This window comes from Anaerolineales bacterium (assembly GCA_030583885.1).
Taxonomy (GTDB): Bacteria; Chloroflexota; Anaerolineae; order Anaerolineales; family Villigracilaceae; genus Villigracilis.
Genome location: CP129480.1, coordinates 1,896,419 through 2,011,478, shown reverse-complemented (window position 1 = coordinate 2,011,478; position 115,060 = coordinate 1,896,419). Strand labels below are relative to the sequence as shown.

Here is a 115,060-nt window from a genome sequence, read left to right as displayed (position 1 = left end):
ACATCCTGCGCCGCGACAGCATGGCTCACGTCCACTATTGTTACATCCGGCGCAATGCCGTATATGACACCCTTAAGAACGCCAACAAATCCATTGCGAAGCCCAAAATCGGTGGTCAATGAAATTACGGACATGGATTAATTATCGGGGAAGGGAATTCAGAAGTCAAGTTAAATTTTCTTTTTCGAACTGCGGCCTTGCTGAATAAAAAACTGCGGATTAAACGCAGGCTTGAATCAATCCAAGATTACGCGTGGAAACGTGACAATGAATTCCGCGCCTTTCCCCGCTTCAGAGAGCTGGATATCGCCCTTTAGGGTGCTTGTCACAAGGTTGTGGACAATGGCAAGGCCCAGGCCCGTGCCCCCATTGGAACGCTTTGTGGTAAAGAATGGTTCAAAAATTCGAGGCTGGTTCTCTTTGGGAATCCCCTCGCCGTTATCACGCACGGTTAACACAAATTGCGTGTCATCCTTCAGATCAATCATGATCTCGGCAACTCCGCCTGCACCATTGGGGTATGCATGCCGTTCGATATTTGTCAACAAATTGATCAAAATTTGAGAAAGGATCCCGCGGTAGCCGGTCCAATCCTGCTGTTCGGACGGCAACCTGTTGTTAAAGTTGACCGATATCTGGCTGCGCCGCAGGTTGACCATCACCAGCTCAACCGTATCCTCGATTGCCGCCACAATATCAAACGACTCCTTTTCGTCCGCCAGCTGGCTGACCGAGATCTTCTTAAATTCCTGCACCAGACGATGAGCGCGCTCCACATTGCGGCGCATCACCTCAAGCGATTCGGCGATATCCGCCGCACGCTGTATCGTCATTTCCTGCGGCGAAGCCAGTTCGCGTGCCATGATGCTTACAGCCGTATTAATCACTCCCAGCGGCGTATTGATCTCATGCGCCACACCGGCCACCATCTGGGTAAGTGCGCGCTGTTTCTCAACTTCCATCTGCAGCGCAAGCGTCCGGTGCAACAACTCCAGCCTGGATTCGCGGTCCTGTGCCTGGCGTATCTGCTCGCTTAAAGCTGAGAGCACGGCAATTATCTCTTCGGGGGCTGATGTACGGATGATCCCCAGCAGCAGATCGCGGTCAATGACGAGGAACTCAGAATCCGCTGTTGTTCGTACAGTTACCCGCAGCGGCTCTCTGCTGAGCATGGCGATCTCACCAAAACTCTCATACCGGCACAAGTCCCCAACCGCGATGGTGCCCCCTTCCAGATCCTCGTACTCGACCTTCACAGCGCCTTCCAGAATCATATACATCGCCCCTGAATCTTCCCCCTGGCGAAAAACCACTGTATCCGCCGTAATAGAAAGGAGCAGAGCAGTCTCCGCAATCTTTCCAAGTTGATCCTCTGAAAATGGAGAAAAAAGGGGAAATTTTCTCAAAACGGCAGGGGCAAGCGTGGCATCGGTCTTTCCCTTCATAGTATTGATTTTACCGCCAAAAACCATACAAGGGTTAAGGAAATTTCAAACAATGCAGACGGTAATTTCGGGCTGGATTGTATTTCCTTCCTCCGCCTCCCCGCCTGCATTGCAATCCTCTTAACAGGCTCATTCAAGATAGGGTACTATCTGACTTCGATCAAAGCCGCCAAAGCCGCATAAACTGCCGGGGTAATTTTTAGGGATTGGAACGACTCGGTGATAATGGACGGATCCTTCATCCCATGCCCAGTGCAGACGACCACAACTCTCTTTCCTTTCGCCTCAAACTTACCGACGGCGGCTTCTGCCATCAAGCCAGCCAGCCCCGCAGCGGACGCCGGCTCCACCCACACCCCTTCCGATGCGAGGGTGCGTTGGGCATCTAGAATCTCCGCATCAGAAACGACGATGATTTTCCCGTTGGATTGTTGCGCCGCCTCCAAGGCCTGCTCCCCGCGCGCTGGCTTGCCTATGCGAATGGCAGTAGCGACCGTCTCTGGCTTCTCTACGGGATGTCCCAGCACCAGCGGAGCGGCTCCCGCCGCCTGTACGCCAAGTATTTGCGGAAGCCCCTTTTGGTATTGCTTGAATCCTGCCCAATACGAGGTGATATTCCCTGCGTTACCGACAGGCAGGCATAGCCAGTCAGGCGCCAGACCAAGCACATCACAGATCTCAAACGCAGAGGTCTTTTGCCCTTCGATGCGGTATGGATTGATGGAATTGACCAACGCGATCGGGGTCTTTTGAGTAATTTCCACAACGAGCGAAAGCGCATCATCGAACGAACCCTGGATTTGAATCACTTCCGCGCCATAGGCAATTGCGCCCGCAAGTTTACCAACCGCGACCTTGCCTTCGGGAATCAACACAATGGAGCGCAAGCCTGCCCGCGCGGCATACGCGGCGGCGGATGCCGCGGTGTTGCCCGTCGAAGCGCAGATGACAGTCTGCACGCCGCGCCCCGCTGCTTCACTGATGGCGGCGGTCATACCGCGGTCCTTGAACGAGCCCGTGGGATTCACACCTTCAAACTTAATAAATAACTCACAACTCAACTCTTTGCTCAATCGAGGCATGGGGATCAACGGCGTATTGCCTTCGAGCAGGGAAACAGTCTGGGTATGGGCGGGTAAGTCAAGATACCGCCCGTAGTGATGGATCAAGCCCTGATAGGTCATGGCAACTCCAAGTTAAGAATGCGAAGCGTTACGATGCGATTATAATGTCCCGCATGATAAAAATCCGAGTCCCGGCCACATCTGCAAATCTGGGTCCCGGCTTCGATTGCATGGGGCTTGCGCTGGATATCTGGAATGAAATCACCTTCGAGCCTGCGGAAAGAATCACATATCACGTCGAGGGCGAGGGCGCGCAGAAATTCAACAAAGGCTCGCGGAATCTATTGACGAAGGCTTTTCTCCGTCTGCATGAAGTGTGCGGGAAGCGGGCGGGCGGCGTTGACATTAAGTCCCGCAACGAAATATTCGTCAGCAGCGGACTCGGCTCGAGCGCGGCAGCGATCGTCGGCGGGTTGTTTGGTGCGAATGAAATACTGGGAAATCCGCTGGATGCGAATGAACTGCTGGTGATTGCAACAGAAATGGAGGGGCATCCCGATAACGCTGCGCCTGCCTTGTTTGGGGGATTGGTCGTTTCGATCGTGAAGCAGGCTCATATCATCACGCGCCGGTATGATGTTCCCGAAATGATGATTTTAATCGTCACACCGCAGGTGGAATGGCTGACAAAAACGGCACGTGCGGTTCTACCGAAATCTTTTTCACGCAGCGATGCGCTCTTCAATATCGGGCGTGCCGCACTGGTCGTGGATGCGCTCCGCAGCGGGGATTTGAACCTGCTCCAAAAGGTGATGGATGACCGCATTCACCAGCCGTACCGCTTGAAGCACATCAACGGCGGGACAGCGGCAATCAAGGCTGCCAGGCAGCTCGGCGCAGCAGCTCTTTCCGGAGCGGGTCCATCCATCATTGCATTCATCCCGCCTGAAAATGCAGAGCACGCAAGGACAGAGATATGCAATGGGTTTGAAGAACGCGGGGTTGAGACCAGATCCCTCACTACTAATCCAAGCAATTCAGGAACTCAGCGAATATAAATGGCAGACCGCCAATCGCGGCGGCCTGTTTTGGACAGCATTACTTTTTTGTCTTCGGTTTGGCTTTTGTCTTCCCTGCAGAAGCCGCCTTGACAGCAATACGCGCCAGTTTCTTTGCTTCGGACGTATATGGCACGCGCAAAGCAACAGGCTCTGCTGATTTGCCGCGTAGTCGCAGGTTGATCATTTCCACAAAAATAGAGAACCCCATTGCGAAATAAATATAGCCTTTGGGAATGTGCTGGTGCAACCCCTCGACCACGAGCGTAAAGCCGATCAGCAGGAGAAAACTTAAAGCGAGAATCTTAATGGTGGGATGCCGTTCGACAAAACTGCCGATGGGACCCGCCGTGAAGATCATCACCACCGCGGAAATCAAAACCGCCGCCACCATGATCTCGATGTGTTGAACCATTCCGACCGCAGTGATGACCGAATCCAGGGAGAAAACGACGTCCAGCAATAAGATCTGGATGATCACACTGCCGAATGTGGCGGCAACCTTTGCGGAGGCGTGTCCCTCGTGCCCTTCGAGTTTCTCGTGGATCTCATAAGTGCTTTTGCCCAAGAGGAATAACCCGCCTGCCAGCAAAATCAGGTCGCGTCCCGAGATCCCGACGTCGAACAGCGGCAGATGAAACAACGGTTCCTCGAGACTGATGATCCACGATATCGAAAAAAGCAGAACAATACGCATGATCACAGCGAGGCTGATGCCCGTGGTGCGCGCGCGCTGCTGCTGTTCCTGCGGAAGTTTGCCCGCGAGGATGGAGATGAAGATGACGTTATCCACGCCGAGCACCAGCTCCAGCGCGACAAGGGTGAGGAACGCAATCAGCGTTTCGGGGGTGAAAACCCAGCTAAAATCCATGGCTTATGCTCCTGAAAATGTGATCTGTATATATTCCATAATGATCTTTCAATAAGAATAATGAAAAAGCCCGCCATCGCAGGGATGACGGGCGAATTTTACACGAAACTTATTTGATTTTGAACATCTGGGTCAACTTCATCGCGAGATTCAGGTCACCTGCAAGCTTCAATTTGCCTTCCATGAACGCCTTCATCCCGTCGATCTCGCCTGTGAAAATCTTGACGTAATCGCTGGAATCGGCGGTCAGGGTCATTTTGGGTGTCGCGTGTTCGCCTTTCTCCACGGTCACTTTGCCATCCTTGATGACAGCGTACCACTCGCCCGCTTCTGTGCCAGTGAACTTGAACTGGATGACTGCATCCAAGCCTGCGGCTTTTTCGGGGATGAATGCGCCGGGCATTTTGGACATGAGGGTTTCGATTGTTAGAGCCATTTTTTCTCCTGGTTATTATTATGCCTTTGCGAGGGCACCAGCCCGAAGCAATCTCCTGGAAATTTGAGGATTGCTTCGTCGTCCTTCAGGCTCCTCGCAATGACATTAGTTTTGCAGATTTTCAAAGATCGCCGCTGCGCCCATGCCGCCGCCGATACACATGGTGACCATGCCATACTTGGATTTACGGCGGCCCATTTCGTAGATCAACTGCGTGGTGAGCTTGGAGCCTGTGCAGCCCAGCGGATGCCCAAGTGCGATGGCGCCGCCGTTGACGTTGATCTTGTCGGGATCCATTTCAAGCGTCTGGATAACCGCCAGTGACTGCGCGGCGAAGGCTTCATTCAATTCTATCAGGTCAATATCATTCATGGGCAAGCCCGCCAGTTTCAACGCTTTGGGAATCGCCGCTACAGGACCGATTCCCATCAACTCAGGCGGGACGCCTCCCACTGCAAAGGAAATGAATCGCACCAACGGACGCAATCCCAACTCTGATGCCTTCTCCGCGGACATGACCATTACCGCCGAAGCGCCATCGGACATTTGGGATGAATTGCCCGCTGTGACCGTGCCACCATCTTTGAAAGCGGGCTTGAGTTTGGCAAGCCCCTCAATGGTCGAGTCGCCGCGCGGACCTTCATCACGCTTGACGGTGAAATTCTTTTTGACGGTCCTGCCGTCGGCATATTCGGTCAGTTCGACGGCGATGGGTAAAAGTTCGGGGTCGAAGAGTCCGCTCTCTACGGCATGAGCAGCCTTCAGGTTGGAGCGAAGCGCGAATTCATCCTGCTGTTCGCGGGTGATGCCATACTTCGCCGCGACGTTTTCGGCGGTGAGTCCCATGTTGGTGTAGTAGTGCGGGAGTTCTTGCGCGAAGTGCGGATTGGGCGAAAACTTGTACCCCATCATCGGCACCATGGACATGGACTCAACGCCACCGCCGATTCCGATCTCGATTTGCCCCGCCTGAATTGCGTTGGCAATATGCGCGATGGACTGCACACCCGACGAGCAGTAGCGGTTGATGGTTTCGGCAGGGACGGTATCAGGCAGACCCGCGCGGATGGAAATGGTACGCGCGAAATTCATGCCCTGCTCGCCTTCGGGAAAGGCGCAGCCGAGCACGACATCTTCGATTTGAGCAGGGTCAAGATTCGGTGTGCGGTTCAGCAATTCTTTGAGGACCGCCGCGCCAAGTTCATCTGGACGAACCGTTGCAAGTCCGCCGCGTTTGGCTTTGCCAATGGGCGTACGGACTGCGCTTACGATCACGGCTTCTTTTGATGTCATAGATAATCTCCTTATCAGAGAGTCAAAGGTCGATGGTCAAGCGCCCTTTGACCTTTGACTAATTTCGCAACGGCTTCCCCGTCTGCAACAGCGACCACATTCTCGCCTGCGTCTTTTCCTCGCCACACAGCGACAGGAAGGCTTCGCGCTCAAGGTCGAGGATGTATTGCTCGCTCACCCACGTCGGCTTGGACAGTTCGCCGCCCGCGATGATATTCGCAAGTTTCGATGCAATGTGCGCATCATATTCGGTGATGTAGTGACCTTCCTTGAATGCCCACGCGCCGATCTTCATTGCGCCGAGCATGTCGCGTCCCGCCGCATAGATCAACTCAGGCGCGGGCGGACGATATCCAGACGCGACCATGTGCAAGACTTCTTTCTTGGCTGCGGTGAGTAGGTGTTCGCGGTTGACGACCACCCGGTCTTGCGGACCTAAGATCGCCATCCCTCGCGCCTCTTCCGCAGACGTGGCGACCTTCGCCTGCCCGATCTGCAGGAACGCCTTCTGGATGAACGGAAAGACTTCAGCGCCCTCCACTTTCATGGCGGGGTTGATGATGCGGCGCATGGTTTCCTTCGTACCTGCGCCCGCAGGGATGACACCTGCACCGAGTTCGACCAAACCGATATACGTCTCCGCAGCGGCGACCACGCGCGAGCCGTGCATGGTGATTTCACAGCCGCCGCCGAACGTGTACCCAACGGGCGCGATCACCACAGGCTTGGGCGAGTAACGCATGCGCATGTTCAGTCCCTGCAAACGGCGAATGGCTTGATCGAGCGTATCCCACATCCCTTGCTGCGCCGCAACCACCACCATGAACAGGTTCGCGCCCGCACTGAAATGCTCGCCTTCGTTGCCGACCACCAGACCGTCAAAGTCCGTATCAAGACGGTCAAGCGCTTCGTTTGCAATCGCAAAAATATCGTCATCGAGCGCGTTCATCTTGGTGTGAAATTCAACCAAACCCACACCATCACCAATATCAAAGAGCGATGCACCTGCATTCTTGCTGACTTCCTTTTTTGTGCCGCGCAAGTCTTTCAAGAACACGAAACCTTCAGGCTGCTTGAACTTGACGTACTTGCCCTTAGCAACGTCATACGCGCCGACCTTGTTATCACCCTTATATTGATAGAAGGTCTCGCAGCCGTTCTTCAACATTTCATCCACCCACTTCGCGGCAGGATACCCTTCCGCCTTCATGCGCTTGACCGTTTCCTTCACGCCGAGCATATCCCAAATCTCGAACGCGCCCGCTTCGTGCATAAAGCCCCAGCGGATGGCGTCATCAATCGGTTTGGCGGTATCCGCCACTTCGGGGATGATGGATGAGACGTACTGGAAACTTTGATACGTGAGCGCCTGAACGAGTTTCGCCGCCTTGTCGGCCAAAGGCGCTTCCAACATGACCTTGAGCCTGTCTCCCAGACCCTCGACATCTTTCGCCGCCTTGACCGAGTCGAAGCGCGGCTTGCCCGCAGGGACGTGCTCCAGCGTGTTCAAATCCAGCGAATGGAATTCCTTCTTGCCCTCTGTGTTTCGCACTTCCTTGTAGAAGCCGACTTTTGTTTTATTGCCAAGCCACTTGCGTTCGAGCAACGTATCCATCAATTTCTTCGGCTTTTCAGCGGCGAGATATTTCTGTCCGAGTTTGTCATGCGGAATCAACGGCGCAAGGTTCGCCCCGACGTGATGCCACACATCCACACCGACCAGATCGATCAGACGGAAGGTAGCGGTCTTTGGGCGCCCCATCAGCGGACCTGTGAGGGAATCCACTTCGTCAACGGTGTAGCCGTTCTCCATGATGAAATCCAGCGCGAACGCGCCCGTGCCGAACGCCACGCGGTTGCCGATGAAATTGGGCGTGTCCTTGCACAATACAATACCCTTGCCAAGACGATACTCGCCGAAATGTGATATGAAATCCACAACTTCCTTTGAGGTATCAGGCGTGGGGATGATCTCCAGCAATTTCAAATAGCGCGGTGGATTGAAGAAATGAGTGCCAAGAAAATGCTTCTTGAATTCCTTCGAACACCCTACCGCAATCGACGCAACGGGAATGCCCGACGTGTTCGTGGAAACGATGGCATTCGGCTTACGGATTTCGTCAATGCGCGCCATCAGATCCTGCTTGATCTTCAGGTTCTCGATGATGGCTTCGCAGACCCAGTCCGCTTCGGCGACGGCGCCGAAATCATCTTCAAGGTTGCCGAGCGTGACGAGCGTTTTCAATTCGCTTGACATCAAATTGGCAGGCTTCGACTTCAAACAGCGATCCCAGCCTTCCTTGACGATCTTGTTTTTATCTGGCGCATCCTTTGGGACAATATCGAGCAACGTGACAGGCACACCGATATTCGCCAAATGCGCCGCAATCGCCGCGCCCATTGTCCCCGAGCCGATGACTACGGCTTTGTGGATGTTGTATTTCATAATTCACTCCTTATCCCGCTGGTTGAGTAGTTCCGCGTGCAATTCGCGGGACGTATCGAAACCAGCAATTTCAAGGTTGCTCTTAATTGGTGGTTTCGATACGCCTTCGGATAGTGCCTCAGGCTACTCAACCACCAGAGTATTTACCTCAATTCCGCGCCCGAATACCCCAAAATCTGCCTTGCCACCACGAGGCGATTGATCTGCCCCGTGCCTTCATAAATGTCGGTGATCTTTGCATCGCGGAACCATTTCTCGAGCAGGGATTCACGGCTGTAGCCCAGCGGACCCAAAACTTCAACTGCCTTCTGCGTGATCTTCGTACCGACATCCCCCGCCCTCACTTTGCTCATCGAAGATTCAAGCGCATTCGGCTTTTTGTTATCCGCCATCCAGACCGCCTTCAACACCATCAGCCATGCGGACTTGAGCATGATCTCCATGTCAATGACTTCGCGTTCGATGTTGGTCAATTTCTGGCGCGGAAGCCCGTAGCGGATCTCGACCCCGTTTTCCTTGAGTTTTTCTTTCAGGAATTCGAGCGCGGCTCGCGCCACACCCAAACCGGATGCGGCCACGAGAGGCCTTGTCGCATCGAAGGTTGCCATCGCGCCTTTGAAACCTGTTGTAGATTTTTCCACCGTGGGGCTGCCGAGAATATTTTCGAAAGGTACACGCGCATCCGCAAGGGAGATGGAAGCAGTATCACTGGCACGGATGCCAAGTTTGTGTTCCAGCTTGGTGACTTTCACGCCCGGAGTACCGCTCTCGACAACAAAGGCGCGCATGCCTGCACGTCCCGCAGACGGGTCAATGCTCGCCCACACCACAACGAAACCTTTCCCGAATTTTTCATATTCGGTAAAGGATTTATCCCCTGCAGTGACGAAGATCTTTTCACCGTTGATGACCCACTCATTGGTCTTTTCATCCAATACAGCGCGCGCGCGAATCGCGGACGTGTCCGAACCCGCGCCGGGTTCGGTCATGCACATGGCGGCGAAGGTTGGCTTTTCGTCATTGAAACGAGCCAGAAATTTGGCTTTCTGTTCAGGCGTACCAGCAGCCTGTACCGCCGCCGCGCCAAGCCCGCCTCCAGGAGTAATGAGGTAATATCCCACATCGCCCCACGAAAGCATTTCAATTTGCGCGGCAAGTTTCTGATATCCAATTGGAGGGCGTTTTTCCACGCCTTCTTTTGGCTTGTCGTCTGTTACGGTCAATCCGCCGCCGCCGCCCATCGAGCGCATGGCAGTGTGCATAAATTCCACATAATCCCATGGGATGGCATGTTCATTCTCGTCGAATTCGCGAGACGTGGAACGCATCATATTTTCAGCAACTGATTGCAGCATGGTCTGCATCTGGGCGATCGGTTTGGGAGTTTCAAAGTCAATGGTCATGATTCACATCCTTTACACAATAACCAGGCCGAGTAGCGTCGCAAATCCACGGCCATTACGCAGGAGCAATTCAACGGGGTTTTCGCGGATGTAACCGTGACCGCCGTAGATCTGCACACCGCGATCTGTGACCATCATCACCATGTCGGCGGCGCCAGTTTGGGCGAAGTAGGCAGCGGTGTGAGCGTCCTCTTTATTGTTATCAAGTTTCCACGCGGCTTCCCATGTGAGCAGACGCATGGCTTCGATCTCGGTTGCCATTTCCGCCAGCATGAATGCAATGGCTTGTTTTTGCGCGATCTTCACACCAAAAGCTTCGCGTTCTTTTGCGTAGTTTTTGGAATACTCGAACGACGAGCGCGCGACACCCACGGCGGCTGAGGCGGAGGCAATACGCATCGCAGACAGGACCAGCCCAAAGTCATGACCGGAAGCGCCGCCGAGTCGGCTGGCGGATACATTCTCGAGTCTGACGCGGTACATGGGCAGTGCATTCAACCCCATCACCTTTTCGCGATCCTCAGAAACATACAAACCCGCGCTTCCCTTCGAGACGATGAAACCTTGCGTGACGCCATCGAGGTTGGCATACACCATTATGGCTTCGGCGTCTTTGGCGAATGGGACAAAAATCTTCTCGCCGTTGAGGGTGTAGTTGTCGCCATCAGCCTTGGCGGATGTTTTGAGTGCGTTGGGGTCGAAGTCGAAACTCATTTCCATAAGCGCGGCGGTGTAGGGAGCCCAGTCGCCGCCGACGATCTTGGGGAGATATCCCTGCTTCTGTTCCTCACTTCCGCCAAGCAAAATGGGCGTGGCGAAAAGTGATGGCGCAAGCACAGCCAGCGCGCCTGCCAGATCGCCGTAAGCCATCTCTTCGAGCGCCAGAACGCCAGTGACCGCACTGCGTTCACCAAATCCCCCGTAGGCTTCGGGGGTGGATGCCTGCAAAAAGCCAAGCTCCCAGCCTTTGCTGACAAGTTTCTTCTGCAGGTTACAGCTTTCTTCAGCGTCGTGCGCGGCGGGACGCAAATCATTTTCGGCGTACTTCCCCACTGCGTCGATCAACATCTGTTGTTCTTCATTGGGTTCGAATGAATACATTTGTCTTCTCCTTTCGCGTTTTTGAAACGCCGTTGGTCGAGCAGGGCAAAGCCCGCATCGAGACCACATATTTCATATATCCATGCAGTTGGTGGTTGTGTAGTCGCGCTTCGCGCGACTACACAACCACCGTCGTCTACTTCAACAATCCTTTCAAGAACAGGTCCGCATACTCATCGGCGATCTGCTCAATGGATTTGCCGCCATTGGGGCGATACCAGGTCAGAGTCCAGTTCATCACGCCCATCAGTGCGCGGACCGCCATGCCCGTGTCCTTGCAATTGAAAACCTTTTCGCGGACCCCCTCGTTAAGCACATCCCGCCACAGCACCTCAAATGTGTCACGGTGAGGAACATGGCGGACATGGGATTTTTTATCGAGGGAGCGATGCTCGAATAACAGGACGGCGGTCAGGTCGGCGTTTTCGGCGAGCACGGAAAGGTATCCACGGATCATCTGCCTGAGTTTTTCATCTGCGGGAATAGCTTGGGAGGAGATTGCGGCGATATGGTCAGTCAACATGCCAAGGGCGCGGTCAAGAAGCGCAAGCAATATCTCCTGCTTGGATGCAACATGGTGATACAAACTCGCTTTTTGCAGGTTGACCGCCTCTGCAATGTCAGACATGGATGCGCCATGAAACCCCTTCCGGCGTATCACCTGTGCTGCGGCGTCAAGGATGCTGTCTCTGGTCACATGCTCTCCTGCCCTACCGAACGGTAGGTAGGGACAGTGTACACTGATGACGGCAAAGAGTCAAGAGAGGCGCCCGGGCTTCTGATCACTTGGGTCCGCATCCGGCAATACCGAGCAGCTATTGGAATGCATTGCGGATTTTTTCGGCGTATTGACACCACTATACCCTCATGGTAAACTACCGTCCGCTTCGTTAGTTGGTCCCGTGGTGTAGCGGCCTAACATGCGGCCCTGTCAAGGCCGAGATCGCGGGTTCGAATCCCGTCGGGACCGCACCAAGTCATTTTGACAGCAGCGCCCTTGAATTAATATCAGGGCGCTGCTGTTTTTATGATTTCGAAGGTGCCTGTATTCAACGGTATAATAATTTATAGTAGAATTATATCCGCCGGGGCGATGGCGGAATCGGCAGACGCAACAGACTTAAAATCTGTCGTTGGCAACAACGTGAGGGTTCGACCCCCTCTCGCCCCATACATGGTCATTGCAGCACTCGCACAGGATGCCGCAATGATATTTTCATCATAAGGCAGAAATGTTTTTTACACGCCAACAACTTGAAGAGATCGAAGACAAAAGCCTTGCGCCCTATGGGATGCGGAGCAGGGACACGAGGGGACGCGCCTATCTGGACGGTGAGCCCGAATACCGCAGCTCCTTTCAACGCGACCGCGACCGCATCCTGCACACAACCGCATTTCGCAGACTGGAATACAAGACCCAGGTCTTTATCAACTTCGAAGGCGACCACTTCCGAACCCGCCTCACCCACACACTGGAGGTTGCCCAGATCGGCCGTACATTGGCCCGCGCCTTGGGCGGGAATGAGGACCTCGTCGAAGCCATTTGCCTCGCCCATGATCTTGGCCACTCCCCCTTTGGACATTCCGGTGAAATCGCGCTTGCGCGGCTGATGAAAGACTACGGCGGATTCGACCACAACAAACAATCCCTGCGCATCGTCACGGAACTGGAACAGCGCTACCCCGAGTTCCCGGGGTTAAACCTTACCTGGGAAGTGCGCGAGGGAATAGTCAAGCACGAATCAGAATACGACATTTCGGACGCACGGGATTACAGTCCCGATCTTCGCGGCAACCTCGAAACGCAGATCGCCAACGTTGCCGATGAACTTGCCTACACCACGCATGACCTTGATGATGGCCTGCGCTCTGGAATGATCAATCCGCAAATCCTCGAAGGCGTTGCCCTGTGGGAGGTCCTGCGCGAGACGTTCAACTGGCGCGGTGCAGTTCTGGGCGATATGGAACGGCATCGCATGATCCGTCACCTTGTCGGCACCATGGTCACTGACATGCTTCAGGCAACCAACGCCCGCATCAAGGATAGCAAGGTCAACACTGCATCAGATATCCAAAAACTAAAGCACAACATTATCGGCTATAGCGAAGAGATGCAGCGGCGAAACCGTGAGTTGAAAGACCTGCTTTACACCAAACTCTACCGCCACTACCGCGTGGTGAGGATGCAGGTCAAAGCCGAACATATCATTTCGGACCTGTTCCATGCCTACCGAACCGAACCGGCCATGCTTCCCGACCATGTTCAATTTTTCATCGAAAAACGCGGACTGGAGCGCACGATTTGCGACTACATCGCAGGCATGACAGATCGCTATGCCATCGAAGAACACCAAAAACTGTTTAATCCCTTCGAAAGACCCTAATGGGTTAATCTTTGAAAGGGGGCGCACATCATCCAACTGCCCACTTTCCCAATTACAAATGCTGTATCTGTCATTAAGTAGAAAGGAGCAAGCCATGCCTCAACCCAACTATCTGACCCCGGAGGGCGAAGCGAAGTTAAAAGCCGAACTGAAGGAACTAACGGGTCCACGCCGCGTGGATCTTGCCGCCAGGCTGCGCTCTGCCATCCAAATGGGTGATCTGTCAGAGAATGCCGACTACCATAAAGCCAAGGAAGACCAGAGTTTCCTGGAGGGCCGCATTCAGGAAATTGAATCCATTTTACGCAACTCGATCATCATTGAGAAAACTCAGAGCAAGGGAATTGTCTCCATTGGCTCGCATGTCACCATTCAAGAGGATGGCTTTGACCCCGAAACCTACCACCTTGTTGGTCCCGCAGAAGCAGATCCGCGTAATGGAAAAATATCGCACGAATCCCCCATTGGCATCGCGATCATGGACAAAAAGGTCGGGGAGACTGCGGAAGCGGAAACCCCCGGCGGAAGGATCAAATTCAAGATCGTAAAAGTTGAATAAATTAATGAAAAAATCCCGTCCGAAAAAGGACGGGATTTTTTCATTAACCCTGACGGGGCCAGATGGCCAGTTCAAGAGTGATGCGTTCGAAATAACTATCGCCCGGCAATGGGCCTCGGCCGTATTCCAGGTCAACCACTGTGGCAAGCAACTGAAGGGTCGCGGTTTCAAGTAATACCTGTCCCTGTTGTTCAACCATCACCAGTTCGCCCTTCGGCTCCAGGCGCGAACGGATGGCAGGGTCGCCGAAAGCATGACGGGACATCAGCACTTTCGTGGCTGTCTTAATGTCATTTTTGTCGAAGAGCCAGATCTCCAACGCAGTTACCTTCTTCGGTTCGCCAACCCCAATGGCTTCCGCAACGCCGACACCGTATTCGCCCATGAACTCACCCGCCGCCGTATCAATGCTGAAGGATTCATCATACAGATCGTCACCCAGCACATAGGTGGTCATGGTCTGCGTAATGGGAGGAGCAAGCCCCAGGTCTTCAAAATTGGTTTTTTCAGTGTTCCGGCTTATCTCCGATGCGTGCATCACAGCGGTCACTTCCCCGCTGCCGCGCCTGCCTAGCAGTCGGAAGAGATACATGCCGGTGGCGGCAACCACACCCAGCAGGAGAACAATGCCGATGGCGATAAAACCGGTTCGAGCCACCGATGAGTTGCCTGCACTGTCGACAGCCGGCTGTCCGCCTCCGGTGGAGAGAACGCCAGTGATCACATCCCCGTAAATCCTGATGACGTTCGGGTCCAAGCTTCCAGGATTGGCTTGAATGTTGCTATAGGCTTGTTGGGCACCTGAGCCAAGATTCACCCAACGCTGGACGGCAAGATTCGGGTCTGAATTGACGCGGAAGGAGTCAATCGCCATGCGCAGATAATCTTCCTGTAGATCTGCGCGCAGGTAGGCAGGGGTCGCATCCTTGAATTCCTTTGTCTGCCACCCAATCAACAACCCCGCCACCAACCCCAAAATTACCGCAAGGATGGCAGCAAAGGGCAGTTTTTTCAACAAGGCAACGATAAACTGCATACAAGACTCCTTTGCTCGATTACTTTAGCCCGATTATACATCCTAATTTTCATCCCAGTATGGCAGAATGGTTAACGCTTCTCGAGCATCCATCAACCCGCAGTCTCTGGGACGATCTCTTCCAGCAGGAAGGACTCGGAGCAGTTTAGGCATTGCGCTTCGCGCTTATTCGCGATGACGAGCAGGCCATTGCACTTTGGACAAGGTCTGGCGAGCGGCTTTTTCCAGGAAGTAAAATCGCAATTGGGGTAATTCACACAGCCAAAGAACGTGCGTCCCTTGCGGGTCTTTCTTTCGACAAGATCGCCACCATCCTTCGGGCAGGAGACGCCGATCTTCTCCAGCCATGGTTCGGTGTAACGGCAATTTGGGAAATTCGAGCAGGAAATAAATTTTCCGAAGCGCCCATAGCGAATAACGAGTTCGCCGCCGTCGTCCGGACAGATGCGCCCGATCGGTTCAGGTCCGGATTTGGTGATGGGCATCTCGGCTTGCGCTTTTTTCACGTCCGCAGAGAACGGCTCGTAAAATTCGCGTATCGCGTCCGTCCAGGTCATTTCGCCATCAGCAATCTTATCGAGGTCCTCCTCCATGTGGGCGGTAAAGTTCAAGTCCACCACCTCGGGGAAATATTGCACCATCAAGTCATTGACTTGAATGCCGGTATCCGTTGGGATCAGGCGTTTCTCCTCGCGCAGCACATAACCGCGCTGTTGAATGGTGGAAATGGTTGGCGCATAGGTGGATGGACGTCCGATACCGTTCTCCTCCAAGGCTTGCACCAGCGATGCCTCGGAATACCGCGGCGGCGGTTGCGTGAAATGCTGTTCAGGGATCAGGCGCACCAGTTCCTGCTTCTGACCTTCGGCGATGCCGGCGGGAATCTTTACATTCTCCTCCTCGTCCGTTTTTACGTCCTCGTTTTTGGCTTCCTCATATACAACCAAAAATCCGGGGAATTTCACCGCCGAACCGGAAGCCCGCAGGAGATATTCATGTCCGCTTGTTTTGCCCGTGACCTCCACTTGCAGTGTGTCATAAACTGCCGATTCCATTTGCGAGGCGACAAATCTCTGCCAGATCAAACGATACAACTTGAACATGGCCGGGTCAAGAAAATCCTTGACCTTCTCCGGATCGCGCATTGCGGAAGTCGGACGGATCGCCTCGTGCGCTTCCTGTGCGCTGGCAGATTTGGTCTTGTAAACAGGCGCATCGGCAGGAAGATATTCGCTGCCATATTTTTCTTTTACATATTCGCGTACTTCATTCTGGGCCAGCGGGGAAACGTTCATTGAGTCGGTTCGCATGTACGTGATCAAACCTGTCGTTCCGCCTTCACCCACATCCTGACCTTCATACAATCCCTGTGCCAGACCCATGGTCCGTTTGGCGGTAAAACCAAGTTTACGCGAAGCCTCCTGTTGTAAGGTGGAGGTCGTAAAAGGTCCGAGAGGTTTTCGTCTACGCTCACCGCGTTTGACCTTTGTCGTTGCAAAAGCGGCAGTTTCAAGGTCGATCAGAAGCGGTTTTACCGTCGCCTCGTCCGTTAATTCGGGTTCCCTGTCATCCACACGAACCAATTTGGCAAGGAAGGATGATTTCAAGGTTTCGGGCTTAAACTCGCCGTGAATGGACCAATACTCAATGGGATTAAAATCATCGATCTCCCGCTCGCGATCAACGATAAGTCGGAGAGCCACTGATTGCACCCGCCCGGCTGACAGACGCCCGCGTACCTTCTCCCACAAAATCGGGCTGATGCTGTAGCCAACGAGGCGGTCCAGCACGCGGCGCGCCTGCTGGGCATTGACCAGATTCATGTTGATATCGCGCGGGTGCGAAAAAGCCTCCGCCACAGCCGGTGCGGTGATCTCATGAAAGACCACGCGGCGGGTGCGGGCAGGGTCGATCTCCGCCGCTTCCATCAAATGCCATGAAATGGATTCGCCTTCGCGGTCCGGGTCGGTTGCAAGGAATATCTCATCGGCTTTCTTCGCGAGTTTCTTGAGTTCCTTGACAACCTCCTTTTTTTCATTCGGCACTCGATACTTCGGCTCGAAATTATTTTCCACATTCACCGAAAGCTGGGACTTCAACAGGTCGCGCACATGTCCAACGGATGCGCGCACGGTATATCCTTTACCAAGAAAACGCCCGACTGTTTTTGCCTTTGCCGGTGACTCAACGATCACCAGTTTTCCGTCACGCACTTCCACCTTCTCAGGTTTCGGCGGCGGGGTCAAATCCGCATGGGCTTCTGTTTTCCCCATGCGGTATAGTTTCGTTCCGCAAACGGGGCAGATCCCCGTTGTCACAGGGGAGCTCTTGGCATTGAACCCTGCAACGGGGTCCTTGACCTCCCGTTTTGCCTTGCATTTCATACAATATGCTTCCATCAATCCTCCAGCGCGGAAAACCCTTCCCTTGCACGTACTCTAAAGAAGCGACTTAAACATTTTCGCGCAATTTTATTTTGTCCATTTCGCAGATTTATATAACACAAATCTATCCCGTAAGGGTACGGGATAGGGCATCATTCTACGCAATTTTTACGAATCAGGCAAATGGTTCCCTACAGGTATTTTTCCTGCCGGTGCTTTTTCAGGTGTTCCACCACATCGCGCACCTTCTGAGTCTGATCCGTTTTGCAGACCATAAGCACATCCCCGCCGTCCACGATGACCATATCATCCACGCCGATGGTCACGATCAGGCGCTCTCCGTTGCCGCCATAAACCAGTGTGTTGTGCGTTTCGTGCGCAAGGTGCAGGATGCTGTTCGTGGCCACATTCCCATTCATATCCGGCAGAAGCACTTCGAACAGGGAAGACCACATCCCCACATCGCTCCAGCCCAATCCGCCTGCCGGCAGCACAGTGACCCGTTCCGCATGTTCCATAATGCCGTAATCCACTGTCTCATTCGTAAGGTCGTGCCATATGTCCCGCAAAACGGAATCCTGCTCCGCTGTTCCCCATACAGATGAGATCTTGTTCAACGCGTCATTCAGCGCGGACATTTGCTTCCCGATCTCGTTTAGAATCACATCCGCCCGCCAGATGAACATGCCGCTATTCCACGAATGATCGCCGCTGCGAAGCAACTGCTGTGCGGTCTGCTCGTCGGGCTTTTCCTTGAAGCGCACCACCGTATAAACGGGATACTTATAGCCGCCATCCACGGGTTTGCCTTGCTGGATATAGCCGTACGCCGTGGATGGAGCCGTCGGCGTAATCCCGAGCGTCACGAGATAGCCGTCCTGCGCAACTTCAAATGCGGCGTTGAGCAGATAATGGAACAGGTCCACGTTGCGGACGAAATGGTCCGAAGGCAGGATCGCCATCGAAGCATTGGGATCGCGTTTCAATAAAACAGCCGCCGCCAAACCAACCACGGATGCGGTCCCGCGCGGCGCAGGCTCGATCAAATAATTTTCTTCGGGGATTTCAAGCGCCTGCTGCTTCATCTCGCGAGCCTGTTCCTCCACCGTCACCACCAATATCCGTTCAGGCGGGAAGAGATTCTTTAACCGCGCAACCGTGCTTTGAAACAACGTCTCCTGCCCAAGCAGTGGCAGTAGCTGCTTGGGGCGTTCCTTTCGTGATATGGGCCAGAGGCGAGTCCCGCCTCCGCCCGCCATAATGACAGCATATGTGTTTTTCATAATAGATAACTCAGATATTATAGTCCGCCTGCGCTTCGCGCACCGCGACATAATTCATGCCGCCTACCTGACGCACCATGCCCTTCAATTCCATAAGCGCAAGCGTAGCAGAAATTTTTTCAATTGGCAAGTCGGCCATGCTGCGGATCTCGTCCACATGCAATGGCTCGCTCCCCAGCACATTAAAAACACGCGCCTCGATCTCGTCGGCGGGCAGGATCTTTCGCGCAGATTTTTGTGCGCCGATACGGGTTAGATCAAGCGCCTGCATCAGGTCAGCGGGGGTCAACAACGGCTGTGCGCCTTTTTGGATCAATCGGTTGGTACCTTTGGATTGCGGCGCAAGGATGCTTCCGGGCACAGCAAACACTTCGCGTCCCTGTTCGGCGGCGAACTCAGCCGTGATCAACGCACCGCTCGTTTCAGCCGCTTCGACCACCACCACCGCCAAGGACAATCCCGAAATGATGCGGTTACGCGGCGGAAAATTGGATGCGTCGGGCGGCGTGCCCACCGCGTAATCACTGATGATTGCACCGCGTTCCATCATTTGTTCGGCAAGCCTGCGATGTTCCGGCGGATAGATCTTATCCACTCCAGACCCGAGAATACCCATCGTCCGCCCGCCCGCTTTCAGCGCGGCCTGATGCGCGATGGCATCCACACCCCGCGCAAGCCCGCTGATCACCGTCATCCCATTCGCCGCAAGAAACAAGGCGATTTCCTCCGTCACCTGCCTGCCATACGGTGTGACCTTGCGTGTGCCAACGACCGCCACGGCAAAGAGGTCGTCGGGCAGATATTCGCCGCGGATGTATAACACTGGCGGCGGCTGGTCTATTTCCTTCAAGCGGGTTGGATATTCTTCATCATCCCATGTCAGGACTTTGATTCCCTGCGACTCGATCTTCTCCCAGACTTTATCGAGGTTGACAGTTTCCCGCGCCGCGAGGACTCTTTCGATCACTTTTGAGCCCAAACCTGCCTCAACCAGGGAATCAGGGTCGGCATCCCAGGCGGATTCGAGATTGCCAAAATAAGCGACCAGCCCCTGCATACGGACTGCGCCGATACCCTTGATTAAGTTAAAGCCGATCCAGTATTTTTTATCGTCCATGGTGTATTCGGGATATGCGATTGGGGAATTGTATCACTCCCCCGATTTACGAATCCCGATTCTCGATCAATCCGTCAAGCAGATGAACTTTCATCATGCGGCGGGTCATATCCACATTAAGAATGACCGAGGGAATGGCGGGCAGAAGAATTTCCCTGCCATTTTCATCCCGAACGACATAGACATCGTTCGCGCCGGTTTCCAGAATTTCGACCAGTCTGCCGAGGGGATTGCCGTTATCTTCCACCACGTCCAGGTCAACCAATTCATACTTGTAATATTGACCTTCGGGGAGCGGCGGCACTTCCTTTGACCGGACGTACACCCACTGGTTACGGAACCGCCCAACAGATTCAGGCGTGCCATATCCGCGGAATTTCACCAGCAGCCCATCCCCATGTTCGCGGACTGTGTCAAATGTGACGGCCTCATGCTTTTCACCGATGTAAATCTTCCGGCCGGATTTGATGCGCTGCGGGAAATCGGTATGCACGTCCATGATGATCTCACCGCCGACACCATGCGGGCGGCGGAGGAATCCTATCGCCAAATAATCAGGCCCGCCTGACGGCGGGCCTGATTGCTTTTGTGTGGTCATTAAGGTTCCGTCACATCCAGCGTGGCCTGCTTGCCCTGGCGTTCCGCCGCCACCCGCAACAATGCACGAATGGAGTTCGCCACCTTGCCGCCCTTGCCGATGACGCGCCCCATGTCATCCTTTGCAACGCTAAGCTCAATGCGCACGCGGTTGCCGCCGCTCTGTTTCACGTCAACATCTTCGGGATGTTCCACGAGGGATTTGGCGATGTATTCGATGAGGTCTTTCATTATCACCTCTTTATACGTCATTGTGAGCGCGGATGAATACTGCGCTCGCAATGACATGGCCAGATTAGTCCTTGCGGGTCCTGACGGGTGCGGCGCGCTTGGCTTCGGCTTCGGCGGCTTCAGCGACCAGTTTTTCAACCGATTCGCCCTTCCTAAAGCGTTCAAAGCGCTCCGTCAAGCCGGCGGTTTTGAAGATCTGCTCCACGGAATCCGTCGGCAGGGCGCCGTTCTTCATCCAATGATAGATGCGGTCTTCCTTTAAGTGGATTGTCGCAGGATCGGTCCGGGGGTTGTACACACCCAAAATTTCCAAAAAGCGACCATCGCGCGGGGACTCCTTGTCCGCAGCCACCAGGCGGTACGTGGGTTGGCCTTTAAGACCAATACGACGCAAACGAATACGAACCATCTTAAACTTACTCCTTTAGAATGTTTTACGTTCCAGGCAGGCACAAGAGCGGTGCGGGCTGAAATCGCGGTCTGTATTTTACCAGAGAAATCAAGATTGTCATGATTCGTTTCCCCCTAAAGTCGTATAATCGGGCCTGAAGAAAATTTAAGAAAAGCAGTCGACTTGCACAGCATCCAGCCAATTCGCATGATTCATAACTTTAAATAATAGGAGCACCCAATGAATGCCAAGCGGATTATACTGTTATGCCTTTTTACCATCACCGCCTGCAACCTTCCCCTCACAACGCGGGATCCGCAGCCCGCTCTAACAAAAGCCCCAACCTTGAGCATCCCTCTCATGGCAACCTCCATTCCTGTCCCGGAACACATCATTGGCGTACGCGTGGTGGACGGCATCGGCGAGTTCTATGACCGCAGGGTGGGGGAGAAATTCGTACCGCGCGGCGCAAACTATTTGTATATGGGCGAGATAAGAGAAGTTCACGGAGGCGGTAGTTACATCGAAAATGCCACCTTCGACACCAACCATTACGACCCGCAGCGAACCGAAACGGCATTGAGCGGCATGCGGGAACACGGTTACAACACTGTGCGCGTTTTCATCACGGACAGCACACATGGGGTCGTTGGGTTTTCGCGCCGCGTTGAGCATGAATACATGGACAACCTCGCCGATTTTCTAACGAGGGCAAAAGCGCATGATATTTTTGTGATCTTTACAATTGACTGGCTGCCCGGGGGAATCTACGGCGAGGTCATGAACCGCGATTGCTGCGACACGTTTGGATCCACAACCGTCCAGATGCTGACCAAGGGCGGTATCGAAGGGACCGCCCTGCTCTTCCAGGATGTGATCAAGGAGTTACACGCACGCGGCGCGCCGACCGAGCACATCCTTGCCTATCAATTGCGCAACGAAGCCTACTTCGACACCAACTCCCCGCCCTTCACATTGAACAGGGTCGTCACGACCGCCAACGGAAGAAGTTACGACCTGAGTTCAAAGGAAAACTGGACCCCGATGATCGATGAGGGAATCGTGCATTTCATCGATACAGTACGTGCGGAAATTCTAAAGGTTGACCCCACCGCCCTTGTAACCATCGGTTTCTTCGTTCCACAGGGACCCAATCCGGTGAACATTGGAGACCCGCGCCTGGTGGCGACTGAAAAGGCGATCTGGGAGTCCAGCGCAGACTTCATTGACCTTCACGCCTATCCCGGCTTCAATTTCAGCCTGAAAAAGACGGTTGAAAATTTCAAGATCAACGGGCTGGAGGAGAAACCCATCATCATGGGCGAATTCGGAGCCTTCAAATCACAGTTTGGGACGGCACGGACGGGTGCAAGGGCGCTTCAGGACTGGCAGGTTGAATCCTGCCAGTATGGTTTCGATGGCTGGCTGATATGGCACTGGGATACGGTTGACGCGAATATTTGGAATGCGCTGGATGCAGACGAACTGATCGCAAAAGCCCTCTCACCCGTGGATATGCCTAATCCATGCCAGAAATAAGATAAGCGCCATAAATGGGATCCCCTGCCGATGGCACATGGCACAATCAAACCAATGAATAGCCGCCATCCACGACGATTGTTTGCCCGGTCATGTATTCGTTCTTGATCAGAAATTCGAGGGCGGATGTGATCTCATCGAGCGCGGCGGCGCGTTTGAGGGGCAGCTTTTCGAGAAGCCCATTCCACTGCTCAGGCGTGACGACATCGGATGGAAGCACCAGCCCGGGTGCAATGGCGTTGACGCGGATGCCGGGCGCGAGAGCGCGGGCGAGCAATTTGGTAAGCGACTCCAACCCCGCCTTACTGACCGTGTAGGATGGATACCGGCTCCATGCTTTTTGCGCACCAATGTCGGAGATGTTGACGATCAGGCCGCCCTCCGTCATGCGTTTGGCGGCCTGCTGGGCGATGAGAAATGGTGCGCGCAGGTTGAGGTCGAGAGCGAAGTCCCACTCGTGGAAATCCATTTCACGCGGATTGCCGGCAGGCATGACCGCCGCTGAATTAACCACGACCTTAAGCGGCATGTGGAACTCATCCACCAGCGAGAAGAGGAAGTCAATCTTCTCAGGCACGGTCAAATCAGCGCGGATGGGCAGGCACTCCACGCCAAGGGCGTGGATTTCCTTGACGGTCCGCCCTGCTTCAGCCGCAGAGCCACGATAATGCAGAGCGATGGCATAACCCATGCGGGCAAGGCACAGGGCAAAGGCTTTGCCGAGCCGATGGGCAGAACCAGTCACGAGGGCGAGGGATGCATTGGACATGAGAAGTTAGTATAATTGGCTTGTCGAAATTTATCCAATGGCAACAGTAGGCAAAGAATAATTGCAATGATCCGAATTATCAGGACCCACTCGACCAATCAGGATTTTATCCAACTCGTACGATCTCTTGACGCAGATCTCGCGGAAAGAGATGGAAATGAGCACGTGTTTCATACTCAATTCAATAAAATTGACGGGATTAAACACGTGGTTGTGGCGTACGAAGGCAACCGCCCAATAAGTTGCGGAGCAATCAAGGAATATAAACCGAAGACGATGGAAGTCAAACGGATGTACACGGTCCCTACAAGCAGATGCAAGGGTATAGCGAGCCAGGTCCTTACCGAGTTGGAAAAATGGGCGGTTGAAATGTCGTATGAAAAAAGCATGTTGGAAACTGGGAAAAAAGCAGCCTGAAGCCATTGAGTTTTACAAGAAGAATGGATATAAAGTTATTCCGAATTACGGGCAGTATGCCGGGGTTGAAAACAGCATGTGCTTTGAAAAGAGCATCCCATGAAGATCGAATTACGGACACCAACAAGGTCAGACCGCAGCCTCATCCGTCGAATGCTGGAATTATATTTGTATGATTTCTCAGAATATGACGGTAGCGACCTGGATAATCACGCCTCCTTCGGCTATGGCGACCTCGACTACTTCTGGTTCGAGCCGACCCACGCCGCATTTCTGATCACCGTTGACGAGAAGCTGGCAGGTTTTGTGTTGGTGGACAATGAAGTAATGCTGGCAGGCAGCGAACGATCCATCAGCGAGTTCTTTGTCATGCGAAAGTACCGGCGGCATGGCGTGGGCAAACACTCCGCCTCGGAAGTCTTCACGCGGCACGAGTCCGAAGGGCGCTTGCACTGCGAGGTCATCGCTTACTTCTCCCCATCTGCTTCAGGGTTGGCGGAAATCTTCGAAGCGAAACCATGCCAAAGACCGTCCAGAAGTGGATTAGGTCTACTCGCGGGGAATGAAGATAGCTGGCCGTTGCTATACCCAGCGCGGTCACAAATTGCGCTTTTTTGAGAAAGCGGAAAGCGCAATTTGTGACCGTGGGCATTATATTCCCTGAATAATTCTTACGAAACAGATCCCGGAAATTTCCGGGATCTGTTTTTCAATTCATCCCTTAAAGAAATTGGATATAAAGAACCAGATGTTCGCAGGGCGTTCGGCCAGCCGCCTCATAAAATATGGATACCAATGCGTGCCAAACGGGACATACACGCGCACGGGATAGCCATCCTTTGCCAACCCCTCCTGCAAATCGCGGCGGATGCCATACAGCATTTGAAATTCCAATCCGTTCCTGGGCAAGCCGGCTTTTTCCGCGTAGCTTTTCGCAAAGGCGATCCGCTTTTCGTCCTGTGAGGCAATCGCGGGAATGGGCGGCACGCGCCCGTCCCCGCTGAGCACGGACTGATTGGCAAGGGAAGAGTCGATCAAAATTTTGGCAAGCAGGTCGAAGTTGGCATCCACATCGGCTTTTTTGGGAAAGGCCTTTTCCGGCGGTTCATTATATGCGCCCTTGACCAAACGGATGCGCGTGCCGTCCTGCGTCATGCGGCGCGTGTCGGCCTCGGCGCGGTACAAATAGGACTGCACCGCCATGCCGACGTTTTCATATCCCTTTTCACGCATGGCATAATACAGGTTAATGGTCTTGTCGGTATAGGGCGTGTCCTCAATATCGATGCGGATGAAGGTTTTGTTCTTTCTGGCGCGGGCGAGGATACGCTCAAGGTTTTCAGCACACAGGCTTTCATCCAGGCCCAGACCAATCTGGGTCAGCTTGATGGAGACGTTGCCCCGCAGGGCAGAGTCAGCTCCCAACGCGTCAAGAGTCGCAAAAATGTCATCGGTGGCTTGCTGCGCCTCTTCGGGGGTATTTGTATGCTCACCGAGGTGATCGAGCGTCGCATTGATCCCCTTTGCATTTAATGAATGGACTACACGCATCGCGTCCTCAAGTTTTGTCCCCGCTACAAAACGGGATGCCGTACGCCATGCAAATCCCCAGCTGGTGACAAGTTTTTGCGCCCAAGCGGCTTTGGAGAGGTAGATTAGGAGAGAGCGTAACATATCCGTCCTTCAACTTATCTAGGAGTGGAAATCTCCTGCGTTTAACGTATTCTAGCACAAGCGCCCTGCTTTGGTATGATATACTTTTTATGTGACTTTCATCATGTTCTGGAGGCAGTTTGAGAAACCGAAATACCAATACCATCCTTCGGGGTGTTTCCATTTTATTCCTGACAGGCGCGCTCGTATTAACCATCACTTCCTTAATTACCTACAGCCGACAAAGAAATAACTATCCCGTTGGCATGACGATTGGCGGCATCCCGGTCGGCGGTTTATCCCCGGCGCAGGCATCCCAAAGACTTCTCGAGGTGTACACCTCGCCCATCGAGGCGCAATACGACGAGGCGCTCATCCACATTGACCCTGGCGCGGTCGGGTTTCAGGTGGATGTTGAAACCATGCTTGCCGCGGCAGACCTCAGCCGCACCGGCGGTTCCTTCTGGGGCGGGTTTTGGGACTTCCTGTGGAATCGCACTCCGACTGAAACACAAATCCCGTTAAGCGCCTCTGTCTCGGAGGAACGCCTGCGCGAATATCTGCAAAACGAAATTGCGCAACGCTACGACCAGCCCCCCGCCCCCGCTCAGCCGATTCCAGGCGGGACCTCGTTCCTGCCCGGCGCGCCCGGACAGACTCTTGATCTTGACCGTGCCGTCCTGCTCATCACCGACGCGTTGAGATCGCCCTCCAACCGTTCCATTGCGCTCTCGTTCGTGCGCATCACAGCTGCGCGACCAACGATCGAAAATCTTGAAATCCTGCTCAAGCAAATCGTCAGTGTCTCCAGGTTTGACGGCTTGATCGGCTTCTATATGATGGATCTGCAAACCGGGCAGGAGATCCACTTCGCCATGAACAACAAGCAGGAAATTTCAGTGGAGCCGGATATTGCCTTCACAGCCTCCAGCACCATTAAAGTTCCGATTGTGGCGTCCTATTTAATCAACCGTGGAAGCGACCTCGACCCGGTCACAGCGGACATCATCCTGCGTGTATTGGGCAGGTCGGATAATTCCGCCACTGACCTTGTCCTCGAACGCATTGACCCCAACATTGGCCCCATTATTGTCACCCGCGACATGGAATCGATCGGGTTGGAAAGCACCTTCATCGGAGGCATGTTCTATCTTGGCGCGCCAAATCTATTGCCCGGACGTTTAACCCCGGGCAACCAAAGGACCGATATTTTTGGCGATCCCGACCCATATTCACAAACCACCTCATCCGAGATGGGCATCCTGCTTGCCGACCTGTACCAATGTGCCCAAAACGGCGGCGGCGCGTTGATCGCCGCCTTCCCGGATAAGGTCAGCCCGGATACCTGTCAACTGTTGATCGATTTTATGGCTCAGGACAAACTCGGGGCGTTGATCCAGGGCGGCGTACCGGATGGGACTCTCGTCCCCCACAAACACGGCTATGTTCTCTCCAGGGACGGAGTCTTGCACGACACAAGCGATGTCGGCATTGTCTACACCCCGGGCGGAAACTTCGTGCTGTCCATATATACGTACCATCCTGTCCAGAACATCTGGGATAACACAAATCCGTTATTTATCAATCTGGCACAGGCTGTCTATAACTACTTCAACATTACAACTCAATAATCAACGCGCCCGTTTTCATCCGAAAACGGGTCTTTTTTTCATACTTCGTATATAATTCAAGCATGAGCGCATCACTGGGACTTTTCCGCCTCCAGCAAGTGGACAGTCAGATAGACCGTGTCCGTATGCAACTGGATGCGATCCGCCAGACACTTGAGAATGACACGGAATTACGCGAAGCGCTCACCCGCGCTGAAACAGCGCAGGTTGAAAATCATCACGCCAGTCACGCGCTGAAAATTGCGGAAGCGGAAGTGGATGCACAGAGAATAAAAATCGAACAGGCCGAAGCCAGCTTGTACAGCGGAAACGTAAAAAATCCAAAAGAACTGCAGGACCTGCAAAAGGAAGTTGCTTCTTTAAAGAAATACATTACCACACTCGAGGAACGCCAGCTGGAAACCATGCTGAAGGCGGAGACTGCCGAGAACGACCTGCAACAGGCGCGAACGGAATTGGAAAAAATCAAGTCACGGCTTGGCAGTGAGCATGGAAAGTTGATCGAGGAACAGTCCACGCTCAACAAGCAATTGGAAAGACTTGCCGAGGAACGCGAAGCCTCCCTTGCCCCCATCGACATCAATCTGCTTGATGTGTACGAAGGGCTGCGCCAGCAAAAACGCGGCATGGCAGTGACAGAGATCGCTGACAACGCCTGTTCGGCCTGCGGAACAACATTGAACGCATCCGTTCAGCAGAACGCGCGCTCCCAAAAACTACTTGTGAACTGCCCCACCTGCGGGCGTATCCTATTCGCAAATTAATCATCCAATGTTTCAATTCGCTCTAGACCCCATTTCATTCTTTACTGGCTTCATCACCGCAACCATCTTCTGGCTGCTCGTATCCCGCGGACGCCCGGCGTGGAATGAAATGCGCACAAACTGGCGCGAACAGCGCGAAGCCGCCCGGGCCCGTAAAACAAATACGGTGGAGGAAAACCACCGCCGCATCACCCTGCGCCGCGCACAGGGAATGCACCTTGCCGCCCAGCTCTTCGCACTCGATGAGATCATCCAAGAGCCGCTGCTCATCGCCCCGCCCCCGCGCGTGGAACCCGGCCTGCCCCCCATATTCGAAGATGTCATCTCGCAGACCCTGCCTTATCTGCCCGCCTGGCCTGAGATCGCCGCAATCTATCAGCCTGCAACCCTGACCCTCCCACAGGTTTTATCGGGGGATTCAAACATTGTCATCATCGGTCAACCCGGCATCGGGAAGACTGTGGCTCTCGCGCACCTCGCATCTCTCGCTGCGAACCGAAGCGAAAAACTTGAGGCGCTGAAAAACCTGGTCCCGTTCCTTGTTCATGTCGCCGATCTACGGCTTCCCGTCAGCGACGCGAAAGATGCGCTGAATCCGCTTATTGAAGCGGCCTCTGAACATGCACCCATCTTTGATCTCCGGAAACTGCCGGATTTGTTCAAGAACACCTTCAAAAATGGAAACGCCCTCCTGCTCGTGGATGGTTTTGATGAAATCCCGCCCGAGCACCAAAAGATCGTCACGGAATATTTCAAGGTCATCATTCAGAATTTTCCAAAGGCACGCATTGTCACCAGCGGCGCCCCGGAATATCTGGACGGCCTGATTCCCCTTGGTTTCACGCCGCTGGTTTTGAGTGCCTGGTCCAAAGAGAAAAATGAAATATTCATGGAGAAGTGGGGACAACTTTGGTCTCAAACTGTTGCGATGGAAGCCTGGGCGCAAACAGGACCGGCCCAGGTGGACCCGCTCCTGCTAAACATTTGGCTGAGCGTTGACGACGTAAAGTTATCCCCCCTTGAGTTGACTCTCAAGGCATGGGGTGCATATGCCGGCGACAGCCTGGGTCCGCATGTACTGGAGATCATCGCCTCACACATCCGCCGCATCGCCCCCGACAATACACCGATCGCCGCGCTGGAAACCCTTGCCTTGCAGGTAATGTTGAACGCCCAACCGGTCTTCGACCCAAGAAAAGCCCGTGACTGGGTCAAGTCGTTTGAAGTGGCGGACGAAAAGGAAGATGACAAACCAGCGGAAACCTCTGCGGAAGATTCTGCAGAGGAGAGTAAACCTAGGAAGAAAAAGAAGGTTGAGAAGGTGGTCGCCAGGCCAACCTCCGGCCTGCTCGGAAAAATGGCAGCCAGCGGACTGCTCGCCAATTACCCCAACCATAAAATGCGTTTTACGCATCTTGTGTTTGCAGGCTATCTCGCAGGCCACGCACTTACGAATTACAATGCCGAAGAGAACATTCTGAACCAACCGGATTGGTCCGGCAAATATTTGACCATGCGCTATTTCGCCGCAAATGGCGATGCCAGTAAACTGGTCCAATCCATGATGGAATTTTCACGCCTGCCGATGCACCGTCCGCTTTTTGCGGCGGCGCGCTGGCTGAGGGATGCGCCCCGCAACGCCCCCTGGCGCGGCAATTTATTCGGTACGCTGGCTGCCATCATGCAAACGGACGGAATTCCTCTCAGCCTTCGTGGACAAGCCATGGCGGCCTTTGTTGCCAGCAATGACCCAAGCGTTCCGACATTATTCCGGCAGTTTGCCACCTCGCTGTCATTTGAACTGGTCCAGCTTGCCATATTGGGCACCGGTGCAGTGCGTGACATAAAAGCGGTCAAGACACTGGAAAACGCCCTCGAAGCCCCCAGCCTGTCAGTCCGCCGCGCTGCATGCATGGCGCTGGTCGCCATTGGCACAAATGAAGCCCTCGAAACTGTGGCCCGCACCCTGCTCAATGGAGATGAAGACATCCGCCGCGCCGCCGGTGAAGCGCTGGCAAATGACCGCAACGAGGGACATGCCATGCTGCGTGAGGGCATTACATTGGACGACATCATCCTGCGGCGCGCAGCAGCCTACGGACTTGGACGCATTGATGAGCCTTGGGCAATCGATGCTCTGAAGAAAATACAGATAGATGACAATCAATGGGTCGTTCGCAACGCCGCCACAGAGGTGCTGGATGCGCAGGTAAACATTAAGTCGCGCGCGCCGCACAGACTAAAAACCCCGTCAAGCTGCCCGTGGCTGATCGAATTTGCCGGCAAACACGGTATGGGAATTTCCCCCGGCGTGCCCGCAACAGACGTTCTCCTGCTCGCTCTAAAAGAAGGCGAGCCGGATATGCGCCTCGCAGCCCTGCCATACCTGAAATTTACGCCGAGCGAGGGTGTCATTACACAACTCTATCATGCCATGTACAAGGACGACCCCGAACTGCGCGAGGCTGCATACAACATGCTTTGGGAGGTCGGCGCATCAGGCGCAAAACTTCCCCACCCCAGCCAATATGGATTGGATTAACCATGTTAATTACAAATGCAAATATCATCACCTGGGAATCTCCCAATCGCATCCTGCAAAATCATGCCGTCTACGTGGAAGGCAGCCGCATCAAGGAGATCGGCACAACCAGGGTGTTGACCGCAAAATACCCAAAGGCAAAAACAACGGACGCGCACGGTCAATATGTGATGCCCGGCAATATCTGCGCGCACACCCATTTCTACGGTGCATTTGCGCGCGGCATGGCGATCCCCGGTCCCGCACCAAAGGACTTCCCCGAGATCCTGCAAAAGCTGTGGTGGCCCCTTGACCGTTCGCTGGACGCGGAGGCAGTCCGCTATTCTGCGCTCGTCTGCCTTGTGGATGCAGTCAAACATGGCACGACCACGCTTATTGACCATCATGCGTCACCGAATTTCATTGATGGTTCGCTGGACGTCATCGCCGAGGCTGTGGACAAAAGCGGACTGCGCGGTGTACTTTGCTATGAAGTGACCGACCGCGACGGGAACGAAAAAGCCAACGCAGGCATCAACGAGAACATTCGCTTCTTAAAACGACTCTCATCTGAACCCCATCCGCGTCTGGCCGCGACCTTTGGCCTGCACGCCAGCCTGACGCTTTCCGGCGCCACCCTGCAAGCCTGCCGCTCCGCCGCCCCCGATGGAAGCGGCTTCCACGTCCACACCGCCGAACATGAATCAGACGAATATGACAGCCTGACCAAGAGCGACATGCGTGTCATAGACCGATTGCAAAAGCACAATATTCTTGGGCCGAACACCATCACTGCGCATGGCGTCCATTTTGATGCGCGTGAGATGGAAATTTTGAATGAGACCAGGACCTGGCTCACCCATCAGCCGCGCTCCAACATGAACAACGGCGTTGGTGTTGCCCAGGTCGAATCCATGATGAGGCTGGGCATCAATGTCTGTCTGGGGAATGACGGGTTTTCGAATGCCATGTGGGAGGAATGGAAGACAGCCTACCTCCTGCACAAAGTCCATCACCGCGACCCGCGCCGCATGGGCGGATACGATGTGACACAAATGGCCGTCTATAACAATGCCGCGCTGGCCGGCATGTTCTTCCCCGCCACACCCATCGGACAGATCGTCCCCGGTGCAGCAGCAGACTTGATCTTCGTGGATTATCACCCCTACACTCCGCTGACAGACGGCAACCTGCCCTGGCACATCATCTTTGGTTTCCAGCAAAGCATGGTCACCTCAACCATGGTGGCGGGCAAATTTGCAATGAAGGACCGCAAACTGCTTACCCTGGACGAAGAGGAGATCGCCGCGCGAGCCAGGGAGATCGCACCGAGAATTTGGCAGAGATACGAAGAGGAAGTTGCGAAAATTTCAGCATAGTTTGGAGAATATATGAACGAAACACAACTCTTATTATCCATTGCGGTACTGGGCGGCACGGGCAAGGAGGGCAAGGGACTCGCCTATCGCTGGGCACGTGCGGGCTATCACGTATTCATCGGTTCACGCGCCGAGGAAAAAGCCATTGCCGCCGCAGGCGAACTCAGGGGCATGCTTGGGGAGGGAACCTCCGTCATTGGAATGAGCAACCCCAGGGCGGCGAAGGAGGCCAATATCATTGTGTTGAGCGTGCCGTATTCGGCACACCGCGATACGCTTGAATCTGTCAAATCCGAATTGCAGGGAAAAATCCTTGTGGATGTGACCGTGCCGCTCGTGCCGCCGAAAGTCAGCACCGTGCAAATGCCAGCCGCCGGGTCTGCTGCGCAGGAAGCGAGGGAGATTCTCGGCGAGAGCGTGCAGGTTTGTGCAGCATTCCAGAATATTGCTCACGAGCATTTGATGGATGATGGCGATGTGGCATGCGATGTGCTGGTGACAGGCACAAGCAAAACTGCGCGCGAGGAAGTGCTCAAACTGGTGGAAGCCGCCGGGCTGACAGGCTGGGATGCCGGCCCAATTGAAAACTCAGTGGTGGCCGAAGGGCTGACAAGTGTACTGATCGGAATCAATAAAAAATACGGCTCGACCCATGCGGGCATCAAGATCACGGGAGCAACAAAGTAAACCATGATGCATGAAGCGTAATTCGTTACGCATCATACATCATGCATACACCTGCCATGTCCCTCACACTCATTCCGCTAAAAAACATTCCTCTCATCCGCCGAGACGACAACTTGGCGGATATTCTTCTTAATTCATTACCAGAAACCGGCTTGGAATTGCGCGAGGATGACATCTTCGTCCTCGCGCAAAAGATCGTCAGCAAAGCCGAGGGACGCATGGTGCATCTCGGCACGGTGGATCCGTCCCAACGCGCACTCGAACTTGGCGGGCGGACTGAAAAAGATCCGCGTCTCGTGGAACTCATGCTGCGCGAAAGCAATGAAGTGGTGCGCTTTCGTAAAGGCGTTATCGTCGTGGAGCATAAACTTGGATTCATCTGCGCGAATGCAGGCATTGACCATTCCAACGTAATGACCGAGACCGGCGACAGGGATGATCTTGTTCTTCTTCTTCCGGAAAATCCCGATCGATCCGCAAAACTGATCCGCGAAGAGATCCGGCGGAAAACAAATAAAAACATCGGTATCATGATCATCGACTCGCATGGGCGCGCCTGGCGCAACGGCACGGTCGGCATTTGCATCGGCTTGAGCGGCATCCCGGCCGTGGTGGATGAACGCGGCTGGAAGGACCTCTTCGGCTACATCCTCAAAGCCACCATTGTCGGCGTGGCGGACGAACTCGCCGCCGCCGCATCCCTCGTTATGGGGCAGGCCGCTGAAGGCACGCCCGTGGTGCACGTGCGCGGGTTCCCGTATCCGCTTCGGGAGGGTTCGCTCGGAGAACTCACCCGCCCAAAAGATCAGGATATGTTCCGCTGAAACACTAACGAGATTCTTATGCGCCTTTGCTACACTCAAGTGGATGCAATAATAAAAGCCTTGGAGGATACATGACGTTCCCGGAAAAATACAGTGACCTGTTTAAAGATGAAACCAAAGCCATTCTTTTTCTTGCAACTGTTAACGCGAACGGCAGCCCGCAGCTCACGCCCGTCTGGTTCAGCACGGACGGTGAATACATTCTCGTCAATACCAACGAGGGGCGCCTTAAGGATCGCAACATGAAGGAACGTCCAGGTGTCGCAATGGTGCTTCAAGATCCGAACGATCCCTACCGTTATCTCGGGATGCGCGGCAGGGTTGTCTCCCACACCACGGAAGGTGCGGACAATCACATCGACCGCCTCTCGCACATCTACTACGGCAAACCGTGGACATACCGTGAGGGACAAAAGCGGATCATTTTCAAGATTCAGCCGACTCACTTTGACCAACACTAACCTGCATGACTTCCTGCGGACTCGCCGCTCGGTCCGCCGCTTCAAAACAGACCCGGTGCCTGACTCCATTTTAAGGAACCTTCTCCACACCGCCACATTCGCCCCGTCCGCGCACAACCGCCAGCCCTGGCGCTTCATCGTTCTCACAACTTCGCCTGCCAGGGAAAATCTCTCCAACGCCATGGCGGAGGAATTTCAGCGCGACCTCGAAAAAGATAACCTCGCGTCCGATGAAATTGCAAAACGCGTCAGCAAATCCCGCGAACGGATCGCAGGCGCACCGCTGGTCATTATCCTCTGCCTCGACATGAGTGAAATGGACGAATATCCCGACAGCCGCCGTAAAAAAGCGGAATACATCATTGCCACGCAATCCGTTGCAAATGCCGGCATGCAGCTACTGCTCGCCGCACATGCCGAGGGACTGGGCGGCGTTTGGGTGTGCAGTCCCGTGTTCGCGCAGGAGACTGTGCAGAACGCATTGAACATTTCCGAAACATGGGAACCGCAAGCCATGTTCTTACTCGGCTATCCAGCCGAGACGCCCGCCTTGCGGGATAGAAAAAAAATACAGGAAGTCGCTATTTTTCAATGAAAATCACAGCATTGGCTGGTGGCGTCGGCGGCGCAAAGCTGGCGCATGGACTTGCCCAAATATTGCAGCCTGAAGATTTAACGGTTATCGTCAACACAGGCGATGACTTTGAGCATCTCGGCTTGTATATTTGCCCCGACCTCGATACCGTCTGTTATACGCTGGCGGGTCTCGCCAACCCTGAAACAGGCTGGGGACGAACAAATGAAACATGGAACACGATCGCAAATGTGGAAAAACTCGGCGGTGCATCATGGTTTCGGCTTGGAGATCAGGACATCGCCACACATCTGGAACGGACACATCGATTGAAGGAGGGTCAATCGCTCTCACAGATTACGATGGATTTCTGCAAAGCGTGGGGAATTGAACATACCGTCCTGCCCATGTCCGATTCGCAGGTGCGGACGATGGTGGATACCGAGGAAGGCGAACTGGCATTTCAGGAATATTTTGTTCACAGGCGCTGTGAACCGCGGGTCAAAGGCTTTCGGTTTGACGGAGCCGAAGCTGCCCAACCAGCCCCCGGCGTGAAAGAAGCGCTTGAAGCAGCGGACGCAATTGTCATCTGCCCGTCCAATCCCTGGGTGAGCGTCGATCCGATCCTGCGCATCATCGGGAAAATAGAAAAAACCGTGGTTGCGGTATCCCCCATCATCGGCGGTAAAACGGTCAAGGGACCTGCCGCAAAGATGTACGCCGAGTTGGGCATGCAGCCTTCGACGGTGGCGGTGGCCAGACATTACCGCAACATTCTGACAGGTTTTGTGTTGGACAATACAGACTTAGCCATGGAATCTGATGTAAACAATTTAAACGTAAAAACATTGGTCACCGATACACTTATGAACCACCTTACAGATCGCACCCGGCTCGCAAAGGATGTGCTACACTTCATTGGGAGTTTATAAACAAATGACACTTTGGGCTATCGTGCCTGTTAAACCACTGCGGCGGGGAAAATCCCGCCTGGCTGGAACGCTGACGGAAGACGAAAGAACGGTATTAAATCAGGAGTTGTTGGAGCGTACCCTTAAGACGCTCTCTCCTTTAAAGGAACTGGACCAGATATTGGTGGTGAGCCGTGACCCGCATGCACTAACCATCGCGCGCAATCACGGCGCAAAGACCGTGCAGGAGGATGGGCAGCCGCATTTAAATACAGCCCTGGCGCGCGCGACCGTTGTGGCACAAGTCCATTCCACGCAGGGAGTTTTGATCCTGCCTGCCGACCTACCCCTCCTGACAGCCGATGATGTGCTGACCCTGATCGACCGCGCGGCAAAACCGCCAGTGGTGGTCATCGCGCCGGACCGTCACGGCAAGGGAACGAACGCGCTGTTGATGGTTCCCGCCGGGTTGATCGAGTACGATTTCGGTGAAAATTCGTTCCAGCGCCATTGCGAACGCGCAAAAAAGGCGGGGGCAAAACTGGAGATTGTCGAATTGCCGTCGCTCGGTCTGGACCTCGACCTGCCGGAAGACCTGGAGATGATACGCAAACTGGAAGCCGAAAAAGTATAGACATATCATTTGCCGCAGAAATGTAAACCCTATGAAGTTTACATTTTCTGTGGCAAAATTTTTTCATCCAACGATTGAAGGAGAATGTCATGACGAAAGAACGTGTTGCACTTTATTTGCAGGATTCTCACGACCTGCGTGACGGGCTGGAATATGCAAAGTACGCGGAAGAAAAAGGCTTTGAAGCCGTCTGGCAGGCCGAGTCACGCCTGGTGCGTGATGCAATTGTGCCGATGGCTGGGTACGCTGCAGTGACGAATCGCATCAAGGTCGGTTCCGGTGTGATCAACAACTGGACCCGCAACATCGGCCTGCTCGCCTCCACCTTCCTGACGCTTGACGATCTTGCCCCAAACCGAATCATCTGCGGCATCGGTGCCTGGTGGGATCCACTAGCCAAGAACGTGGGGATCGACCGCAAAAAGCCCCTGCTCGCCATGCGCGAAACGGTTGAGGTGATGCGCCGCTTGTTGAATATGGAACGCGTCACGTTTCACGGCGAGTTCCATCACGTGGATGGGATCGAACTGGACGTGGTGCATGGACGCCGCGAACCGCGCAACATTCCAATCATGATCGGTGCGACGGGCGACAAGATGATGGAATTGACGGGTGAGATCGCCGACGGCGCGGTGTTGAACTACTGCGTTGCCCCCGATTACAACGACAATGCCATGGAATTGCTTCACAACGGCTTGAAAAAATCGGGGCGTAAGATGGAGGATTTCGACCGTCCGCAATTGATCGTGTGCTCGGTGGATGAAGACCACGATAAGGCCATCGAATACACCAAGGAATTGCTTTGCCAATATCTCGCACAACAGCCGCATATCGCCAAGGCGTCCAACGTTTCGGATGATGTCATCCAGAATATTCAGTCCATTTTGGGATGGCCCGCCACGAAGGAACAGATCAACAAAGCCAAGCATTTCGTCCCGGATGAGTTAGTTCACAAGATCACCGCTTCAGGTACGCCCGTCGAAGCCAAAGCCAAGGTGAAGGAATACGAGAAACGCGGATGCACCTGTCCGATCCTCTACCCCGTTGGCGGAAATTTCAAACTGCTCATTGATACGTTCGCGCAAGCGTAACTTAAAAAGCATAAGGAAAGGCGTGAGCGGATTTACGTCCACGCCTTTTTTGTTGTCAAAATGAAATTACACACAGGAGTTCCAGAATATATGAAAATGCGAATCGCAACCATGGCTTTCGGGCTGGCGTTACTTTTGTCGGCCTGTGCCCCCGCCGCACCAACAGAAGTAGTGACGCTGAAGATCGCCGTCCTGCCGATCATTGATACGCTTCCCATGTACGTCGCGCAGCAGGAAGGTTTGTTCGAGAAACACGGCGTGAATGTGGAATTTGTCCCTGTTGCCTCCGCGCCTGAACGCGATCAAATTCTCGCCGCAGGTCAGGCGGATGGAACCATCAACGAAACGCTGGCGGTGATGCTGTTCAACAAAGAGGGCGTACAAATGCAGGCGGTGCGCTACGCACTGCGTCCCACCGAAAACAACGGTCACTTTTTCATCATCGCATCGGGCAAAAGCGGCATCACCGATGTAAACGGCTTGAAGGGCGTGGAGATTGGCGTATCGCAAGGCACGGTTATCGAATATGTCACCGAGCGCATCTTGCAAGCCGAAGGGTTCAGCGCGGATGAGATTCAAACCATCGCCGTGCCGCGCATCCCCGACCGCATGGCACTGCTGGGTTCGGGCGAATTGCAGGCGGGCGTGCTGCCCGATCCGCTCGCCGCGCTCGTGGTCGGTCAGGGCGGTGTGATCGTCGCAGATGATTCCAATTATCCCGAATACGGCTTCAGCATCATCTCGTTCCGCAAGGCGGCCATCGACGAGAACCCCGACGCGGTGCGGGCTTTCCTCGCCGCCATCGAAGAAGCCACGGACCTGCTCAATGCCGGCCCCGCCAAATACAAGAACGTGCTGAGCGAGCAAAACCTTGTGCCGCCGCCCCTTCTTGAAACCTATCGCGCGCCCGTCTTCCCCGCCGCTGATATACCCACCGAAGCGGAGTGGAACGATGCCCTGAATTGGTTGAAGGAAAAAGGCGCGTTGACCAAGGATATCTCCTACACAGACTCTGTGAACGGCTCGCTTCTTCCCTAAGGGGAAGGTTGCTTCCGTTATATAATGCCCACGGTCACAAATTGCGCTTTCCCGTTTCTAAAAAAGCGCAATTTGTGACCGCGCTGGGTATAATCAGGCGGCGGCTACCCTTGCGCGACTGCCGCTTTTTCCATGATAAACATTTCCTCCCTCGCGTTCCATTACCCTGAGCATACTCCGCTGTTCGAGAATTTCAACTTGCGCATCCAGCATGGGGAGACCTGGGCGATCCTTGGTCCATCGGGATGCGGCAAAACGACCCTGCTATATCTCTTGGCGGGTTTGCGCCTGCCTGACTGTGGACACATCGAAATTGATGGGGAAGTCCTCACCCGCCCCCGCCCGCGCAGTGGATTAATTTTGCAGGATTACGGCTTGCTCCCGTGGGAGACGGTTCGAGACAACGTGGAGCTTGGTTTGCGCGTCCGCAAATTTTACGGCGCAGACGGCAAACACTCCCCGCTGGATTTTCAGCCAGACAAGGGTATTCCCTATTGGCTGGAACGCTTGGGAATTGACAAGGTAGCCGATAAATACCCCGCTCAAATCTCGGGCGGACAACGTCAACGCGCCGCGATTGCCCGCACCCTGGTGCTCTCCCCCAACCTGCTGTTGATGGACGAGCCGTTCTCCTCGCTCGATGCTGTCACCCGTGAAGACTCGCAATCGCTGACTCTCGAACTGTGCAGGGAGCAGGGCATTACGCTGGTCATCGTCACCCACGCGATTGAAGAAGCAGCGATCATGGGACAAACAATCCTCCTGCTCGGTGCGCCGCCGAATCGCAAGCCGATGGTGTTTGAAAATCCACATGCGGGGAAGAAAGTTGTGCGAAACATCGCAGAATGGCGCGACCTGTGCGACCGCTTATGGCAGGAAATGCAAAGACAAGCCGCAACCATTCAACAACAGGCAGGTGACACGTGAAGCGGCACGATATCCTTTTTGCGGTGCTGGCGTTGGTTGCTATCTGGCAGGTGGCGGCGATGCTCGTCCGCCTGCCGATTCTGCCCGCCCCACTGACCGCGTTCGCCGTGCTGGCGCGCGAACTGCAACGCGACCTGCCCACCCATTTTGGAGTCAGTCTGTGGCGCGTCACTGTGGGGATGTTGATCTCGGTGATGATCGCGGCTCCCGCAGGGCTGGCAATCGGCGGGTCGAAGCGCTTGAACCGCCTGTTCTCCCCCATTATTTATTTGCTATATCCAATTCCCAAAGTGGTCTTCGTGCCTGTGGTGATTCTCTTTCTCGGCATCGGAGATATCTCGAAGATCACCATCATGGTATTGATCCTGTTCTTCCAGATCGTGGTGCTCGTCCGCGACCAGGCGGCGGGGTTGGCACCGCAGTTGATCCAAAGCCTGCAAAGTTTGGGCGCGGGGCGGCGGGCACTCTTCCGCTACGTGTATTTGCCTGCCAGCCTGCCCGCCATTTTGACCGCGCTGCGCCAATCCATTGGGACGGCAGTGGCGGTGTTATACATCACGGAACTTTCCGCCACAAAATACGGACTGGGATATTACATCTACTACAACGGCAGCACGCTGTTGGATTATCCCGCCATGTACGCGGGCGTGATCGCCATGAGCGTGCTGGGACTTGGCATGTACTTCAGCGTGGATTGGCTGGAACGCAAATGGTGTGGGTGGAAGTTTGTGAGTTAGTCAAATAGTCAAGTAGCCAGGTGGTCGAGTAGTCGAATGGTCAAGTGGTTGCGCGATTAAATGGATTTCACTTTTGGAATAACATGCCCAGCCAGAAGAGCAGGCTGAAGAATAGCGCCGCTTGACCTGTGGAAGCGAGTGCGGAGTTGAGCGGGCGTCCTTTTTCGGTGAGGACGGTGCGCGTCGCTTGAATAGCAAAGGGGATTGAGAGCCATGCCAGCAGAGATGCCCACGGAATGATGGTCAGGTAGGCGGCAAGCGGCAGGGTCAGATACGCAAGAAGGATGCAAAGCACATATTGTATTTTTGTCGCGCCTTCGCCGAACTTCACCGCCAGTGTGTGCTTGCCCGCCTTGCGGTCATTCTCCAAATCGCGCAGGTTGTTCACCACCAAAATCGCGGTGACGAGCAACCCAGGCGGAATCGTCATCCACCACGCGGCGGGAGAGACAAAGCCCGCCTGTACATAATATGTCCCTGCCACCGAGGCAAGCCCAAAGAAGGTAAAGACAAAAATGTCGCCGAGCCCATAATAGCCAAGCGGAAACGGTCCGCCTGTGTAGGCAATCGCGGAGATGATCGCCGCGATGCCGATCAAAATGATGGGCAGCCCGCCGAGATACGCCAAATACAAACCGATCAACGCCGCGATGCCAAACACCACCCCCATGCCGAGTTTTACTTCACGCGGCGTGAGCAGTCCCGCCTGCGTCACGCGCGTCGGTCCCAGCCGCTCAGGCGTGTCGGTGCCGCGCTCGAAGTCGAACACATCGTTCGCAAGATTGCTGCCAATTTGCAGGAGCAACGCAGCCAGCAGACAGGCAAGCGAAGCGTCGAAGCGGAATAAGCCATCCCGCCATGCCAGCGCGCATCCCATCACGACGCCTGCCGCCGCGGCAGACAATGTCCGCGGGCGGATCGCCAAGCCCCATGCCCCCCAGTTGATCGTAGTCTCGCTCACAATAGTTCTCCCAAATAAAATTTAACCACGGCAGTATACCGTATATCATGCCCGCGCTGGGTATAATTGCGCAACTACCCCAGGCAACAGGAGCTTTCATGACCCAACTTACAGGACGGGATCGGGCGGCATATGTCCAGTCCATGTTTACGAGCATTGCAAAAAAATATGACCTGATGAACCGCCTGATGACGGGCGGGCAGGATGTCCGCTGGCGGAAGCAGGTCATCCAACTCGCACGGATATCGAACTCCGCCTCTTTACTGGACCTGGGAACGGGCACCGGCGATCTGGCCCGCGAGGCGCGGATGCAGTTCCCCCACGCCCGCGTCATCGCTTCGGACTTCACGTTGGAGATGATGCGCGTCGGGAAGCGGAACCGCACCCTCGATTTCTCCGCCGCCGATGCCCTGCGCCTGCCCTTCGAGGATGCCAGTTTCGACGCCGTCATCTCTGGCTTTTTGATGCGCAACGTCATCAATCTGAACGAAGCCATCCTGGAGCAGTACCGCATCCTCAAAAACGGCGGGCGCATCGTCATTCTCGACACCACCCGCCCGGGGAAGAACATCCTGTCGCCGTTCATCTGGCTTCACATGCATGTCATCATCCCCGTCCTCGGCAGGCTGATCACAGGCGCGAGCGACGCCTACCGCTACCTGCCCGAAACCACCGAGGGATTTGTCACCGCAGAAGACATGGCCTCACAGCTTACGCAAGCGGGATTTAAAAATGTGGGTTTCAAACGCTTGATGTTCGGGACGATCGCGATTCACTGGGGAGAGAAGTAAGCCTTGCCATTGCTTCGTCGCTCCGCTCCCCGCAATAACATCAACCATATACTTCAGGGTTCGCACTATTCGGCAAACGCTCGCCTTTTAGCCCTGCGATCAAATTCTCTGCCGCCAGTCTCGACATTTGGCCGCGCGTCCATTTGCTGGCACTGCCGAGATGCGGTACGATGATGCAGTTATCCAATTCCAGGAGCGGGGAGTTCATGGGCAAAGGCTCGGGATCGGTGACATCCAGCGCGGCGGCGAATATTTGTTTGGATTTCAGCACGTTGTATAACGCAGTTTGATCCACCACGCCGCCGCGCGTGGTATTGACGAGAATGGCATCCGGTTTCATCTTCGAGAGAAAGTCTGCGTTTACCAAATGTTTTGTTTCGTGTGTAAGCGGCACATGCAGGGAAACAAAATCCGATTCGCGTAAAAGGGTATCAAGGTCAACGAATTGCGCACCATAGGCGGGTTCAGCGGTCAGGTCGTAAAAAATGATGCGCATATCGAATCCCTGAGCACGTCTGGCAACGGCCTGACCAATGCGCCCAAAACCCACGATCCCAAGCGTCGCGCCGACCAGATCCGCGCCGAGCAGGAGCTGCGGGTGCCACGTGGTCCACTGCCCGCTGCGGATGTAATCCACGCCTTCCACCACGCGGCGCGCGGCGGCGAGCAATAATGCAAAGGCCTGGTCGGCGGTGGCATCGGTGAGAACGCCAGGTGTGTTGCCGACGGGAATTCCGCGTTTGGTGGCTTCGGCGACGTCAATGTGATCCACACCGACCGACATGCTGGAGATGGCCTTTAATTGTGGACCTGCGGCGTCCATTAATTCTGTATCCACGCGCTCGGTGAGCAGGCAGAGCAGACCGTCCACGCCGCGGACTTTTTCGAGCAATTGCTCACGGGTCGGGGGCAGGTCGTGAGTCCAAATGTCGGGGGAAGGGAAATGCTCCTTGACGAGATTCAACCCCAGGTCGGGGATGAGGCGGGTGATAAAAATTTTGGGTTGGGACATGTCCAGAGTATAATCGTCATCATGCAAAAAATAAAACAACCGAACTCGCGTCATTGCTTTATTTGCGGATTGGAAAACCCCGCAGGGTTGCATTTGCATATTTATGAAACCGGGCCCGGGGTTGTCGAAACGCAATACATTGCACCCGATCACTTTCAAGGGTACCCCGGTGTTTTGCATGGCGGCATCGTCGCCGCGCTCATCGATGAAATCAGCGGGCGGGCACACATGGGCAGCGATCCGAATAATCCGCGTTTCATGTTCACGGGCAAGCTCGAAGTAAAGTATCGCAAAAATGTTCCCATTGGAAAATTGTTGAGAATTGTCGGCAAGGTTGGAAAAAGCAAAGGGAAAATTGCCGAGGCTTGGGCGGGCATTTACGACGCCGAAACGAACGAACTGCTTGCCGAGGGTACGGGCATGCACGTCAACGTCCCGCAGGAGCAATTCGACATGTCGCGTTTGGACGAACTGGGCTGGAAGGTCTACCCCGACCCCGCCGCGTAATAATATAATCAGCATGGAGGCATCATGATCACAACCTATCACCGTCCACAGACTCTCGATGAAGCCCTGACTCTTCTGACCCAGCCAAGCACCGTCCCTCTTGGCGGCGGGACGCTTCTTTCCCAGCCGACGACTGACCCTGTTTCCGTCGTGGATCTTCAGCATCTCGGGCTGGATTCGATCCGCGTCAACGGCAATGAATTGAAAATCGGAGCGACTTGCACATTGCAGAGTTTGCTCGAATCCAAACATTGCTTTGAATCGTTAAAAAACGCGCTAAAACTTGAGGTACCCTTGAATTTGCGAAACATTGCCACGGTTGCAGGGACGATTGTCGCAAGCGACGGGCGTTCCACTTTCGTCACAATGCTGCTGGCGATGGATGCGAAAATCGAGATGACGATATTCGATACTTCGAAAACCGAATCTCGAACATCGAGTATCGGGGAATTCATTCTCACCCGCCCGAAGGGATTGATCACATCCATCAGCATCCCGCTCAATGTCAAAACCGCGTTTGAATTTGTCTCGAGGACTCCCGCCGACAAGCCGTTGGTCTGCGCAGCACTGGCACAATGGAATTCGGGCCGCACGCGCTTGACGCTCGGCGGATATGGAAAAAATCCGCTGTTGGCGATGGACGGCACCGAAGCGGACGGAATTCAGGAAGCTGCGAAAAACACCTATCACGAAGCGACGGATGAATGGGCATCCGCCGAATACCGCATGGATGTCGCTGCGATACTGGCAAAGCGCGCGCTGGAAGCCTTGAAATGAAGGATAAGGTCAAGCCGTTTGAAGAGATCGCGCGGATATTTCAGATCTCCAACGAAAGCGCCAAGTTTTTTCTGAACCGTGTGCAAAAAAGTTTCAAGGTCGAAAAACCGCCGCATAAACTCATCCTTGAGTTTATGGAAGCACAGAACTACGAATTCCAGCCCACGCCCTACGATGTGGCATCCGCGATGAAGGAAGGCGGTGTGTGGGATTATGATCTAAATTCCCCGCCGCCCATCCCGCTGGATGATGAGGATATTTACAAATAGTGAATATGGATTCAGGGAGCTATGTGCCGCATAGCGGTATGCTCCCGAATTGCGTCAGCAAGCTGACTGACTCCAAAAAGGAACCCTATGAAAGCCGCTGTATTTTACGAATGTGGAGACGCATCCAAAATTCAAATAGCCGAAGTGCCTGAGCCAAAGATCCGTGCGGGACAGGTATTGATCCGCGTGCATGCCAGCGCGTTCAATCACCTGGAGCTATGGTCATTGCATGGACCGGACGATGGGAGCTATAAATTCCCCATGTGGACGGGTTCGGATATTTCGGGCGTGGTTGCTGAGGTCGCACCGGATGTAAAAGATTGGAAGATCGGCGATGCCGTTGTAGTCAACCCGTCACTCTCGTGCGAAACGTGCGAATATTGCTTGAGAGGTGGCGTCACCCTGTGCAACGATTACGACATCCTTGGCTCAAACGGACACGGCGGCAATGCTGAATTCATCGCCGCGAACGCCGACAAACTCATGCGCATCCCCGCCGGCTTTGACTTCGTCACAGCGGCGGCGGCTCCGCTGGCGTATCAAACTGCATGGCGGGCATTGGTCACACGCGCGAAAGTGCAAAAGGGGGAAGATGTCCTGGTGCTGGGAGGAAGCGGCGGTGTGGCTGTGGCGGCGATCCAGATAAGCAAAATGATTGGGGCGCGCGTCTTCGTCATCACCAGTTCCGAAGAGAAGATGGAGAAAGCCCGTCTCGCAGGCGCGGACTTCGCCGTAAACCGCAAAGCCGGGAGTCCATTTGATGAAGTGAGAAGTCTCACCAATGGACGCGGCGTGGATCTTGTTGTGGAAAATGTTGGCGCAACGACCTGGCCCGACAGTCAGAGAATCCTGCGCAAGGGCGGGCGCATCGTCACCTACGGGCGCACGACGGGACGTGAAGCCACCACCAACCTATCCCTGCTGTTTTGGAACGAGCAAACGCATATCGGCTCGACGATGGGCAGTCTCAATGACTTCCGCGAGATGATGGAGCACGTTTTCAGCGGGAAGTTGACGCCGATCGTCGATTCGGTCTATCCGCTGGAACAGGCACGCGATGCGTACGCGAGATACGAACATGGCGAACAGTTTGGGAAAATTGTGTTGAAAATTAGATAATAGACCTCTTGCAAAAGTCAAATTGAGTTGAGTTCAAGGTTGTAAATAGCAGCAATCAGGTTGAAGCGCAAAGCAAATCTCTTTCTACGATTGCGATACCTCTCGCTCAAAATGCGAAACACTTTCAACTTACGGAATATATGCTCAATCACAATCCGTTTCCGTGCCAAGCTTCGATTGCTCTGTTTCTCTCGTTTCGTCAGAGCATGGTATTTGGATTTCTTGAAGGGTGTTTGACTGTTCTGATGAAACTCCATCAATCCTTGATAGCCCGCATCTGCCAGAATACGCAGATGTTCAGAGAACTCACAGGCATCGTCTTTGAACAGTTGGAAGTCGTGTTTGCTTCCATGACTAAAGGCGGTGGTTATGATTTGGGTACTTTTTCGATCAGCCATCACCTGCGCTTTTTGGGTGTGACGCTTCTTTTTGCCACTGTAATGCCGTTTTTGGCTTTTTTTGGACGTTCCACTGGCTGTTCGCTGACATCAACCAGCACTACCTCGAACACCGTGTCACTGGCTTGGAGTGCCTTTTTGCCAGGCAAACGAAACTTTTTTGAACGGACTAAGGCCTCCTCTACCTTGCGAATGGTGCGGCAAACGGTTGCTTCACTGACACCATAGGATTGCGCAATATGAAATTCTGTGCGATATTCTCGCCAGTACATCAAGGTCATCAACAACTGATCGGCTCGGCTCAGTTTTGGCGGTCTCCCGAAGTCTCGCAGCCCTTTCTCAATGACTGTGAGCATCTGCTCGAAGGTTTCGCGCTGGACGCCAGTTAGCCGTTTGAAGTCACTACCTTTGAGATGTGCGATTGTCTTATAGTTCATGTGCCTATTATGGCACACTTATGCAAGAGGTCTATTCAGATTTTTAAACGCTGAGCCACAATAAAAAAGGATACTAAAAAATAAAGCCAAGCGAGAAAAAATGGATATGTCAGGTTTTGCATTGACCATATACGTTTGCTGTGGGAGTCTCTGCATCCCCGCAATCCTCACAAGCTCAACTTACGCAATAATTTCATTTACACCCATACTGAAAAACAAAATCGCACAGACAGATGGGAAATTCGCAATAATTCTAATTAGCATATTTGTTGCGGCATTTATCTGCACGTGTGCTTTACTGCTATACATAACAAAAGACTTTCATGTCATGTAAATATTTTCGAGAAAACTTTTTCAAAAAATCACACGTTATCCGTCCAACTCTCCCCAGCGCTCGTAGGCTTGGGAGAGTTCTTTGTGAATCTGTTCCAGCCGCTCGACAGCCTGGGTGATGAGCGAACCTTCCTGTTGATAGAAGGAAGGAGATTCCATTTTTTGATTCAATTCATGTAATTCAGTTTCAAGCGCTTCGATGCGTTTGGGAAGTTTTTCGAGTTCGCGTTTTTCGTTGTAACTTAACTTGCGAGATTTCGCATCAGGCTTGGATTCGGTTTGGGTTATTGAGACAAGCTTAGTGTTAGGTATCCCCTGCAAAGCAGGGACGGGCGAGGCGAGGGCTTCATCCAATTGTCTTTGCCAGTCTTCGTATCCGCCAATAAATTCTTTTACATCGCCAGAGCCATCCAGAATCAACGTGCTGGTGACGATGTTATTGAGAAAGGCGCGGTCGTGGCTGACAAGCAGGAGCGTGCCTTCGTAATCGAGCAGCAGGTCTTCGAGGATCTCGAGCGTTTCGATGTCGAGGTCGTTGGTAGGCTCGTCGAGGATGATCAGATTGGCGGGCATGGCGAAAAGACGCGCAAGCAGAAGACGGTTACGCTCGCCGCCCGAAAGCGCAGTGATGGGCGCGCGGACGCGGTCGCGCGTGAAGAGGAAATCTTCGAGATAGCCCATCAGGTTGCGCGTGCGCCCGTTGATAGTGACGGTGTCGCGTCCCTGCCCGACGTTATCAAGCACGGATTTCGATTCGTCGAGTTGGGTGCGGAGTTGGTCGAAATACACGATGTCGAGGTTTGTGCCATGACGGACTTCGCCTGCCTGCGGTTGGAGTTGCCCCATGAGTAATTTAAGCAGCGTGGTCTTGCCCGAACCATTCGCACCGACGATACCGATCTTGTCGCCGCGCTGAATGGTGGTGGTGAAATCGCGGATGATGGGTTTCTCACTGTAGGCATAACTGACATTCTCGGCTTCAATGACCAGCCTGCCCGAACGCTTCTTGGAGCCGATCTGCATCTTTACCTTGCCGAGTAGCTCGCGCCGTTCTGTGCGCGCCTGACGCAAACGCTTCAAGGCGCGGACACGTCCCTCGTTGCGGGTACGGCGCGCTTCGATGCCCTTGCGAATCCATTGCTCTTCCTGCGCAAGTTTTTTATCGAAAACGGCGTTCCGGGTTTGCTCGGCATCAAGCATGGCTTCCTTGCGTTCGAGGAAAGTCGGGTAATCGCACGCCCAATCGTAAACCTTGCCACGATCCAGTTCGATGATACGGGTGGCGAGTTTCTGCAAAAAGACGCGGTCGTGCGTGACGAATAACAGTGTGCCGCCCCAGCGCTTGAGAAAATCTTCGAGCCAATCAATGGCTTGGATGTCGAGGTGGTTGGTGGGTTCGTCGAGCAGTAAAAAGTCTGGGTTGCAGACCAAGCCGCGGGCAAGAATGACGCGGCGCTTCATTCCAGCAGACAAAGTTTCAAAGCGGGCATCGCCGTCGAGTTCCATCAGCGAGATGGTTTTCTGCACTTGATTGTCGCGCTTCCAATGGTGTTCGTCTTCGGCGAAATCGGAATCGATCAAGCCCGAAGCAATAATGTCCGCGATGCGTCCTTCAAGGTTTAGAGGCACGTCCTGCGGGAGATAGGCAACGCGCGTATTTTGCTGACGGGCGATGACACCTGTGTGCGGCATGAAATCGTCGTTGAGCATCTTCAACAGCGTGGACTTGCCCATGCCGTTGCGCCCCAACAAGCCGACGCGTTCGCCGCGCTCGATCTGGAAACTGACATCCTCCAGGAGCTTCTGCCCGCCGAAGCCAATGCTGACCTCCTGCACGCTGATCAATGCCATGTAAAAAGCCTTGTGGATGATTTCATGAAGGCGAATTGTAGCCGATTAAAGGGGCTGTTGAGGAGAAGTCCGTGCCGGGTATAATTTGGGCTGTGAATAGTATCCCCTCCTCCCTAGCGCCTTTCTTTCAGGAGTATGATTTTTCCAAGTTAAATCCTGATATAGATGCTCATATCATCATCGAGAGAGTTTTACAGTTCGGAAATCGAGCGGAAATTAAGTGGCTATTTGGGGCATACGCTCAAGAGCAGGTTTCAGCATGGGTCAAGAAATTCGGGAAGGATAAACTTCCGCAGCCTCATCGTAGATTTTGGGAAATCGTGTTGGATATTCCTTCATGAAACAAATATTCTGGAACACCATATCCAACCCCATGCGGGAAGTGTTGGAAGGATTCATGCAATCTGATCTTGCCTCCAGTTTTTATCTTGCTGGCGGAACAGCTTTATCACTTCAAATCGGACATCGTTTATCAGTTGATCTTGACTTCTTTTCACCATCAGAAGATATTCCTTCCATTCGAAATGTCATCGAAAAGGCACTTACCCCATTTCAATTCAACTTAAGCGATTCATCATGGGGAAATCTTGTTTACCTCGTCAATGATGTACGCGTTGGTTTTTATGGATACGGGTATTCATTAGTTTCTCCGCTTATCACGGTTGGGAATGTTCGCCTCGCCAATATTGAAGATATTGCACTAATGAAGTTTGACGCCTTACTAGCACGCGCCTCCCGCAAAGATTTTTATGATCTGTATTTTATATGTCAACAAATCACTTTGCGAAAATTATTAGACTTATCCACCCAAAAATATCCTTCTGTTAGAGATTTTGAAGTTCAGGTCACAAAACGTTTTGTATTCTTCGATAATGCCGAAGAAGAAACAAATCCTGTTTTACTAAAATCTGTTGATTGGCAAACGGTCAAAACCTTCTTCATTAAGCAAGCAAAAACCATTGAGAAGGGATGGCTACTATGACCCTCCCCCTCAACCAGATCCTGCAAGGCGACTGCATCAAGATACTCAATTCCCTGCCCGAGAATTCGGTGGGTTTGGTATTTGCCGATCCGCCGTACAATCTGCAACTGCAAAATGACCTGTACCGCCCGAACAATACCAAAGTGGATGCGGTCAACAATCGCTGGGATAAGTTTTCGAGTTTTGCCGAGTATGATGAGTTTACGCTCAATTGGCTACGCGCTAGCCGAAGGGTATTGAAAGAGACGGGTACGATCTGGGTCATTGGCTCGTATCACAACATTTTCCGCGTCGGTGCGATCATGCAGGACTTGGGATTTTGGATTCTCAACGATGTCATCTGGCTGAAAACCAATCCCATGCCGAACTTCCGTGGCGTGCGTTTCACCAACGCGCACGAGACCATGCTGTGGGCGCAAAAGGAAAAAGGCGCGAAATACACCTTCAACCACAAGGCGATGAAAGCCCTGAACGATGACCTGCAAATGCGCAGTGATTGGGTCATCCCATTGGCAACGGGAAAGGAACGTCTCAAAACCAACGGGACGAAGGCCCACCCCACCCAGAAACCTGAAGCCCTTCTGTACAGAGTCATCCTCTCCAGCACCAACCCGGGCGACGTAGTGCTTGATCCATTCTTCGGGAGCGGTACGACGGGCGCGGTGGCAAAGAAACTTGGGCGGAATTTCATCGGCATCGAACGCGACAAAAAATATATCAAGATCGCAGAGAAACGGACCGCGGCGGTCAAGTCCGCGCCTGCTGAGGGGTTGGACCTGCCCGAGAAACGGAATCAGGTTCGGGTACCGTTCGGGGCGCTGGTCGAGAATGGATACCTAAAGGTGGGCGGGAAACTCGTCTTCGCAAAAGGCAAACGCGAAGCCATCATCCTCGCCAATGGACATATCAAATGCGGAAAACTCATCGGTTCGATCCACGCTGTGGCGAGGGAACTATCCAATGCGCCCGCCAATGGCTGGGAAATGTGGTTTTATTCAGAACGGGGTAAACTTAAGCCGATCAATGAGTTACGAGAAAAGTTTAGGAAAAATTTGAAGGTTCAAGGTTGAATGTTGTACGTTGAAAACCTTCGACCTTAACCTGAAACCAAAAGGAAACCCATGTCCAAATCATTCACCCTTATCAAGGAACAGCAGATTCCCGAGATCAACTCGCTGGTGCAGTTGTACGAGCACAAGCGCACGGGTGCACGGCTGTTATCGGTCATCAATGAAGATGAAAACAAAGTATTCAGCATCAACTTCCGCACCACGCCAAAAGATTCGACGGGCGTGGCGCACATCCTTGAGCACTCGGTGCTGGGCGGCTCGGAGAAGTACCCGGTCAAGGAACCGTTCGTGGAATTGCTGAAAGGTTCACTGGCGACCTTCGTCAACGCGTTCACATTCCCCGATAAAACCTGCTATCCCGTGGCGAGCCAGAACGAAAAAGATTTCTACAACCTGATCGACGTGTACATGGATGCTGTCCTGCATCCGCGCATCACCGAGCAGACCTTGATGCAGGAAGGCTGGCACTACGAGATCGCCGATCCCACCGAACCGCTGACCTACAAGGGCGTGGTCTTCAACGAAATGAAGGGTGCGTATTCGTCACCTGAAAACCTGCTGGCAAAAGTGGTCATCGAAACGCTGTTCCCCAGGCACATCTACGGCGTGGACTCGGGCGGCGACCCAGCGACCATCCCTGACCTGACCTACGAAACCTTCCGCGCGTTCTGGGAGAGTTATTACCATCCGTCCAACGCGTTCATTTTCTTCTATGGAAACGACGACCCCGAGGCGCGCCTCAAACTGATGGAAAGCTATCTCAAGCCGTACAAAAGGAAAAAGGTCAAATCGGCAGTGCCGCCTGCCAAGCCGTTCAAACGCCCGAAGAAGATCGAATATGCCTACGCCGCCAGTGAAGGCGAAGACCTTGATAAAAAACATTACTTCACGGTCAACTGGAAACTGCCCAACACCTCCGACCCCGTGTTGAACTTAAGTTTTCAGATCCTGGCACACGCGCTGATCGGCACGCCCGCGTCGCCGCTCAAAAAAGCGCTGACCGATTCGGGTCTTGGTGAAGACCTGGCGGGCATCGGCCTCGAAAGCGAACTGCGCGAGATGATCTTTTCGACGGGCTTGAAAGGGACACGCGCACGCCACGCGAGGAAGATCGAGAAGCTGATCTTCGACACCCTGCAAAAACTCGTCACCGGCGGGATCGACCCCGATACCCTCGCCGCATCCATCAACACCATCGAGTTCGCCCTGCGCGAAAATAACACGGGCGCGTTCCCGCGCGGCATCGCGCTCATGCTGCGTGCCCTGACCACCTGGCTGCACGACGACGACGCCTTCAAACTGCTCGCCTTCGAAGCGCCGCTCAGTGAATTGAAGACACGACTCGCGACCGATCCGCGCTATTTCGAAAAGATGATCCAGACTCATTTGCTGGATAACGTCCATCGGACGATCATCCGCTTCAAACCCGACCCCGAACTTGGTCAGCGTCTCGAAGAGCAGGAACAAACCCGACTCAAATCCGCACGCGAGACGATGAGCGAAGACGACCTCTGTAGGCACGTGAAAAATACGAAGCAGCTCAAAAAAATGCAGGAGACCCCCGACTCACCCGAAGCGCTGGCGAACATCCCCACGCTCGAGTTGAAGGATCTGGATAAACACGTCAGCACCATTCCCATCGAAGAGCTCCAGGTGCAGGATGCAAAAGTGCTGTTTCACGACATCTTCACCAACGGCATTTTTTACCTTGACCTTGCCTTCGACCTGCGCGCCATGCCGCAGGACTTGCTCCCGCTGACGGACATCTTCGCGCGCGCGCTGTTCGAGATGGGGACCGAAACCGAGGACTTCGTCAAACTGTCCCAGCGGATCGGGAAAAGCACGGGCGGAATCCACGGTTCCTCGGTCAGCCTGACAACCCAAACGTCGAGAGAGACGCGGGCGATGCTGATGATCCGCGGCAAGTCCACAGTGGGTCAGGCGAACGAGATGCTGGGAATTTTGCGGGACGTCCTGCTGACAACCAAATTCGACGACCGTGAACGCTTCAAGCAGATCGTGTTGGAGGAAAAAGCGGAACTGGAATCCGCGCTTGCGCCTGCGGGACACCGCTTTGCGAACATGCGCCTGCGCTCGCAGTTCGGCGGCGCGGGCTGGGTAACCGACCAAACGAAAGGCATCGGCTATCTCTTTGCGCTGCGCGAACTCGCGCATGACGTGGACAAGAATTGGAAGAAGGCGCTGGCAAAACTGGAAGCGATGCGCGAGGCGTTGATCAACTGCAAGACATTGACCGCCAACGTGACGCTCGACGCAGCGAACTGGAAGATCATTCAACCGCATGTTGAGAATTTCATCTTCGCCTTGCCCGTGAAAGATGCGGAACTTTCGCCACTCAACGTCCAACCTGAAACCAAAAAGGAAGGTTTGGCGATCCCCGCGCAGGTCAGTTATGTTGGCAAAGGCGCAAATTTATATGACCTGGGCTATGAATTCGACGGTTCTTCGCAGGTGGTCATCGGCTATCTGGGGATGACGCACCTGTGGGAAAAAATCCGTGTGCAGGGCGGCGCGTACGGCGCTTTCGCGCAATTCGACGACGCGACAGGCGTGTTCACCTACCTTTCGTACCGCGACCCGAACATCGCCGCCACCATCGAGAATTACGACAAAGCCGCCGCCTTCTTGAAAAAACTGGACGCAGCGCGTCTTTCGGACAACGAGTTGAAGAAAGCCGTGATTGCCGCCATCGGCGAACTGGACGCCTACCAACTACCCGACGCAAAGGGATACACATCACTGATGCGGTATTTAACAGGACGCAGTGACGAGATGCGCCAGAAGATCCGCAACCAGGTGCTTTCGACGAACGGCGAGGATTTCATCGCTTTCGGCGAGGTACTGGAAAAAGCCGCCAAGTCCGATGCGGTGGTGGTGCTTGGGTCACAGTCCGCGCTGGAGGGGGCGGACATCGGGTTAAATGTAAAGAAGGTTGCGTAAAAACATCAAGGTGACAGTCACTTTAAAAGTGACTGTCACCTGCTGAAAACAATGGAGGCGCAGGGAAGTTATGATTAAGATTATGTCGTTTTATCCATTACGAAATCTCGGAAAAGTTACACAAGAATTTTACGACGACAAAGCCGTTATAACCTCAAAATCACTAAACTACGAGGGGCAATCTGAATTTTCATATTCAGACGTTGGTGAAATCAACTACAACTTCCATTCCCATACAGAAGAAAGACTCTTTGGCTTCTTTACTATATTCCTCTCGAGCCTAATTTCTAGTCTGTTTTGGGAGTGGTTGTACAACCATACATTTTGGCTTAAGGTCGTACAGATTGCATTCCTGGGAGGCATGGTTATATATATTGTGAGCTATATCAAACACTGGTACGTTCGGATTATCAATAAGAACGGAGTATTTCTAACAGGCTTCTGGGAAAATCGGAGGAACAAAAATCTAATATTGGATGCAATTGAAAAAATAAAGGCTAAATCTGTGGACGTAGAGGAAACATCTTCTGCAGACCCATTTCCTACATCTTCTCCAGTATTCGAGCACAGCTACTTTACTTTTTCAAGCATCGAAAACACAGACGATAAGTTTTATGATGAGAAAATAATCGGCCTTCAAAAAGGTATTTATCGTGAACAATCCTACAAAATCAAATACGACGACTTAAGTGGGAAAATCCATCGCGGGAAAGAGAGCGACGGCTTTCAGTGGACGGCGTTTGAATGGTGCTTCTTAATATTGCTTACAATATCAACCCTTCGCCTCAGTTTTGGAGTGCAGTTTGGAGAAAGTAGACTCTATGTAATATACGCACTTGGAATTATAGTTGCAGCCTCCTGGTTATCAGCATTTATAAAAAGGGAAGTGTTTGGCTTTTATAATAAAAATGGGCAAATCGAATATTGGGCGTATGTAAATCGGCGCGATAAAGAGAAGGTTGAGAAAATTATCGAGTTCGTAAGATCAAGAATTCCTGCCGAGACAACAGCAGAAGAGCAATAATTGGTTATGAGGTTATTCGCTTTACAAACAACGACGTTCGATATAACATCAATGCGGTTGTAGATGCAATCGTGTGAGTTGTGGAAAAACGAATCAAAAAAAAATAAACTCCCCTCACCCCAGCGGGGAGAGGGGAGTCGGAGATAAACCCATGAACATCACACTACGAATCAACGGAATTGAACACATCATAGACGCCCCCGCATCCACCACGCTGCTCGCCGCCCTGCGCGGACTGGGCTTTCACGGTGTGAAGTTCGGCGATGAGGGCGGGCTTTCCGGCGCGGATACCGTCCTGCTGGATGGCAAGCCCGTCAACGCGGGCTCGATACTCGCGGCGCAGGCGGAAGGCCACGCTGTCGCCACCATCGAAGCGCTCGGCGAACATCCCGAACAGGGCTGGAGGAAGACCGACGGCTTGCATCCACTGCAGCGCGCGTTCGTCGAGTCCGGCGCGATCCAATGCGGCTACTGCACGCCCGCGCAAATTCTGGCAGCCAAGAGTCTGCTTGAGAAAAATCCGAACCCTTCCGAGGCGGAGGTCCGCGAGGCGATCGCCGGCGTCCTGTGCCGCTGCACCGGTTATCTCAAACCCGTCCAGGCGGTGATGAAGGCGGCGGCGGAAATGCGCGGCGATGAGCCGATTGACATTTCATCCATCAACTGGGATTTCGGAACGCCCCCGCCTGGTTCTCCCGCCAGTGACGCGCCGGCCTCTTCTCCGACGGGTGTGCTGGTGCGCCCCAAGGTGGTCCTCACACCTGAAAGCCAGACCTGGAAAACCGTCGGAAAGCCCGAGATTAAAGTGGATGCGATCAAGCTCGTGCAGGGAAAACCCGCCTTCACTGGTGATTTTGAAAAACGCGGCTTACTCCATGCGAAGGTCTTGCACTCGCCGCATGCGCACGCAAAGATCAAAAAGATAGATGCAACAAAAGCCAAAGCACTCGAAGGGGTTGCGGCTGTGTTGACCTGGCGGGACATCCCGCGGGTTGTGTATTCCACCGCCGGACAATCCGACCCGATCCCCGGGCCATTGGATACCTTCTCGCTGGATAACAAGGTCCGTTTCGTTGGTGACCGTGTAGCCTTTGTCGCCGCAGAGACAGAAGAAATTGCCGAGAAGGCTTTGTCGCTGATCGAGGTGGAATACGAGATTCTGCCGGTCATTTTGGACACACGCGAGGCGTTGGATAATCCCGTGAAAATTCACGACGAGCCAGAGTATGTCAACTTTGCAGATTCAAATCCCGATAAAAATCTCGCGGCGCACATCCGCATTGACATCGGCGACGTGGAAAAAGGCTTCGCCGAAGCGGATGAAATTTTCGAAGCCGAGTACGAAGTTCCAAAAGTCCAGCAGGCGCATATCGAACCACATGTGGCGGTTACCTATTGGGACGAGGATGATCGTCTGGTCATCCGCACCTCCACGCAGGTGCCTTTCCATGTGCGCAGGATGCTTGCGCCCGTGCTGGGTCTGCCCGTCAAGCGCATCCGCGTGATCAAGCCGCGCATTGGCGGCGGCTTTGGCGGCAAACAGGAAGTATTGATGGAGGACGTGGCGGCACATCTCACGATTGCCACAAAACGCCCTGTGATTTACGAATACACCCGCGAAGAGGAATTTATCGCAGCTCGTTCGCGACATCCCATGCGCGTGAAGATGAAAACGGGTGTGAAGAAGGATGGAACCATCACCGCCAATTCCATGTATGCCCTTTCGGACACGGGCGCGTACGGCTGTCATGCATTGACGGTCACCGGCAACACAGGCCACAAAGCCATGGCGTTGTATGTCGGCGACGGCGAATATCGCAAAGCCCCCAATATCCGCTTCTATGCAGATGTGGTCTACACCAACACCCCACCCGCTGGCGCATTCCGCGGCTATGGTGTGCCGCAGGGCTATTGGCCGCTCGACCGCCACATGGAGAAGATCGCGCGAAAGATGGGTTTCGACCCCATCGAGTTCCGCTTGAAGAATGCGATCCATCCCGGCGAATACCATCCCTTCTCGACGGCATGGAACGAGGGACGCAAGCCGCGCCCGGAGATCATCCACACGGTTGGGCTGGAGCAATGCGTCGTGCAGGGCAAGGCGGCGATTGGCTGGGATCAGAAGTTTGGAAACACTGAGTGGAAGAAGTCAACAGATGGTAGAAAACGAAAAGGTATCGGCGTGGCAATGGTCATGCAGGGAACTGCCATCCCCTACCTCGACATGGGCGGCGCGTCCATCAAGATGAACGACGATGGCTCGTTCAACCTTCTAGTTGGTGCCACAGACCTGGGAACCGGTTCTGACACCGTCCTTGCGCAGATGGCAGCGGAGGTGTTGGGCGTGCCAATTGAAGACATGATCACCTATTCATCGGATACCGATTTCACCCCCTTCGATAAAGGCGCATACGCGTCTTCGACCACGTACATTTCTGGCACCGCAGCGGTCAAAGCGGCTCAGATCGTGGCGGAGAGAATCAGGATCCGTGCGGCGACCATGCTCGGTGTGGACGACCCGAATTCAATCCAATTGCGAGACCGCCAGGCACACACACCAGACGGCAAATCCGTTTCCCTGGCTGAAGTCGCATTGGATACCCTGCATAAGAACAACCAGGAACAGATCATGGGCGTGGCGAGTTATGTCTCGCCCGTCTCGCCGCCGCCGTTCGCGGCACAATTCGCGGAAGTGACCGTGGATACGGAAACGGGTCAGGTCACTGTGGATAAGCTCGTCATGGCTGTGGACTCGGGCGTGATCATCAATCCGCTCACGGCTTCGGGGCAGATCGAAGGCGGGATGACTCAGGCGCTCGGCTATGCTGTCTGCGAAGAGATGCGCTACGACGAAAAAGGGAATGCCATTGAACGGGACTTCGACCGCTATCACCTCTTCCGCTCGGATGAGATGCCCGAACTGGAAACCATCTTCGTGGAGACGTTCGAGCCGAGCCATCCGTTCGGCGTGAAAGCCGTTGCCGAAATCCCGATGGACGGTGTCGCGCCGGCGGTTGGCAATGCCATTCTGGATGCCATCGGAGTCAATGTGGATGAGATCCCTGTCACGCCCGAAAAGGTCTGGAAGGCGATCAAGAATGCATAACCCATATCCGACTGAGGGCAAATAAGGTGCTGCTTGCACCCTGCCCAAAAAATATGCTCGGATGGCAATAAAAACTGGTTTCCAAAAGTGATATCTCCTTTTACCTCCTCGGGAGGTAAAATAACCGCACGGTTATGACTCAAAATCAGATTATCCATCTACTTTCTCATGTAATATCGCTTGCAATTTCAACCAGTGTGCTGGGTATCGTCTGGAAACGCAGGCGGTCTCCCGGCGCACTTGCTTTCAGCCTGTATATGCTGGGCCAGTCGCTCTGGATGGCCGCATTTATATTCGAACTGATCAGCACGGGGCTCCCAGGAAAAATCATTTGGAACGGGCATCAATGGCTGGCAGGCACGCTTTACGTTATTGCGCTGCCGGCGTTTGCGATCCAATTCACCGAATACAAACTGCGTAAACCGGGAATCTTCCTTCCGGGACTGCTGGTTGTGCCGATCCTTTTCCTATCCATACTTGTGACAGACTCCTATCACCATTGGATATATAAAAATACATACCTGGCGCCCGGCAATCCGTTTCCTCAATTGCATTATGACCCCAGCCCCATCGCATGGCTGTTTTCCCTGTACGCGTTCGCCATCCTGTCCTGGAGTCTTTACATCCTGCTTCGCCGTGTCGTTCAGTCTCACAACCTGTATCGAACGCAATTAAAATTAATTGCGCTTGGCATCATATTTCCCATTAGCGGTGCGCTGGTTGCCCGGCTGGGTGCCGGCATCATCCCTCCGCGTGAGGCGATCACGCTCACGGCCATCATCGGGAATTTGATCATTGCCTGGGGACTGATCCGTTTTCGTGTGTTTGAAGTCGCCTCCATTGGAAGGGATCAGGTCTTTGAAGCTCTGGAAGAACCCGTGGTAATTCTCGACAACAAAAACAATATCGTGGACATCAACTCGGCCATGCTTGTTCTGCTCAATAAGACCGCCGACGAAGTGATCGGCCAGCCGGCCAAGGTGGTTTTTGACGAGTTTCCGATCCCAATTAAGCAATATACCCATTCGACCTACGCCCGCACGGAGGCATCCTTTGACCTGGGAGGCATGAACATCCACTACGAATTGACAGTCTGGCCGCTCTACAATTCCCGCAAGGAAATGACGGGCCGCATTTATATTTCGCACGATATCACCGCGCTCAAACAGCTTGAAAATGAATTGCGCAAATTGAACACACAACTGGAGGACCGTGTGATGGCCCGCACACGTGAACTCGCCGAGGCCTATGACACAACCCTGGAAGGCTGGGCGCGCGCCCTGGAATTACGAGACAAGGAGACCGAAGGCCACACCCGCCGCGTCACGGATACAACCTTGAAAATCGCCTTAAAACTTGAATTCCCGGATGACATGATCGAACACATCCGCCGCGGCGCGATCCTGCATGATATCGGCAAAATGGGCATTCCAGATGAGATACTTCACAAACCTGACAAACTTAGCAAGGAAGAACGTGAGATCATAAGCAAGCACCCTGAAACAGCCTACAAACTTCTCAAGCCCATCCAGTATTTGGAACAGGCAATGGACATTCCCTACTGCCATCATGAAAAATGGGATGGAACAGGCTATCCGCGGGGGTTGAAGGGCAGGGAGATCCCCGTTGCCGCACGGATTTTTGCCATCGCCGATGTCTGGGATGCTCTTAGTTCTGAAAGGCCGTATAACAAGGCCTGGTCGCATGAAAAGATCATCGCCTTTTTCATCGAGCAATCAGGCAAACACTTCGACCCGCACATGGTAAATATATTTTTGGACATGCTTGAAAAAGGCGAAATATGACCGCGCAATCATCTTTAATTCCTTCCTCAGCGGAGAAATCCAGTTAAATGCCCGACCAGATTTATGTCGTAGGCCACATCAACCCCGACACCGACTCGATCGCGTCCGCCATGGGATACGCCTGGCTCCTGCGCGAACGGGACGGCGCAGATGCTGTTGCCGCACGCGCTGGTGCGCTCAACGTGCAAACGGCATGGGTGTTGAAAACGCTCAGCCTTGAAGCACCCATATTGCTCACCGACGCATCCCCGCGTTTCGGCTCGGTCATGCGGCGGCTGGATACCATCCGTCCCGATTCGCAGCTCGGCGCGGCATGGATCCTCGCCAGCAAAACAGGCGGCATTGCGCCCGTCGTCGGCGAGGATGGAATCCCGCACGGCATCATCAACGGCATGAGCCTTTTCAAATATTTTACGGAAACCCTCGGTCCGCGGCCCGGCGACACCACCGTCCGCGAGATGATGTCCGCCATGTGCAGGGATGCCACGGATACTACCGTCCCGAAGTTTGCAGCGAATGGTCACATCCGCGATTCGCTCAATAAATTATTGCGCGACGACCACAACGATTACTGGGTTGTGGACGAAAACGGTGTGTACATGGGCATCGCCCATCAGCGTGAAGTCATCAACCCGCCCAGGCTCAAGGTCATCCTCGTCGACCATAACGAACCGCGTCAGGCCATCGCCGCGCTGGATGAAGCCGAACTGCTGGAGATCCTCGATCATCACCGCCTTGGCAACCCGTACACCCACCAACCCATCCGATTCACGGTTGATATTGTCGGGTCTACTTCAACTCTGGTGACCGAACTGACCGCCGAGGCCGGTCTCTCCATGCCGCCGCCGCTGGCAGGCACGCTTCTCGCCGGGCTGTTATCTGATACCCTTATATTGGCATCTCCCACCACCACAACGCGCGACCATGTTGCCGCAGAGAAGCTGGCACGCTGGGCATTCGTCGGTGGAAGTCCGCTCAAAGGTGAGACGATCGAATCCTATGGCAACGCCATCCTTTCGGCAGGCGCCGGGCTCTCCAACCGCAAGCCCGAGGAGATCGTCAGCACGGACATCAAATCCTTCGAGGGAGGCGGATACAAATTCGCCGTGGCGCAAGTCGAAGTAACCGACATCCTGCAATTGACCGAGCATCTCGATCCGCTGCAACATGCGTTGAACGACCTGCGCGATAAGCGCGGCTTGGATTTCGCCATGCTCCTGGTCACAGACGTGGTTCGCGGAACCAGCCGCCTGCTCATCTCCTCCGAAGCGCCGACGGTGTTGAACGACCTTCCCTATCCGCCCATGCCCGACCGCACACGAGATGCGCAGGGCGTGGTTTCAAGGAAGAAACAATTGCTGCCTGCGGTGCTGGGACTGCTGGAGCGATAATCCGAAATAGTAGGGGCGAACGGTCGTTCGCCCCTACCAGAAAATCAAATGAAAAATTCCATTTATCAAGCTCTCTCTGATATCGAAAAGGATAATGGCTCTGCCGCCCTGTGCACGGTGACAAGGAGCGAAGGCTCCACGCCACGGCATGTGGGCAGCAAGATGCTCGTTTATCCCGACGGCACGTTCATTGGCACCGTCGGCGGCGGAGATTTGGAGCACCGCGTGCTCGATGAAGCCTGGATGGCGATCAGCGACGGCCAGGCGCGCTACTTAAAATACAATATGGCTGACCCCTCACGCGGTGACCCCGGTGTGTGCGGCGGTCAGGTGGAGGTGTTTGTGGAACCGATCCTTCCTCCCCCGCTGCTGGTCGTCATCGGCGCGGGACACGTGGGCAAGGCAGTTGTCCATTTGGCAAAGTGGCTGGGGTTTCGCGTGGCAGTCTGTGATGACCGCGCAGAATTTTGCACGCCCGAAGCCACGCCCGGCGCGGATGCCTACCATCCCGTGACAATGGATAAACTCATCGATCATATCCAGATCGACAAACGCACGAGTCTGATCCTGACGACTCGCGGCTCCAATGTGGACGCGGCAGGACTCGCCCCGCTTCTGGACTCCGCCGCAGGCTATATCGGCGTGATCGGCTCCAAGCGCCGCTGGGCCACCACCGTCAAAGCCTTGAAGGAGAAGGGCGTTTCCGAGGAAAGAATCGCCAAAGTCCATTCGCCGATGGGAATCGAACTGCAGGCCGAAACGCCGGAAGAGATCGCCGTCAGCATCCTGGCGGAGGTCATGATGGTCAGAGCCAAGGCGACAGGACTGTCCATGAAGGGGCGGCCGGCGAAGGCGCAGGGAGAGGTGTGAAACGAATCACAGTGGAATCCGTAGAGACAACAAGACAAACGGTTCTTGTTCCTGCCCGATAGATGGGCTATAATCAAGCCGTTATTCTTTCAAAAGGAGTGAGATATGGCTAGAATTTTTGATGTCATTGAATACCCGAACGAAATGGCGGACGAAATCGTCCACCGCTTTCCAGAGGAGGGCATTGGCGATTTCCGCATCGGTTCACAGGTGATCGTGCGCGAGAGCCAGAGCGCGGTGTTCTTCCGCGACGGCAATGCGCTGGATGTCTTCAAACCCGGGCGGCACACCATTGCCACCGCCAACATCCCGCTGTTGATCGATTTCATCGGCAAGGCCTTCAATGACCGTACGCCCTTCCCCGCGGAAGTGTATTTCGTTTCGCGCAAGGAGTTTGCGAATAAAAAATGGGGTACGCCGCAGCCGATCATCGTCCGCAATCCGGGCATGGGGCTGGGCGTGGCTCTGCTGCAGGGATTTGGATCGTATTCCTTCCAGGTGAAGGACCCGCAACAATTCGTGACCCAGATCGTGGGCGTGCAACATACCTACCGCACCTCCGACATCGAAGAGCGCCTGCGCACCATGCTGCTCTCCAAATTACAGGATGCGCTTGGTGAAACCGCCGCGAAGAATTCGGTACCGGAGATGATCGGCCTGACCGAGGAACTCGGCGCGGCTGTCCGTGCAAAGTCAGCACCTGATTTCGAAGCCATTGGTCTCACACTCAAGACCTTCTACATCGGCAACCTCAAGCCGAGCGAAAAATCGGCTCAGGAACTGCGCGATATGGGCATGCTCGATATGGCAACCTACACTCAACTGCAAGCCGCAGATGCGATGCGCGATGCGGCACAGAACGAAGGCGGCGGCGCCGGACTTACCGCTGGCATTGGTGCCGGCATGGGTATCGGCAACATCATGGGACAGGCATTGCAGGGCGGCTACCAACAGCCGCAACAGGGCCAATCTGGCGGGGGCGCACAAGGTGCCGGAGGCATTCCGGATGTCATGACCCCCTCGGAAGCAGCCGCAATCTTAAAGGTCTCTGAAGAGGACGTGCTTGCCGCGATCAAGGACAAGAGTCTGAAGGCGAAAAAAATGGGCAAAGCATACCGCATCAGCAAGGCGGCTTTGGAGGAGTTTTTGAAAGAGTAGTTTTAGCAGGCATTATTCAGGTTAACTGAAGTTGCCTAACAGAAAGACCGGCGGCATGAAAGAAGCCAAGAAGTAAGTCTGGTCGACGACGCAAGCGAGCAAAACCACGATCAAGCATTGAGCGAATCTCCTCTTTAGAAGTTGGACGAGCATTTCTGAGATGTTGTTTAACATTTCCGTGACAATACTCTTCCGGATTGAGCTGTGGAGCGTAAGCAGGTAACTCTTCAATCATGATCTCAGGATGCTGGCAGAGATAAGCTTTGGTGAGCTTGCTAAGATGAATACGGGCTCGATCCCAGATCAAGATGATTTTTCCAGGTACCTGCCTACGGAGGTGTTCAAGTGCCTCAATCAAGTTATCGCTTTTTATCGAACCTTCAAAACATTTCTTGTAGATCTTGCCTGTAAGTGTCAGCGCTACGGCTGTCGATAGCGCTCGACGATCTTTGGTTACCCGTCGAAAAACGGGTCTCTTGCCAGTCCGAGCCCACGTCGTAGCCAATATTTCTTGAAAGGAGAACCCAAATTCATCCCAAAATACGATTTTTGCTTTGAGACGATGTGACTTTTTTTATCCTTGGCCAATCTCCTAGCAACCAAGCTTCCACTAACTCTTTTTCCTGTTCAATAGCCTGTGGCATTGGCTTTTGTGGACTGAAACCTAGTTTGCGCAACAATCGATTGAGGTAATTCGGATGATAAGTGACATCAAATTCTCTTTTGATCAATTTTTGGACACGGTCCAATGTCCAGCGATCAGTTGGATATCCATTCGCCAAAGCCCCTCGTTCCAGCTTCCTCTTTAAGCTTTGCTTTTGTGGATTACTCAACTTCGGCTCGCTACCAGCCGCTTTTCTTTTTTGGAGTCCGCGCATACCTTTTGTTTCTATGATTCTGGCCCATTGGCCGACCGTGGCCCGGCTTACTCCGAGGTGTCTTGAGATTTCGGCTTTTGACATTTTTCCAGCTTTCAACAGCCGTCCACCTTCAAGCCGTCTTTCTTCCATTTGTTCTCGGGTTAGGTATGATGGTTTCCATGTCATACCGACTATTGTAAATCAATCTAAGTAAACCTGAATAGTTGGCAATAAGTGATTAGCAAAAGAGACTTTCCGTGAGGAGAGTCTCTTTTTTTTCGGATTATGTCACCCTCAGCTTTCGTATCGAAATCGCGAATACGTCATTCCAACTCCGCGATCACATCGGGGATGGCATCCAACACATCGCTTGCCAGCACCGAGGCGGTCGTGCCAAGAGATTCGGCAGCAAGCAATCCCGCCTGGGCGTGGATGAACGCACCGGCAATCGCAGCGTCGAAGGGAGCAAGTCCCTGCGCGAGCAGACCAACGATCAAGCCGGCCAGCACGTCACCGGTGCCGGCGCGGGCGAGGGCAGGTGTAGCCACCGGGATGATGGTGGTATGTCCATCCAGCGCGGCGATGACGGTAAATGCACCTTTCAAAACGACGATATGCCCCCATTCCCTCGCATACCTGCCGGCGATCGCTACACGGTCATTTTGAATTTCATCCTTTGATAACCCCGTCAATGCGGACATCTCGCCGGGATGCGGCGTCAGCACGGCAGGTGCTAATATTTTTTGATGCCAATTCTTGATGCGAGACATATGGCGCAATCCATCCGCATCCACGACCAGAGGGATTTGAATGGAGGGCAGCAAGCCTTCGATAAACGTCCCTGTTGACAAACTATCACCAAGGCCAGGTCCGACCAGCAAAGCGGTGGCGCGATCTAGATTTTGCAGAACCATGTCGGCGGCAGCTTGTGAAATAAATCCGTTTTCGTGAGGGAGCAAGACCCAGGTCGCTTCGGGCAGGTGACCGGCAAGCGCGGCGTGCAGCGGTTCGGGAATTGCCATCGTAACCAGACCTGCGCCAATGCGATAGGCGGCAGTCCCAGCCAGCAAAGCCGCACCAATATACGATGCCGAACCAGCCACCACGAAAGCCGTACCAAACGTCCCTTTGTGGGAGGCGGGACTTCGTTCCGGCAGAAGCGCAGAAACCATATCCCAATCCGCTGCTTCGATTTGGATCGCGTTCCACGCATCCATCTCATCGGGCAAGCCGATCCCGATTGTTTGCAGTTCACCTGTCAATTCATAGGCGGGCAGTTTCAACAGCCCCCGCTTGACCGCCGCCATTGTGATCGTAAGGTCGGCGGGGATGGTCTCATCGGCGGCCTCCCCCGTATCGCAATCCACACCGGAGGGACAATCCACTGCGACAATGAAAGGCGGTGGATCTATCGTGGAAATGCCAAGATTTATTTTTTCAAGGAGACGCGCCGCTTCTTTCTTAAGCGGAAGCTTGACCCCGGTCCCAAGCAATCCATCCAAAAGGACATCGGACTGCTCAAGAAGGGCATTGAGGATTTCGTCATTTTCATCGCCTTTGGATTCGCGCAGCCCGCCGCCCACAGACTGGTATTGTACGATCAGTTCATCGTCCAACGTGCGGTTAACCAGGTATGCGTGTGTGCGCCAACCTGCTTCCGCAAGCCACGCAAGCGCGACAAGCGTATCACCGCCATTATTGCCGGAACCGACGATACCCGTGACCTCATCCCAGCCGTTCTCCTGCCCCAACGCATGGACAACTTCCGCCAGCCCGCGCCCGGCGTTTTGCATCATTTGAGCATAGGAAACGCCGCTGGCGTCGGCTTCCTTTTCGATGGCGCGCATTTGAGTAACAGTAACCAGTTTCATATCAACAATTAAACCACAATTCAATCGTAAGGCTATTCATGACATGAACGCCTCTTGCGAGGCGTTTTTTATCTGTTCGACAACCAATTCAAATCCCGAAGTCCCGCCGCAAGGTCTCCATGCAGATCACCCTCCTTCATGCGCCATTCCCAGTTGCCGCCCAGTTTGCTGGGGAAGTTCATGCGCGCCTCGCCGCCAAGGCCGAGCAGATCCTGCATGGGCGTGATGGCAAGGACCGCCACGGATTTCCAGACCGCGCGGATCAAATCCCAGGCAAAGTCGTTACCGTCCACACCGAGATAGCGTTTGGCAAACTCGCGTTCGTGCTGCGGCGCCGCAGCGAACCAGCCAAAGGCAGTGTCGTTGTCATGTGTCCCGGTGTATGCCACACAATTGGGGACATAATTATGCGGCAGGAAGAGGTTATCGGGTCCTGAAAAAGCAAACTGCAGGACCTTCATGCCGGGCAGATCGAAGGCTTCGAGCAATTCGACCACATCCGGAGTTACTACGCCCAAATCCTCTGCAATAATGGGCAGACCGCTGCCGGGCGGGACCAAGCCATCGCTTAGATACACTTGCACGGCGCGGAAAAAGTCCCTGCCGGGGCCGGGCACCCAGCGTCCGTTCTCAGCAGTGGTATCTTCGGCTGGAATTTCGTAGTAGCCTGCAAAGCCGCGGAAGTGGTCGAAGCGCAGGACGTCCATAAATTTCAGGGATGCATGCACGCGCGAAAGCCACCAGGCATAGCCCTCTTTTTTGTGGATCTTCCAATTGTAAAGCGGATTGCCCCACAGTTGGCCTGTCGCCGAAAACGCATCCGGCGGGACGCCCGCCACAACGGTTGGATTGCTGTATTCATCGAGGAAGAATAATCCGGGATGCGCCCACACATCCGCCGAGTCATACGCGACGAAGATCGGGATATCCCCAATGATCTGAATCCCCTTTTCATTTGCATATGCACGGACCTTGTTCCACTGCCTGAAAAAGAGGAATTGATAAAAGGCATGCCGCATAATGCTTTCAGCCAGTTCCTGCCTGGCTTTGGTCAATGCCGATTTTTTCCTCGAACGCAGCGCTTCAGGCCACCCGTTCCATGCTCCTCCGCCATTGGCATCCTTCAACGCCATGAAGAGGGCAAAGTCGTCCAGCCAGGAGGCGTTTTCAGCACAGAAATCGTCGAATGAACCGCGCAAACTCTCAGGCGAGGCCTGGAAGCGGGTAAATGCCTTTTGCAAAAGGTCAAGTTTTTTGGGAATGATCAGGCCAAAGTCCACGAATGAGGCGGGCAGGTCCTTTAACGCATCCAAATCGTCATTAGTCAACAGTCCGTCCGCAAGCAGTTCATCCGGGCTTAATAAATAGGGATTCCCAGCAAACGCGGAAAAACATTGATACGGAGAATCGCCATAACCCGTGGGGCCCAGCGGCAGAATCTGCCAGAGCTTGCATCCGGCGGATGCAAGCCAGTCTATGAAACTGCGGCATTGCGGGCCGAGATCGCCGATGCCGTACGGGCCGGGCAGGCTGGATGGATGCAGAAGGATGCCGGAGGAACGTGTAAATGCCATTGATCATTTCACCAGGGACAAATAGAGTTTAAGATATTCGCGCGCCGAGTTTTCCCACGAAAAATCCTGCGCCATGCCCGCGCGCTGGATACTCCGCCATTTTTCCTTGTCGGCAAATATCTTGATTCCCGCCTTGACCGCACTCGCCAAAGACATGTGATGGGCCTTCTCGAAAACGAACCCGGTTTCGTTGTGCTTGACCGTGTCATTCAGGCCGCCGGCAGCACGCACGACAGGCACACATCCATACCGCATGGCGATCATTTGCGAAAGACCGCACGGTTCGTAGCGCGAGGGCATCAAGAGCATATCCGCAGCGGCGTAGATCTGGCGGGCAAGCCCGGCATCGTACCGCAGTTCAATTTTTATCTTATCAGGGAATAATTCATGCAGAGTACGTGCCGCCTCTTCGAGCTTCGGATCACCTGTCCCCAAAACCACCGCCTGAAAATTGACCTTCTTCATGCTTTTCAAGGCGGTGAAGGCAAGGTCGACGCCTTTTTGCACGTCCATGCGCGAAACAACCGCAAGCAGGGGAATCCCAGGATCGTGCGACAAGCCAAGCCTTTCCTGCAACAATCCCTTGTTTGCGGCACGCTTTTGGAGCGAGTCAATGTCAAAATTTACACCCAGGGCGGAGTCATCCGCAGGGTTGAAGGAGGCAACATCGATCCCATTCAACACACCGCTGATCGTTTCGCGTCGGGTCTGTAAAAATTCATCCAAGCCGCATCCAAATTCAGGCGTGAGGATCTCACGTCCATAGGTCGGCGAAACCGCCACGATCGCATCCGAGGCCCACAAGCCCAGCGGCAGGGGCATCACGCGCGCCCAATCAGGCAGGTCGGTCTGCGCGAGTTTTACTCCATAACTATCAAGGATCGCACTGACATCGGGACCCATGAACGGCAGGTTGTGCAGCGTGATCACACCGGCCACATGGCGCGCACCCTCCTCCCAGCGTTTGGTCAGGGATCCATAAAGGCTTGCGGCGGTGTGCCAATCATTCGCGTGGACAACGTCCGGCAGCCAGTTGACCTGCCTTGCCAATGCCAGTGCGGCAAGCGAGAAGAACGTATATTTTTCAGCATCCAGGGCTGCATCGAGGGAGTAAACGGAACCGCTTGTGCGGATCGGGTCGCCGTTGATGATATAAACGGGCATGCCGTCTAAAACGGATTCGAACGCCTCCACTGCGACCTCGGAATCGCCGCGCGAAATCGAGAACATTCCCAACGGCTTGAGATTATCCGCCTTTACGACCGGGTGATACGGCAGTACCAGCCGCACATCCAGTTTCAGGTCATCCGTGGAAAGAGCGCGCAAGGCACGCGGCAGGGAACCCGCCACATCCCCAAGTCCGCCGACCTTCACAAAGGGGTCGGCTTCCGCCGCAAGGAAAAGAACATTGATGGTTTTAGGCATGGATTGATTTTACTCGACCACAACGCCTTGGAGATTATCCTTCGGCTTGGGATAGTCCATTTTCAAGCCTTTCAATGTTTCCACCAAAATGGTCGAAATGACCAGGTCGCGGTACCATTTGCGGTTCGCAGGGACGACATACCACGGTGCATAGTCTGTGCTGTTCTTGTTGATGGCGTCCTCATAGGCTTGCTGGTAATCGTCCCACAGTTTGCGTTCCTCGAGGTCACCGAGGCTGAACTTCCAATGCTTGGTCGGGTCGTCGAGGCGGGCTTGCAGGCGTTCCTTTTGCTCGTCCTTGCTGATATGCAGGAAGAATTTCAGGATCGTCGTGCCGTTCTCCGCCAGCATCCGCTCGAAATCGTTGATCTGGTCGTAGCGCTTCGACCACACTTCCTTCGGCACGAGATTCCGCACACGCACCACCAACACGTCCTCGTAATGACTGCGGTTGAAGATCACCATCTCGCCGTTCGCGGGCATGACTTGGTGAATCCGCCACAAATAATCATGCGACAGTTCCTTCGCCGTTGGCACCTTGAAACTTGCCACCTTGACACCCTGCGGATTCACCCCCTCGAACACGCGGCGGATCGCGCCATCCTTGCCGCCCGTGTCCATCGCCTGCAAAACGACAAGCACTTTATGCTTGCCTTCCGCGTACAACAATTCCTGCAGCGACTGCAATTCTTCGTTTAACTTCTGAGCTTCCCTCAAGCCGCCCGTCTTGCCGCCCTTGAAATCCCCCGTGCCGCCCGGATCCTGCTCCGTAAGTTTGACTTTCCTGCCCGGTTCAACCAGATATTGTTTCATGAACCTCCGAAAGTTTAGAAAGACCCTAAAGGTTTTTGAAACCTTTAGGGTCGCATGGCAGGGAGCCTGATGGGTTTCGAACCCACAACATCCACATCCACAGTGTGGCGCTCTGCCATTGAGCTACAGGCTCCATATTGGAAGCGGACAAAATTTTACCACAAATTATCACAACCTCAATATCGCGACCGCCTCCCCTTCAACAACCTCTCCCGTCTCCACAAACCCCAAACTGGCATACAACGTTCGCGCACCTTCGTTTTCCGGTTCGTAACTTATACCAACCGCCTTAATCCGCCCGTCGGCGCGGAAAATTTCGAGCATCGCCTCCATCCCAAAGCGTCCATAGCCCCTGCCTTGAAATTTTTCATCGACCATCAAGCGCTGAACGAAAGCCTGATGCCGGGGATGTTTGAAATTAAGTGCGTACATTAAAAAACCAACCGGCCTGTCACCGTCATAGATCCCAAAAGGATGAAAATCCCAATGACCTTCATATTCATCGCCAAATTGAGATTGCGCAATGGAATACAAATTGGATGCAACAAAACCCTTCTGATCGTCCCGCACGTTCAGATCGATCAGGGTCACCCAATTCTCCTTGTTAACAGGACGAATCTCAGGCATTCATGATTGCCTTAATGGTATCCTCCACCGCTTCCCAGCGGACAATGACCTGTTCGCTGTTTATGAGATTTTTCACCGCCACAGAATTATCCGCCGCCTCATCAGGTCCAATTGTCAAGGCAATCTTGATTTTCATCCTGTCGGCAAACTTGAACTGCTTTTGCAGCCTGGCAGGTTCAGGATAGACCATCACGTCCAAGCCGGCATTCCGTAACTTCGCCGCCAGTTCAAATGACTTCATCCACATGGATTCGTCGAACACCGTCACCAGTGCCAGGGCAGGCGTTGGGATGAATTCAGGCACAAGATTGTTTTCCTGCAAAATGATGCCCGCCACCACATCACCCATGGCAAATCCGGTCGCCGGAAGAGCCTGGCCACCCACATCCGCCAGCAGGTTATCGTAGCGCCCGCCACCCAAAATCGCGCGCCGCACCGAACCACTGGTCTCAAAAGCTTCAAAAACCGTGCCCGTGTAATACATAAGTCCGCGCACAATGTTCGGGTCGAATTTGACATATTCCTTCACGCCCAGTGCTTCCAGGGCTGTGAAGAGGCGGATCAGATCATCGCTTTTCCTCCACAAATCAAAATTACCAAGAATGTCCTTCAAGCCATCCAATTGCGCCTGGGTCAAACCCAATTCGAGCGCGTACTCATCCCATTTGGCGGGCTCCATCTTGGAGCGCCGATCCACCAAATTCGAGATGTCAAGGCGTTTCCCCGCAGCAATCTGCAAGGCGTCGAATTCAGAATCCATCAGGCGTCGATTGTTGACAAAAATGGTGGCAAGCTGAGGGTTGAGGCCGACTGAGCGCAGGAATGTCGCCGCGACGGCGATGAGCTCCGCATCCGCCTCCGGCGAGTCAACTCCAAGCATGTCAATATTCCATTGGAAGAATTCACGCGAGCGCCCCTTTTGCGGCTGTTCGTAGCGCCAGAACGGACCGAACGACCACCAGCGCACGGGATAGGTCAACTCACCCTGTTTCGCCGCAATCATCCGCGCAAGGCTTGGTGTGAGTTCAGGCCGAAGTGTGACAAAATCCCCTCCGCGGTCTTGAAACGTGAATGACTGCTTCTTGACGAGTTCCTCGCCGGATTTCGCTGCGTACAGGTCGATCGGCTCAATGAAAGGACCGTCATACTCCTGATAGCCAAAAGCCCGCGATGCGGCCCTGACTTTTCCATACATGAAATTTCGCAGCGCCATCTGCTCGGGGTAAAATTCGCGTGTCCCTTTGACAGGGTTTATCTTGTTCGCCATATTGACTCCAGTGCGCGAATTTTATCATGGGTTGGATTTCAAAATTCAGCCATTGAATTTTGAAATAGTTTTGGTATAATCATCCATTATTCATCAAGGAGAAACCTATGGAAATTAATTATCAGGAAACCAGCCAGGACCTGCTCACCCGTATCGACATTCACGAAAAATACGGCTCCGCCAATATCGACGTCTGGACCACCGATCTGCTCAAACCGCAGGCGGGCATGAAGATTTTGGATGTTGGCTGTGGTGCAGGGAAACTCAGTTTCCTTTTCAACGAATATACCAAGGGCGGCGCGGATATCAGTGGCGGTGATTTCTCGGAGGAACTGCTGGACAAAGCCCGCACAAAGAACATGGAAATCGGCGCAAAAATTGACTTTCAGTTTTTGGATTTCAACAAGCCGTTCAACTTTGCAGACAATACCTTCCACCTGTGCACCAGCGCCTTCGCCATCTACTACGCCTCCGATCTGGACTTTACATTTGGCGAGGCCTACCGTGTGCTTGTCCCCGGCGGACGGCTTTTCGTCTCCGGCCCCTTGCCCGAGAACAAGCAGATGTTCTATGACATCATCAAGGAAGCCACAGGCGCGGAAATCCCACCCATGCCCGGTTCTTCACGCTTCAAGAGTGATATCTTTAAAACAATTGATGGTATCTTTGCCAGGACCGAACTGCACAAGTTCGAAAACCACCTCACCTTCCCCAAAGTCACGCCGTTCATTGACTATGTCCGCGCTTCACTGAGTGAAGACCGCAAACTGTGGACATCCATGTTCAACGGCAAGGATGAATATGAGGCCCTGATCGGCAGGATCCAGGCCGTTGCCCAAAAATGGTTCGACCGCGATAACAAATTGGTGATGACCAAGGTCGTCGGCGGAATTCTGGCAACGAAATAATTTTTTCATGAACTTCTTCGGCAAAAAAGTCCTCTTCCTCGGTGCGCACCCGGATGATATTGAGATCGGGTGCGGTGCCTTGATCCATCACATTGTCAAACAGACGGACATTCTGTGTGTGACGCTGTCTGACAACCAAAAAAATCCCGAACTGATACAGGTAAAGGGCGAGCACATCCGGTCCATGAAAGTACTCGGCCTGCCGGAAGAAAGGATTTTGTTCGGGCCGTTCAACACACGTGTCTTTCCCGACTCGCGGCAGGACATCCTTGAATATTTCCTTAAACTCCGCAGGGATTTCAAACCCGACCTGATCTTTGTGCATTCGAAGCAGGATGTGCATCAAGATCACAACACCATGACCGAGGAAGCCCTGCGCGCATTCCGCGGGATCACCGTGCTCGGCTTTGACGTGGTGCGCTCCTCTTATGGTTTCTTCCCGCATTTTCTTGTGGAAGTGACGGAAGAGGATGTGAGCAAGAAGATCGAAGCGCTTTCCGAGTATGAAACCTATAAAGACCGCTATTATTTCAACAGCGAGTTGACGCGCGCCATCATGGTGCGCCACGGCGCGCTGGCGGAGGTGCCGTTCGCAGAGGGATTTGATATATTGAGGATCGTCGGTAAATTCGGGAACTAGGAACCGGAGGCTGGCATGGAATTCCAGAGACTTTATGAGGAACTTACCCACAGCACGGAAATGATTCGGGCTTTGCTGGCAGGCGTCGGCGGGGAGGAGGCGCGGGTAAAGCCCAATCCCGATTCGTGGTCAATTCTCGAAGTCACCTGCCATCTGCACGACGAGGAGCGCGAGGATTTTCGTGAGCATTTGGATTGCATCCTGCATCGCCAGAACGAGGAGTGGCATTCCATAGACCCGCTGGGCTGGGTTGCTTCGAGAAAATATAACGAACAAAACTTTGGGGAAATGAAGGGAAAGTTTTTTATGGAGCGCGAAAAATCGCTGGATTGGCTCAAGACCTTATCCAAAACGGATTGGGAAACAACCTACACATCCCAATTCGGCTCGATGAAGGCGGGGGATATGTTCGCGGCCTGGTCGGCACATGACAACCTGCACATCCGCCAGCTGGTGGAATTACGACGAAGTTTGATCGAGAGAATCACCCAGCCTTACGACATCCATTATGCGGGTGATTGGTAGAGATCGAATAATACACTTACCATTCCTTCGGCACGCCCACAAAAAGGACACCGTCCTGCACCTGCACGGGATAAGCGGGGATGTCCACCACAGCAGGCATTTGGACCGCCTGCCCGGTGCGGATGTCGAACTCGGCTCCATGGCGGGGGCAGACGATGTTATTGCCTTCGAGCATCCCGTCCCCCAGCGGACCATCGTCATGCGTGCAGACATCACCAATGGCATAATATTTTCCCGCAATATTGAAAATAACTATCGGCTTGTCACCCAAGTCAATGAACAGACGCTCACCGTTGGGCAGTTCGGAAACAGGGGCGATCTCTAAGAATTCTGTTTTGGAGTCGTCAAGGGTTGTGTAATTGAACATACTTTTCCTCACCCTGCCCTCCCATGGGGGAGGGCAAAGCAATCATTCCACCAGATCGTCACTCGCCTCACCCAAACCATACACTCCTGCCTTCAATACTTTAAGTGAAAGCAAAGCGCATTTCAAGCGTACGGGGCCAAGGTCGATGCCGAGCAATTCAAGGATGGACTCCTTGTTGAGTTTCTTCACTTCGTCCAGCGGCTTGCCGATGATGGATTCCATCAGCAGATCCGCGGAGGCTTGCGAGATGGCGCAACCGTGGCCGTCGAACATGGCTTCGGTGACAATTCTATTTTTGTCTACACGCAGGTCAATTTGGATGTGGTCACCGCACAGCGGATTATTGTCCGCAAAGGAAATATCGTGCGGGTCAAGTTTCCCGCGATAGGATGGGTTTTTATAGTGTTCGATGATGACTTCACGATAGAGATCGTCCATGATTCTCCCAATACCGGTGGTTTCGACACGGCGGTGCTGGTTGAATGGTCCTGAAAGGACATATCGAAACCCGCCACCTGCTCAACCGCCGAGTTTATCCAAACAATTCCTTCACTTTATAAAGCCCGTTCACAAGCATATCCACTTCATCCTTCGTATTATACAAATAGAAGGAGGCACGGCTCGTGGCGGGGATGCCGAACTTTTCATGCAACGGCTGGGCGCAGTGATGTCCTGCGCGGACAGCGATGCCGTCCTTATCCAGGATCTGTGCCACATCATGCGGATGGACTCCGTCCAGCGTAAAGGCCGCGACGCCGCCCTTTTTATCCGCAGAGGGACCGAACAATTTTACGCCAGGAATTTCTTCCAAACGATCCAATGCATATCCCGTGACCTCATGCTCGTGTGCGGCGATTCCTTCCATACCGATGGCGGAGAGGTAATCCACAGCCGCGCCAAACCCGACGGCTTCCGCGATGGCGGGCGTCCCCGCTTCAAATTTATGCGGCAGGGAATTGGCGCGGAAAGATCGCAGTTTCACTTCCTTGATCATGTCCCCGCCACCGAGGAAGGGAGGCATGGCATCCAGCAAAGAGGCTTTGCCGTATAGAATACCAATGCCTGTAGGTCCGCACATTTTGTGCGCAGAGAAGGCGTAGAAATCGGCGTCGAGAGCCTGCACATCCACGCTCAAATGCGGCACGGATTGCGCACCATCTACAAGAGTGATCGCACCAGCCTCATGCGCCAGGCGGATGATCTCCCCTGCGGGGTTGATCGTGCCAAGGACATTGGACATGTGCGTAAACGAGACCAGCTTTGGGCGGCGTTCAAGAAGCGCTTTGTAGGTATCCAGATCAAGCAAACCGTCTTCCGTCACAGGGATGAAATCCAACTCAATACCGCGTTCCATCTGGAGCATGTGCCAGGGGACGAGATTGCTGTGATGTTCCATCTCGGTCAGGACGACAAGGTCGCCCGCCTTCAAATTCGTGCGTGCCCATGAATACGCAACCAGGTTGATCGACTCGGTCGTGTTGCGCGTATAAATGATTTGGCGCGAGGAGGCAGCGTTGATGAACTTCGCGATCTTCTCTCGCGCGCCTTCATACATGGACGTGGCTTCCTCCGCCAGCGTATGCACACCGCGATGGATGTTCGCATTCGACCGCCGGTAATAATCGTTCATCGCCTCGATGACCTGCACAGGTTTTTGCGAGGTGGCGGTGGAATCCAAATACACGACGCGAACACCCTCGCGGGTTTCGCGTTCGAGAATTGGAAAATCTTTGCGGATTTCTTCTACATTAAGGGACATGATTAATAATCAGGGATGAAATCCTTCTTCATGACCGGCTTCTTGCCCGGCACGGGACGGATATGTTCTGAATTCAGCGGATACCACAGGATGCGGTCAGGGACCATCCAGCCATCGGTGAGGTACACGTTGGAACGGAACTGCACCGCCACCATTTTATTATCCACCTGCACCACGATGCCCTTGATCCACCCGCGTACGCGTTCGCGGCTTTTTTCGTGGTCGCAAAATACTTCAACCGAGTCGCCGACTTCAAAGGCGTGTTCGAGTCCGGGTGCCTTCATGAAGGAAAACTGACTCACGCGCAGGGAGCGCTTGATCGGCCTGCGCCGTTCGACCAGCGGGGAGACCGTCCGCTTAACAACCGGCGCAACAGGCTTTACAACCGCAGTCGGGGCCAATCTCGCCAAGATGCCTTCCGTCATGGGTTTTGCATGCGGTTCAACGCGGGCAGCTGCTTTTGAAAGCGGCTTGTTCTTCACCAGAGCCTTCGTCTTGGCTTTCCTGACGATTTTGGAACTGGTCCTTGTTTTTGAAACAATTTTTTTCACTGGCGCTTTCTTGAGAACCTTCGCTTTGGCCTTCGTCTTCGCGGGAGTTTTCTTGACGATGGGTTTTGCCTTGGTTTTCACTTTGACTTTCGTCTTTATGGTGGATTTCTTTACGGGCTTTGTCTTTGCCGCCGCCTTTGATTTGACCGTTCTCTTCCCTTTTGCTTTTAGTGTGGACCTAGATTTTGATTTTGATTTCGTTTTCGCTTTTGATCTTACTGCCATGACTCACATCCTGTCTTGAACGATGGAGACGCCCTCCGCCTCCTGCTTACGGGACAACTGCTCAAACATCCGTCAGAGTGCCGGTCTGACATCCAAAGCCCAGCGGGGGTTTTGCCAACGTACCTGGGCTGATTTGCCTACGCCGACAATTTATCCTGAATTGCCTGCTGGAACCTCTCGCGCACACCTTCGAATGGAATGCGCTGCATGATCGGGTCGAAGAAACCTTCCACAACCAATTGTTCCGCTTCACGCTGCGGGATGCCGCGCGACTTCAAATAGAAGAGCGGTTCCATCTCCAGTTTTCCGACCGTCGCGCCGTGTGTACAGCGGACATCGTCTGCGAGAATCTCCAGGCCCGGGATCGAGTCTGCACGCGCCTGATCGTCGAGGACGAGGTTGCGGTTGGCCTGATAGCCATCGGTCTTCTGCGCGCCGGGGGCAACATAGATCATACCCTGCCACACGGAACGGCTCCTGCCCTTCAGCGCTCCCTTGAACAATAAGTCGCTGGTGCAGTGCGGAGCAAGGTGATTTTGCTGGGTATCGTGGTCGAGGTGCTGGGTCCCATCGGTAAAGTAAAAGCCAGACATACGTCCTTGCGCACCTTCGCCAGCCAGATCAAGGTCGGAGAAATTTTTGGTAAGGCGGGAACCAACAGCACCGAAAATCCAGTCCAGGTTGCCGCCGCGCTCCACGCGGGCGCGCTCGTGCGAGAAGTTCCAGACGTGGCGTCCCCAGGATTGCAGTTCCACAAAACGCAGGTTCGCATCCCTGCCGACGTAAATTTCCACAACACCGGCGTGCATCGCATGACCTGTTTCATTTGGAGATGCGGCTTCATGAACGTAGGTCACCGAAGCGCCGTCTTCCACATAAACGATGAGGTGGGAGAAATGTGCGAGATCCGAGCCGGGTCCCCAGAGGACGGAGTGAAGGGGATAATCCACCTGCACATTTTTCGGAACGTAGAGCAACACGCCATTTTCGGATAACGCTGAAGCCAAAGCGGCGAACTTGCCGTCATGCGGCTTAACGATCTGACCGATCAATTTCGCAAGAAGGTGGGCATGATCCTTTTCCGCGGTACGGAAATCAGTGAAGACAACACCCTTCTTGGCAAGGGCTTTATCCAATTGGATCTTGGAGCCGCCCGGCAGCAAAGTGATCTGTCCGCCATGTTGTTCGCCAGTCAATGGCTTGAGCAATTCCTCGGGAACGACGGGTAAATCTTCAAAGGCACCATCTTTTGGAAGTTTAAAATCATCGGCGGGCAGCAAGCGCAAGTCTGTGCGGCGCCAGGCTTCGTCCGTGGCCACGGGGAGGGAAAGTTTCTGGAATGTCTCCCAGGCGAAAGCGCGGAAAGAGGCGAGACCATCCCTTGATGCTGGAATATCCGCCTGTGTGAAAGTAAATTCCCTTGCGGCAGCTCCGCGTCGGGTTCGGCTTACCGATACTTTTGGTTTTTCCTGCATGTCAGCCAATCGATCCTTCCATCTGAAGTTGGATCAAGCGGTTCATTTCCACTGCGTATTCCATCGGCAGTTCCTTGACCAGCGGCTCGATGAAGCCGGAGACGACCATGGTGGTGGCTTCCTCTTCGCTGAGGCCGCGTGACATGAGGTAAAAGAGCTGTTCTTCGCCCACTTTGCTGACGGAGGCTTCGTGACCGATGGTGACATCGTCCTCGTCGATCTCGATGGTGGGGTATGTATCGGAGCGGGATTTGGGGTCGAGCAGGAGCGCGTCGCACACCACATTGGATTTGACGCCTTTGGAACCCTTGTAAACCTTGACCATGCCGCGATAGGATGCGCGGCCGCCGCCCTTGCTGATGGACTTGGAAACGATCTTGCTGGTGGTGTTGGGTGCAAAATGCATCATCTTTGAACCGGCGTCCTGGGTTTGACCGGGTCCTGCAAATGCCATGGAAAGCATTTCCCCGTGGGCACCCGATTCCATCAGGTAGCAGGACGGGTATTTCATGGTGAGCTTCGAGCCGAGGTTCGCGTCCACCCATTCGTGGGAGGCATTCGCGAAGACCTTGGCGCGCTGGGTGACGAGGTTGAAGACATTGGTCGACCAGTTCTGAATGGTGGAATAACGGGAGCGCGCGCCCTTCTTGACGATGATCTCGATCACGCCGCTGTGAAAGGAATTGGTGGTGTATTGCGGGGCAGTACAGCCCTCGACATAATGCACCGAAGCGCCTTCATCCACGATGATGAGGGTGCGCTCGAACTGGCCGACATTCGCGGTGTTCAGGCGGAAATAAGCCTGAAGAGGCAGGTCCACTGTAACTCCTTTAGGGATGTACACGAAGGAACCACCGGACCAGACCGCGGAATTGAGCGCAGCAAATTTGTTGTCTTCGATCGGAATGACCGTGCCGAAATATTCCTTGAACAGGTCGGGGTATTGCTTAAGGCCGTCTTCAATGGAAAGGAAGATGACACCCTGTTTTTCAAGATGTTCCAATATGGAGTGATAGACCATTTCAGATTCATATTGCGCACCCACACCCGCCAAAAACTTTTGCTCGGCTTCCGGGATGCCCAATTTATCGAAGGTATTCTTGATGTCATCGGGAACATCATCCCAATTCTTTTCACTTTTCTCGGTCGGCTTGACATAATAAAAAATATTGTCGAAGTCGATCTCATCGAGTGTGGGTCCCCAATTTGGCATGGGACGCGCCATGTAATGCTCAAACGCCTTGAGACGGAACTCAAGCATCCACTCTGGCTCACCCTTCATGCGGGAGATATTTTCAACGACCTCGCGGCTGAGCCCGCGCTCGGATTTGAACACGTAGTTATCGTCGCGGTCATGAAAACCGTATTTGTAATCCCCAATTTCTTCGAGAATGGTTTCGTCGGTCTTAGTTTCTTCAGTCATGTGAATCTCCTGGGTTTTTAACCACTAAGGCTTACACAGCGGATTCTTCCCCTTCAACCGCTTCTTCATACTTCTCGCGCACCCAGTCATAGCCCTGGTCTTCAAGATGCAGGGCAAGATCGGCTCCGCCCGATTCAACGATTCGGCCGTCCAGCATGATGTGGACGAAGTTCGGTTTGATGTAATTCAACAGGCGTTGATAATGTGTGATGACCAGCACGCCCAAGTCGGGTCCGGAAAGAGCGTTGACGCCCTCCGCAACGACGCGCAGCGCATCGATATCCAGGCCTGAATCGGTTTCATCCAGGATGGCGATCTCCGGCTTGAGGGTTGCCATTTGCAAAATTTCTGCGCGCTTCTTTTCGCCGCCGGAGAAACCGTCGTTCAGGTAGCGGCCTGCAAAAGCGTGATCCATCTTGAGCGTGTCCATTTTTTCCTTGAGCATCTTGCGGAATTCAGGGATGGGCATGCCTTTGTCTTCGGGGTTGACAGCGCGGCGGCGGGAATTGATGGCAGTGCGCAGGAAGTTGGCCACGGTCACGCCGGGTATGGCGACAGGGTATTGAAAAGCAAGAAAAATTCCCTCACGGGAACGTTCGTCGGGTTCGAGTTCGAGGACATTTTTGCCCTTGAAGAGGATCTCGCCCTCTGTGACGATGTAATTCGGATGCCCCATCAGGGTATAGGCAAGGGTGGACTTGCCCGTTCCGTTGGGTCCCATGATGGCGTGGATCTCACCCTGATTGATGGTGAGCGAAAGGCCCTTCAGGATTTCCTTATCTTCGATACTTACATGCAGATTCTTGATTTCGAGTTGCGACATTCTTATACCTAGCTCCTGGGAAATTACCGCTCTGGCGGTACTTTGTAAGCCATTGCTGGCGTTTTTTTTTACACTGAGACGGCATTATAGCAGGACTGGATGGATTTGTCAATATTTATGATATTTTTCTAGTATATTGACAAACTCAGGCAGGATTGTTATACTCCCGGCATGAAATCCACGCGAGACAAGATTCTACAGACCTTGTTAAGAAAGCCGCGCTCCACCATTAATGATCTGGCGGAAGCTGTTGGCATTAATCCCATTTCCGTGCGCCACCACATCACCAACCTACAGATGGAAGGCCTGGTGGAGGGCCAGGAGGAGCGCCATGGCGTGGGACGTCCGCGCCTGGCGTACATCCTTACCGATGAGGGCATGGAGCGATTTCCCACACGCTACATGCAATTGACCACCCGCCTGCTTTCGCAAATGAAGGAGACCATGCCGGGGCCGGTAGTTGCGAAATTATTCAATCAGATCGCAGAAGACCTCGCCAGCCAGTACGCCAGCGACATGAAAAACATGAGTGTGGAGGAACGTCTTGACTTCGTCAAGGATATGCTTGCGCAGGAAGGCTTTACCGTGGAATGGGAAAAGAAGGACGGTCAATACCAGATCCATGAAATTTCCTGCCCGTATTATCAAATTGGGATTGCCCACCCTGAAGTATGCACAGTTGACCAGACCCTGATCTCAAAAATGCTGGCCCTGCCGGCCAATAAAGTTCAGTGCATTTTGGATGGCGACTCGCATTGCACCTATGTCGTCCAGCCTGCGGAAGTGAAGGTCAAGTAAATTTCAGACAAGTAGAGGAGCCATGAGCGAAGAAATCAAAGAAATCCAGTGGAGCATCCACACCACCCACCCTGAGATCGTTCAACAGGCGCGTGCAAGCCTGTCTGAGGTGATCGATCCGGAAATTGGAATGAACATCATTCAATTGGGCTTGATTCGGGATGTTGAAATCGAGAACGGCATCGGCCGCGTGAAGATGATCCTCACGACGCCATTCTGCCCCTACGGTCCCGCCATGATCGAGATGACCAAGGCGAAGGCAACCGAAGGGCTGAACATGCCCGTCAATATCGAAATGGGCATGGAAATGTGGGATTTCTCCATGATGGAAGATCCCTCCGCATTGGATTGGGGAATGTACGCATAAGTGGTTGAAGAATCAAAAAAGACGCCGATGCTTCCCGCATCGGCGTCTTTTTTGATTCTCACTTTCTGTACTATTTTGCCCTCTTCATGTGCGTCACATGCGGCTGCTCCCCCTCGGCAAAACCGGAAATGATGATCAAGGCGGTAGTCACATTGCCGCTTGGGTTACGCCAGCGATGACGTAATTTTGAAGCAAACAACAGGCTGTCCCCCGCCCCCAAATGGAACAATTCCTTCTCCACATAATAATCCAACTGCCCACGCAGGCAGAAGACAAATTCATGCCCGGAATGGACAATGTCATGCGGACCGCAGGTGGCGCCACTCTCCGTCGTGAGCATGAACGGCTCCACCCGCCCTGAAAAATTTTCCCCGCCCAGCGCCTCGAACACCCCGCGCGTGAACGACACGCGTGTTCGTTCGTCCGCTTTCAAAAAGACGATTTGCTTCATCTCTGTCCCGGTATCAAAAAAAGCCGTGATCGATACGCCCAGCGCATCCGCAAGTTTATAGAGCGTGCTGACCGAAGGCGATGTTTTACCGCGTTCGATCATCGAAAGCGCATTGGCGGAGAGTCCGCTCCTGGTTGCGAGCGTGCGCATGGAAATATTTTGCCCCTCGCGCAATTCCCGCAGGCGGGACGCCACATTTACGGATGCTGCCTCACGAATAAATGATTCCATGGTACCTCCGGATTTCCAAAATCTTTAAATCTTCCCAAAATTATACCCCAACGAAAAGTGACATTAAACGAAAATTAATGTGACACACTGCACTATTGTACAAACTGTCACAATATTATGATGCATGTATAAATATTCGTTTATATACATATAGGCAGGTAGATCATGGTCAACCCCACTCTCCAGCAGGAAATCCTGCAGCTAGAAGCCAACTTCTGTGCGGCGCTTTCGGACCCAAGCCGCCTCCTCATTTTATATTCACTCAATGAAACGCCTCACAACGTCAACGAACTGGCAAACGAATTGGGCTTGAACCAGCCCACCACGTCGCGCCACCTCAAAGTCCTGCGCGAACGCGGGCTGGTGGACACTGTTCGCACAGGCACGACCATCACCTATCACCTTGCCGATCCCCGGCTCATTCAGGCACTTGACATCATGCGCAGCATCATGCGTGACCGACTCGCATATCAGGCAAGCCTGGTCAACGAAACCGCACAGGAGAATGTATGAAACAACGCCCTTCGACACGCTCAAGACTTCGCATCCCTTCATGGACTTTGGGTTTGCTCGGCATTTTGTTGCTGATTCTCGTCCCGGTCCTTTACTTCCTGCCCCGCGCCCAAAAAGCGAACGACCCTGCAGCATATCTCCCCGTCAAGCCCGTGCATGTGGATCATTCCGACATCGTCAACGGCGAATTCACCACAGGACAGGATGTAACCCGCGCCTGCCTCGAATGCCACGAAGATGCCGCCACAGCAGTCATGGCAACCACCCACTGGACATGGGAATCCAAGGAATTCGATGTTCCCTGGCGCGACGAACCCGTCACCATCGGCAAAGCCAATCAGATCAACAACTTCTGCATCAGCGCACAGGGGAATCAAAAGCGATGCATGACTTGCCATGTCGGCTACGGCTGGGAGGAATTCGGAGAATACGACTACACGAAGACGGAAAACGTGGACTGTCTCGCCTGCCACGCGGATATGGGGGCGTACGCCAAAGGCGAATACGGGGATCCGGCTGAAGGCGTTGACCTGCTCGCCGCAGCACGCTCCGTCCGCGCGCCCACCCGCGACAACTGTGGGACCTGTCATTTCGACGGCGGCGGCGGCAACGGCGTCAAACACGGCGACCTCGATGAAAGCCTGTACTTTCCCAGCGAATCGCTCGACATCCACATGGGCGGCGGGAACAACATGCTCTGCACCGACTGCCATTGGACGCAGGACCACCAGATCCTCGGGCGCATGTTGAGCGATAACTACACCATCGACCCCGCCGAACAAGTCTCCTGCGAGCAATGCCATGTGGACCAAAAACACGGCGACGAACGTATTGACGGTCATCTCGCTGCAGTCGCCTGCCAAACCTGCCACATCCCCGCGCTCGCGCTCGAAGACCCCACCAAAGTCTATTGGGACTGGTCAGAGGCGGCTCAGGAGGGACGCGAAGACAACCACTTCACCTACCTCAAGATCAAAGGTGAATTTGTATACGACAAGAACTTTGCCCCCGCCTATCTCTGGTTCAATGGAAACAATGAATACCGCTACATCCTCGGCGACCCGATCAACAAGGACGGCGTGACCTACATCAACAAACCCGCGGGCAGTATTGCAGACAAAACCGCGAAGATATTCCCCTTCAAACTGCACATCGCCAAACAGCCCTACGACACAACGTACAACTATCTGCTCGCCCCCATTACCGCCGGCGAAAACGGTTTCTGGACCACCTTCGATTGGGACAGCGGCTTCCAACTCGCCGAGGAACGCATGGGTCTGCCGTACAGCGGTCAATACGGCTTCACCGAAACCTACATGTACTGGCCCACCACCCACATGGTGCAGTCCGCCGACAAAGCATTGCAATGCGACTCGTGCCACAGCGAGAACGGGCGCATGGATTGGGAAGCGCTTGGCTACCTCGGCGACCCGATCAAATGGGGCGGAAGGAAATAACAATGAAACGATACATCCTCTTCACACTATTTGGACTCCTTCTCGTAGTCGCCGCGATCGGAATTGGAACGGTTCTTGCCGCGCCTGAACCTGCTCCTGCTCCCCAGGCTTCGGCATTACACCCGAACTTCCTCCTGCTCGATGCGGACGGCACGAACGTGCTCGAAAGCGATAAGACTGTCTCCACCATGCTCACCTGCGGACAATGCCACGACACGAATTTCATCGCCGCGCACGCCTTCCACTCCGACCTCGGCTTGAGCGATTACGACTCTGCCAGCGTCACCTTCGACACCAGCAATGGACTCTTCGGTCAGTGGAACCCGCTCACCTATCGCTATCTCTCCCCTGCGGGAGATGAAAACCTCGACCTCAGCACAGCCGAATGGCTGATGTTGAACGGCGCACGTGTCGTCGGCGGCGGACCAGGCACCACGTCCAGAGGAGGCGAAATGCTGACCGATCTCTCCGTCAGCAAAGCCGATCCCGAAACTGCCATCCTCAATGAGGATGGAACAATATCCACATGGGATTGGGAAGCATCGGGCACGATGGAAATGAACTGCTTCCTGTGCCATCTCGAAAGTCCGAATAATGAAGCGCGGATTTCCGCAATCCAATCGGGCGAGTTTGGGAATGCCAACACCGCCACCCTGCTCGGCTTGAATATCGTCACAAAAAGCGGCGACGATTGGACTTGGAACGCCGACGCCTTCAACGAACTCGGTGAAGTAAAAATCGAAACCCTGCGCATTCAAGACCCGACGAATTCGAATTGTGCGGCGTGCCATGGTGTAGTACACGCGGATGACACGCCTCTACTCATCAACGCCTGCGATCTGGATTACCAACAAACCGCCACTACAGGGCAGGTCATTTCCACGCAGCGCATCAATCAATCAGGCATAAATCAGGCTGGCAAGAACGACCTTACCCGCTCGTGGGACATCCACGCGCAGCGCCAGCTTCAATGCACCGACTGTCACTTCTCACCCAATAATCCTGCGCACGCACTCGAAATCCAGGGATCAAGTCCAAGCCATCTGCTGTACGATCCGCGCAAACTGAATATCAACGAGTATCTTGAGCGTCCCGACCATAACTTTGCACGCGGCGTCAGCGCCCAATTCAACCTCGCGCCTGAATCCAAAAGCACCATGCGCCGCTGCGAATCCTGTCATGACACCAACCAGTCCCATGCGGGCTGGCTTCCCTACAACGACCGTCACATGCAGGTGATCGCCTGCGAGACCTGCCACATCCCGCAGATGTACGCGCCAGCCCTTTCCACCATGGATTGGACCGTCATCCATCCGGATGGCTCCGCCCGTACGGAATGCCGCGGCATCGAAGGGTCGAACACCACCACCGACCTTGTCACCGGATATCAGCCTGTGTTGATGCAGCGCACTGACACCGTGGAAGGGAAAATTCTGTTCGCGCCCTACAATTTGATCACGTCCTTCTTCTGGGTTTATGAAGACGGGAACGGCAGCCTGCGCCCGGTTCGCAAAGCGGACCTGGAAGCTGCGTATCTCGACGATGGCGGCTATTCTGCTGATGTTCTTTCCGCCCTCGACGAAAACGGCGACGGCGAGCTGAGCGAGGTCGAACTTATTCTGGATACCGAAGCCAAACAGCAATTTATTGCAGGCAGGCTGGAAGCGCTGGGGCTGAGTAACGTGTACATCGCGGGACAGGTACAGCCCTACTCGATCAATCACAATGTTGTGGACAGCAAATCCGCAACGCGGGATTGCGAAACCTGCCACCACACGGATTCGCGCGTCACCACCCCGATCCTGCTGGCAGACTCGGCTCCCGCCGGCGTAACTCCCGAATTCGTGTTGGGCGTCAATGTGACGGCAACCGGAAGCATTATCAACGAAGATGGAGCCTTGTACTACAGCCCGGTTAATGAAAACGACCGAACCTACATCTTCGGGCACAACCGCGTCGCTTGGATCGACTGGGCCGGCGCACTGCTTTTCGTCGGTACCATCATGGGAGTGGCGGGACACGCCACCTTCCGGTTTGTCGCGGCGCGAAGGCGTGGCAGGCAGACAGTTGCAACAAAAACCGTCTACATGTATGAAGCGTACGAACGGTTCTGGCACTGGCTCCAGACCGTTGCAATTGTCGTCCTGTTGATGACGGGGCTCATCATCCATCGCCCTGATCTATTCAGCGCATTTTCCTTCCGAAACATCGTCACCATTCACAACGTACTGGCTGCGCTGCTTGCCATCAATGCACTCGTCTCGATCCTCTGGCATGTTATCAGCGGCGAAATCCAGCAATACATCCCACACCCCTACGGCTTCATCGACCAGATGATCGCGCAAGCCAAATACTATATCCAGGGCATCTTCAACCAGGAGCCCCACCCATTCCACAAGTCCAAGCAACGGAAGTTCAATCCTCTGCAAATGGTCACATACATTGGTCTGCTCGGTGTCCTGCTTCCACTTCAAGGGATTACCGGCATGATGATGTGGTTGGTGCAGAAAGTGCCGTCCATCCAAACATGGTTCGGGGGTTTGCCCTTCCTTGCCCCCATGCATACCCTGATGGCATGGCTCTTTGCCTCCTTCATCGTGGGGCATGTGTATCTGACCACCACCGGCGCCACTCCGCTCGAAGCGATGCGCGCCATGGTGACAGGATACGAAGAAGTGGAAGTACATGAAGAAAAGGATGAATAACCCTGCTGAAAGGTAAATACTAAATTTTGTGGTGTGGTTTCGCTACGGGCTCCGCCCTACTCAACCACCATATCGACAGAAGGAGTTTCTTAACATGACCGCTCAAACCAGAAAATCAATTTTAAACCGCCCCGAAAAGCCGTACGTGCATCCGTACGTTGGCGGTATCGTGCTGGGCATCGTCCTGTTCCTTGCCTTCTTCCTCACAGGCAATGGACTTGGTTCCTCGGGCGCAACCAGCCGCATTGACGCCGCGATCGTAGATGCCATCTCGTCCTCGCACGTGGATAACAACCCCTACCTTTTGAAAATGGCGGGCGGCGACAAAAATCCGCTGGATGACTGGATCGTGCCTGTCTTCTTTGGCGCGTTGTTCGGCGGCTTTGCCTCCGGTCTGTTCAATGGACGCTTAAAATTCATGACCACCAAAGGTCCGCACATCTCCGACCGCACCCGCTGGCTAATGGCATTCCTCGGCGGCGTGATCTTCCTCTACGGCGCACGCATGGCGCGAGGATGCACCTCCGGGCAGGCGCTTTCTGGCGGGGCAACTCTTTCCGCAGGATCGTGGGTTGTCATGTTCGCGATCTTCGGCGGGGCCTATGGACTTGCGTACTTCGTAAGAAAACTTTGGAACTAAGGACTGGAGATTTATCATGAACTTTCCCCTCCCTGAATTTACCGTAGTCAGCGCAAGCAACCCATGGACATACATCCTCTTCGGTGTGATCGGCTTTGCGTTCGGCTATGTGCTTGAAATGTCCGGGTTTGGCGATTCCCGCAAACTCGCCGCGCAGTTCTACTTCACCGAACTGACCGTGCTCAAGGTCATGTTCACCGCCATCGTCACTGCCATGGTGCTGACCTTTGGGGCAGTCGGTCTTGGCCTCCTGAACTTCAGCCAGGTATGGGTCAACCCGACTTATCTGTGGTCAGGCCTCGTTGGCGGGCTGATCATGGGCGTCGGTTTCATCATCGGCGGGTTCTGCCCCACCACATCCCTGGCTTCCGCCTCCACAGGCAAAATTGACGGCATGTTCTTCATGATCGGCGGTTTTGCCGGCGCGGCGCTCTTTGCCGAAACCGAAAGATTCTTCACACATTGGTACAACAACGCAGGCTATTACGGGAGAGTGACCCTTGACCAGGTTTTCAATTTACCCATAGGTATCGTTGTACTCCTCGTTGTACTGATGGCGCTATTCATGTTCTGGGGCGCGGAACAACTCGAACGTATATTCGGAAAAAAAGACCTGAGCCGGGAGCCCAAACTCCGCATTGCAGGCGCAGGCGCCTTGCTCGTGTTCGCGCTCGCGGTTGTCTTCATCGGCTCGCCTTCATTCGAAGAAAGATACAACAAACTGACATTCACACGCACCGAAACCATTCAGGTCGAAGGTCAGGAACCCATTGTCAACACAATTACCTATACCGCCGACCAAATGCTTATGAACCGCCTGGCTTTCATCACGCCCGCCGAAGCCTTCAAGGCAAAATACAACCAGGGTATGAAACCTGTCTATCTCGATGTGCGTTCCGAAGCCGATTACAACCTGTATCACATCGAAGATGCGGTCAACGTGCCGTTGGAGCGCATCGAAGAGATCGTCCCCCTCCTGCTCAGTGAGCCGCCCGCCAACACCGTCTTCCTCGTGATAAGCAACGACGAAACCGCTGCCGTGCAGGCGTGGAAGATTCTCGCAGCGGACAGCGTGCCAAACGTGTACATCCTCGAAGGCGGGGTCAACAACTGGATCGCGTTCTTTGGCACGGAGGAGGATGCGCTTCGACTCAACCCCAATGCTGGGGACGACGAATTGGGCTATCTCTTCCCTGCCGCGTTGGGCAGCCGCTATGAATCCTGTTCGCCCAGCCCCATTCAATATGAAAACCTGGAATTCGAAGAAAAGATTAAATTGCAGTTGAAGCGTGATAAAAGCGGTGGTGGCTGCGGGTAGAAAAATCCCAGAATCCAGTGACCGGTAATCAAGATGGTTCCTGAGGTGCATTTCAGGAGCCTTCTTGATATTCAATCACCATGGAAAAGTTCAGTGTATACTTGCATGAATGTTGTTTGGATGATTCAACCATCCGATGGAGATATTCATGAAAGCAAGTCACTATCGCATACTAATGAATACCCTTATCGCAAGTCTGCTCCTAGCTGCCTGCATTCCTCAGGCAGAACCAACTCCCACCATGGACGCCATTGGCACGCTCTCAGCAGAGCTGGCATCCATCATGTTGACCCAAACTGCGATTGCGTACTCGCCCACGCCGCCCCCCCCCACTTCCAGCCCAATCCCCGTCGAGACGGAGACCCCAACCCCCGAACCGGTGTCCGCGGAACCTGTTGCAACGAGTTTGCCCAAGGTCAAAGGACCGGCCCCTTGTTACACGGGGCCCGGTCCTAGCTATCCCCTGACCAGCAATATCAGCGACTTTAAAGATGTTGAATTGATCGGCATAGGCAGTGTACCAGGCTGGTATGTGATCGAGAATCCCTACTTCTGGTCCCCGTGCTGGATCGCCGAGGAGTATCTCACGATCTACGATGATATCGATCTTTCCGCTTATCCGGTAATCAGCCCATAGTCATTTTGTTATTACTGGTTACCAATTAATTGTGCAACCTAACTTTATTAAACACTCCTGTCGCTGGAATTCACGGATAGCCCGAATGGGTGAATGTCCATTCTCTGCCGCATGATAAAATCACCCACATTACAGGTGACTCATGACCACGATCCGCACCCCCGCAAAAATCATCCCCCGCGCATTTCCCGGCATCCGGCCGAACGAAGTGCAGGAGATCATTGTCAACAGCCATATCAAGACATATCCCCCCGATACCGTCTTATGCAGGGAGGATGCGGTTGAACAGACATTCTACATGGTACTCGAGGGGGAGTTCGAGGTCACAAAAACCATCAACAATACAGACAAGCGTCTACTGAAAACCCTGACTGCCGGGGATTTTTTCGGTGAGATGGCACTTATCCACAACGCACCCAGAGCCGCCACCGTCAAATCAATAACCAACGTCGTCGTGCTGGAATTGGATAAGGAGGGATTCAACCGCGTGCTGAAACACAGTCCCAGCGTGGCCATGGCAATGGTTGGGGAGATCAGCAGCCGGCTGCGGCAGAACGACCAGCTTGCCATCGAAGATCTGCGTTTGCGGGCCGCCGAACTGGCGGATGCCTATCAAAAACTCTCCGAGCAGGAACATGCGCGCAACGAATTCCTTTCCAGCGTCGCACACGAGTTGCGCACTCCATTAATGGCTGCGAGCGGATATTTGCACGCACTCAAAAAAGGGATGCTCAGCGGCGAACAGCTGGACACATCGCTGGACACCATCGCGCGTAACGTGGACCAGATCGTTACGCTCACAAATGACATTCTCTTCCTGCAGGAGATCGATCTGGTCATCCCGGATTTTCAGCCTGTCAATGTTGCCGATATCGTGAACAACGTTGTTAATAAATATGACGGCAAAGCGCGGGCAAGACGGGTTAAGGTGAAAATAAAAGGCGGCCACAATGTCCCCCATGTGCAGGGCGATGAAAAATCCCTTGAACGCGCGGTTATAGCGCTGGTGGACAATGCCATAAAATTCAGTCCGCCGAACGGTGTGGTGGAGATACGAATTTCAGAACAGGATAATCGTGTGAGCATCGCCGTCGAAGATCACGGCATCGGCATTGATCCGCAGATTCGTCCGCATATCTTTGACAGGTTTTTCCATCTGGATAAAAGCGACGATGAACTTTACAGCGGATTGGGCATCGGACTTTCCATCACGCGCCAGGTCATCCAACAGCATCGCGGCACGCTGGATGTTGAAAGCGTACCCGGCCAGGGAAGCACATTTACCATTTCCCTGCTGAAGTGGAAATAAATCCAGCGGACAAAAATAGCTCTCAAGTCGCTTTTTGGAGGTGCCTATGCAGTCTCGGAAAATAAATATTACATTCGGTCTCGCTGGTATTCTCATCCTACTGCTGGCATGTAATTTTGGTGCCGCATCCGAAGAAACCTCACCCGCCTCCAGCGGGGAGGACTTAACGACTGCCGAGCAACCCGGTATTCCAGCCGCGGATGGACCGTGCCATAACGAGTTGTATCCGGTCATACAGAGCGCCTCATGGACGTACTCCAATTCAGGCGGACCCTTCGGTGCATTTACCTACACGGATACCATCACCCAGATCCGCGCAGACGGATTCACCCTGACCTCCCAATTCCCCGACCTCGTCCGCACACAGGAATGGGCGTGCGAATCCGAAGGTTTGAAAGCCCTGCAGTTCGGCGGCGGTCCGACGGCAAATATCTCCACACAGGGCGTGAACGCCGATTTCAAAACGCTGGAGGTCAACGGCATCAGCCTGCCAAGGACGATCACCCCCGCGATGCAGTGGCAATACACCCTCAAGATGGAGGGGGTTGCCGCCATGCCTGGCAACCAGAACGCCCTATCGGAAGGAACGTTTTCGTCTGCCATGCAGGAGCTTGGCAGGGAAACCATCAGCGTGCCGGCAGGCACATTCGAGGCGATCAAGTTTCACTTTAACAACACAGTGAAGATCACGACGGATTTTCAGGGCCTTCAAGTCCCCATCGAGTTCAGTGGGAACGGTTTCGTCTGGTATGTGCCCGGCATCGGCCACGTCAAATCCATCGAAAACAGCAGCTTCGGGGATGAACCATCTACATACACCACCGAGCTGCAATCCTACAACATTCCATAAAATCTACTCCGCGAAGACGACTTTCAATTCCCCATTCTCATAATAAGACCGCGCTGAAAAGGGTGGATCGCCGCTCTTCATCTGATGAATCCGCTCCAGCAGGATCGGCAGATCCTCCACCACAGGAAGATGAAGCGCCGCCTCTTTCCTGACCCATTCAACTGCTCCTTCTTTGGAAGCCTTGACCTCCCCCCGTACATTCTCCCCACACACCACGAACAGACAGATTCCCACCTCCCCCGCATCCACGACCAGCGTGCCGCACAACCACAGGTCCGCCGCCACACCCGCCTCCTCCAGCAGCTCGCGCCGCGCCGCGGACAGGATATCCTCGCCGCACTCCACATGGCCGCCCAGTCCGTTGTATTTGCCGGCCCACAGCCGCTTCGTTGGCGCACCTTTGATGAGCAAGTATTCGTCCCCGCGGCGGGCAAAGATCGCCGTACGCGGAATAAGCATGTATCGGTCGTTGGTGACACCCTGGTCGGATTGAGGCATGGGATTGTTCCTCTGGTCATGCTATAATTTTTTCATCCGATTTTAACCCATGTCCGTCCATAGGCAGTTATATGGCAGGTGACCATCTCAGCCCCAGCGCCGTGTTCGCGATCCCCTTCGGGGACGATATCCCACTCGCGGAGTTTATCCTGAGCGAAGCCGAAGGGCTCGGGGACGGTAACGCACACCGTAAGGCGGTTGAGAATCATTTAGCTTGTCAAATTAAAGGAAGTAATGATGAACTACAAGATACAAATCACCTCAGGTTTTGTTATCACTGCTTTGGCGATGATTTCTTGCGGGATATTCGCCCCCCCGGCAACAACCCAGATGCCAATACCAACAGCGCCTTCAACCGAAGCGGGTACGGCCCCCGAAACTGTAACTCCAGAGCCATCCGCCACCCCCACGCTAACTTTGCTAGACCTGGAAATTGCCGAATGGTTTGAACACGCCATTCCCAACCTCGTTGACCCTTCAATTACAGATACGAACATCCAGGTTCTCGTACACAACCCCAATGACTTCCCTGTTTATGTGAATACCCGCGAAATGGAGTTCCGCTTGCTGAACGCGGCCGGGGAAGTTGTGTACACTGTTGGTTCCTCGTATTTCTCCCTTTGGGAAGGTTCATGGATGCTGGCTGGCGATTCGACCGGGTTCAAAATCTGCGCATGCTTTCAAACCAGCGGTTTGGAAACACAGGAGTGGGAATCCATTGAACTGTTTGCGCCTTTGGAACCCGCCACGGATGTCGTTTACACCACAGATATAGAAGTGACACTGGGCGAGCCATTTGACATCGCAGAAGCCCATCTTGGTGGCAGCGGCACGGGTATCCCAATCACCATGACGAATATCAGCGATCAGCCTTTAAAGAGCATTCCAATGCGCATAATCGCGCGCGATGCAAGCGGCAGATACATTGGCATGGCCGCCTTCGGGAATTCCGTGGTGAGCTTTACTGAAGATATCAGCATCCAACCTGGCGATTCCCTTTATGGCTCAAACGTTTCTGAAATTGATTACTTCGATGGACCCCTCACCTATGAAGCCGTCGCAATTGGAATCATCGCCCAGGCGGCCGCGGCGCAAGAATCTGTTTTGCCTTCAGGAACACCGCTCACTGAATGGGAAGGTATCCCGATCATGCCGGGCGTCATTAGCGGTGAAGCCACAGATGACGTTTATCAATTCACAATCCGCGCCACAGTTGATGAGATCACGAGTTACTACGAAACGGAACTCACCAACCTCGGCCATGAACTTCAGACGACTGAAGAAGGTACCGGATACTCGAGCTTGTACTTTTCTAACGGCTCGACGACTATCGTGCTTTTTATCGCACCGCTTGGCGATCTCACTGGGGTTGCCATCACCATAAGCAAGTGATGCCAGTTAACAAATAGATCAGTAATTCGTGAAGCAGTCGATTGGCAGAAGGAATAAACCCTGAAAGACTCACCAACTTCTCTTTCCTCGTTGTAGTGTTTTTGGTTGCCTGCAGCTCGCCCCTCGCTGTGCCGACTGAAACCGCAAGCGAAAAACGCCGCCCACCGATTACTGAAGTGTCAAGGGCTGAGCGTCCTCAATTTGAAAATTGATTCCCCAATGAAAAAAGCCCTCCGAAGTCTGCGAGACTTCGGAGGGCTTGGCTTTACTACGCCACCTTGATCTTCTTATCCAGATACACATCCTGAATGGTGTTCAGGATCTTCACACCCTCCTTCATTGGGCGTTGGAAGGCTTTGCGCCCGGAGATCAGCCCCTGCCCGCCGGCGCGCTTGTTGATGACGGCGGTCGCTGCGGCTTCGGCAAAATCGTTCTCACCCGAAGCGCCGCCGCTGTTGATCAGTCCCACACGCCCCATGTAACAGTTCGCCACCTGATAGCGGCACAGGTCGATCGGATGGTCGCTGGCGAGTTCGCTGTACATGCGTTTGTCCAGTTTGCCATAGGAACTGTCACCGGTGTTCAGGGCGAGGAAGCCGCCGTTGTTCTCGGGCAGTTTCTGTTTGATGATATCCGCCTGCATGGTCACACCGAGATGGTTTGCCTGCCCGGTCAAGTCCGCGGAGACGTGAAAATCCTTGTCCTTTTTGAAGGCGGGATTGCGCAGGTAGCACCACAGGATGGTTGCCATGCCGAGTTCGTGGGCGTTGGCGAAGGCTTCCGCGATCTCGATGATCTCACGATGCGAATCGTCCGAGCCGAAGTAGATCGTCGCACCGACCGCCGCCGCACCCATGTCGTATGCCTGCTCCACCGTGCCGAACAGGATCTGCTCGAAACTGTTGGGATAGGTCAACAGTTCGTTGTGATTGATCTTCACGATGAATGGGATTTTGTGCGCGTACTTGCGGGACATCAGCCCCAGCACGCCAAACGTGGATGCAACGGCATTGCACCCGCCCTCGATGGCAAGTTTGACGATGTTCTCCGGGTCGAAGTAATCGGGATTCTTGGCGAAACTCGCGCCGCCGGAATGCTCGATGCCCTGGTCCACGGGCAGGATGGACAGGTAGCCCGTCCCGGCGAGGCGGCCGTGGTTATACATCCATGCGAGGTTGTTCAGCACGCGGGGGTTTCTGTCAGACTGGAGGAAGATACGATCCATAAAGTCGGGACCGGGCAGATGGAGGCGTTCCCTGGGGATCTTGGGCGAGTCGAAACCAAGCAGGGATTCCGCTTTGGCTCCCAGCAGGGCTTGTATATCGGTTTTCATGGTTTTGCTCCTGATTAGAATAAGCAGGCGACCGCCGCCCTGGAAGCGGCCATCACCTTTGTGATGAAGGTTGAAACAAGGGATTTGTTTCGCTTGATTATAACCAGAAACTACGGCTATAATGGAGCGCAAGACTTATTTCCCCGAAAACCGTATATCATGCAGGAGGCTCCCATGAGTGATTTCTTTGAAAAAGTAAGCAGTCAGATAGATCCGTTCAAAAAACTGGTTTCGTACATCCCCGGTTTCAGCGGCTATGTGGAACGACAGAATCGCCGCGATGCAGACAAGCTCCTGCGCGAAACCGTGGCGCGCCGCTTTGAGGAACACTGGACCCGCACATCGAACTTGCAGGTCGAACTCGTCAACAACGGCATGATCAAATATGTGGACGACATGGAAAAAGCCGCGCTTGCCCTGCGCACCTTCATAGACAAGATCAGCACCGCCGCGCGCGGATACTCCGGGTTGTTCGACGCGGTAAAGATCAACGAGAAGGAACTGGAGGCGATCTATCAATTCGATGCCGCCTTCTTTGATCTCGGTGGCCAGGTCGGCAGCGCGCTGAACAACCTGGAAGCCAGCCTTGGCGATGAAGAGGCTTTGCCTGCCGCCATCCGCAACCTGACCACGCTCGCCCGCCTTGCTGTTGAAACCCTCGAGCGCCGCTCTGAGGTGGTCACCGGCAGCGGACAATAATTTCAATCATGCAGGGGCGCAGTCTGCTGCACCCCTGCAATAATGAATCCCATGTGGAACGAATATATCAACGCAACATCCACCGATGAAGTTATAAAAATCCTGGCAGATAAGCAGGAGCGTGCCCGCGTTGTCGCCGGCGGCACAGACCTTATCCTCGAACTCGAGCGCGGCATCCGCAAGGACGTGGACACGCTCATTGACGTTACACGCATCCCCACCCTGAAACAGATCTCCATGGACGAAGATGATGTCATTCATCTTGGCGCGCTCGTCACACATAACGATTGTGTCGCGTCAAAACTCATCCACGCGAAGGCCTATCCTCTGGCGCGCGCGGCGTGGGAAGTGGGAGCGCCGCAGATCCGCAACCGCGGCACCATTGCCGGCAATCTCATCACCGCCTCGCCCGCCAATGACACCATCACCCCGCTGATGGCGCTGGGGGCCAGCCTCACCTTGATTTCCACCCGCGGCGAACGGACCATTCCATTAATGGAATTTTATACAGGCGTCCGCAAGACCGTAATGAAACCCGATGAAATGCTGGCGGATATCTCCTTCCCTGCGATGACCAAAACCCAGCGCGGGGCATTCATCAAACTGGCACTGCGGCGCGCCCAGGCCATTTCCCTCGTGAACGTGGCGATCATCCTCGACCTCAAAGCGGATACCGTCAAATCGGCATCCATTACGCTGGGAGCAGTGACTCCCATCATCGCCCACGCGGAAAAGGCGGAGAAATTCCTCGTCAACAAAAAACTGACGGATAAGAACATCGCACAAGCCGCGGAACTTGCCGTGGAATCCGCCACCCCGATTGACGATGTACGCGGCTCTGCAAGGTACCGCCGTGAGATGGTGCGCGTCACCACCAAACGCGGGTTGACCACCATACGGGACGGGAATGAACAAGCTGGCATGCCAAAGAATCCTATTCTGCTGGTCGGTGAAAAGAGCGTGGATGACGGACAATGGCACAAGGGTACATTTCCCAAATCCCCGATCGGAACGACCATTAATGGAAAAAAATATTCCTTCCCAAGCGGACACAACAAAACATTACTGCGCCTGCTCCGCGAAGAAGGGATGTTAACGGGTACAAAGGAAGGTTGTGCCGAAGGTGAATGCGGCGCATGTACCGTCTTTCTCGATGGACAGGCGGTCATGTCCTGCCTTGTGCCGGCGCCGCGTGCGCATGGTGCACAGATCGTCACTGTGGAGGGTCTCGCGGACGGCGGCCAGCTCCATCCCGTGCAGGAAGCCTTCATCGAACACGGCGCAGTCCAGTGCGGATATTGCACGCCCGGCTTCATCATGTCCGGGGCGAAACTGCTGGAAGAAAAAAACAACCCGACCAAAAACGAGATCGAGCAGGCTATCACCGGCAACCTGTGCCGCTGCACCGGATATTACAAGATCGTGCAGGCCATTGAAGATGCCGCAAAATTAAAATCCTGAGGTACTCATGGGTAAATATCAAAGTTCAGTACATAAACGTATCAAGCCAAAGCCGCAGGGGCCTCACTTCATCTGGCGCGGCATTGGCTGCCTGATGCTGTTGATCGTTCCGATCATTTCCATCGCCGCCGGCATCGAAACCATACGCTATGGGCTTGAGAATGACTGGACGATCCCCTATCAATTATTGGGCCGGCCGCGCCTGCCCGACCTCTTCTACAAATCAACCGGCTTGATGACGATTTTCAGTCCCATCCTGGGCATTCAGCATTTCTATGCATATGCTGTCACAAGCATCGGGTACATGGTCCTGATCGGCGGTATTACCTCGGTCGCCTATGCGGCTGCGTATCGCATGGTCGGTCCGCCGCGCTATGGACCGCTGGACATGCCGCCTCCAAATATCAAGACCAAAAAATATACGCGCTAGGAAACCATGTCTGACCATTCTGTTGGAAAATCATACACCCGCATTGACGCGCGGGGCAAGGCAACCGGCGAAACACTTTACTCCGGCGACCTTGCCATGCCCGGCATGCTGCACATGAAAATCCTCTTTGCCGGGCGCCCGCATGCGCGCGTGAAAGACATCCGCACTGAAAAAGCCCTATCGGCAGCGGGCGTCGTGGCGGTCTACACCGCCAAGGATGTACCGGTCAACGAATACGGCTTGCAGATTCCCGATCAACCCGTCCTGTGCGGGCCCGGCTCCAGCAAGCCCTACACCGACATCGTCCGTTTCGTGGGAGATCAAATTGCAGTTGTCGTGGCAGAGACCGAGGTCCAGGCGGATGCGGCCGTGAAATTGATCGAAGTGGTTTACGAAGACCTCCCGCCTCTCCTGGACCCAAGGGCTGCGATGCGTCCCAATGCGCCACTACTGCACCCGGACCGGGGCGACTCGAACGTTTGCGTCCACTATAAGATCCGCAAGGGAAATGTGGACGAAGCCTTCGTCAAAGCGGACGTGATCGTGGAAGGCGAGTATCACACCCCGGTTCAGGAACATGCCTATCTCCAGCCCGAAGCAGGCCTGGCATATATTGACGGGCAGGGGCTCGTCACTGTCGAATGCGCCGGGCAGTGGACTCATGCAGACCGTGAAACCATCTCGCATGCATTGGGCCTTCCCAGCGAAAAGGTCCGTGTGATTTACCCCGCCATTGGCGGCGCATTCGGCGGACGGGAGGATATGTCCGTCCAGATCGTGCTGGCCCTGGCGGCCATGAAATTAAAAAGACCGATTAAGATCATCTGGTCACGCCGCGAATCGATCATCGGTCACGGCAAACGCCATGAGGCTTTCCTAAAAGCCAAATGGGGCGCAACCAGCGACGGAAAACTCGTCGCCGCAGAATCAGAATTGATCGGCGATGGCGGCGCGTACATGTACACGACCAATAAAGTGTTGGGCAACGCTGCTGTCACATCCACCGGGCCCTATTTCATCCCAAACGTAAAAGTGGACGTGTATGGTGTCTACACCAATAACCTGCCCGGCGCAGCCTTCCGCGGATTTGGCGCACCGCAAGCCCTGTTCATGGCCGAGTCACAGATGAACAAACTTGCCGAAAAGCTTGGCATGGACCCGGTCGAGTTCCGCCTGATCAATGCCCTGCGCGAAGGCGACAGCATGGGTGTCGGCACACCTGCGCCCAACCCGATCAGCATTGTGGAGTGTATTGAAGCCGCGCGGAACAAGTTCGAATGGAAGAAAAAACCTAAAACGAAAAAGACAGAGCCGCATATCGTCCGTGGCCGCGGCTTCGCGGCCGGTTTCAAGAACGTCGGCTTCTCGTTCGGCTATCAAGAAAACTGCTGGGCAAAGGTGGAAATTCACGGCAACGGCAAAATGGAACGCGTTGTCGTGCATCACGCCGGGGCTGAAGTCGGACAGGGCACACACACGGTCATGGTCCAAATGGCGGCGCAGGTATTGGGAGTTTCCGAATCCAGAGTGGAATTGCGGACTTCAGATTCCTCCACCCAGGGCAATCCCGGCTCCGCTTCCGCATCACGCCTGACCTTTATGGCCGGCAACTCGATCAAGGGAGCGGCGGAGGCGGCGCTGGAAAAATGGAAGGCCGAGGAACGCCCCGCCATTGCTGAGTTTAAATATCTTGCACCGCGTACGACACCCATGGATAAAGAGACCGGCTACTCCATGCCGAACTTCCAATATGCCTACGTTGCCCAGGCTGCCGAAGTGGAGGTGGATACTGAAACCGGACACGTGCGCGTGCTTCGCATCACCTCCGCCGATGACGTCGGCAAGGCGATCAACCCCGATCTGGTGGTCGGTCAAATTGAAGGTGCGGTCGTGCAGGCCCACGGGTATGCCGTCCTTGAGGATTACAAAACAAAAGACGGCAGGGTGCTGACCGACCAGCTCAGCACCTATCTGATTCCCACCATTTGGGATATCCCCGAAAAGGTGGAATCCGTTTTGGTGGAGGTGCCGGATCCAAACGGGCCCTGGGGAGCGCGCGGCATCGGAGAATTGCCCTACCTGCCCGTGGCACCCGTCATTGCGGCAGCCATCCATGACGCCACCGGCGTATGGATCAACGAGTTCCCATTCACACCGGAGCGCGTGCTGCGGGCTCTTGGAAAAATAGAATAATACCAGCAGGGACATGACGGATCGTGTCCCTGCGAACCATATGTCCTTCCCTTATCTGGATGAAACCAAAGAGTTGAATGAAACAGTCCGCAAAGAACTTGGCGGTTCGTTCATCACGCTTGCCGACGGTGTCACCCATTATGAACTCGGCGGAGCAAAGAACGGGATTCCCGTTGTGCTTGTACATGGATTTTCCGTACCATTCTTCATCTACGACCCGACCTTTGAGTTTTTGTCCAATGCAGGCTTTCGCGTCTTAAGATATGACCTCATCGGGCGCGGATATTCCGACAGACCCCGCCTCCGCTATGATATCCACCTGTTTGTGAAACAACTCAAGGATCTGTTGGACGCGCTTGAAATCCAAAAAGTGGATCTGGTTGGACTCTCCATGGGCGGGCCGGTCACTGCCGCCTTCATCGAAAAGTATCCGCGCTACATCCGCAAACACGTGCTGATCGACCCATCGGGCGCGAAAGCCATCGGGCTGACAAAACTGCTCAAAGCGGCCAAATTGCCGATTCTTGGCGAACTGCTCATCGGTCTGTTTGGAAGCGAAAATATGGTCAAAAGCATCGCCTCCGATTTTTTCGATCCCAAGCTTGTGGAAATTTTCCAGGTGAAATACAAAGCCCAGATGAAGTATAAGGGATTCAAACGCGCCATATTATCCACGCTGCGTAATGGAATGCTGGAATCGTTCCTTGGAATGTACGAAAAAGTCGGCAGGTTGAAAAAACCAACCCTGCTCTTTTGGGGCGAGAACGATGCCACCACGCCGTTTGCAGACCACCCGCTCATTTTGCAGGCTCTGCCTCATGCGGAATTCCATCCAATACAAAACTGCTCGCACATTCCGCATTATGAAAAGGCCGGGATCGTGAACCCGATCCTGCTGGAGTTCCTATCAAGATGAACACCCAGGCCATACAGCTGCTTTACAAATATAATTCATGGGCGAATGCCCGCATCCTGGACGCGGCTTCCATGGTGACCGAGGAGCAATTCCTCGCTGCGGCTTCCCATCCGCATGGCGGACTGAGGAGCACGCTCACACACATCCTCTTCGCCGAATGGATCTGGCGAAAACGCTGGCTGGACGAATCGCCCGGCGCGAGGTTCACGCCGGAAGACTTTCCCAACATTGCATCTCTGCGGGCACGCTGGCTGCAAGAGGAGGTGGAGTTGATGAGATTTACAGGCTCGCGCACGGATGAACAATTACAGCGGCCATTCCAATACACATCCACAGAGGGCGTGATGTATGAAAACATCCTTTGGGAGGCGATGGCGCATGTTGTGAACCATGGCACACAGCATCGCAGTGAAGCCGCCGCCATGCTCACGGAGTTTGGTCACTCGCCCGGCGACATCGATTTGATCCTGTTCCTGCGCAAAAAATTATGATGTATAAAAATCTGAAGCCCTTTATCCGCCAACACAGACACAGCCTCGCTGTATTTATTCTGCTGAACACCGCCTGCCTGGTCTGCATCCTGCTGGTTGCAGCCCGGGTGGCCTACACGGAATCATCACGGCACACCGGCCTGATCTGGAACCTCTTCCTCGCCTGGATCCCGTTCATGCTGGCATATTTCGCGCACGCAATTTCATGGAAACGCATCTGGTTGTACCTGATCATCCCGTTCGTCGCGTTCATCTGGCTGATCTTCTTCCCCAATGCGCCCTATATGCTCACGGACCTGCAAGACCTTACACGCGGCTCAGGCGGAGCGCCTCTCTGGTATGATGTGATCATCGTTGTTTGGTGCTCATGGACAGGTACATTGCTCGGCGTGATCTCCCTCTATCTCATGCAGGATATTGTCGTACGGATGTTCGGGCGCGCGCTGGGCTGGGTCTTCGTCTTCGTCATTGCCGGTTTGAGCAGTTTTGGAATCTACATCGGGCGCTTCATGCGCCTGAATTCCTGGGATATCCTGCAAAATCCGGCGGAGACGGCAGTGGATATCCTCGGTCTCGTCATCGACCCAAGCATGCGTCTCGCCGCATTTACCCTGCTCTATACATTCTTCTTCCTGTTCATTTTCATCCTCCTGTATTCGTTCAGCCACATGTTGAGCGAACAGACCGAGAGAGCCGGGCGGGTCGAAGTAACACAACCATCCGATAGCAGCCGATCATAGAACCCCGCCAGCCTTACCCTGGAGACATTACCATGAAAATACCTTATCAACAAATACCACAAAAGCAATTGCCCAGAATGCCGCGGGAAGATCTATGATCCCTTTGATCATCATCCGCGGCGGCGGCGACCTTGCAAGCGGGATTGCGCTGCGTTTGTATCACGTCGGTTTTCAAGTCGCCATCCTCGAGCTGGATAAACCCCGCGCCGTCCGCAGGACTGTGTCTTTCTGTGAGGCGGTGTATGATGGCGCACAATCGGTCGAGGGCGTCACGGCACGCCTCGTTTCGGGCGATCAATTTCAGGTCGTGCTGGAGGCGGGTGAAATTCCCATCTTGATCGATCCAGATGCAAACGCGCTCCGCAACCAGTTCATCACCAGTCCCCGCTCCACGTTCGTTGTGGATGCGAGGCTGCTGAAAGAGGAACCTGAACTGTTGGCCGCGGATATCCCGCTTCACATCGGACTTGGTCCTGGCTTCCGCGCAGGAGAGAATTGCCACGCTGTGATAGAAACCCGCCGCAGTCATACCCTCGGCAGGGTCTTGTGGAGTGGCGAGACTCAACCCGACAGCGGCGTGCCCGAAGGCGACCCGCGCCGTGTGCTCCGCGCACCATCCGCTGGAAATGTGCAGGCACTCAAACAGATCGGCGATCACTGTGACGAAGGGGAAAATATTGCGATTGTGAAAGACAAGCCGCTGGTCAGTCCGTTTGAAGGTGTCCTGCGGGGGATCATCCACCCGAGCGTGGAAGTGACCGAGGGCATGAAGATCGGAGACGTGGATTCGCGCAACGACCCCGGCGTCTGCTCCCTGGTTTCAGACAAGGCGCTCGCAGTCGGCGGCGGCGTACTAGAAGCAGTACTCATCACGTTAAAGGGGATGGAATAACACATTTACCATGCCGAGGGACAACCCTGTAGTCTGGGCCTCTGAATCGGGCGACTTGCGAAAAACAGAGCGCAGGTCCGCCGAATTGTCCATATCACTGCCCCCTCATGAACAGACCGTCTACCTGCATCGTGACTCAAAGGGGCGCGGTGGAAAATCTGTTACCCTAGTAAAGAAACTTGTTTTGTCCGAAGAAGAAATGAAAGAGCTGGCGAAGAGACTCAAGCGGATCTGCGGAACCGGCGGGACAGTAAAAGACGGTGTCATTGAAATCCAGGGGGAACAGCGCGAGAAAATCGCCGAGACATTGAAAAGGCTGGGGTACAACGTGAAAATCGCCGGGGGATAATGTTCCCCGTGCAGACAACAAGCGTCGAGGACTGATTTAAATAGTTAACAAAAACGGATTCGCGATTGAAATTCCAACATAAACGTTGTATAGTTTGATAGATATAGTTTTGAAAGGAGTAAACATGGCTACGCTATATGGGATCACAGGCAGATCGGCTCGACAAATCAAGGACGCGGATCAAAAACGCGGTAACAAAGATAAAGTCAAGGAATTCGCCTCGAACATGACATCCCACATTCCGACCGAGGTAGTGGCGGTTTTTGCGCTTGGACTTGCTGGCGCACCGGATTACACAGGCTACTGGATGATCTTTTGCTGGGCTGGGGCGGTGGCGCTGCGCTGGTGGGCTACAGATGGAGATGGGAAAATAGGAAATATAATTTTGGCCGGCCTCGCCTTTCCCATCTGGGCATTTGCGCTGGGCGGGGACCTGCTGGGATGGAAACCCGATCCCCAGATCACAAACTTGTCTGTGCTTGGATTTTCAATCATCGGCGGCCTTCTATACAACAACAAATAGCCTTGTAAATATAAGGAAATTTACATTCACTTTTTTGGGGGGATGGGTTAATCTTGAAAAAGATCCGCCAAAAGAAGGGCAATGGGGGATGAGCTTTGCGCTCCTTTGGTTCCCTATGGTACTTTTGTAAAATTGATTTAAACCAGGCTGTCTGCTAGACTATTGCCATTCAAAGGAGAGCACCATGAATCGAAAATTATTTGTTGTATGTCTCTTGCCCATTTTAATAATGTCCGCCTGCAACCTCCCGAATGGCTCACAGGGACAAAGCGAAGGCCTGGTCTTCACACTCGCCGCACAAACAATCACTGCCGCCGCCCTGACGGGGGAGACCCCGACAACGACGGAGGAAACCCCCGCGCCGGCCTTAACCGCTACAAATACACCGCCCGGAGCAGCGACCGCTGCAAGCACAGCTGTGCCCTGCAATCTGGCCTCCTTCGTCTCGGATGTAACAATTCCAGATAACGCCAGCGTAACGGTCAACACGGCCTTTACAAAAACCTGGAGACTCAGAAATGCCGGCTCCTGCACCTGGACTTCAGGCTATCAGCTCGTCTTCGACTCTGGCGACCAAATGGGAGGTCCCGCCTCGCAACAACTGACAGCTGGCACTGTCGCACCGGGCCAGACGATTGATGTATCCGTGAACCTGACGGCCCCAGGCGCACCCGGCACTTACAAGGGCAACTGGAGATTGCGTGAACCGGGCGGCGCAGTATTTGGTCTCTCCACCGGACCGTTCTGGGTTCAGATCAAAGCCGCAGCCGTTGCCGCAAATACACCCGTCCCAAGCTGGCCCGTTTTCAAACAGGGGGACCAGGGCAATGAAGTGTACGCCATTCAATATCTGCTCAGAGCCAACGGACACAACCTGGCTCCGGATGGCATCTTCGGTCCACAGACCAAATCAAGGGTTGAGAACTTCCAGACCCAAAAGGGACTTGCAAAAGATGGCATCGTTGGGCCTGATACCTGGAGCGCTCTGATCATACAAGTCTCACAAGGCAGTAATGGGGATGCGGTCCGCGCTGTGCAAAAACTGCTCAGGGACAAATACGGCTATGCTGTCGAGGTGGATGGGGGTTTTGGACCCATTACGGCCAACGCCGTAAAAGCCTTCCAAACCGCCAAAGGTCTCGCCTCTGATGGAATTGTGGGACCCAACACCTGGAAAAGCCTGATCTCAAACTAGGGCGGCCGGCATTCAAAAGGATGAAACCACCTTCGGCGGTTTCATCCTTTTTGTTTCAACATTTCCCTGTCAAATATTGCAGGGCTGGCATACTGCCTTTCCCGAAGCAGCGTGCGCACACGATTAATATCGCTCAAGATCATTTGGATGTCCTCATATTCTCGATCACAGAGCAAAACTCCCAAATTCGCGCGCAACCCAAGTCCATGGTCATTCTGGTCGAAAAATTTTTTCATCGTATTCCGCACGCGGGCTGCAATCCGAAGCGGCGCTTCAGGGCTGGGAATGTTCTCGATCAGCGTAAGAAAAAATCCATCCTCCGCCGACCAGGCCATGGTATCGGTGGGCCGAAGCGCCATGCGGAATTGATCTGCCAGTTTGCGAAGAAAATGGTTGAACTCGTCTGAATGAATCTGCTTTTTGAGTTCCGCCAGTTGAGTCACATCCGCGAGCATAACCCCAAAACGGCGGAGTGAACTTTGTTTGATACGCTCGAGGGAAAATGCCAGCCGTACTGTAAAAAAACCGAATGCATACAAACCGGTCAGCGGGTCATGCGCTGGTTCATTCAATGCGCCCTGTGTGGCTTGCAGGCGTTGGACCAGACTGCTAAGCTGGTTGAGATCCACAGGTTTGAGCAAAAGCAGGTCCGGTTCCACAGGCAGGCTGTCTGCAAAGGGCGCATAAGCGGTAATGACCACCACCGGGACCTTCTCGAACTTATCATCCTCGCGCATCCGTTTCAGAATTTGCACCCCAGACACGTTCGGCAGCTGCAAATCGAGCAGGACGATATTGGGCAGCAGGGTTTCGAGACGTTCCATGGCTTCCCTGCCGTCCATCACGATCTCGGTCTGATACCCGGCCACATCCAGCACGTGACGGAACAAGGCGCCGACATCGCGGTCATCTTCAATGATCAATGCAACCGGCTTATCCATACACAATGCCCTTCGGCCTCCATAAACGGTTCTCGCATTCCATACCGTATCAATTATAAGGTTCTTTACAAAAAATCCAAAGACCTTTTCAGCACAACATTCAAATTATTTGACTTACAATACAGCCATGGACATTGCGCGCGCCCTTCGGCTTGACCTGCCCTCCGCTTCAAATCAGACTGTCAGCCTGGCCGGCGCAGGCGGAAAGACCACCGCCCTCTTTCAACTTGCCCGGCAACTCGGCTCACGAAACACTGGCAACCGAGCAATAATCATCACTGCAACATCTCATCTCGGCATTTGGCAAATCCCGCTTGCGGATCATCATATCATCGCAAACGATGTTAATGGCTTGACAAATATCCCGCCAGAAGGAGTGACGCTGGTGACTGGGGAAATTGAACGAGACAGGGCAAAACCAGTCAATGAAACCGTCCTAAATTGGCTACACGAAAGATCAAGACGGAGTAGCATTCCCCTGCTCATCGAAGCGGACGGCTCCCGTCAAAAGGCTCTCAAAGCCCCCGCGCCGCACGAACCGCCAATCCCAGGCTTCACCGAAACCGTCATCGTGGTCACAGGGCTGTCTGCCATTAATAAACTACTGACCGATGAGCATGTCCACCGCGCGGAGATCTTCTCGCAACTCAGCGGCCTGCAAATAGGCGAAAGCATCACACCGGGTGCTGTCATTTCCATGCTCACGCACCCGCAGGGCGGGCTGAAAAACATCCCACCCGCTGCGCAGCGCATTGTGCTGCTCAACCAGGCAGACACCCCCGAACTTCAATCCATCGGTGGAGGCATGGCCCGTGAACTGCTTCATCGCTTCGACTCGGTAATTGTCGGCTCGTTGAAAAAAAGGAATTTCCGCGCTTTCGAACCCACCGCAGGGATCATCCTGGCTGCAGGCCAATCGACCCGCTTTGGATCTCCAAAGCAATTGCTGGATTGGAAGGGCAAACCCTTTGTAAGACAGGTCGCCGAAACCGCGCTTCACGCTGGCCTTTCACCTGTTGTGGTCGTTACGGGCTTTCACGCCGCCCAGGTTGAATCTGCGCTAAAAGGCCTGGCGGTTATGGTTGTCAACAATTCGAACTACGCACAAGGTCAAAGCACATCCATCCGTGCTGGAGTAAAATCATTACCCTACAATGCGGGTGCGGCGGTCTTTCTATTGGCAGATCAACCCCAGATGCCCAGCGCAGTCATCCGCGCATTGACCGAATTGCACACACAGGAACTTGCCCCGATCATTGCGCCCCTCGTTCTCGAGGAACACCGCGCCAATCCTGTGTTGTTTGACCGCGCAACCTTCGCCGACCTCCTCCAACTGACAGGCGATATCGGCGGACGCGCAGTTTTCCCGAAATACAAAGTAAAATACATGCCTTGGCATGATGACATATTATTGCGGGATGTTGACAACCCCGAAGACTATCAAAGATTGATCGATATTGAAGAACCTAGAGGCAAACCGTGATTACAGCCATTATTCTAGCTGCAGGCGAATCCAAACGGATGGGCGAACCAAAAATGCTGATGCCCTGGGGCAAAAGTACGGTATTGCAAACTGTTATTTCCACATTCCAGGCAGCCGGCATCAAGGATATTCTCGTTGTAACCGGCGGAGCGCGGGGGCAGGTGGAAATGCTCGTCGGAAAAACCGTCCAAACCGTTTTCAATGAGGATTATAAAAAAGGCGAAATGCTAAGCTCCATTCAATTGGGCTTGAGCGTGAAAATGCGCGAGGCGAGTGCCGCGCTCATCTGCCTCGGCGACCAGCCCCAGGTCGAGGCAAGAAGCGTGCGGAGCATCTGCAATGCCTTTCTCGAAAGCAAAGCCCAGATCGTAGTCCCAAGCTATGACATGCGGCGCGGACATCCCTGGCTGGTCGCAAGGTCTCTCTGGGACGAATTGCAGGCCCTGAAACCACCGAGAACACCGCGCGACTTTTTGAAAAAACATGCCCGCAAGATCCATTACGTGATCATGGATACCTCCACCGTGATCGCAGACCTTGACACACCCGAAGAATACTTGAAATCCAAATCAAATACAGATTGACAACCAGCCTTACAAAAGATAAACTCGCCCCATTCTGAATTGGGAGCGGTATATGAAATATTTTGTCATTGTTAATCCTATATCGGGACGCGGGCTTGGGGGCAGGTCAATTCCGCAAATCGAATCCAGCCTGCGGGAGAATGGGCTGGATTTTAGGCTTGTACAGACCGAAAAAATGTGGCACGCCGCCGAACTTGCAGAGAGCGCGGTGCGCAATGGATATGACGTAATCGTGTGCGCCAGCGGCGACGGCACCGCCAATGAAGCCATCAACGGCATCATGCGCGCAAAGCAGGCTGGATACAACAGTTCCGCATTCGGTGTACTTGGCATCGGCACGGGCAATGATTTTGCAGGCGGCACAGGCATCCCGACCAATTTGAACGAAGGCTTGAAGGCATTGCTCGCAAACAAACGCAAAAAGATTGACATCGGTATTGTTAAGGGGGGGGATTTTCCCGAAGGAAGGTATTTCGGCAACGGCATCGGTGTCGGGTTCGATGCGGCGGTTGGCAATGAAGCCATCAAAGTCCGCTGGACACGCGGGTTGCCGGCCTACCTGATCGGCGTCATCAAAACTGTCTTCCTCTATTACAACCCCGCGCACGTTGAAATCACATTGGACGACACCGAAACCATCAAACAAACATCGTTGATGATCTCGGTCATGAACGGCAGGCGCATGGGCGGCGGCTTCCAGATGGCTCCCCACAGCCAGCCCGATGACGGTTACTTTGACCTGTGCATTGCCGAAACGGCAACAAAGGGGCGCATCCTGCAAATGATCCCTTATTTCATCAAAGGGACACAGGAGGCGCTTCCGGAAATCCAAATGAAACGCGCGCGCAAGGTCTCGATTAAATCATTGGACGTGACCTTCCCGGCCCACGCAGACGGGGAATTCATCTGCCTGAACGGTTCGCACTTAACCCTTGAATTGCTTCCTAAAGAACTGGAAATTATCTGCGTCTGAGAACAGCCGATGCATTGGTTAACTAATTTCATTGTCCGCATATACACGCGCGTTACCTGCCGCATTGACGGGGACGACTTGAAGAAATTTCCCCTGCAAGGACCCATGATTGCCATTGCCAATCACACGGGTCAGATCGAAGTGCCTCTGCTTTTCGCCCATTTGCAGCCACGAAAACTAACAGGCTGGGCAAAGGTGGAAACCTGGGACAACTGGTTCCTGAATTGGATTTTTGGCGTGTGGGGCATCATCCCCGTCCGCCGCGGCGAAGCGGATATGAACGCCCTCAAAAAAGCATTGAGGGCGCTGGAAAAGGGCTATATATTCGGGATCGCCCCGGAAGGCACGCGCAACAGGACGGGAAAACTGCGGCGCGCCATGCCAGGCACAGTCATCATTGCGCTGCACTCGGGCGCACCGATCGTCCCAATCGCACATTGGGGAGGCGAAGTCTATCTTAAAAATCTGAGGCGCCTGAAACGCACGGATTTTCACATCCGCATTGGCGAGCCGTTTAAGGTCAATGTGGACGGTGTAAAAGTGACGGGCGAGGTCCGTCAGCAGATTGTGGATGAGATGATGTACCGCCTGGCAAAATTGCTTCCGGAGGAATATCGCGGGGAATATTCGGACATGAGCAAATTCACGGAAAAATTCCTGGTCACTCTACAGCCATAGTACGTTGGTACTGGGTCGCTTACAGAAATAAAAGTGGGAACATGACAAATCTGGAATAGAATAAGAGTCGGAAAATAAATTGTATAGAAAGAAATAGAAAAGGAGCAAATAAAATGAAAAAAATATTTGCCAGCGCATTCCTTATGCTTGCCCTGCTTGCCATGACAACGGGAACTGCATTCGCACAGGAGACAACCCCAATCACTGGCACTATCCAAACCATTGCGTTTGAAACCGACCCAACCACAGGCGAGACGATTGTAGTCCTTGACCTGCTGGATGAAACCACAGGCGAAACACAGACCGTAATAGTCAGCTTTGAAAATGCCGAGTTGCTTGGGCTGGTTACAACAGATCCAATCACCGGCGAACCAACAGTGACAGAAGATGCGGTTGGAATGGAAGTCGAACTCGACCCCGCAGACGTCATTGAAGAAGGCGAGGAAGAAGACCGGGGTGAACAAGAACATCCCGTTGGTTCTGCATTATCAAATTTCTTCGGCGGGCTGTTCGGTGTGGACTATGACACGATCATGACCGTCCATGAAGACGGCTTTGGCTTTGGTGTGATCGCTCAAGCCTTGTGGCTGACCAATCAAATTGATGGCGACACTGCCACCTTCGAAGCCCTGCTCGAAGCCAAACAAAGCGGTAACTATGACGACATTGTACTTGCAGACGGCTCAACGCCCGATAATTGGGGCGATGTTGTAAAGTCACTAAAAAAAGGAGGTAATCTCGGCAGTGTTATGTCTGGCAAAGCTGAAAACGGTGAAGACACTGGCGACGATACTAATGAAGCGGCCATTGAAGCCGCCGGGAATGGAAGCAGCAATGGTAGTAATGGCAATGGGAACAGCAAGGACAAAGGTAACAACGGTGATGACACTGGCGACGATACTAATGAAGCGGCCATTGACGCCGCTGGGAATGGAAACAGCAGTGGTAGTAATGGGAACGGCAAGGACAAAGGCAACAACGGTGGTAAAGGCAAGGGTAAAAGTGGCGGCACGGGCGGTGGACGCCCCTAGTTGGCACCATTTTAATAGCATAAGGGCCGGCGGATCCGCCGGCCCTTATGCTATTAAAATTTAATTTGATACGCGTTCGTATCCCTTTTCGTAAAACCCACCCGCAAATACAATTTATTCGCGGCCATGCGCATGGGATTGGATGTGAGCGAGATATTGCCTGCGCTTTTTTCCCGGGCCAGTTCGATTGCCCGCACCAGCAAAGTTTCACCAATCCCCTGTCCGCGCGCGGAGATATCCACGATCACATCTTCGATCACGGAGCGGATTCCCGTCGGCACGCGATAGACCACAAGAGTCAATGCGCCAACGATCTGGTTATTATCATCCCGGGCCGTCAACAGTGTGGAGCTCGCATCTTGGACAAGGGCAGTCAAATCGTCCAGGGATGGAGGCGGATTATTATCAGTCAGTTGAGGGACAAGGCGTTTAAACGCATCGAGAAGTTCGTCATCCGCCCGTGTGACAATGTCAATCCGCATTTGCTTTTTTCTTGGGCGCCAGACTCAAGACAATATAATAGAACACATAGATAAACGAAACCCACAGAAACCAGCTGGGATGATTGGGATATTGAAGCAATCCCCAAATTCCGATCACGCCGTACAAGTAGGTCAGCGCGAGCGTCAACTGGCGCAGGTAGCTGTTACGGCTTGGGTAAATATATTTTATGGGGATGAAGACCATGATATTGAACAGCATCAGAAAGCCGAAATTCACCCAGGCAGGCAGGTTCATCAAAAGCATGTACAGCGCGGCGACGTTCCAATAGGACGGGAAACCTTTGAAATGATTGTCATCGGTCTTCGCATCCGTCTGTGTAAATTGATAGGCGGATGTAAGCAGAATCAGGCAGGCGGTGAAGAATTTGGCGGGCGCGGGCAGGTAATCCGTTGTGACAATGAAGAGGACGGGCACCAGCACGTAATTGAGATAGTCAATGATGTTGTCGAGCAGAGCGCCGTCCACCCCGCCCGCGAATTTTTTCACATCCGCCCAGCGCGCCAGCACACCGTCGAAGCCGTCCACCAGCATCGCAACGATCATCCACACGATCATCATGCGGTAATCGCCGTCGAAGATGGCGAGGATCGCCAGCAACCCCCACACCGCGCCCGTGGCGGTGAATAAATGCACGCCCCATGCAAGTACCACGCGCACAGGGTTTGGTTTGGTTTCCGATAGTGCAGAAGCTGTCATGATTCTTCCTTACTAAGGTGGTTACACCTATGAACTATGAACACACACGCGCAAAACAAGATGTCTTGAAATTATACAATTAAACAGGCTTCGGATGCCTTTCGACATCCGAAGCCCGCCATCCTGCAACTACGCCTTAACCAATCCAACCTTGACCTGCTCGCCCTCAAATTCATCCTCGACAATGGACGAATCCTGCGGCGGACTCGTGAAGGATAATTTTGTCGTCAGCGTTTCAACCGTGATGTACGACTCGTGCGCCTCGATCGCGGACCTCAAACCTGCTGAGGCTTCGATGAACAATTCCACACGATCGGCAACAGCCAAGTCGGCGGTCTTGCGCAGATCCTGCACGCGGCGGACAAATTCACGCGCCAAGCCTTCGGAAATCAGTTCAGGCGTCAGGTCGGTGACCAGCGCGGCAACATATGCGCCCTCCTCCGCAACCGCGAAGCCCTCCTTTGCCATCGCCTTCACCTCCACTTCATCGGAGAGAACCTCATACGTCCCGCCATCCGCTGTCACTTTCAGCGGACTGCCGGATTGCAAGGTCCTTGCCGCTTCTTCCGCATTCATGGCGAGGATCGCCTTTTGGATGGCGGGGAACTTGTTGCCGTATTTCTGTCCCAACTGCTTGGGCAATGGCTTGACCGTGTGCGAAACCGCCTCCGTGGCAGCGTCCAGCAAACGGACCTGCTTCACGTTCAACTCGTCCTGGATGACGTCGACGTTCTTCATCAGCGCTGTACGTTCCGCAGGATTCCCGACGGAAAAGGCGGCTTCTGCAAGCGGCTGGCGCACCTTGCGATTGGCTTTCTGCCGCGCAGAATGGCCGAGCGAAACCAGTTTCATCACCAATTCCATTTCACGGTTGAGTGTTTCGTCAATGAATTCGTTCATCACCGCCGGCCACTCTGCAAGATGAACGGATTCGGGCGCAGTCTCATCCACCGAGCGGACGAGGTTTTGGTACAACTCTTCGGCGAGGAATGGCATGGCGGGTGCGATTAATTTTGCGACCGTCACCAATGCGGTATACAGCGTGGAGTATGCGGCCTGTTTGTCGGCGCCTGATTCGTTCTTCCAGAAGCGGCGGCGCGAGCGGCGCACGTACCAGGTGGAGAGGTTCTCGACGAATTTTTCCACAGGACGGGTCGCATTCAAGACGTCATATTCATCGTACGCCTTCGTCACGTCACGGACGAGCACATTCAATTCGGAGAGCATCCAGCGGTCCAGGTCGTTGGTCGCTGCAGTGACGGTGAGTCCCTGCGGTTTGTCGAGGTTGGCATAGGTGATGAAGAACGAGTACACATTCCACAGCGTAAGCGTAAAGCTGCGGATGACATCTCCAACCAGGTCGGGGGAGAAGCGGCGTTCCTGGCCCGGCGGCGAAGCGGTGTAGAGATACCAGCGCAGTGCATCTGCACCGTGCACATTCAACACATCCCAGGGCTGGACGATATTACCCAGCGATTTGGACATCTTGCGTCCCTCACCGTCCTGTATATGACCGAGGCAGATGACATTCTTGAAGGAGATTTCATCATGGAGCAATGTGCTGATGGCATGCAGCGAATAGAACCAGCCGCGCGTCTGATCGACCGCCTCACAGATGTAATCGGCGGGGAATTGGGACTCGAACTTATCCTTGTTCTCAAACGGATAATGCCACTGCGCCACAGGCATCGCGCCCGAGTCGAACCATACGTCGATCAGGTCCTTGACGCGCGTCATTCTTCCACCGCACTCCATACACTTCCAGTGGACGTTGTCCACGTGCGGGCGGTGCAGATCGAGTTCGCCCAAGTCTTTGCCTGCTTTTTCAGAAAGTTCCTTTACCGAGCCGATGCACTCGCGATGCTTGCAATCGGGGTTTTCACACTCCCACACGGGAAGCGGCGTCCCCCAATACCGCTCGCGGCTGAGCGACCAGTCGATGTTATTTTCCAGCCAGTTGCCAAAACGTCCGTTCTTGATGTGGTCGGGAACCCAGTTGATGGTCTTGTTCAATTCCACGAGACGATCGCGCTTTGAACTCGTGCGGATGTACCACGACTCACGCGCATAATACAGGAGCGGCGTATGGCAGCGCCAGCAGAATGGATAGGTATGCACCAGCGTGCCGGCTCGGAACAAAAGACCACGCGCATCAAGGTCCTGGATGATTTGCGGGTCGGCATCCTTGACAAAGATTCCCCGCCAGGGCGTGATCTCGGGGATGAACGTGCCATCCGGCTGAACGGTCAACAAAATCGGCAGGTCGTGTTGTTTCGCCATCTCCATGTCTTCCGCGCCAAAAGCGGGCGCCTGATGCACAAGTCCGGAGCCGTCTTCTGTTGTGACGAAATCGCCCAGTACAACATAATAGGCAGGTTTGTCCACCGTCACAAATGTGAAGAGCGGCTTGTACTTAACGCCCTTCAGCTTCCTGCCCTTGTATGTATCCACCACCTTCACGTCCTCATCTTTGAAAATCGTTTCAACCAGATTTTTAGCAAGGATGAGGCGTTCCTTCGTGCCGTGATGATCACGCTCGACGGTCACATAATCAACCTCGGGGTGCGCTGCAACAGCGACGTTGGCCGGAAGGGTCCATGGGGTGGTCGTCCAGACAAGAAGGGAGGTATCCGGCTTTTCCACCAGCGGCAGGCGGACAAAGACCGAGGGGTCGGTTGCATCGTCGTAACCGAGGGCAACTTCATGGTCGGAGAGCGGCGTGCCGCAACGCGGGCAATACGGAACGATCTTGTAGCCCTTGAAGAGCAGGTCCTTTTCCCAGAAGTTCTTGAGGATCCACCAGACCGACTCGATGTATTCATTGGTATAGGTCACATAGGCCTCTTCGAGGTCGACCCAAAAGGCGATGCGGTCGGTGAGTCGCTCCCAATCCTGAATGTATGTAAACACGGATTTCTTGCAAAGCTCGTTGAATTTATCGATACCGTATTCCTCGATCTGCTGCTTGTTGTTGAATCCAAGTTGTTTTTCAACCTCGATCTCAACGGGCAGACCATGTGTGTCCCAACCGCCGCGGCGCGAGACGTGATACCCGCGCATGATCTTGTAGCGCGGGAACATATCCTTGAACGCGCGCGCCAACACATGATGCACACCGGGCTTTCCATTCGCAGTCGGCGGTCCTTCGTAAAAAACATACTCGGGGCCGCCCTTGCGCTGTTCAACGGTCTTCTTGAAGACATCCTGCTTCTTCCACATTTTGAGGACATTCTCTTCCAAAGAAGGCACATCGAGTTTTGAGTTAACTGGTTTAAACATTCAAGCCTCCAAAAAATAAAAACTCCCATCTCAGACAGAGACGAGAGCCATGCTCACGCGGTACCACTCTGGTTTCTGCACCCGCCCGATAAGGCTGGCAGACACTCATTGGATGACCAACATCATCCTGTTCCGATAACGAGGAACAATTTCGGATTCCCTACTCTCGACCCGTCTGACCCGTCCGATTTCAGTTCACAGCTCCGGGAGGATTTTCAACCGTCTCCGCGCATCCGCTTCACACCTGACCTCGGACTCGCTGGCCGTTTCGACAGATTTACTCTTTCCCATCGACGCTTTGTCCGCTGCCGCGGAATAATAGGATTGACGGATTATACTCACGGAAAACACAATCCGCAAGAGCGTGACCGGCCGGTTTAATGGATTACCAATTTCACGTTGACGGTTTCATGTCAGACAGGTATAATCCTTCTTCGGCATTATTTCAAACAGTAGGAGATTAACTATGGCAACACCTGATAATGCGCCCGCCGTAGCGCTCGAACCCAAAACCAAACTTAGCGGCAAAATTTTGAAGACCACACTCGCGGGGGCGCTCGTGGACATCGGTCAGAGTGTGCCCGGTGTCATCCATATCTCACAACTCCAGCAGGACGCGGTCAATAAAGTGGAGGATGTTGTGAAGGAAGGACAAACTGTGGAAGTTTGGGTGCGCCGTGTCAAAAAAGACCGCATCGAACTCACCATGATCGAACCGCTTGCTTATGAATGGAAGGAAATCCTGCCCGATCTGATCGTCAAAGGCAAGGTCGTTCGGCTTGAAACATATGGCGCATTTGTGGAATTCGGCGCAGAGCGCCCGGGTCTCATCCACGTGAGCGAGCTGACTCACGGCTATGTCAAGACCGCCAGCGAAGTCCTCAAGGAAGGC

Annotated in this window: 113 protein-coding genes and 3 tRNA genes (2 of these 116 cut by a window edge); 69 read left to right on the top strand and 47 right to left on the bottom strand. The window is 53.9% G+C overall.

What is annotated here, in order from left to right:
- From QY332_10010 to thrC, 3 genes are all read right to left on the bottom strand, one after another.
- On the bottom strand, positions 1–134 hold the 5' portion of the coding sequence (locus QY332_10010; protein ID WKZ38263.1) for an SAM-dependent chlorinase/fluorinase. It extends 658 nt beyond the left edge of the window; the window shows 134 of its 792 coding nt (coding positions 1–134); its start codon is at positions 132–134; its stop codon lies off the left edge, out of view.
- 102 nt (positions 135–236) lie between these two features.
- Complete coding sequence (locus tag QY332_10005; GenBank protein WKZ38262.1) at positions 237–1,445, bottom strand: ATP-binding protein; 1,209 nt, start codon at positions 1,443–1,445, stop codon at positions 237–239.
- Positions 1,446–1,591: 146 nt separating this feature from the next.
- A complete protein-coding gene (gene thrC, locus QY332_10000; GenBank protein ID WKZ38261.1) occupies positions 1,592–2,629 on the bottom strand; it encodes a threonine synthase in 1,038 nt (345 codons plus the stop codon).
- Between the two features lie 44 nt (positions 2,630–2,673).
- Between thrC and thrB the strand changes: the two genes are divergently transcribed.
- Entirely contained in the window at positions 2,674–3,567 is an 894-nt protein-coding gene (gene thrB / locus QY332_09995; GenBank protein ID WKZ38260.1) for a homoserine kinase, read from the top strand.
- A gap of 40 nt (positions 3,568–3,607) precedes the next feature.
- Here the strand turns inward: thrB and QY332_09990 are convergent, their stop codons facing one another.
- The 7 genes from QY332_09990 to QY332_09960 form a co-directional block, all read right to left on the bottom strand.
- A complete protein-coding gene (locus QY332_09990) occupies positions 3,608–4,438 on the bottom strand; it encodes a TerC family protein (protein WKZ38259.1) in 831 nt (276 codons plus the stop codon).
- A gap of 109 nt (positions 4,439–4,547) precedes the next feature.
- A complete protein-coding gene (locus QY332_09985) occupies positions 4,548–4,874 on the bottom strand; it encodes an SCP2 sterol-binding domain-containing protein (GenBank protein ID WKZ38258.1) in 327 nt (108 codons plus the stop codon).
- A gap of 105 nt (positions 4,875–4,979) precedes the next feature.
- Complete coding sequence (locus QY332_09980; GenBank protein WKZ38257.1) at positions 4,980–6,167, bottom strand: acetyl-CoA C-acyltransferase; 1,188 nt, start codon at positions 6,165–6,167, stop codon at positions 4,980–4,982.
- A 58-nt stretch (positions 6,168–6,225) separates the two neighbouring features.
- The gene (locus tag QY332_09975; GenBank protein ID WKZ38256.1) at positions 6,226–8,613 is read right to left on the bottom strand and encodes a 3-hydroxyacyl-CoA dehydrogenase/enoyl-CoA hydratase family protein; all 2,388 of its coding nucleotides are present in this window, start codon (positions 8,611–8,613) and stop codon (positions 6,226–6,228) included.
- A gap of 143 nt (positions 8,614–8,756) precedes the next feature.
- A complete protein-coding gene (locus tag QY332_09970; protein ID WKZ38255.1) occupies positions 8,757–10,016 on the bottom strand; it encodes an acyl-CoA dehydrogenase family protein in 1,260 nt (419 codons plus the stop codon).
- Between the two features lie 12 nt (positions 10,017–10,028).
- Complete coding sequence (locus QY332_09965; GenBank protein ID WKZ38254.1) at positions 10,029–11,117, bottom strand: acyl-CoA dehydrogenase family protein; 1,089 nt, start codon at positions 11,115–11,117, stop codon at positions 10,029–10,031.
- A gap of 136 nt (positions 11,118–11,253) precedes the next feature.
- A complete protein-coding gene (locus QY332_09960; protein ID WKZ38253.1) occupies positions 11,254–11,814 on the bottom strand; it encodes a TetR/AcrR family transcriptional regulator in 561 nt (186 codons plus the stop codon).
- A gap of 199 nt (positions 11,815–12,013) precedes the next feature.
- Here QY332_09960 and QY332_09955 point away from each other — a divergent pair.
- From QY332_09955 to greA, 4 genes are all read left to right on the top strand, one after another.
- A tRNA-Asp gene (locus tag QY332_09955) sits at positions 12,014–12,087 on the top strand.
- Between the two features lie 117 nt (positions 12,088–12,204).
- Positions 12,205–12,288, top strand: a tRNA-Leu gene (locus tag QY332_09950).
- A 61-nt stretch (positions 12,289–12,349) separates the two neighbouring features.
- A complete protein-coding gene (locus QY332_09945) occupies positions 12,350–13,501 on the top strand; it encodes a deoxyguanosinetriphosphate triphosphohydrolase (GenBank protein ID WKZ38252.1) in 1,152 nt (383 codons plus the stop codon).
- A 94-nt stretch (positions 13,502–13,595) separates the two neighbouring features.
- Positions 13,596–14,060 (top strand): transcription elongation factor GreA, encoded by a 465-nt coding sequence (greA, locus tag QY332_09940; protein WKZ38251.1) that lies wholly within the window; start codon positions 13,596–13,598, stop codon positions 14,058–14,060.
- 43 nt (positions 14,061–14,103) lie between these two features.
- On the opposite strand, the gene QY332_09935 is transcribed toward greA, so the two are convergent.
- The 7 genes from QY332_09935 to rpsP form a co-directional block, all read right to left on the bottom strand.
- Positions 14,104–15,096 carry a hypothetical protein gene (locus QY332_09935; GenBank protein ID WKZ38250.1) on the bottom strand — a complete coding sequence of 331 codons (993 nt, stop codon included), beginning with the start codon at positions 15,094–15,096 and terminating at the stop codon, positions 14,104–14,106.
- 92 nt (positions 15,097–15,188) lie between these two features.
- Positions 15,189–17,480 (bottom strand): type I DNA topoisomerase, encoded by a 2,292-nt coding sequence (topA, locus tag QY332_09930; protein WKZ38249.1) that lies wholly within the window; start codon positions 17,478–17,480, stop codon positions 15,189–15,191.
- A 191-nt stretch (positions 17,481–17,671) separates the two neighbouring features.
- Positions 17,672–18,763, bottom strand: a complete 1,092-nt coding sequence (locus tag QY332_09925) for a mannose-1-phosphate guanylyltransferase (GenBank protein WKZ38248.1) — start codon at positions 18,761–18,763, stop codon at positions 17,672–17,674.
- 10 nt (positions 18,764–18,773) lie between these two features.
- Positions 18,774–19,880: a DNA-processing protein DprA gene (dprA, locus tag QY332_09920; protein WKZ38247.1), complete on the bottom strand. Its 1,107-nt coding sequence runs from the start codon at positions 19,878–19,880 to the stop codon at positions 18,774–18,776.
- A gap of 46 nt (positions 19,881–19,926) precedes the next feature.
- Positions 19,927–20,478 carry a ribosome maturation factor RimM gene (gene rimM, locus QY332_09915; GenBank protein WKZ38246.1) on the bottom strand — a complete coding sequence of 184 codons (552 nt, stop codon included), beginning with the start codon at positions 20,476–20,478 and terminating at the stop codon, positions 19,927–19,929.
- On the bottom strand, positions 20,478–20,708 hold the full coding sequence (locus tag QY332_09910) for a KH domain-containing protein (GenBank protein WKZ38245.1): 231 nt from the start codon (positions 20,706–20,708) through the stop codon (positions 20,478–20,480). The genes rimM and QY332_09910 overlap by 1 nt, the downstream gene beginning before the upstream one ends.
- A 64-nt stretch (positions 20,709–20,772) precedes the next feature.
- Positions 20,773–21,117: a 30S ribosomal protein S16 gene (rpsP, locus tag QY332_09905; protein WKZ38244.1), complete on the bottom strand. Its 345-nt coding sequence runs from the start codon at positions 21,115–21,117 to the stop codon at positions 20,773–20,775.
- Between the two features lie 342 nt (positions 21,118–21,459).
- Between rpsP and QY332_09900 the strand changes: the two genes are divergently transcribed.
- Positions 21,460–22,638, top strand: a complete 1,179-nt coding sequence (locus tag QY332_09900; protein WKZ38243.1) for a cellulase family glycosylhydrolase — start codon at positions 21,460–21,462, stop codon at positions 22,636–22,638.
- A 46-nt stretch (positions 22,639–22,684) separates the two neighbouring features.
- Here the strand turns inward: QY332_09900 and QY332_09895 are convergent, their stop codons facing one another.
- Positions 22,685–23,407, bottom strand: coding sequence for an SDR family oxidoreductase (locus QY332_09895; protein ID WKZ38242.1), 723 nt, complete (start codon positions 23,405–23,407; stop codon positions 22,685–22,687).
- Positions 23,408–23,783: 376 nt separating this feature from the next.
- On the opposite strand from QY332_09895, the gene QY332_09890 reads away from it, so the two are divergent.
- Both QY332_09890 and QY332_09885 read left to right on the top strand, forming a co-directional pair.
- Complete coding sequence (locus QY332_09890) at positions 23,784–23,927, top strand: hypothetical protein (GenBank protein ID WKZ38241.1); 144 nt, start codon at positions 23,784–23,786, stop codon at positions 23,925–23,927.
- Complete coding sequence (locus QY332_09885) at positions 23,924–24,442, top strand: GNAT family N-acetyltransferase (protein ID WKZ38240.1); 519 nt, start codon at positions 23,924–23,926, stop codon at positions 24,440–24,442. The genes QY332_09890 and QY332_09885 overlap by 4 nt, the downstream gene beginning before the upstream one ends.
- 96 nt (positions 24,443–24,538) lie before the next feature.
- Here QY332_09885 and QY332_09880 read toward each other — a convergent pair whose 3' ends face one another.
- Complete coding sequence (locus QY332_09880; GenBank protein WKZ38239.1) at positions 24,539–25,498, bottom strand: proline dehydrogenase family protein; 960 nt, start codon at positions 25,496–25,498, stop codon at positions 24,539–24,541.
- Between the two features lie 119 nt (positions 25,499–25,617).
- Between QY332_09880 and QY332_09875 the strand changes: the two genes are divergently transcribed.
- From QY332_09875 to QY332_09810, 14 genes are all read left to right on the top strand, one after another.
- Entirely contained in the window at positions 25,618–27,108 is a 1,491-nt protein-coding gene (locus QY332_09875; protein WKZ38238.1) for a serine hydrolase, read from the top strand.
- A 62-nt stretch (positions 27,109–27,170) separates the two neighbouring features.
- A complete protein-coding gene (locus QY332_09870) occupies positions 27,171–27,872 on the top strand; it encodes a C4-type zinc ribbon domain-containing protein (GenBank protein ID WKZ38237.1) in 702 nt (233 codons plus the stop codon).
- 7 nt (positions 27,873–27,879) lie between these two features.
- Positions 27,880–30,414, top strand: a complete 2,535-nt coding sequence (locus QY332_09865; protein ID WKZ38236.1) for a HEAT repeat domain-containing protein — start codon at positions 27,880–27,882, stop codon at positions 30,412–30,414.
- A gap of 2 nt (positions 30,415–30,416) precedes the next feature.
- A complete protein-coding gene (ssnA, locus tag QY332_09860) occupies positions 30,417–31,772 on the top strand; it encodes a putative aminohydrolase SsnA (protein WKZ38235.1) in 1,356 nt (451 codons plus the stop codon).
- Between the two features lie 12 nt (positions 31,773–31,784).
- Positions 31,785–32,459, top strand: a complete 675-nt coding sequence (gene npdG, locus QY332_09855) for an NADPH-dependent F420 reductase (protein WKZ38234.1) — start codon at positions 31,785–31,787, stop codon at positions 32,457–32,459.
- A gap of 56 nt (positions 32,460–32,515) precedes the next feature.
- Positions 32,516–33,283, top strand: a complete 768-nt coding sequence (gene cofE / locus QY332_09850) for a coenzyme F420-0:L-glutamate ligase (GenBank protein WKZ38233.1) — start codon at positions 32,516–32,518, stop codon at positions 33,281–33,283.
- A 71-nt stretch (positions 33,284–33,354) separates the two neighbouring features.
- Positions 33,355–33,744, top strand: coding sequence for a TIGR03618 family F420-dependent PPOX class oxidoreductase (locus QY332_09845; protein ID WKZ38232.1), 390 nt, complete (start codon positions 33,355–33,357; stop codon positions 33,742–33,744).
- Positions 33,731–34,339: a nitroreductase family protein gene (locus QY332_09840; protein WKZ38231.1), complete on the top strand. Its 609-nt coding sequence runs from the start codon at positions 33,731–33,733 to the stop codon at positions 34,337–34,339. Before QY332_09845 ends, QY332_09840 begins: the two co-directional genes overlap by 14 nt.
- On the top strand, positions 34,336–35,250 hold the full coding sequence (gene cofD, locus QY332_09835) for a 2-phospho-L-lactate transferase (protein WKZ38230.1): 915 nt from the start codon (positions 34,336–34,338) through the stop codon (positions 35,248–35,250). The genes QY332_09840 and cofD overlap by 4 nt, the downstream gene beginning before the upstream one ends.
- Positions 35,251–35,254: 4 nt before the next feature.
- The gene (gene cofC / locus QY332_09830) at positions 35,255–35,863 is read left to right on the top strand and encodes a 2-phospho-L-lactate guanylyltransferase (protein WKZ38229.1); all 609 of its coding nucleotides are present in this window, start codon (positions 35,255–35,257) and stop codon (positions 35,861–35,863) included.
- 89 nt (positions 35,864–35,952) lie between these two features.
- Complete coding sequence (locus QY332_09825; protein ID WKZ38228.1) at positions 35,953–36,954, top strand: LLM class flavin-dependent oxidoreductase; 1,002 nt, start codon at positions 35,953–35,955, stop codon at positions 36,952–36,954.
- Between the two features lie 90 nt (positions 36,955–37,044).
- Positions 37,045–37,992, top strand: coding sequence for an ABC transporter substrate-binding protein (locus tag QY332_09820; GenBank protein ID WKZ38227.1), 948 nt, complete (start codon positions 37,045–37,047; stop codon positions 37,990–37,992).
- A 132-nt stretch (positions 37,993–38,124) separates the two neighbouring features.
- Positions 38,125–38,919 (top strand): ATP-binding cassette domain-containing protein, encoded by a 795-nt coding sequence (locus QY332_09815; protein WKZ38226.1) that lies wholly within the window; start codon positions 38,125–38,127, stop codon positions 38,917–38,919.
- Positions 38,916–39,656, top strand: a complete 741-nt coding sequence (locus QY332_09810; protein WKZ38225.1) for an ABC transporter permease — start codon at positions 38,916–38,918, stop codon at positions 39,654–39,656. Before QY332_09815 ends, QY332_09810 begins: the two co-directional genes overlap by 4 nt.
- Positions 39,657–39,723: 67 nt before the next feature.
- Here QY332_09810 and QY332_09805 read toward each other — a convergent pair whose 3' ends face one another.
- Positions 39,724–40,617, bottom strand: coding sequence for a 1,4-dihydroxy-2-naphthoate polyprenyltransferase (locus QY332_09805; protein ID WKZ38224.1), 894 nt, complete (start codon positions 40,615–40,617; stop codon positions 39,724–39,726).
- A gap of 98 nt (positions 40,618–40,715) precedes the next feature.
- Here QY332_09805 and QY332_09800 point away from each other — a divergent pair, with 98 nt between their 5' ends.
- Entirely contained in the window at positions 40,716–41,408 is a 693-nt protein-coding gene (locus QY332_09800; GenBank protein WKZ38223.1) for a ubiquinone/menaquinone biosynthesis methyltransferase, read from the top strand.
- A gap of 40 nt (positions 41,409–41,448) precedes the next feature.
- Here QY332_09800 and QY332_09795 read toward each other — a convergent pair whose 3' ends face one another.
- Positions 41,449–42,420 carry a D-glycerate dehydrogenase gene (locus QY332_09795; protein ID WKZ38222.1) on the bottom strand — a complete coding sequence of 324 codons (972 nt, stop codon included), beginning with the start codon at positions 42,418–42,420 and terminating at the stop codon, positions 41,449–41,451.
- 21 nt (positions 42,421–42,441) lie between these two features.
- Here QY332_09795 and QY332_09790 point away from each other — a divergent pair, with 21 nt between their 5' ends.
- From QY332_09790 to QY332_09775, 4 genes are all read left to right on the top strand, one after another.
- Entirely contained in the window at positions 42,442–42,927 is a 486-nt protein-coding gene (locus tag QY332_09790) for a PaaI family thioesterase (GenBank protein ID WKZ38221.1), read from the top strand.
- Positions 42,928–42,951: 24 nt separating this feature from the next.
- Positions 42,952–43,704 (top strand): FAD binding domain-containing protein, encoded by a 753-nt coding sequence (locus QY332_09785; GenBank protein WKZ38220.1) that lies wholly within the window; start codon positions 42,952–42,954, stop codon positions 43,702–43,704.
- Entirely contained in the window at positions 43,701–43,973 is a 273-nt protein-coding gene (locus tag QY332_09780) for a hypothetical protein (protein ID WKZ38219.1), read from the top strand. Before QY332_09785 ends, QY332_09780 begins: the two co-directional genes overlap by 4 nt.
- An 87-nt stretch (positions 43,974–44,060) precedes the next feature.
- Positions 44,061–45,092, top strand: a complete 1,032-nt coding sequence (locus tag QY332_09775; protein ID WKZ38218.1) for a zinc-binding dehydrogenase — start codon at positions 44,061–44,063, stop codon at positions 45,090–45,092.
- A 17-nt stretch (positions 45,093–45,109) separates the two neighbouring features.
- Here the strand turns inward: QY332_09775 and QY332_09770 are convergent.
- Positions 45,110–45,927 (bottom strand): IS5 family transposase gene (locus QY332_09770; GenBank protein ID WKZ38217.1). Its coding sequence is split into 2 segments (ribosomal slippage): positions 45,110–45,546 and positions 45,546–45,927, totalling 819 coding nucleotides; the frame shifts between segments, so codons are not numbered across the junction.
- A 369-nt stretch (positions 45,928–46,296) separates the two neighbouring features.
- Positions 46,297–48,111 carry an ATP-binding cassette domain-containing protein gene (locus tag QY332_09765; protein ID WKZ38216.1) on the bottom strand — a complete coding sequence of 605 codons (1,815 nt, stop codon included), beginning with the start codon at positions 48,109–48,111 and terminating at the stop codon, positions 46,297–46,299.
- A gap of 71 nt (positions 48,112–48,182) precedes the next feature.
- Between QY332_09765 and QY332_09760 the strand changes: the two genes are divergently transcribed.
- The 10 genes from QY332_09760 (at position 48,183) to QY332_09715 (ending at position 62,478) form a co-directional block, all read left to right on the top strand.
- Complete coding sequence (locus QY332_09760; protein WKZ38215.1) at positions 48,183–48,452, top strand: hypothetical protein; 270 nt, start codon at positions 48,183–48,185, stop codon at positions 48,450–48,452.
- Positions 48,449–49,093 carry a nucleotidyl transferase AbiEii/AbiGii toxin family protein gene (locus QY332_09755; protein WKZ38214.1) on the top strand — a complete coding sequence of 215 codons (645 nt, stop codon included), beginning with the start codon at positions 48,449–48,451 and terminating at the stop codon, positions 49,091–49,093. The genes QY332_09760 and QY332_09755 overlap by 4 nt, the downstream gene beginning before the upstream one ends.
- Positions 49,081–50,163: a DNA methyltransferase gene (locus tag QY332_09750; GenBank protein ID WKZ38213.1), complete on the top strand. Its 1,083-nt coding sequence runs from the start codon at positions 49,081–49,083 to the stop codon at positions 50,161–50,163. Before QY332_09755 ends, QY332_09750 begins: the two co-directional genes overlap by 13 nt.
- Before the next feature lie 51 nt (positions 50,164–50,214).
- The gene (locus QY332_09745) at positions 50,215–53,124 is read left to right on the top strand and encodes an insulinase family protein (GenBank protein ID WKZ38212.1); all 2,910 of its coding nucleotides are present in this window, start codon (positions 50,215–50,217) and stop codon (positions 53,122–53,124) included.
- A gap of 70 nt (positions 53,125–53,194) precedes the next feature.
- Positions 53,195–54,148 carry a hypothetical protein gene (locus tag QY332_09740; GenBank protein WKZ38211.1) on the top strand — a complete coding sequence of 318 codons (954 nt, stop codon included), beginning with the start codon at positions 53,195–53,197 and terminating at the stop codon, positions 54,146–54,148.
- A 151-nt stretch (positions 54,149–54,299) separates the two neighbouring features.
- On the top strand, positions 54,300–57,254 hold the full coding sequence (locus tag QY332_09735; protein WKZ38210.1) for a molybdopterin-dependent oxidoreductase: 2,955 nt from the start codon (positions 54,300–54,302) through the stop codon (positions 57,252–57,254).
- Positions 57,255–57,388: 134 nt separating this feature from the next.
- Entirely contained in the window at positions 57,389–59,059 is a 1,671-nt protein-coding gene (locus QY332_09730) for a histidine kinase N-terminal 7TM domain-containing protein (protein ID WKZ38209.1), read from the top strand.
- Between the two features lie 47 nt (positions 59,060–59,106).
- Positions 59,107–60,450, top strand: coding sequence for a DHH family phosphoesterase (locus QY332_09725; GenBank protein WKZ38208.1), 1,344 nt, complete (start codon positions 59,107–59,109; stop codon positions 60,448–60,450).
- Between the two features lie 48 nt (positions 60,451–60,498).
- Positions 60,499–61,320 (top strand): XdhC family protein, encoded by an 822-nt coding sequence (locus QY332_09720; protein ID WKZ38207.1) that lies wholly within the window; start codon positions 60,499–60,501, stop codon positions 61,318–61,320.
- Positions 61,321–61,425: 105 nt separating this feature from the next.
- Positions 61,426–62,478 (top strand): SPFH domain-containing protein, encoded by a 1,053-nt coding sequence (locus QY332_09715; GenBank protein WKZ38206.1) that lies wholly within the window; start codon positions 61,426–61,428, stop codon positions 62,476–62,478.
- Between the two features lie 16 nt (positions 62,479–62,494).
- Here the strand turns inward: QY332_09715 and QY332_09710 are convergent, their stop codons facing one another.
- The 9 genes from QY332_09710 to hisS all read right to left on the bottom strand — a co-directional run bounded on the left by QY332_09710 (position 62,495) and on the right by hisS (position 70,915).
- A complete protein-coding gene (locus QY332_09710) occupies positions 62,495–62,983 on the bottom strand; it encodes a transposase (GenBank protein ID WKZ38205.1) in 489 nt (162 codons plus the stop codon).
- A gap of 25 nt (positions 62,984–63,008) precedes the next feature.
- Complete coding sequence (locus tag QY332_09705; protein ID WKZ38204.1) at positions 63,009–63,488, bottom strand: winged helix-turn-helix domain-containing protein; 480 nt, start codon at positions 63,486–63,488, stop codon at positions 63,009–63,011.
- A 173-nt stretch (positions 63,489–63,661) separates the two neighbouring features.
- Positions 63,662–65,209, bottom strand: a complete 1,548-nt coding sequence (locus QY332_09700; protein ID WKZ38203.1) for an NAD(P)H-hydrate dehydratase — start codon at positions 65,207–65,209, stop codon at positions 63,662–63,664.
- 68 nt (positions 65,210–65,277) lie between these two features.
- The gene (gene malQ, locus QY332_09695) at positions 65,278–66,783 is read right to left on the bottom strand and encodes a 4-alpha-glucanotransferase (protein ID WKZ38202.1); all 1,506 of its coding nucleotides are present in this window, start codon (positions 66,781–66,783) and stop codon (positions 65,278–65,280) included.
- A 3-nt stretch (positions 66,784–66,786) separates the two neighbouring features.
- Positions 66,787–68,208: a glycogen/starch synthase gene (locus QY332_09690; protein ID WKZ38201.1), complete on the bottom strand. Its 1,422-nt coding sequence runs from the start codon at positions 68,206–68,208 to the stop codon at positions 66,787–66,789.
- Between the two features lie 9 nt (positions 68,209–68,217).
- A complete protein-coding gene (locus QY332_09685) occupies positions 68,218–69,021 on the bottom strand; it encodes a polyphosphate kinase 2 family protein (GenBank protein ID WKZ38200.1) in 804 nt (267 codons plus the stop codon).
- Positions 69,022–69,082: 61 nt separating this feature from the next.
- Positions 69,083–69,154: transfer RNA gene (locus QY332_09680), tRNA-His, on the bottom strand.
- A gap of 35 nt (positions 69,155–69,189) precedes the next feature.
- Positions 69,190–69,648 carry a GNAT family N-acetyltransferase gene (locus QY332_09675; protein ID WKZ38199.1) on the bottom strand — a complete coding sequence of 153 codons (459 nt, stop codon included), beginning with the start codon at positions 69,646–69,648 and terminating at the stop codon, positions 69,190–69,192.
- Positions 69,641–70,915, bottom strand: coding sequence for a histidine--tRNA ligase (hisS, locus tag QY332_09670; protein WKZ38198.1), 1,275 nt, complete (start codon positions 70,913–70,915; stop codon positions 69,641–69,643). The genes QY332_09675 and hisS overlap by 8 nt, the downstream gene beginning before the upstream one ends.
- Positions 70,916–71,022: 107 nt before the next feature.
- Between hisS and QY332_09665 the strand changes: the two genes are divergently transcribed.
- From QY332_09665 to QY332_09655, 3 genes are read left to right on the top strand one after another with little or no spacing between them, the layout of a single operon-like run.
- A complete protein-coding gene (locus QY332_09665) occupies positions 71,023–71,823 on the top strand; it encodes a class I SAM-dependent methyltransferase (protein WKZ38197.1) in 801 nt (266 codons plus the stop codon).
- 7 nt (positions 71,824–71,830) lie between these two features.
- Complete coding sequence (locus QY332_09660; GenBank protein WKZ38196.1) at positions 71,831–72,463, top strand: PIG-L deacetylase family protein; 633 nt, start codon at positions 71,831–71,833, stop codon at positions 72,461–72,463.
- 15 nt (positions 72,464–72,478) lie between these two features.
- The gene (locus QY332_09655) at positions 72,479–72,988 is read left to right on the top strand and encodes a DinB family protein (protein ID WKZ38195.1); all 510 of its coding nucleotides are present in this window, start codon (positions 72,479–72,481) and stop codon (positions 72,986–72,988) included.
- A 16-nt stretch (positions 72,989–73,004) separates the two neighbouring features.
- Here QY332_09655 and QY332_09650 read toward each other — a convergent pair whose 3' ends face one another.
- The 4 genes from QY332_09650 to QY332_09635 form a co-directional block, all read right to left on the bottom strand.
- The gene (locus QY332_09650) at positions 73,005–73,355 is read right to left on the bottom strand and encodes a non-heme iron oxygenase ferredoxin subunit (protein WKZ38194.1); all 351 of its coding nucleotides are present in this window, start codon (positions 73,353–73,355) and stop codon (positions 73,005–73,007) included.
- Positions 73,356–73,397: 42 nt separating this feature from the next.
- On the bottom strand, positions 73,398–73,793 hold the full coding sequence (locus tag QY332_09645) for an SUF system NifU family Fe-S cluster assembly protein (protein WKZ38193.1): 396 nt from the start codon (positions 73,791–73,793) through the stop codon (positions 73,398–73,400).
- 94 nt (positions 73,794–73,887) lie between these two features.
- Positions 73,888–75,114, bottom strand: a complete 1,227-nt coding sequence (locus QY332_09640) for a cysteine desulfurase (protein ID WKZ38192.1) — start codon at positions 75,112–75,114, stop codon at positions 73,888–73,890.
- Between the two features lie 2 nt (positions 75,115–75,116).
- Complete coding sequence (locus tag QY332_09635) at positions 75,117–75,539, bottom strand: hypothetical protein (GenBank protein WKZ38191.1); 423 nt, start codon at positions 75,537–75,539, stop codon at positions 75,117–75,119.
- Here QY332_09635 and QY332_09630 point away from each other — a divergent pair.
- Complete coding sequence (locus tag QY332_09630; GenBank protein ID WKZ38190.1) at positions 75,538–75,909, top strand: hypothetical protein; 372 nt, start codon at positions 75,538–75,540, stop codon at positions 75,907–75,909. The two genes, QY332_09635 and QY332_09630, sit on opposite strands and share 2 nt — an antisense overlap.
- 118 nt (positions 75,910–76,027) lie before the next feature.
- On the opposite strand, the gene sufD is transcribed toward QY332_09630, so the two are convergent.
- From sufD to sufC, 3 genes are read right to left on the bottom strand one after another with little or no spacing between them, the layout of a single operon-like run.
- A complete protein-coding gene (gene sufD, locus QY332_09625; GenBank protein WKZ38189.1) occupies positions 76,028–77,365 on the bottom strand; it encodes a Fe-S cluster assembly protein SufD in 1,338 nt (445 codons plus the stop codon).
- A 1-nt stretch (position 77,366) separates the two neighbouring features.
- Positions 77,367–78,788, bottom strand: coding sequence for a Fe-S cluster assembly protein SufB (gene sufB, locus QY332_09620; GenBank protein ID WKZ38188.1), 1,422 nt, complete (start codon positions 78,786–78,788; stop codon positions 77,367–77,369).
- A gap of 31 nt (positions 78,789–78,819) precedes the next feature.
- Positions 78,820–79,611 (bottom strand): Fe-S cluster assembly ATPase SufC, encoded by a 792-nt coding sequence (sufC, locus tag QY332_09615; GenBank protein WKZ38187.1) that lies wholly within the window; start codon positions 79,609–79,611, stop codon positions 78,820–78,822.
- Positions 79,612–79,782: 171 nt separating this feature from the next.
- On the opposite strand from sufC, the gene QY332_09610 reads away from it, so the two are divergent.
- Both QY332_09610 and QY332_09605 read left to right on the top strand, forming a co-directional pair.
- Positions 79,783–80,409 carry a winged helix-turn-helix transcriptional regulator gene (locus tag QY332_09610; protein ID WKZ38186.1) on the top strand — a complete coding sequence of 209 codons (627 nt, stop codon included), beginning with the start codon at positions 79,783–79,785 and terminating at the stop codon, positions 80,407–80,409.
- A gap of 22 nt (positions 80,410–80,431) precedes the next feature.
- The gene (locus tag QY332_09605) at positions 80,432–80,776 is read left to right on the top strand and encodes an iron-sulfur cluster assembly protein (protein ID WKZ38185.1); all 345 of its coding nucleotides are present in this window, start codon (positions 80,432–80,434) and stop codon (positions 80,774–80,776) included.
- A 70-nt stretch (positions 80,777–80,846) separates the two neighbouring features.
- Here the strand turns inward: QY332_09605 and QY332_09600 are convergent, their stop codons facing one another.
- Positions 80,847–81,458, bottom strand: coding sequence for a helix-turn-helix domain-containing protein (locus tag QY332_09600; GenBank protein WKZ38184.1), 612 nt, complete (start codon positions 81,456–81,458; stop codon positions 80,847–80,849).
- A gap of 165 nt (positions 81,459–81,623) precedes the next feature.
- Here QY332_09600 and QY332_09595 point away from each other — a divergent pair, with 165 nt between their 5' ends.
- The 8 genes from QY332_09595 (at position 81,624) to QY332_09560 (ending at position 90,887) form a co-directional block, all read left to right on the top strand.
- Positions 81,624–81,971, top strand: a complete 348-nt coding sequence (locus QY332_09595) for a metalloregulator ArsR/SmtB family transcription factor (protein WKZ38183.1) — start codon at positions 81,624–81,626, stop codon at positions 81,969–81,971.
- Positions 81,968–83,428 (top strand): tetrathionate reductase family octaheme c-type cytochrome, encoded by a 1,461-nt coding sequence (locus tag QY332_09590; protein ID WKZ38182.1) that lies wholly within the window; start codon positions 81,968–81,970, stop codon positions 83,426–83,428. Before QY332_09595 ends, QY332_09590 begins: the two co-directional genes overlap by 4 nt.
- A 2-nt stretch (positions 83,429–83,430) precedes the next feature.
- Positions 83,431–86,133, top strand: a complete 2,703-nt coding sequence (locus QY332_09585; GenBank protein ID WKZ38181.1) for a cytochrome b/b6 domain-containing protein — start codon at positions 83,431–83,433, stop codon at positions 86,131–86,133.
- 31 nt (positions 86,134–86,164) lie between these two features.
- Positions 86,165–86,773: a YeeE/YedE thiosulfate transporter family protein gene (locus tag QY332_09580; protein WKZ38467.1), complete on the top strand. Its 609-nt coding sequence runs from the start codon at positions 86,165–86,167 to the stop codon at positions 86,771–86,773.
- 16 nt (positions 86,774–86,789) lie between these two features.
- Positions 86,790–88,091 carry a YeeE/YedE thiosulfate transporter family protein gene (locus tag QY332_09575; GenBank protein WKZ38180.1) on the top strand — a complete coding sequence of 434 codons (1,302 nt, stop codon included), beginning with the start codon at positions 86,790–86,792 and terminating at the stop codon, positions 88,089–88,091.
- Positions 88,092–88,239: 148 nt separating this feature from the next.
- A complete protein-coding gene (locus QY332_09570; protein ID WKZ38179.1) occupies positions 88,240–88,728 on the top strand; it encodes a hypothetical protein in 489 nt (162 codons plus the stop codon).
- Between the two features lie 142 nt (positions 88,729–88,870).
- Positions 88,871–90,037: an ATP-binding protein gene (locus QY332_09565; protein ID WKZ38178.1), complete on the top strand. Its 1,167-nt coding sequence runs from the start codon at positions 88,871–88,873 to the stop codon at positions 90,035–90,037.
- 46 nt (positions 90,038–90,083) lie between these two features.
- Complete coding sequence (locus QY332_09560) at positions 90,084–90,887, top strand: hypothetical protein (GenBank protein WKZ38177.1); 804 nt, start codon at positions 90,084–90,086, stop codon at positions 90,885–90,887.
- Positions 90,888–90,890: 3 nt separating this feature from the next.
- Here QY332_09560 and QY332_09555 read toward each other — a convergent pair whose 3' ends face one another.
- Together QY332_09555 and QY332_09550 are read right to left on the bottom strand one after the other, a co-directional pair.
- Positions 90,891–91,385 (bottom strand): NUDIX domain-containing protein, encoded by a 495-nt coding sequence (locus QY332_09555; GenBank protein ID WKZ38176.1) that lies wholly within the window; start codon positions 91,383–91,385, stop codon positions 90,891–90,893.
- A gap of 32 nt (positions 91,386–91,417) precedes the next feature.
- Positions 91,418–91,594 (bottom strand): hypothetical protein, encoded by a 177-nt coding sequence (locus tag QY332_09550; protein WKZ38175.1) that lies wholly within the window; start codon positions 91,592–91,594, stop codon positions 91,418–91,420.
- Between the two features lie 25 nt (positions 91,595–91,619).
- Between QY332_09550 and QY332_09545 the strand changes: the two genes are divergently transcribed.
- Positions 91,620–92,777 (top strand): hypothetical protein, encoded by a 1,158-nt coding sequence (locus QY332_09545; GenBank protein WKZ38174.1) that lies wholly within the window; start codon positions 91,620–91,622, stop codon positions 92,775–92,777.
- Between the two features lie 268 nt (positions 92,778–93,045).
- On the opposite strand, the gene QY332_09540 is transcribed toward QY332_09545, so the two are convergent.
- On the bottom strand, positions 93,046–94,110 hold the full coding sequence (locus QY332_09540) for a class I fructose-bisphosphate aldolase (protein ID WKZ38173.1): 1,065 nt from the start codon (positions 94,108–94,110) through the stop codon (positions 93,046–93,048).
- Between the two features lie 174 nt (positions 94,111–94,284).
- Between QY332_09540 and QY332_09535 the strand changes: the two genes are divergently transcribed.
- The 11 genes from QY332_09535 to QY332_09485 all read left to right on the top strand — a co-directional run bounded on the left by QY332_09535 (position 94,285) and on the right by QY332_09485 (position 103,999).
- Positions 94,285–94,809, top strand: a complete 525-nt coding sequence (locus QY332_09535; GenBank protein ID WKZ38172.1) for a hypothetical protein — start codon at positions 94,285–94,287, stop codon at positions 94,807–94,809.
- Between the two features lie 51 nt (positions 94,810–94,860).
- Positions 94,861–96,270, top strand: coding sequence for an FAD binding domain-containing protein (locus tag QY332_09530; protein ID WKZ38171.1), 1,410 nt, complete (start codon positions 94,861–94,863; stop codon positions 96,268–96,270).
- 7 nt (positions 96,271–96,277) lie between these two features.
- Positions 96,278–96,700, top strand: coding sequence for a hypothetical protein (locus QY332_09525; GenBank protein ID WKZ38170.1), 423 nt, complete (start codon positions 96,278–96,280; stop codon positions 96,698–96,700).
- A gap of 6 nt (positions 96,701–96,706) precedes the next feature.
- Entirely contained in the window at positions 96,707–98,893 is a 2,187-nt protein-coding gene (locus tag QY332_09520; protein ID WKZ38169.1) for a xanthine dehydrogenase family protein molybdopterin-binding subunit, read from the top strand.
- A gap of 13 nt (positions 98,894–98,906) precedes the next feature.
- A complete protein-coding gene (locus QY332_09515; GenBank protein ID WKZ38168.1) occupies positions 98,907–99,809 on the top strand; it encodes an alpha/beta hydrolase in 903 nt (300 codons plus the stop codon).
- Positions 99,806–100,300, top strand: coding sequence for a DinB family protein (locus QY332_09510; GenBank protein ID WKZ38167.1), 495 nt, complete (start codon positions 99,806–99,808; stop codon positions 100,298–100,300). Before QY332_09515 ends, QY332_09510 begins: the two co-directional genes overlap by 4 nt.
- Complete coding sequence (locus QY332_09505; protein ID WKZ38166.1) at positions 100,297–101,040, top strand: DUF1361 domain-containing protein; 744 nt, start codon at positions 100,297–100,299, stop codon at positions 101,038–101,040. Before QY332_09510 ends, QY332_09505 begins: the two co-directional genes overlap by 4 nt.
- Positions 101,041–101,134: 94 nt before the next feature.
- Entirely contained in the window at positions 101,135–101,932 is a 798-nt protein-coding gene (yqeB, locus tag QY332_09500; GenBank protein WKZ38165.1) for a selenium-dependent molybdenum cofactor biosynthesis protein YqeB, read from the top strand.
- Between the two features lie 10 nt (positions 101,933–101,942).
- The gene (locus tag QY332_09495) at positions 101,943–102,281 is read left to right on the top strand and encodes a hypothetical protein (GenBank protein WKZ38164.1); all 339 of its coding nucleotides are present in this window, start codon (positions 101,943–101,945) and stop codon (positions 102,279–102,281) included.
- 124 nt (positions 102,282–102,405) lie between these two features.
- Complete coding sequence (locus QY332_09490; protein WKZ38163.1) at positions 102,406–102,804, top strand: hypothetical protein; 399 nt, start codon at positions 102,406–102,408, stop codon at positions 102,802–102,804.
- A gap of 184 nt (positions 102,805–102,988) precedes the next feature.
- Positions 102,989–103,999, top strand: a complete 1,011-nt coding sequence (locus QY332_09485; GenBank protein ID WKZ38162.1) for a peptidoglycan-binding protein — start codon at positions 102,989–102,991, stop codon at positions 103,997–103,999.
- 41 nt (positions 104,000–104,040) lie between these two features.
- On the opposite strand, the gene QY332_09480 is transcribed toward QY332_09485, so the two are convergent.
- Positions 104,041–104,940 (bottom strand): response regulator, encoded by a 900-nt coding sequence (locus tag QY332_09480; protein ID WKZ38161.1) that lies wholly within the window; start codon positions 104,938–104,940, stop codon positions 104,041–104,043.
- Positions 104,941–105,067: 127 nt separating this feature from the next.
- Between QY332_09480 and yqeC the strand changes: the two genes are divergently transcribed.
- The 5 genes from yqeC (at position 105,068) to QY332_09455 (ending at position 109,689) form a co-directional block, all read left to right on the top strand.
- Complete coding sequence (gene yqeC, locus QY332_09475) at positions 105,068–106,423, top strand: selenium cofactor biosynthesis protein YqeC (GenBank protein ID WKZ38160.1); 1,356 nt, start codon at positions 105,068–105,070, stop codon at positions 106,421–106,423.
- On the top strand, positions 106,420–107,007 hold the full coding sequence (locus tag QY332_09470) for a nucleotidyltransferase family protein (GenBank protein WKZ38159.1): 588 nt from the start codon (positions 106,420–106,422) through the stop codon (positions 107,005–107,007). The genes yqeC and QY332_09470 overlap by 4 nt, the downstream gene beginning before the upstream one ends.
- Positions 107,008–107,059: 52 nt before the next feature.
- Positions 107,060–107,980 (top strand): diacylglycerol kinase family lipid kinase, encoded by a 921-nt coding sequence (locus tag QY332_09465; protein WKZ38158.1) that lies wholly within the window; start codon positions 107,060–107,062, stop codon positions 107,978–107,980.
- 9 nt (positions 107,981–107,989) lie between these two features.
- Positions 107,990–108,658 carry a lysophospholipid acyltransferase family protein gene (locus QY332_09460; protein WKZ38157.1) on the top strand — a complete coding sequence of 223 codons (669 nt, stop codon included), beginning with the start codon at positions 107,990–107,992 and terminating at the stop codon, positions 108,656–108,658.
- Between the two features lie 113 nt (positions 108,659–108,771).
- Positions 108,772–109,689, top strand: a complete 918-nt coding sequence (locus QY332_09455) for a hypothetical protein (GenBank protein WKZ38156.1) — start codon at positions 108,772–108,774, stop codon at positions 109,687–109,689.
- 53 nt (positions 109,690–109,742) lie between these two features.
- Here QY332_09455 and QY332_09450 read toward each other — a convergent pair whose 3' ends face one another.
- From QY332_09450 to ileS, 3 genes are all read right to left on the bottom strand, one after another.
- Entirely contained in the window at positions 109,743–110,171 is a 429-nt protein-coding gene (locus QY332_09450; protein WKZ38155.1) for a GNAT family N-acetyltransferase, read from the bottom strand.
- Positions 110,161–110,889: a hypothetical protein gene (locus QY332_09445; protein ID WKZ38154.1), complete on the bottom strand. Its 729-nt coding sequence runs from the start codon at positions 110,887–110,889 to the stop codon at positions 110,161–110,163. The genes QY332_09450 and QY332_09445 overlap by 11 nt, the downstream gene beginning before the upstream one ends.
- 129 nt (positions 110,890–111,018) lie before the next feature.
- On the bottom strand, positions 111,019–114,168 hold the full coding sequence (ileS, locus tag QY332_09440) for an isoleucine--tRNA ligase (GenBank protein WKZ38153.1): 3,150 nt from the start codon (positions 114,166–114,168) through the stop codon (positions 111,019–111,021).
- A gap of 466 nt (positions 114,169–114,634) precedes the next feature.
- On the opposite strand from ileS, the gene QY332_09435 reads away from it, so the two are divergent.
- Positions 114,635–115,060 carry the 5' portion of a S1 RNA-binding domain-containing protein gene (locus QY332_09435; GenBank protein ID WKZ38152.1) on the top strand. The gene runs 339 nt beyond the window's last position, so the window shows 426 of its 765 coding nt (coding positions 1–426); its start codon is at positions 114,635–114,637; the stop codon falls past the right edge of the window.

What these genes read in the sequence shown, in the direction of transcription:
- QY332_10005 (WKZ38262.1), bottom strand. Translation starts at nt 1,445, where the DNA reads ATGAAGGGAAAGACCGATGCCACGCTTGCCCCTGCCGTTTTGAGAAAA.
- thrC (WKZ38261.1), bottom strand. Translation starts at nt 2,629, where the DNA reads ATGACCTATCAGGGCTTGATCCATCACTACGGGCGGTATCTTGACTTA.
- thrB (WKZ38260.1), top strand. Translation starts at nt 2,674, where the DNA reads ATGTCCCGCATGATAAAAATCCGAGTCCCGGCCACATCTGCAAATCTG.
- QY332_09990 (WKZ38259.1), bottom strand. Translation starts at nt 4,438, where the DNA reads ATGGATTTTAGCTGGGTTTTCACCCCCGAAACGCTGATTGCGTTCCTC.
- QY332_09985 (WKZ38258.1), bottom strand. Translation starts at nt 4,874, where the DNA reads ATGGCTCTAACAATCGAAACCCTCATGTCCAAAATGCCCGGCGCATTC.
- QY332_09980 (WKZ38257.1), bottom strand. Translation starts at nt 6,167, where the DNA reads ATGACATCAAAAGAAGCCGTGATCGTAAGCGCAGTCCGTACGCCCATT.
- QY332_09975 (WKZ38256.1), bottom strand. Translation starts at nt 8,613, where the DNA reads ATGAAATACAACATCCACAAAGCCGTAGTCATCGGCTCGGGGACAATG.
- QY332_09970 (WKZ38255.1), bottom strand. Translation starts at nt 10,016, where the DNA reads ATGACCATTGACTTTGAAACTCCCAAACCGATCGCCCAGATGCAGACC.
- QY332_09965 (WKZ38254.1), bottom strand. Translation starts at nt 11,117, where the DNA reads ATGTATTCATTCGAACCCAATGAAGAACAACAGATGTTGATCGACGCA.
- QY332_09945 (WKZ38252.1), top strand. Translation starts at nt 12,350, where the DNA reads ATGTTTTTTACACGCCAACAACTTGAAGAGATCGAAGACAAAAGCCTT.
- greA (WKZ38251.1), top strand. Translation starts at nt 13,596, where the DNA reads ATGCCTCAACCCAACTATCTGACCCCGGAGGGCGAAGCGAAGTTAAAA.
- QY332_09935 (WKZ38250.1), bottom strand. Translation starts at nt 15,096, where the DNA reads ATGCAGTTTATCGTTGCCTTGTTGAAAAAACTGCCCTTTGCTGCCATC.
- topA (WKZ38249.1), bottom strand. Translation starts at nt 17,480, where the DNA reads ATGAAATGCAAGGCAAAACGGGAGGTCAAGGACCCCGTTGCAGGGTTC.
- QY332_09925 (WKZ38248.1), bottom strand. Translation starts at nt 18,763, where the DNA reads ATGAAAAACACATATGCTGTCATTATGGCGGGCGGAGGCGGGACTCGC.
- dprA (WKZ38247.1), bottom strand. Translation starts at nt 19,880, where the DNA reads ATGGACGATAAAAAATACTGGATCGGCTTTAACTTAATCAAGGGTATC.
- rimM (WKZ38246.1), bottom strand. Translation starts at nt 20,478, where the DNA reads ATGACCACACAAAAGCAATCAGGCCCGCCGTCAGGCGGGCCTGATTAT.
- QY332_09910 (WKZ38245.1), bottom strand. Translation starts at nt 20,708, where the DNA reads ATGAAAGACCTCATCGAATACATCGCCAAATCCCTCGTGGAACATCCC.
- rpsP (WKZ38244.1), bottom strand. Translation starts at nt 21,117, where the DNA reads ATGGTTCGTATTCGTTTGCGTCGTATTGGTCTTAAAGGCCAACCCACG.
- QY332_09900 (WKZ38243.1), top strand. Translation starts at nt 21,460, where the DNA reads ATGGCAACCTCCATTCCTGTCCCGGAACACATCATTGGCGTACGCGTG.
- QY332_09895 (WKZ38242.1), bottom strand. Translation starts at nt 23,407, where the DNA reads ATGTCCAATGCATCCCTCGCCCTCGTGACTGGTTCTGCCCATCGGCTC.
- QY332_09890 (WKZ38241.1), top strand. Translation starts at nt 23,784, where the DNA reads ATGAAAAAAGCATGTTGGAAACTGGGAAAAAAGCAGCCTGAAGCCATT.
- QY332_09885 (WKZ38240.1), top strand. Translation starts at nt 23,924, where the DNA reads ATGAAGATCGAATTACGGACACCAACAAGGTCAGACCGCAGCCTCATC.
- QY332_09880 (WKZ38239.1), bottom strand. Translation starts at nt 25,498, where the DNA reads ATGTTACGCTCTCTCCTAATCTACCTCTCCAAAGCCGCTTGGGCGCAA.
- QY332_09870 (WKZ38237.1), top strand. Translation starts at nt 27,171, where the DNA reads ATGAGCGCATCACTGGGACTTTTCCGCCTCCAGCAAGTGGACAGTCAG.
- QY332_09865 (WKZ38236.1), top strand. Translation starts at nt 27,880, where the DNA reads ATGTTTCAATTCGCTCTAGACCCCATTTCATTCTTTACTGGCTTCATC.
- ssnA (WKZ38235.1), top strand. Translation starts at nt 30,417, where the DNA reads ATGTTAATTACAAATGCAAATATCATCACCTGGGAATCTCCCAATCGC.
- npdG (WKZ38234.1), top strand. Translation starts at nt 31,785, where the DNA reads ATGAACGAAACACAACTCTTATTATCCATTGCGGTACTGGGCGGCACG.
- cofE (WKZ38233.1), top strand. Translation starts at nt 32,516, where the DNA reads ATGTCCCTCACACTCATTCCGCTAAAAAACATTCCTCTCATCCGCCGA.
- QY332_09845 (WKZ38232.1), top strand. Translation starts at nt 33,355, where the DNA reads ATGACGTTCCCGGAAAAATACAGTGACCTGTTTAAAGATGAAACCAAA.
- cofD (WKZ38230.1), top strand. Translation starts at nt 34,336, where the DNA reads ATGAAAATCACAGCATTGGCTGGTGGCGTCGGCGGCGCAAAGCTGGCG.
- cofC (WKZ38229.1), top strand. Translation starts at nt 35,255, where the DNA reads ATGACACTTTGGGCTATCGTGCCTGTTAAACCACTGCGGCGGGGAAAA.
- QY332_09825 (WKZ38228.1), top strand. Translation starts at nt 35,953, where the DNA reads ATGACGAAAGAACGTGTTGCACTTTATTTGCAGGATTCTCACGACCTG.
- QY332_09820 (WKZ38227.1), top strand. Translation starts at nt 37,045, where the DNA reads ATGAAAATGCGAATCGCAACCATGGCTTTCGGGCTGGCGTTACTTTTG.
- QY332_09815 (WKZ38226.1), top strand. Translation starts at nt 38,125, where the DNA reads ATGATAAACATTTCCTCCCTCGCGTTCCATTACCCTGAGCATACTCCG.
- QY332_09800 (WKZ38223.1), top strand. Translation starts at nt 40,716, where the DNA reads ATGACCCAACTTACAGGACGGGATCGGGCGGCATATGTCCAGTCCATG.
- QY332_09795 (WKZ38222.1), bottom strand. Translation starts at nt 42,420, where the DNA reads ATGTCCCAACCCAAAATTTTTATCACCCGCCTCATCCCCGACCTGGGG.
- QY332_09790 (WKZ38221.1), top strand. Translation starts at nt 42,442, where the DNA reads ATGCAAAAAATAAAACAACCGAACTCGCGTCATTGCTTTATTTGCGGA.
- QY332_09785 (WKZ38220.1), top strand. Translation starts at nt 42,952, where the DNA reads ATGATCACAACCTATCACCGTCCACAGACTCTCGATGAAGCCCTGACT.
- QY332_09780 (WKZ38219.1), top strand. Translation starts at nt 43,701, where the DNA reads ATGAAGGATAAGGTCAAGCCGTTTGAAGAGATCGCGCGGATATTTCAG.
- QY332_09775 (WKZ38218.1), top strand. Translation starts at nt 44,061, where the DNA reads ATGAAAGCCGCTGTATTTTACGAATGTGGAGACGCATCCAAAATTCAA.
- QY332_09765 (WKZ38216.1), bottom strand. Translation starts at nt 48,111, where the DNA reads ATGGCATTGATCAGCGTGCAGGAGGTCAGCATTGGCTTCGGCGGGCAG.
- QY332_09755 (WKZ38214.1), top strand. Translation starts at nt 48,449, where the DNA reads ATGAAACAAATATTCTGGAACACCATATCCAACCCCATGCGGGAAGTG.
- QY332_09750 (WKZ38213.1), top strand. Translation starts at nt 49,081, where the DNA reads ATGGCTACTATGACCCTCCCCCTCAACCAGATCCTGCAAGGCGACTGC.
- QY332_09745 (WKZ38212.1), top strand. Translation starts at nt 50,215, where the DNA reads ATGTCCAAATCATTCACCCTTATCAAGGAACAGCAGATTCCCGAGATC.
- QY332_09740 (WKZ38211.1), top strand. Translation starts at nt 53,195, where the DNA reads ATGATTAAGATTATGTCGTTTTATCCATTACGAAATCTCGGAAAAGTT.
- QY332_09735 (WKZ38210.1), top strand. Translation starts at nt 54,300, where the DNA reads ATGAACATCACACTACGAATCAACGGAATTGAACACATCATAGACGCC.
- QY332_09730 (WKZ38209.1), top strand. Translation starts at nt 57,389, where the DNA reads ATGACTCAAAATCAGATTATCCATCTACTTTCTCATGTAATATCGCTT.
- QY332_09725 (WKZ38208.1), top strand. Translation starts at nt 59,107, where the DNA reads ATGCCCGACCAGATTTATGTCGTAGGCCACATCAACCCCGACACCGAC.
- QY332_09720 (WKZ38207.1), top strand. Translation starts at nt 60,499, where the DNA reads ATGAAAAATTCCATTTATCAAGCTCTCTCTGATATCGAAAAGGATAAT.
- QY332_09715 (WKZ38206.1), top strand. Translation starts at nt 61,426, where the DNA reads ATGGCTAGAATTTTTGATGTCATTGAATACCCGAACGAAATGGCGGAC.
- QY332_09705 (WKZ38204.1), bottom strand. Translation starts at nt 63,488, where the DNA reads ATGGAAGAAAGACGGCTTGAAGGTGGACGGCTGTTGAAAGCTGGAAAA.
- QY332_09700 (WKZ38203.1), bottom strand. Translation starts at nt 65,209, where the DNA reads ATGAAACTGGTTACTGTTACTCAAATGCGCGCCATCGAAAAGGAAGCC.
- malQ (WKZ38202.1), bottom strand. Translation starts at nt 66,783, where the DNA reads ATGGCATTTACACGTTCCTCCGGCATCCTTCTGCATCCATCCAGCCTG.
- QY332_09690 (WKZ38201.1), bottom strand. Translation starts at nt 68,208, where the DNA reads ATGCCTAAAACCATCAATGTTCTTTTCCTTGCGGCGGAAGCCGACCCC.
- QY332_09685 (WKZ38200.1), bottom strand. Translation starts at nt 69,021, where the DNA reads ATGAAACAATATCTGGTTGAACCGGGCAGGAAAGTCAAACTTACGGAG.
- QY332_09675 (WKZ38199.1), bottom strand. Translation starts at nt 69,648, where the DNA reads ATGCCTGAGATTCGTCCTGTTAACAAGGAGAATTGGGTGACCCTGATC.
- hisS (WKZ38198.1), bottom strand. Translation starts at nt 70,915, where the DNA reads ATGGCGAACAAGATAAACCCTGTCAAAGGGACACGCGAATTTTACCCC.
- QY332_09665 (WKZ38197.1), top strand. Translation starts at nt 71,023, where the DNA reads ATGGAAATTAATTATCAGGAAACCAGCCAGGACCTGCTCACCCGTATC.
- QY332_09660 (WKZ38196.1), top strand. Translation starts at nt 71,831, where the DNA reads ATGAACTTCTTCGGCAAAAAAGTCCTCTTCCTCGGTGCGCACCCGGAT.
- QY332_09655 (WKZ38195.1), top strand. Translation starts at nt 72,479, where the DNA reads ATGGAATTCCAGAGACTTTATGAGGAACTTACCCACAGCACGGAAATG.
- QY332_09650 (WKZ38194.1), bottom strand. Translation starts at nt 73,355, where the DNA reads ATGTTCAATTACACAACCCTTGACGACTCCAAAACAGAATTCTTAGAG.
- QY332_09645 (WKZ38193.1), bottom strand. Translation starts at nt 73,793, where the DNA reads ATGGACGATCTCTATCGTGAAGTCATCATCGAACACTATAAAAACCCA.
- QY332_09640 (WKZ38192.1), bottom strand. Translation starts at nt 75,114, where the DNA reads ATGTCCCTTAATGTAGAAGAAATCCGCAAAGATTTTCCAATTCTCGAA.
- QY332_09630 (WKZ38190.1), top strand. Translation starts at nt 75,538, where the DNA reads ATGGGTTTTGCATGCGGTTCAACGCGGGCAGCTGCTTTTGAAAGCGGC.
- QY332_09635 (WKZ38191.1), bottom strand. Translation starts at nt 75,539, where the DNA reads ATGACGGAAGGCATCTTGGCGAGATTGGCCCCGACTGCGGTTGTAAAG.
- sufD (WKZ38189.1), bottom strand. Translation starts at nt 77,365, where the DNA reads ATGCAGGAAAAACCAAAAGTATCGGTAAGCCGAACCCGACGCGGAGCT.
- sufB (WKZ38188.1), bottom strand. Translation starts at nt 78,788, where the DNA reads ATGACTGAAGAAACTAAGACCGACGAAACCATTCTCGAAGAAATTGGG.
- sufC (WKZ38187.1), bottom strand. Translation starts at nt 79,611, where the DNA reads ATGTCGCAACTCGAAATCAAGAATCTGCATGTAAGTATCGAAGATAAG.
- QY332_09610 (WKZ38186.1), top strand. Translation starts at nt 79,783, where the DNA reads ATGAAATCCACGCGAGACAAGATTCTACAGACCTTGTTAAGAAAGCCG.
- QY332_09605 (WKZ38185.1), top strand. Translation starts at nt 80,432, where the DNA reads ATGAGCGAAGAAATCAAAGAAATCCAGTGGAGCATCCACACCACCCAC.
- QY332_09600 (WKZ38184.1), bottom strand. Translation starts at nt 81,458, where the DNA reads ATGGAATCATTTATTCGTGAGGCAGCATCCGTAAATGTGGCGTCCCGC.
- QY332_09595 (WKZ38183.1), top strand. Translation starts at nt 81,624, where the DNA reads ATGGTCAACCCCACTCTCCAGCAGGAAATCCTGCAGCTAGAAGCCAAC.
- QY332_09590 (WKZ38182.1), top strand. Translation starts at nt 81,968, where the DNA reads ATGAAACAACGCCCTTCGACACGCTCAAGACTTCGCATCCCTTCATGG.
- QY332_09585 (WKZ38181.1), top strand. Translation starts at nt 83,431, where the DNA reads ATGAAACGATACATCCTCTTCACACTATTTGGACTCCTTCTCGTAGTC.
- QY332_09575 (WKZ38180.1), top strand. Translation starts at nt 86,790, where the DNA reads ATGAACTTTCCCCTCCCTGAATTTACCGTAGTCAGCGCAAGCAACCCA.
- QY332_09570 (WKZ38179.1), top strand. Translation starts at nt 88,240, where the DNA reads ATGAAAGCAAGTCACTATCGCATACTAATGAATACCCTTATCGCAAGT.
- QY332_09565 (WKZ38178.1), top strand. Translation starts at nt 88,871, where the DNA reads ATGACCACGATCCGCACCCCCGCAAAAATCATCCCCCGCGCATTTCCC.
- QY332_09560 (WKZ38177.1), top strand. Translation starts at nt 90,084, where the DNA reads ATGCAGTCTCGGAAAATAAATATTACATTCGGTCTCGCTGGTATTCTC.
- QY332_09555 (WKZ38176.1), bottom strand. Translation starts at nt 91,385, where the DNA reads ATGCCTCAATCCGACCAGGGTGTCACCAACGACCGATACATGCTTATT.
- QY332_09550 (WKZ38175.1), bottom strand. Translation starts at nt 91,594, where the DNA reads ATGATTCTCAACCGCCTTACGGTGTGCGTTACCGTCCCCGAGCCCTTC.
- QY332_09545 (WKZ38174.1), top strand. Translation starts at nt 91,620, where the DNA reads ATGATGAACTACAAGATACAAATCACCTCAGGTTTTGTTATCACTGCT.
- QY332_09540 (WKZ38173.1), bottom strand. Translation starts at nt 94,110, where the DNA reads ATGAAAACCGATATACAAGCCCTGCTGGGAGCCAAAGCGGAATCCCTG.
- QY332_09535 (WKZ38172.1), top strand. Translation starts at nt 94,285, where the DNA reads ATGAGTGATTTCTTTGAAAAAGTAAGCAGTCAGATAGATCCGTTCAAA.
- QY332_09530 (WKZ38171.1), top strand. Translation starts at nt 94,861, where the DNA reads ATGTGGAACGAATATATCAACGCAACATCCACCGATGAAGTTATAAAA.
- QY332_09525 (WKZ38170.1), top strand. Translation starts at nt 96,278, where the DNA reads ATGGGTAAATATCAAAGTTCAGTACATAAACGTATCAAGCCAAAGCCG.
- QY332_09520 (WKZ38169.1), top strand. Translation starts at nt 96,707, where the DNA reads ATGTCTGACCATTCTGTTGGAAAATCATACACCCGCATTGACGCGCGG.
- QY332_09515 (WKZ38168.1), top strand. Translation starts at nt 98,907, where the DNA reads ATGACGGATCGTGTCCCTGCGAACCATATGTCCTTCCCTTATCTGGAT.
- QY332_09510 (WKZ38167.1), top strand. Translation starts at nt 99,806, where the DNA reads ATGAACACCCAGGCCATACAGCTGCTTTACAAATATAATTCATGGGCG.
- QY332_09505 (WKZ38166.1), top strand. Translation starts at nt 100,297, where the DNA reads ATGATGTATAAAAATCTGAAGCCCTTTATCCGCCAACACAGACACAGC.
- yqeB (WKZ38165.1), top strand. Translation starts at nt 101,135, where the DNA reads ATGATCCCTTTGATCATCATCCGCGGCGGCGGCGACCTTGCAAGCGGG.
- QY332_09495 (WKZ38164.1), top strand. Translation starts at nt 101,943, where the DNA reads ATGCCGAGGGACAACCCTGTAGTCTGGGCCTCTGAATCGGGCGACTTG.
- QY332_09490 (WKZ38163.1), top strand. Translation starts at nt 102,406, where the DNA reads ATGGCTACGCTATATGGGATCACAGGCAGATCGGCTCGACAAATCAAG.
- QY332_09485 (WKZ38162.1), top strand. Translation starts at nt 102,989, where the DNA reads ATGAATCGAAAATTATTTGTTGTATGTCTCTTGCCCATTTTAATAATG.
- QY332_09480 (WKZ38161.1), bottom strand. Translation starts at nt 104,940, where the DNA reads ATGGATAAGCCGGTTGCATTGATCATTGAAGATGACCGCGATGTCGGC.
- yqeC (WKZ38160.1), top strand. Translation starts at nt 105,068, where the DNA reads ATGGACATTGCGCGCGCCCTTCGGCTTGACCTGCCCTCCGCTTCAAAT.
- QY332_09465 (WKZ38158.1), top strand. Translation starts at nt 107,060, where the DNA reads ATGAAATATTTTGTCATTGTTAATCCTATATCGGGACGCGGGCTTGGG.
- QY332_09460 (WKZ38157.1), top strand. Translation starts at nt 107,990, where the DNA reads ATGCATTGGTTAACTAATTTCATTGTCCGCATATACACGCGCGTTACC.
- QY332_09455 (WKZ38156.1), top strand. Translation starts at nt 108,772, where the DNA reads ATGAAAAAAATATTTGCCAGCGCATTCCTTATGCTTGCCCTGCTTGCC.
- QY332_09450 (WKZ38155.1), bottom strand. Translation starts at nt 110,171, where the DNA reads ATGCGGATTGACATTGTCACACGGGCGGATGACGAACTTCTCGATGCG.
- QY332_09445 (WKZ38154.1), bottom strand. Translation starts at nt 110,889, where the DNA reads ATGACAGCTTCTGCACTATCGGAAACCAAACCAAACCCTGTGCGCGTG.
- ileS (WKZ38153.1), bottom strand. Translation starts at nt 114,168, where the DNA reads ATGTTTAAACCAGTTAACTCAAAACTCGATGTGCCTTCTTTGGAAGAG.